General features: G+C 67.2%; 104 protein-coding genes (2 of these 104 cut by a window edge). 50 read left to right on the top strand and 54 right to left on the bottom strand.

Annotated elements, in window-relative coordinates:
- On the top strand, positions 1-534 hold the 3' portion of the coding sequence (locus tag GB880_RS04760) for an ureidoglycolate lyase (protein ID WP_154493588.1). The gene continues 312 nt to the left of window position 1, outside the view; only the last 534 of its 846 coding nucleotides appear in the window; its start codon lies off the left edge, out of view; it ends in the stop codon at positions 532-534.
- A gap of 15 nt (positions 535-549) precedes the next feature.
- Here GB880_RS04760 and GB880_RS04765 read toward each other — a convergent pair whose 3' ends face one another.
- The 3 genes from GB880_RS04765 to efp all read right to left on the bottom strand — a co-directional run bounded on the left by GB880_RS04765 (position 550) and on the right by efp (position 2,348).
- On the bottom strand, positions 550-1,284 hold the full coding sequence (locus GB880_RS04765; RefSeq protein WP_154493589.1) for a GntR family transcriptional regulator: 735 nt from the start codon (positions 1,282-1,284) through the stop codon (positions 550-552).
- 103 nt (positions 1,285-1,387) lie between these two features.
- On the bottom strand, positions 1,388-1,699 hold the full coding sequence (locus GB880_RS04770; protein ID WP_154493590.1) for a GNAT family N-acetyltransferase: 312 nt from the start codon (positions 1,697-1,699) through the stop codon (positions 1,388-1,390).
- A gap of 85 nt (positions 1,700-1,784) precedes the next feature.
- A complete protein-coding gene (efp, locus tag GB880_RS04775; protein WP_154493591.1) occupies positions 1,785-2,348 on the bottom strand; it encodes an elongation factor P in 564 nt (187 codons plus the stop codon).
- A 341-nt stretch (positions 2,349-2,689) separates the two neighbouring features.
- On the opposite strand from efp, the gene GB880_RS04780 reads away from it, so the two are divergent.
- Complete coding sequence (locus tag GB880_RS04780) at positions 2,690-3,010, top strand: DUF6280 family protein (RefSeq protein ID WP_024842734.1); 321 nt, start codon at positions 2,690-2,692, stop codon at positions 3,008-3,010.
- Between the two features lie 72 nt (positions 3,011-3,082).
- Here the strand turns inward: GB880_RS04780 and GB880_RS04785 are convergent, their stop codons facing one another.
- Together GB880_RS04785 and GB880_RS04790 are read right to left on the bottom strand one after the other, a co-directional pair.
- Entirely contained in the window at positions 3,083-3,799 is a 717-nt protein-coding gene (locus GB880_RS04785) for an LrgB family protein (protein WP_154493592.1), read from the bottom strand.
- Positions 3,796-4,149, bottom strand: a complete 354-nt coding sequence (locus GB880_RS04790; RefSeq protein ID WP_154493593.1) for a CidA/LrgA family protein — start codon at positions 4,147-4,149, stop codon at positions 3,796-3,798. Before GB880_RS04790 ends, GB880_RS04785 begins: the two co-directional genes overlap by 4 nt.
- Before the next feature lie 154 nt (positions 4,150-4,303).
- Between GB880_RS04790 and GB880_RS04795 the strand changes: the two genes are divergently transcribed.
- From GB880_RS04795 to GB880_RS04815, 5 genes are read left to right on the top strand one after another with little or no spacing between them, the layout of a single operon-like run.
- Complete coding sequence (locus tag GB880_RS04795; RefSeq protein ID WP_263467326.1) at positions 4,304-7,747, top strand: chromosome segregation SMC family protein; 3,444 nt, start codon at positions 4,304-4,306, stop codon at positions 7,745-7,747.
- Between the two features lie 41 nt (positions 7,748-7,788).
- Entirely contained in the window at positions 7,789-8,250 is a 462-nt protein-coding gene (locus GB880_RS04800; protein WP_154493836.1) for a YbjN domain-containing protein, read from the top strand.
- A gap of 9 nt (positions 8,251-8,259) precedes the next feature.
- A complete protein-coding gene (locus tag GB880_RS04805) occupies positions 8,260-8,700 on the top strand; it encodes a RidA family protein (RefSeq protein ID WP_154493835.1) in 441 nt (146 codons plus the stop codon).
- Positions 8,701-9,459 carry a glycerophosphodiester phosphodiesterase family protein gene (locus GB880_RS04810; RefSeq protein WP_154493834.1) on the top strand — a complete coding sequence of 253 codons (759 nt, stop codon included), beginning with the start codon at positions 8,701-8,703 and terminating at the stop codon, positions 9,457-9,459.
- A gap of 57 nt (positions 9,460-9,516) precedes the next feature.
- Positions 9,517-10,659, top strand: a complete 1,143-nt coding sequence (locus GB880_RS04815) for a GNAT family N-acetyltransferase (RefSeq protein ID WP_229774413.1) — start codon at positions 9,517-9,519, stop codon at positions 10,657-10,659.
- Here GB880_RS04815 and GB880_RS04820 read toward each other — a convergent pair.
- A complete protein-coding gene (locus tag GB880_RS04820; RefSeq protein WP_154493832.1) occupies positions 10,656-11,447 on the bottom strand; it encodes a TIGR02186 family protein in 792 nt (263 codons plus the stop codon). The two genes, GB880_RS04815 and GB880_RS04820, sit on opposite strands and share 4 nt — an antisense overlap.
- A complete protein-coding gene (locus GB880_RS04825; RefSeq protein ID WP_154493831.1) occupies positions 11,444-12,367 on the bottom strand; it encodes a sulfite exporter TauE/SafE family protein in 924 nt (307 codons plus the stop codon). The genes GB880_RS04820 and GB880_RS04825 overlap by 4 nt, the downstream gene beginning before the upstream one ends.
- A gap of 177 nt (positions 12,368-12,544) precedes the next feature.
- Between GB880_RS04825 and surE the strand changes: the two genes are divergently transcribed.
- From surE to GB880_RS04840, 3 genes are read left to right on the top strand one after another with little or no spacing between them, the layout of a single operon-like run.
- A complete protein-coding gene (gene surE, locus GB880_RS04830) occupies positions 12,545-13,339 on the top strand; it encodes a 5'/3'-nucleotidase SurE (protein WP_154493830.1) in 795 nt (264 codons plus the stop codon).
- Between the two features lie 8 nt (positions 13,340-13,347).
- A complete protein-coding gene (locus tag GB880_RS04835; protein WP_154493829.1) occupies positions 13,348-13,998 on the top strand; it encodes a protein-L-isoaspartate(D-aspartate) O-methyltransferase in 651 nt (216 codons plus the stop codon).
- 31 nt (positions 13,999-14,029) lie between these two features.
- Positions 14,030-15,145: a LysM peptidoglycan-binding domain-containing protein gene (locus GB880_RS04840; protein WP_154493828.1), complete on the top strand. Its 1,116-nt coding sequence runs from the start codon at positions 14,030-14,032 to the stop codon at positions 15,143-15,145.
- Positions 15,146-15,192: 47 nt separating this feature from the next.
- Here the strand turns inward: GB880_RS04840 and GB880_RS04845 are convergent, their stop codons facing one another.
- Genes GB880_RS04845 through GB880_RS04855 form a run of 3 tightly spaced genes read right to left on the bottom strand, consistent with a single transcriptional unit; the run spans position 15,193 to position 17,911 of the window.
- The gene (locus GB880_RS04845) at positions 15,193-15,804 is read right to left on the bottom strand and encodes a hypothetical protein (protein ID WP_154493827.1); all 612 of its coding nucleotides are present in this window, start codon (positions 15,802-15,804) and stop codon (positions 15,193-15,195) included.
- Between the two features lie 26 nt (positions 15,805-15,830).
- Positions 15,831-17,234, bottom strand: a complete 1,404-nt coding sequence (locus tag GB880_RS04850) for a TolC family outer membrane protein (RefSeq protein ID WP_154493826.1) — start codon at positions 17,232-17,234, stop codon at positions 15,831-15,833.
- Positions 17,235-17,257: 23 nt separating this feature from the next.
- Entirely contained in the window at positions 17,258-17,911 is a 654-nt protein-coding gene (locus GB880_RS04855) for a protein-L-isoaspartate O-methyltransferase family protein (protein WP_154493825.1), read from the bottom strand.
- A gap of 113 nt (positions 17,912-18,024) precedes the next feature.
- On the opposite strand from GB880_RS04855, the gene GB880_RS04860 reads away from it, so the two are divergent.
- The gene (locus GB880_RS04860; RefSeq protein ID WP_154493824.1) at positions 18,025-18,738 is read left to right on the top strand and encodes a fumarylacetoacetate hydrolase family protein; all 714 of its coding nucleotides are present in this window, start codon (positions 18,025-18,027) and stop codon (positions 18,736-18,738) included.
- Here the strand turns inward: GB880_RS04860 and selD are convergent.
- The 4 genes from selD to GB880_RS04880 form a co-directional block, all read right to left on the bottom strand.
- Positions 18,731-19,774 carry a selenide, water dikinase SelD gene (gene selD, locus GB880_RS04865; RefSeq protein ID WP_154493823.1) on the bottom strand — a complete coding sequence of 348 codons (1,044 nt, stop codon included), beginning with the start codon at positions 19,772-19,774 and terminating at the stop codon, positions 18,731-18,733. The genes GB880_RS04860 and selD overlap by 8 nt on opposite strands.
- Positions 19,771-22,869: an efflux RND transporter permease subunit gene (locus GB880_RS04870; RefSeq protein ID WP_154493822.1), complete on the bottom strand. Its 3,099-nt coding sequence runs from the start codon at positions 22,867-22,869 to the stop codon at positions 19,771-19,773. Before GB880_RS04870 ends, selD begins: the two co-directional genes overlap by 4 nt.
- On the bottom strand, positions 22,869-24,074 hold the full coding sequence (locus tag GB880_RS04875; protein ID WP_154493821.1) for an efflux RND transporter periplasmic adaptor subunit: 1,206 nt from the start codon (positions 24,072-24,074) through the stop codon (positions 22,869-22,871). Before GB880_RS04875 ends, GB880_RS04870 begins: the two co-directional genes overlap by 1 nt.
- A gap of 139 nt (positions 24,075-24,213) precedes the next feature.
- Positions 24,214-24,387: a DUF1674 domain-containing protein gene (locus tag GB880_RS04880; protein ID WP_154493820.1), complete on the bottom strand. Its 174-nt coding sequence runs from the start codon at positions 24,385-24,387 to the stop codon at positions 24,214-24,216.
- Between the two features lie 54 nt (positions 24,388-24,441).
- Between GB880_RS04880 and GB880_RS04885 the strand changes: the two genes are divergently transcribed.
- The 10 genes from GB880_RS04885 (at position 24,442) to GB880_RS04930 (ending at position 36,088) form a co-directional block, all read left to right on the top strand.
- The gene (locus GB880_RS04885) at positions 24,442-25,725 is read left to right on the top strand and encodes an RsmB/NOP family class I SAM-dependent RNA methyltransferase (protein ID WP_263467327.1); all 1,284 of its coding nucleotides are present in this window, start codon (positions 24,442-24,444) and stop codon (positions 25,723-25,725) included.
- Between the two features lie 30 nt (positions 25,726-25,755).
- The gene (locus GB880_RS04890) at positions 25,756-27,405 is read left to right on the top strand and encodes a heparinase II/III family protein (protein WP_263467328.1); all 1,650 of its coding nucleotides are present in this window, start codon (positions 25,756-25,758) and stop codon (positions 27,403-27,405) included.
- Positions 27,406-27,444: 39 nt separating this feature from the next.
- Complete coding sequence (gene purH, locus GB880_RS04895; RefSeq protein ID WP_154494608.1) at positions 27,445-29,034, top strand: bifunctional phosphoribosylaminoimidazolecarboxamide formyltransferase/IMP cyclohydrolase; 1,590 nt, start codon at positions 27,445-27,447, stop codon at positions 29,032-29,034.
- Positions 29,034-29,756: a signal peptidase II gene (gene lspA, locus GB880_RS04900; protein ID WP_263467329.1), complete on the top strand. Its 723-nt coding sequence runs from the start codon at positions 29,034-29,036 to the stop codon at positions 29,754-29,756. Before purH ends, lspA begins: the two co-directional genes overlap by 1 nt.
- 31 nt (positions 29,757-29,787) lie before the next feature.
- Positions 29,788-30,339 (top strand): DUF3035 domain-containing protein, encoded by a 552-nt coding sequence (locus GB880_RS04905; protein ID WP_154494498.1) that lies wholly within the window; start codon positions 29,788-29,790, stop codon positions 30,337-30,339.
- A 100-nt stretch (positions 30,340-30,439) separates the two neighbouring features.
- Positions 30,440-31,861, top strand: coding sequence for a M16 family metallopeptidase (locus GB880_RS04910; RefSeq protein ID WP_154494497.1), 1,422 nt, complete (start codon positions 30,440-30,442; stop codon positions 31,859-31,861).
- Positions 31,858-33,171 (top strand): M16 family metallopeptidase, encoded by a 1,314-nt coding sequence (locus tag GB880_RS04915; RefSeq protein ID WP_154494496.1) that lies wholly within the window; start codon positions 31,858-31,860, stop codon positions 33,169-33,171. The genes GB880_RS04910 and GB880_RS04915 overlap by 4 nt, the downstream gene beginning before the upstream one ends.
- Before the next feature lie 43 nt (positions 33,172-33,214).
- Positions 33,215-35,023 (top strand): DNA mismatch repair endonuclease MutL, encoded by a 1,809-nt coding sequence (gene mutL, locus GB880_RS04920; protein WP_263467330.1) that lies wholly within the window; start codon positions 33,215-33,217, stop codon positions 35,021-35,023.
- The gene (locus GB880_RS04925) at positions 35,020-35,673 is read left to right on the top strand and encodes a sulfotransferase family 2 domain-containing protein (RefSeq protein ID WP_154492469.1); all 654 of its coding nucleotides are present in this window, start codon (positions 35,020-35,022) and stop codon (positions 35,671-35,673) included. The genes mutL and GB880_RS04925 overlap by 4 nt, the downstream gene beginning before the upstream one ends.
- A gap of 43 nt (positions 35,674-35,716) precedes the next feature.
- Entirely contained in the window at positions 35,717-36,088 is a 372-nt protein-coding gene (locus tag GB880_RS04930; protein WP_154492471.1) for a DUF3775 domain-containing protein, read from the top strand.
- Here the strand turns inward: GB880_RS04930 and GB880_RS04935 are convergent.
- The 5 genes from GB880_RS04935 to GB880_RS04955 form a co-directional block, all read right to left on the bottom strand.
- On the bottom strand, positions 36,085-37,284 hold the full coding sequence (locus GB880_RS04935) for a PQQ-dependent sugar dehydrogenase (protein ID WP_154492473.1): 1,200 nt from the start codon (positions 37,282-37,284) through the stop codon (positions 36,085-36,087). The two genes, GB880_RS04930 and GB880_RS04935, sit on opposite strands and share 4 nt — an antisense overlap.
- 69 nt (positions 37,285-37,353) lie before the next feature.
- On the bottom strand, positions 37,354-38,409 hold the full coding sequence (locus tag GB880_RS04940) for a saccharopine dehydrogenase (protein ID WP_154492475.1): 1,056 nt from the start codon (positions 38,407-38,409) through the stop codon (positions 37,354-37,356).
- A gap of 22 nt (positions 38,410-38,431) precedes the next feature.
- A complete protein-coding gene (locus GB880_RS04945; RefSeq protein ID WP_154492477.1) occupies positions 38,432-39,310 on the bottom strand; it encodes a C40 family peptidase in 879 nt (292 codons plus the stop codon).
- Entirely contained in the window at positions 39,307-40,731 is a 1,425-nt protein-coding gene (locus GB880_RS04950) for a leucyl aminopeptidase family protein (protein WP_154492479.1), read from the bottom strand. Before GB880_RS04950 ends, GB880_RS04945 begins: the two co-directional genes overlap by 4 nt.
- A gap of 68 nt (positions 40,732-40,799) precedes the next feature.
- On the bottom strand, positions 40,800-41,177 hold the full coding sequence (locus GB880_RS04955) for a hypothetical protein (RefSeq protein ID WP_154492481.1): 378 nt from the start codon (positions 41,175-41,177) through the stop codon (positions 40,800-40,802).
- A gap of 142 nt (positions 41,178-41,319) precedes the next feature.
- Between GB880_RS04955 and GB880_RS04960 the strand changes: the two genes are divergently transcribed.
- A complete protein-coding gene (locus tag GB880_RS04960) occupies positions 41,320-41,970 on the top strand; it encodes a carbonic anhydrase (RefSeq protein ID WP_154492529.1) in 651 nt (216 codons plus the stop codon).
- A 125-nt stretch (positions 41,971-42,095) separates the two neighbouring features.
- On the opposite strand, the gene GB880_RS04965 is transcribed toward GB880_RS04960, so the two are convergent.
- The 6 genes from GB880_RS04965 to GB880_RS04990 form a co-directional block, all read right to left on the bottom strand.
- Complete coding sequence (locus GB880_RS04965) at positions 42,096-43,196, bottom strand: flagellar basal body P-ring protein FlgI (RefSeq protein WP_154492483.1); 1,101 nt, start codon at positions 43,194-43,196, stop codon at positions 42,096-42,098.
- Positions 43,193-44,203, bottom strand: coding sequence for a flagellin (locus GB880_RS04970; protein ID WP_263467331.1), 1,011 nt, complete (start codon positions 44,201-44,203; stop codon positions 43,193-43,195). Before GB880_RS04970 ends, GB880_RS04965 begins: the two co-directional genes overlap by 4 nt.
- Before the next feature lie 2 nt (positions 44,204-44,205).
- Positions 44,206-45,657, bottom strand: coding sequence for a flagellar hook-associated protein FlgK (gene flgK / locus GB880_RS04975; protein WP_154492487.1), 1,452 nt, complete (start codon positions 45,655-45,657; stop codon positions 44,206-44,208).
- A 30-nt stretch (positions 45,658-45,687) separates the two neighbouring features.
- A complete protein-coding gene (locus GB880_RS04980) occupies positions 45,688-47,022 on the bottom strand; it encodes a flagellar hook protein FlgE (protein WP_154492489.1) in 1,335 nt (444 codons plus the stop codon).
- Between the two features lie 78 nt (positions 47,023-47,100).
- Positions 47,101-47,901, bottom strand: a complete 801-nt coding sequence (locus tag GB880_RS04985) for a flagellar motor protein MotB (RefSeq protein ID WP_154492491.1) — start codon at positions 47,899-47,901, stop codon at positions 47,101-47,103.
- A gap of 64 nt (positions 47,902-47,965) precedes the next feature.
- Positions 47,966-49,549, bottom strand: a complete 1,584-nt coding sequence (locus GB880_RS04990) for a GMC family oxidoreductase (protein WP_154492493.1) — start codon at positions 49,547-49,549, stop codon at positions 47,966-47,968.
- Between the two features lie 105 nt (positions 49,550-49,654).
- Here GB880_RS04990 and GB880_RS04995 point away from each other — a divergent pair, with 105 nt between their 5' ends.
- The 4 genes from GB880_RS04995 to GB880_RS05010 are packed head-to-tail and all read left to right on the top strand — an operon-like array spanning position 49,655 to position 53,705.
- Positions 49,655-50,335 (top strand): paraquat-inducible protein A, encoded by a 681-nt coding sequence (locus tag GB880_RS04995; RefSeq protein ID WP_154492495.1) that lies wholly within the window; start codon positions 49,655-49,657, stop codon positions 50,333-50,335.
- Complete coding sequence (locus tag GB880_RS05000; protein ID WP_154492497.1) at positions 50,332-50,985, top strand: paraquat-inducible protein A; 654 nt, start codon at positions 50,332-50,334, stop codon at positions 50,983-50,985. Before GB880_RS04995 ends, GB880_RS05000 begins: the two co-directional genes overlap by 4 nt.
- Positions 50,982-53,048, top strand: coding sequence for a PqiB family protein (locus tag GB880_RS05005; protein ID WP_154492499.1), 2,067 nt, complete (start codon positions 50,982-50,984; stop codon positions 53,046-53,048). The genes GB880_RS05000 and GB880_RS05005 overlap by 4 nt, the downstream gene beginning before the upstream one ends.
- 6 nt (positions 53,049-53,054) lie before the next feature.
- Positions 53,055-53,705 carry a PqiC family protein gene (locus GB880_RS05010; RefSeq protein WP_154492501.1) on the top strand — a complete coding sequence of 217 codons (651 nt, stop codon included), beginning with the start codon at positions 53,055-53,057 and terminating at the stop codon, positions 53,703-53,705.
- A gap of 3 nt (positions 53,706-53,708) precedes the next feature.
- On the opposite strand, the gene GB880_RS05015 is transcribed toward GB880_RS05010, so the two are convergent.
- The 6 genes from GB880_RS05015 to ahcY all read right to left on the bottom strand — a co-directional run bounded on the left by GB880_RS05015 (position 53,709) and on the right by ahcY (position 60,188).
- A complete protein-coding gene (locus GB880_RS05015; RefSeq protein WP_154492503.1) occupies positions 53,709-54,254 on the bottom strand; it encodes a flavin reductase family protein in 546 nt (181 codons plus the stop codon).
- Positions 54,255-54,320: 66 nt separating this feature from the next.
- Positions 54,321-55,133, bottom strand: coding sequence for a 3'(2'),5'-bisphosphate nucleotidase CysQ (locus tag GB880_RS05020; protein ID WP_154492505.1), 813 nt, complete (start codon positions 55,131-55,133; stop codon positions 54,321-54,323).
- On the bottom strand, positions 55,120-56,472 hold the full coding sequence (locus GB880_RS05025) for a TldD/PmbA family protein (protein WP_154492507.1): 1,353 nt from the start codon (positions 56,470-56,472) through the stop codon (positions 55,120-55,122). Before GB880_RS05025 ends, GB880_RS05020 begins: the two co-directional genes overlap by 14 nt.
- A gap of 87 nt (positions 56,473-56,559) precedes the next feature.
- A complete protein-coding gene (locus tag GB880_RS05030) occupies positions 56,560-58,113 on the bottom strand; it encodes a DUF2125 domain-containing protein (RefSeq protein ID WP_154492509.1) in 1,554 nt (517 codons plus the stop codon).
- Positions 58,114-58,376: 263 nt separating this feature from the next.
- Positions 58,377-58,718: a DUF2853 family protein gene (locus GB880_RS05035; protein WP_154492511.1), complete on the bottom strand. Its 342-nt coding sequence runs from the start codon at positions 58,716-58,718 to the stop codon at positions 58,377-58,379.
- 78 nt (positions 58,719-58,796) lie between these two features.
- A complete protein-coding gene (gene ahcY, locus GB880_RS05040) occupies positions 58,797-60,188 on the bottom strand; it encodes an adenosylhomocysteinase (RefSeq protein WP_154492513.1) in 1,392 nt (463 codons plus the stop codon).
- Between the two features lie 199 nt (positions 60,189-60,387).
- Between ahcY and GB880_RS05045 the strand changes: the two genes are divergently transcribed.
- The 7 genes from GB880_RS05045 to GB880_RS05075 all read left to right on the top strand — a co-directional run bounded on the left by GB880_RS05045 (position 60,388) and on the right by GB880_RS05075 (position 72,844).
- The gene (locus tag GB880_RS05045) at positions 60,388-61,311 is read left to right on the top strand and encodes a glucokinase (RefSeq protein WP_154492515.1); all 924 of its coding nucleotides are present in this window, start codon (positions 60,388-60,390) and stop codon (positions 61,309-61,311) included.
- Positions 61,312-61,399: 88 nt separating this feature from the next.
- Positions 61,400-63,289, top strand: coding sequence for an autotransporter assembly complex protein TamA (locus tag GB880_RS05050; RefSeq protein WP_154492517.1), 1,890 nt, complete (start codon positions 61,400-61,402; stop codon positions 63,287-63,289).
- On the top strand, positions 63,289-67,791 hold the full coding sequence (locus GB880_RS05055) for a translocation/assembly module TamB domain-containing protein (protein ID WP_154492519.1): 4,503 nt from the start codon (positions 63,289-63,291) through the stop codon (positions 67,789-67,791). The genes GB880_RS05050 and GB880_RS05055 overlap by 1 nt, the downstream gene beginning before the upstream one ends.
- A 101-nt stretch (positions 67,792-67,892) precedes the next feature.
- On the top strand, positions 67,893-68,324 hold the full coding sequence (locus tag GB880_RS05060) for a MarR family winged helix-turn-helix transcriptional regulator (protein WP_154492521.1): 432 nt from the start codon (positions 67,893-67,895) through the stop codon (positions 68,322-68,324).
- Between the two features lie 77 nt (positions 68,325-68,401).
- Positions 68,402-69,976, top strand: coding sequence for an MFS transporter (locus tag GB880_RS05065; protein ID WP_229774327.1), 1,575 nt, complete (start codon positions 68,402-68,404; stop codon positions 69,974-69,976).
- Positions 69,973-71,025 (top strand): HlyD family secretion protein, encoded by a 1,053-nt coding sequence (locus tag GB880_RS05070; protein WP_154492525.1) that lies wholly within the window; start codon positions 69,973-69,975, stop codon positions 71,023-71,025. The genes GB880_RS05065 and GB880_RS05070 overlap by 4 nt, the downstream gene beginning before the upstream one ends.
- A gap of 190 nt (positions 71,026-71,215) precedes the next feature.
- Positions 71,216-72,844, top strand: coding sequence for a Na/Pi cotransporter family protein (locus GB880_RS05075; protein WP_154492527.1), 1,629 nt, complete (start codon positions 71,216-71,218; stop codon positions 72,842-72,844).
- 99 nt (positions 72,845-72,943) lie between these two features.
- Here the strand turns inward: GB880_RS05075 and GB880_RS05080 are convergent, their stop codons facing one another.
- From GB880_RS05080 to GB880_RS05090, 3 genes are all read right to left on the bottom strand, one after another.
- Positions 72,944-75,616, bottom strand: coding sequence for a DNA translocase FtsK (locus GB880_RS05080; RefSeq protein WP_263467332.1), 2,673 nt, complete (start codon positions 75,614-75,616; stop codon positions 72,944-72,946).
- 3 nt (positions 75,617-75,619) lie between these two features.
- Positions 75,620-76,813 carry an aminotransferase class I/II-fold pyridoxal phosphate-dependent enzyme gene (locus GB880_RS05085; protein ID WP_154550586.1) on the bottom strand — a complete coding sequence of 398 codons (1,194 nt, stop codon included), beginning with the start codon at positions 76,811-76,813 and terminating at the stop codon, positions 75,620-75,622.
- A gap of 133 nt (positions 76,814-76,946) precedes the next feature.
- On the bottom strand, positions 76,947-78,272 hold the full coding sequence (locus GB880_RS05090; protein WP_263467333.1) for an amidase: 1,326 nt from the start codon (positions 78,270-78,272) through the stop codon (positions 76,947-76,949).
- A gap of 125 nt (positions 78,273-78,397) precedes the next feature.
- Between GB880_RS05090 and GB880_RS05095 the strand changes: the two genes are divergently transcribed.
- Positions 78,398-79,621, top strand: coding sequence for a UbiH/UbiF/VisC/COQ6 family ubiquinone biosynthesis hydroxylase (locus GB880_RS05095; protein ID WP_154494241.1), 1,224 nt, complete (start codon positions 78,398-78,400; stop codon positions 79,619-79,621).
- Positions 79,622-79,709: 88 nt separating this feature from the next.
- Positions 79,710-80,306, top strand: a complete 597-nt coding sequence (locus tag GB880_RS05100; protein WP_154494240.1) for a LolA family protein — start codon at positions 79,710-79,712, stop codon at positions 80,304-80,306.
- Positions 80,307-80,321: 15 nt separating this feature from the next.
- On the opposite strand, the gene GB880_RS05105 is transcribed toward GB880_RS05100, so the two are convergent.
- On the bottom strand, positions 80,322-80,900 hold the full coding sequence (locus GB880_RS05105; protein WP_154494239.1) for a transglycosylase SLT domain-containing protein: 579 nt from the start codon (positions 80,898-80,900) through the stop codon (positions 80,322-80,324).
- A 295-nt stretch (positions 80,901-81,195) separates the two neighbouring features.
- Between GB880_RS05105 and GB880_RS05110 the strand changes: the two genes are divergently transcribed.
- Positions 81,196-82,377 carry an acetyl-CoA C-acyltransferase family protein gene (locus tag GB880_RS05110; protein WP_154494238.1) on the top strand — a complete coding sequence of 394 codons (1,182 nt, stop codon included), beginning with the start codon at positions 81,196-81,198 and terminating at the stop codon, positions 82,375-82,377.
- A 409-nt stretch (positions 82,378-82,786) separates the two neighbouring features.
- On the opposite strand, the gene GB880_RS05115 is transcribed toward GB880_RS05110, so the two are convergent.
- The 5 genes from GB880_RS05115 to GB880_RS05135 form a co-directional block, all read right to left on the bottom strand.
- Positions 82,787-83,401, bottom strand: a complete 615-nt coding sequence (locus GB880_RS05115; protein WP_154494237.1) for a VUT family protein — start codon at positions 83,399-83,401, stop codon at positions 82,787-82,789.
- A 106-nt stretch (positions 83,402-83,507) separates the two neighbouring features.
- The gene (locus GB880_RS05120; protein ID WP_154550585.1) at positions 83,508-84,446 is read right to left on the bottom strand and encodes an esterase-like activity of phytase family protein; all 939 of its coding nucleotides are present in this window, start codon (positions 84,444-84,446) and stop codon (positions 83,508-83,510) included.
- On the bottom strand, positions 84,419-85,291 hold the full coding sequence (gene mepA, locus GB880_RS05125) for a penicillin-insensitive murein endopeptidase (protein ID WP_263467334.1): 873 nt from the start codon (positions 85,289-85,291) through the stop codon (positions 84,419-84,421). Before mepA ends, GB880_RS05120 begins: the two co-directional genes overlap by 28 nt.
- Positions 85,288-86,646 (bottom strand): MFS transporter, encoded by a 1,359-nt coding sequence (locus GB880_RS05130; protein ID WP_154493514.1) that lies wholly within the window; start codon positions 86,644-86,646, stop codon positions 85,288-85,290. Before GB880_RS05130 ends, mepA begins: the two co-directional genes overlap by 4 nt.
- Before the next feature lie 60 nt (positions 86,647-86,706).
- Positions 86,707-87,288 (bottom strand): acyl-CoA thioesterase, encoded by a 582-nt coding sequence (locus GB880_RS05135; protein ID WP_154493513.1) that lies wholly within the window; start codon positions 87,286-87,288, stop codon positions 86,707-86,709.
- Between the two features lie 144 nt (positions 87,289-87,432).
- Between GB880_RS05135 and GB880_RS05140 the strand changes: the two genes are divergently transcribed.
- Positions 87,433-87,726 carry a YggT family protein gene (locus tag GB880_RS05140; protein ID WP_154493512.1) on the top strand — a complete coding sequence of 98 codons (294 nt, stop codon included), beginning with the start codon at positions 87,433-87,435 and terminating at the stop codon, positions 87,724-87,726.
- The gene (gene recQ / locus GB880_RS05145; protein ID WP_154550584.1) at positions 87,726-89,756 is read left to right on the top strand and encodes a DNA helicase RecQ; all 2,031 of its coding nucleotides are present in this window, start codon (positions 87,726-87,728) and stop codon (positions 89,754-89,756) included. Before GB880_RS05140 ends, recQ begins: the two co-directional genes overlap by 1 nt.
- A gap of 31 nt (positions 89,757-89,787) precedes the next feature.
- Here the strand turns inward: recQ and GB880_RS05150 are convergent, their stop codons facing one another.
- The 7 genes from GB880_RS05150 to fliF all read right to left on the bottom strand — a co-directional run bounded on the left by GB880_RS05150 (position 89,788) and on the right by fliF (position 98,310).
- Complete coding sequence (locus GB880_RS05150) at positions 89,788-92,883, bottom strand: efflux RND transporter permease subunit (protein ID WP_154493510.1); 3,096 nt, start codon at positions 92,881-92,883, stop codon at positions 89,788-89,790.
- The gene (locus tag GB880_RS05155) at positions 92,880-93,977 is read right to left on the bottom strand and encodes an efflux RND transporter periplasmic adaptor subunit (protein WP_154493509.1); all 1,098 of its coding nucleotides are present in this window, start codon (positions 93,975-93,977) and stop codon (positions 92,880-92,882) included. Before GB880_RS05155 ends, GB880_RS05150 begins: the two co-directional genes overlap by 4 nt.
- Positions 93,974-94,966, bottom strand: coding sequence for an efflux RND transporter periplasmic adaptor subunit (locus tag GB880_RS05160; RefSeq protein ID WP_263467335.1), 993 nt, complete (start codon positions 94,964-94,966; stop codon positions 93,974-93,976). Before GB880_RS05160 ends, GB880_RS05155 begins: the two co-directional genes overlap by 4 nt.
- Positions 94,967-95,223: 257 nt before the next feature.
- The gene (gene fliP, locus GB880_RS05165; RefSeq protein ID WP_154493507.1) at positions 95,224-95,946 is read right to left on the bottom strand and encodes a flagellar type III secretion system pore protein FliP; all 723 of its coding nucleotides are present in this window, start codon (positions 95,944-95,946) and stop codon (positions 95,224-95,226) included.
- Complete coding sequence (locus tag GB880_RS05170) at positions 95,943-96,200, bottom strand: FliM/FliN family flagellar motor switch protein (RefSeq protein ID WP_154493506.1); 258 nt, start codon at positions 96,198-96,200, stop codon at positions 95,943-95,945. The genes fliP and GB880_RS05170 overlap by 4 nt, the downstream gene beginning before the upstream one ends.
- 2 nt (positions 96,201-96,202) lie before the next feature.
- On the bottom strand, positions 96,203-96,763 hold the full coding sequence (locus GB880_RS05175; RefSeq protein ID WP_154550583.1) for a hypothetical protein: 561 nt from the start codon (positions 96,761-96,763) through the stop codon (positions 96,203-96,205).
- A complete protein-coding gene (fliF, locus tag GB880_RS05180; RefSeq protein WP_154493504.1) occupies positions 96,760-98,310 on the bottom strand; it encodes a flagellar basal-body MS-ring/collar protein FliF in 1,551 nt (516 codons plus the stop codon). Before fliF ends, GB880_RS05175 begins: the two co-directional genes overlap by 4 nt.
- A gap of 114 nt (positions 98,311-98,424) precedes the next feature.
- On the opposite strand from fliF, the gene GB880_RS05185 reads away from it, so the two are divergent.
- The 12 genes from GB880_RS05185 (at position 98,425) to GB880_RS05240 (ending at position 106,816) form a co-directional block, all read left to right on the top strand.
- Positions 98,425-98,904: a flagellar basal body-associated FliL family protein gene (locus tag GB880_RS05185; RefSeq protein WP_154493503.1), complete on the top strand. Its 480-nt coding sequence runs from the start codon at positions 98,425-98,427 to the stop codon at positions 98,902-98,904.
- Positions 98,901-99,248 (top strand): hypothetical protein, encoded by a 348-nt coding sequence (locus GB880_RS05190; protein WP_154493502.1) that lies wholly within the window; start codon positions 98,901-98,903, stop codon positions 99,246-99,248. The genes GB880_RS05185 and GB880_RS05190 overlap by 4 nt, the downstream gene beginning before the upstream one ends.
- Positions 99,241-99,783 (top strand): MotE family protein, encoded by a 543-nt coding sequence (locus GB880_RS05195; RefSeq protein WP_154493501.1) that lies wholly within the window; start codon positions 99,241-99,243, stop codon positions 99,781-99,783. Before GB880_RS05190 ends, GB880_RS05195 begins: the two co-directional genes overlap by 8 nt.
- Before the next feature lie 3 nt (positions 99,784-99,786).
- Positions 99,787-100,653 (top strand): flagellar motor stator protein MotA, encoded by an 867-nt coding sequence (gene motA, locus GB880_RS05200; RefSeq protein ID WP_154493500.1) that lies wholly within the window; start codon positions 99,787-99,789, stop codon positions 100,651-100,653.
- Entirely contained in the window at positions 100,650-100,925 is a 276-nt protein-coding gene (locus tag GB880_RS05205) for a hypothetical protein (protein ID WP_154493499.1), read from the top strand. Before motA ends, GB880_RS05205 begins: the two co-directional genes overlap by 4 nt.
- On the top strand, positions 100,922-103,009 hold the full coding sequence (locus GB880_RS05210) for a flagellar biosynthesis protein FlhA (protein ID WP_154493498.1): 2,088 nt from the start codon (positions 100,922-100,924) through the stop codon (positions 103,007-103,009). The genes GB880_RS05205 and GB880_RS05210 overlap by 4 nt, the downstream gene beginning before the upstream one ends.
- Complete coding sequence (locus GB880_RS05215) at positions 103,006-103,755, top strand: flagellar biosynthetic protein FliR (RefSeq protein WP_154493497.1); 750 nt, start codon at positions 103,006-103,008, stop codon at positions 103,753-103,755. Before GB880_RS05210 ends, GB880_RS05215 begins: the two co-directional genes overlap by 4 nt.
- Positions 103,752-104,852 (top strand): flagellar type III secretion system protein FlhB, encoded by a 1,101-nt coding sequence (gene flhB / locus GB880_RS05220; protein WP_154493496.1) that lies wholly within the window; start codon positions 103,752-103,754, stop codon positions 104,850-104,852. Before GB880_RS05215 ends, flhB begins: the two co-directional genes overlap by 4 nt.
- Complete coding sequence (locus GB880_RS05225; RefSeq protein ID WP_195840782.1) at positions 104,849-105,289, top strand: hypothetical protein; 441 nt, start codon at positions 104,849-104,851, stop codon at positions 105,287-105,289. Before flhB ends, GB880_RS05225 begins: the two co-directional genes overlap by 4 nt.
- Positions 105,290-105,476: 187 nt before the next feature.
- Positions 105,477-106,121 (top strand): TetR/AcrR family transcriptional regulator, encoded by a 645-nt coding sequence (locus tag GB880_RS05230; protein WP_154493495.1) that lies wholly within the window; start codon positions 105,477-105,479, stop codon positions 106,119-106,121.
- Positions 106,122-106,195: 74 nt separating this feature from the next.
- Positions 106,196-106,528 (top strand): hypothetical protein, encoded by a 333-nt coding sequence (locus tag GB880_RS05235; RefSeq protein ID WP_154493494.1) that lies wholly within the window; start codon positions 106,196-106,198, stop codon positions 106,526-106,528.
- Positions 106,529-106,540: 12 nt separating this feature from the next.
- A complete protein-coding gene (locus GB880_RS05240; protein WP_154493493.1) occupies positions 106,541-106,816 on the top strand; it encodes an I78 family peptidase inhibitor in 276 nt (91 codons plus the stop codon).
- A 46-nt stretch (positions 106,817-106,862) separates the two neighbouring features.
- On the opposite strand, the gene GB880_RS05245 is transcribed toward GB880_RS05240, so the two are convergent.
- The 7 genes from GB880_RS05245 to folD form a co-directional block, all read right to left on the bottom strand.
- Positions 106,863-107,867, bottom strand: coding sequence for a type I glyceraldehyde-3-phosphate dehydrogenase (locus GB880_RS05245; RefSeq protein ID WP_154493492.1), 1,005 nt, complete (start codon positions 107,865-107,867; stop codon positions 106,863-106,865).
- Between the two features lie 16 nt (positions 107,868-107,883).
- The gene (bhcD, locus tag GB880_RS05250) at positions 107,884-108,846 is read right to left on the bottom strand and encodes an iminosuccinate reductase BhcD (protein ID WP_154494501.1); all 963 of its coding nucleotides are present in this window, start codon (positions 108,844-108,846) and stop codon (positions 107,884-107,886) included.
- The gene (bhcC, locus tag GB880_RS05255; RefSeq protein ID WP_154494502.1) at positions 108,846-110,009 is read right to left on the bottom strand and encodes a 3-hydroxy-D-aspartate aldolase BhcC; all 1,164 of its coding nucleotides are present in this window, start codon (positions 110,007-110,009) and stop codon (positions 108,846-108,848) included. Before bhcC ends, bhcD begins: the two co-directional genes overlap by 1 nt.
- 10 nt (positions 110,010-110,019) lie before the next feature.
- On the bottom strand, positions 110,020-110,979 hold the full coding sequence (bhcB, locus tag GB880_RS05260; RefSeq protein ID WP_154494503.1) for a beta-hydroxyaspartate dehydratase BhcB: 960 nt from the start codon (positions 110,977-110,979) through the stop codon (positions 110,020-110,022).
- Position 110,980: 1 nt separating this feature from the next.
- The gene (bhcA, locus tag GB880_RS05265) at positions 110,981-112,171 is read right to left on the bottom strand and encodes an L-aspartate--glyoxylate aminotransferase BhcA (protein ID WP_154494504.1); all 1,191 of its coding nucleotides are present in this window, start codon (positions 112,169-112,171) and stop codon (positions 110,981-110,983) included.
- Between the two features lie 291 nt (positions 112,172-112,462).
- Positions 112,463-113,347: a formyltetrahydrofolate deformylase gene (gene purU, locus GB880_RS05270; RefSeq protein ID WP_154494643.1), complete on the bottom strand. Its 885-nt coding sequence runs from the start codon at positions 113,345-113,347 to the stop codon at positions 112,463-112,465.
- Between the two features lie 134 nt (positions 113,348-113,481).
- On the bottom strand, positions 113,482-114,246 hold the 3' portion of the coding sequence (gene folD, locus GB880_RS05275; protein ID WP_154494621.1) for a bifunctional methylenetetrahydrofolate dehydrogenase/methenyltetrahydrofolate cyclohydrolase FolD. Its footprint extends 126 nt past the window's final position; the window shows 765 of its 891 coding nt (coding positions 127-891); the start codon falls outside the window, past its right edge; it ends in the stop codon at positions 113,482-113,484.

Raw genomic sequence — 114,246 nt, forward strand, 5'->3', positions numbered from 1 at the left:
CTGTCCGGTCCCGACGACGACGTGATCCTGCCGCCGGGTTCGGTCAAGACCGATTGGGAGGTCGAGCTGGGCGTGGTCATCGGCAGCCGCGCCAGCCGGGTGCCGCAGGCGCGCGCCCTTGACCATGTCGCCGGCTATTGCGTGGTCAACGACATTTCCGAACGCGAGTGGCAGGCCGAACGCGGCGGCACCTGGGACAAGGGCAAGGGCTTCGACAGCTTCGGCCCGGTCGGCCCCTGGCTGGTCACCCGCGATGAAATCCCCGATCCGCAGGCGCTGGACCTGTGGCTGGAGATCGATGGCCACCGCTATCAGCAGGGCAGCACCGCGCGGATGATCTTCGATGTGGCGCATCTGGTGCATTACTGTTCCCAGATCATGACGCTGATGCCGGGCGACATCATTACCACCGGCACGCCCCCCGGCGTCGGCATGGGCCAGAAGCCGCCGGTGTTCCTGCGCGGCGGCGAGGTGATGCGGCTGGGCATCACCGGGCTGGGCGAACAGTGCCAGAAGGTGCGGCGGGCCGATTAGCGACGGGCCGTCCGATCAGGCCAGCGTGGTCAGAACGCTGTCGAGGCTTTCGGTATTGGTGAAATGTTCGGGCGACAGCCGCGCGAGGCCGGCCAGGTCATGCAGCACCCGCCGCAGGTGCAGGCGGATCGCAGACTCGGCGGCGGCGGGGTCGCCGCTGGCGATCGCCTCGACAATCGCGCGGTGCTGGGCCAGCATGATGTCATGCGGCGTCATCGCCGCCAGCAGGTGGCGGGCGCGGTCCAGATGCACCTTCATCTGTTGCAGATGTTCCCAGACCAGCGACTTGCCGGCGATGGCGGCCAGGCTGGCGTGAAATTCCTCGTCAAGCTGCGTCAGGCGGGTGGGATCGCTTTCCCGGGCCTGCTGCGCCAGCTGGCCGCGCAGGGCCTGAAGATCGGCCGGACTGGCGACGCGGGCGGCCAGGCGGACGATGTCGGCCTCGACCGATTCGCGGATGAAGCGGGTGCCCAGCACCCATTCCATGTCGATGCGGGTGACGAAGGTGCCGCGCTGGGGGCGCACCTCGAGCAGGCCGTGGCCGGCCAGGCGGATGAAGGCCTCGCGCACTGGCTGGCGCGACAGCGCGTATTGGTCGGCGATTTCCTGTTCGGACAGCCGGGTGCCGGGCGGCAGTTCGCCGGTCACGATGCGCTGGCGCAACCGCGCCTGAAGCTGTGCGGCATAGGGCAGGGGGCCGGTCCCCTGGGTCAGGCTGGGCGCGACAAGCGGCGCGACGGCGGCGGTCATGAAGGCCTCGGCAGGACTTGACTGATAAGCCTTACCCTGCGTCAACTTGCCGCTTCGCGCAAGCATTTGCGCTGGCGCAGGCAGGGGCCCTGGCCGTCGGATGCTAACCCTGGGTGTCGGCCTGAAGGTCCGCCCATTCCGGGTGGCGCGCCAGCTGTACGCGCACATATGAACAGGTCGGCAGGATGCGCACCCCCCGCTGGCGCGCGTCGGCGACAAGCTGGCGCATCATCGCCGCCGCGACCCCGGTGCCGCGCATCGATGGGGGTGCATAGGTGTGATCGGCCACGATCACACCTGGACCGCCGTTGTGCCAGGTCAGTTCGGCCTGATCGGAATGGCCCGGCAGGGATGCGACATAGCGGCCCGAGGTGCCGTTATCCTCGTGCCGGACATGGATGCTGGGTTCGCTCATGGGCATCTGCTCCGCAAATTTGCGTGATGAACGCGGCAGCAGGCAAAAGGTTCATGCCGATGTCGCGACGTAAGGTGCAGGCCGGTCAGGCGCGTTCCGAATATTCCCCGGTTTCGGTATTGACGACGATCGCCTCGTCCACGCCGACAAAGGGCGGGATCATCACGCGCACGCCATTGTCCAGGATCGCGGGCTTGAAGCTCTTGGCGGCGGTCTGGCCGTTCAGCACCGGCTCGGTCTCGGCGACACGGCAGACGACCTTTTGCGGGATGCGCACCGACAGGGCCTCGTCGCCATGATATTCGACAGCGGCGGTCATGCCGTCCTGCAGGAATGGCCGACGCTCGCCCAGAAGTTCGGCGTCAAGTTCGGTCTGCTCGAATGTCTCGCTGTCCATGAATACCAGCTTGCCGTCGGTTTCATACAGGAATTGCTGATCCTTGGTTTCCAGATGAACCTGTTCGACCTTGTCCTCGCTGCGGAAGCGTTCATTCAGCTTGCGCCCGTCGCGCAGGTTCTTCATCTCGACCTGGGCGAAGGCGCCGCCCTTGCCGGGCTTGACGTGGTTGACCTTGACCGCCGCCCACAGGCCGCCGTCGTGTTCCAGCACGAAGCCGGGCTTGATTTCATTGCCGCTGATCTTGGCCATCGCGATACCTTGTGCAGAAAGGGCGGTCGGGGCCGGCTGGGCCGGGGGTTGAACCGCAATGGCGCGCACCTATATCCCCAGTCGGGCCTGCAGGCAACCGGAACCGGGTTTCCGCGTTGTCAAGGGCAGAAACCTTCAACCTGGTGCCGTATTTTCGCCTGTCGCGGGAAAAGAATGTTTGCCTGACGGGTTGCACGTGATGCATGGCGGTCATGCGGCTGGGACGATACCGAATCAGGCTGCGGATGGGCTAATCCATCTTGCGCCGCTGAAAAGACGAACACAAGGCGGCCGCGCCCGACAGGGGTGCAGCAGCTCTGCAGGAAGAACAGGACAAGAAAATGCGCGATTTCGTGGATGGCTCGGCTTTCAATTTCGAACAGGGGCAACGCGCCCGCAAGCTGTTTGCGGCGGTTGTGCTGGCCGCGCTGGACGATGCGATCGCCGATGACAAGAAATATGGCAACGGCCCCGATCAGATCGCCCGCTGGGCACGCTCGCGCGACGGGCGCGAGGTTTTGTCCTGCGCCGGGATCGATCCGAATGAACGCGTGGTCAAGGGGCTGATGGAATTCGTGGCCAAAGGGGTGCGCACCTCGGTCGCGCTGTCGCGCGAGGAAAGCGAACGTCGCCATGCCGCCGAAGAGGCGGACGCCGCCTGAACGCGCCGCCGTGATTTGTTTGGTTAGCCAGTATCAAGGCCGCCGCAAGGCGGCCTTAGTCATTGGAACAAGTCACTGGAACAGCCGCAAGGCCAGGGGTGCGATGATCGAGGTCAGCACCGCGTTCAGCCCCATGCCGATGCCGGCAAAGGCGCCTGCGGTTTCGTTCACCTGAAAGGCGCGCGCAGTGCCGATGCCATGCGCCGCAACCCCCAGCGAAAAGCCGCGCGCCCGCCAGTCGCGGATGCCCAGGGCATTCAGCAGCGGCGTGGCGATGATGGCGCCGAAGATGCCGGTCAGCAGCACCAGGACCGCGGTGATCGTCGGTTCGCCGCCCAGGCGTTCGGCAATGCCGATGGCGACCGGGGCAGTGGTGGATTTGGGCGCCAGGCTGGCCAGCATCACATCGGACAGGCCGAAGCCGCGGGCAATCGCCAGCACCGAAACCACCGCCGTTATCGATCCCGCCAGCAGCGCCGCCAGCAGCGGCAAGGCCGCCCGGCGCACCCGGTGCAGATTGTCGTATAGCGGCATCCCCAAGGCCACGGTCGCAGGGCCCAGCATGAAATGCACGAATTGCGCACCCTCGAAATAGGTCTGATAGCTGGTCTCGGTCAGCCACAGGATCAGCGCCAGGACCAGCACCGCGCTCAGCACCGGGTTGGCCCAGCTTTGCCGGTTCATGCGGCGAAAGAAGGTGTCGCCCAGCCAATAGGCGATCAGGGTCGCCGTCAGCCACAGCAACGGGCCTTCGGAAAGATAGCTCCAGATCAGGGCGGCGTTGCTCATTCCTCCTTGTCCCCCAGCCAGCGCACCATGGTGACAAAGACCAGCGCGCCCACTGCAATGGCCAGCGCAGTGGACAGCCCCAGCGCCACCGCGATGCCCAGCCCGTCGCTGCGGAACTCGCCCAGATGCGCAATGACGCCGACACCCGCCGGCACGAAGAACAGCGACAGGTTGCCAAGGATGCCGCTGACCACCGGCCGCAGCATTTCGGCCAGGGCCGGGCGCAGACTGCAACACGCTACCAGCAGCATCAGGCCCAGCACCGGCCCCGGCAAGGGCAGGTCCAGCGCGCGGGTGATCGTTTCCCCTGCAAGCTGCAGTATCAGGATGATGGCCAGGGCAGGAATCATGACCGAAACCTAGCACTGCATATCTGTAGGGGGAAAGCCTTAAATATTGGGTGCTTGGCCGGGCTCTGCGCCATATGTGGGGGGTGTGCGGTTGACTTGTCGTCCAACATGGCCAAGAATCCGCCTGTCGCCCACCCTGACCGGACCGCCGCATTTGCGATTTGACCGCCTGCGCCTGAATGGCTTCAAAAGCTTCGTGGACCCGACCGACCTGGTCATCCGCGAGGGGTTGACCGGCGTGGTCGGTCCCAATGGCTGCGGCAAGTCCAACCTGCTCGAGGCGCTGCGCTGGGTCATGGGCGAAAACCGGCCCACCGCCATGCGCGGCGAGGGGATGGAGGATGTGATCTTTGCCGGCACCACCCGGCGTTCGGCCCGTGCCCATGCCGAGGTGACGCTGACCATCGACAACCGCGACCGCCGCGCGCCCGCCGGCCTGAATGATGCCGACACGCTTGATATCACCCGGCGCATCACCCGCGATGCCGGCAGCGCCTATCGCATCAACGGCAAGGAGGTGCGGGCCCGCGACGTGCAGATGCTGTTCGCGGATGCCTCGACCGGGGCGCATTCGCCGGCGCTGGTGCGCCAGGGGCAGATCTCGGAACTCATCAATGCCAAGCCCAAGGCGCGGCGCCGTATCCTGGAGGAAGCCGCCGGCATCAGCGGCCTTTACCAGCGCCGGCACGAGGCCGAGCTGAAGCTGAACGCGGCCGAGGCCAATCTGACCCGCCTGGATGACACGCTGGATCAGCTTTCGGCCCAGGCCGCCAGCCTTGCCCGTCAGGCCCGCGCCGCCGCGCGCTATCGCGAGATCGGCGCGGAGCTGCGGCGTGCCGAGGGGCTGCTGCTGTATCGGCGCTGGGCCGAGGCCGATCAGGCCCGGCTGGCCGCGGCCGAGGCGCTGCACCAGGCGGTGAGCATCGCCGCCGGGGCCGAGGTTCAGGCCCGTCGCGCCCTGGCCGCGCGCGAGACCGCCGAAGCCGCGCTGCCGCCGCTGCGCGACGAGGAACAGATCGCCGCCGCGCTGCTGTCGCGGCTGACGCTGGAACGCGAGGCCCTGGATGAGGCCGAGGCCCGCGCGCGCCAGACCATCCAGAGTCTGCTGTCCCGCATCGCCCAGCTGGACCGCGACATCGACCGCGAAGCGGCGCTGAACCGCGACGCTGGCGAGGTCATCGAGCGGCTGGCCTGGGAACGCCGGGAACTGGACAAGGCCGGGCAGGGCCATGACGACCGTGTGGCCGCCGCCACGGCCGCCGCCGGCGAAGCGGCCGAGGCGCTGGCCGAAATCGAGACCCGGCTGGCCGAGCTGACCGACGAATCCGCCCGGCTGGCGGCGCGCCACCAATCCGCCGAAAGGTTGGCGCAGGATCTACGTCAGATGCTGGACCGGGCCAGCCGCGCTGCCGATCAGGCAGAGGCCGCCCTTGCCCGCGCCACCGCCACTGGGGTCGAGGCCGAGGCCGCCCGCCTCGAGGCCGAGGCCGCCCAGCAGGCCGCCCGCGACGGCGTCGATCTGGCCGAAGAGGCGCTGGCCCAGGCCGAGGACGCCCGCACCGCTCTTGAGGCCGACGAGGCCGAAGCCCGCGCCCTGCGCGCCGAGGCCGAGGGCGAGGCGGCGGCGCTCAATGCCGAAATGGCGGCGCTGAAACGGCTGGTGGAACGCGGCCAGCAGGCCGGGACGCTGCTGGACCAGATCCGGGTCGCGCGCGGCCACGAGGCGGCGCTGGGCGCGGCGCTGGGCGACGACCTGGGCCGGGGGCTGGCCGATCAGGGCTCGGGCTGGCACGGATTGCCGGCCTATGACCCGGTGCCGGCGCTGCCGGCGGGGGCAAGGCCCCTGGCCCCGCATGTGACCGCACCCGAGGCCCTGGCGCGGCGGCTGTCGCAGGTGGGGCTGGTTGGCGATGCCGCCGCCGCCGCGGCGCTGCAACCGGCGCTGGCGCCGGGCCAGCGACTGGTAACGCCGGCGGGGGACATGTTCCGCTGGGACGGATTGCGCATTCTGGCTGGCGAGGCATCGTCGGCGGCGGCGCTGCATCTGCAAAAGGTCAATCAGCTGGCAGAGCTGGGCGAACAGGCGGCGGCGGTGCAGGCCCGCGCCGCCGAGGCCGCGCGCGCGCATCAGGCACTGCGCGAGCGCCATGCCGCCGCGGTCGAGGCCGAAAAGCGCGCCCGCGACCAGCGCCGCGAGGCCGAACGCCACCTGTCCGAGGCCGCGCGGGCGATGACGCGGGCGGAATCGGACCTGTCGCTGGCGCAAAGCCGGGCCGAGGCCGCCCGCGCCGAACTGGCCCGCCACCGCGAGGATGCGCTGGACGCCCGTCGCCGCCTGACCGAGGCCGAGCGGGCGCTGGCCGACCTGCCCGACCGCGCCGCCGCGGCCGAGGCGCTGGAACATGCGCGCATGGGGGTCGAGGCCGCGCGCATCGCCACCCTGACCCGGCGCAGCGCGCTGGACGAACTGCGCCGCGAAGGGCAGGCGCGGCTGAAACGGCTTCAGGAAATCACCCGCGAGGAACAGGGCTGGCGGCTGCGTCTGGATCAGGCCGGCACCCGCGCCGCCGAACTGACCGCCCGCCGCGAGCAGGCCGCCGACGACCTGGAAGCGGCCGAGGCCCAGCCCGAGATCCTGGCCGAACGCCGCGCCAGCCTGACCGAGGCCGAGGCCCAGGCCCAGGCGCGGCTGGCGCGGGCCCGCGCCGCCCTGGCCGCCGCCGATCAGGCCCTGCGCGACGCCGCCGAGGCCGAGCGCGAGGCCGAGCGCGCCGCCGCGGATGCGCGCGCCGATCGCGCTGCGCGCGAAGCCCGCGCCGAGGCCGCCGCCGAGGCCGAGGCCGCCGCCCGGTTGCGCATCCTCGAGGATGCCGAGACCACGCCCCAGGCCCTGGCCGAGGCCCTGGGCCAGATCGACGACATTGCCCCCGAGGCGCTGGAACAGCAGGTCCAGCGCCTGCGCCACAGCCGTGACGCCCTGGGCGCGGTCAACCTGCGCGCCGACGAGGACAAGGCCGAACTCGAGGCCGAACGCGACCGCCTGGATGCCGAAAAGACCGACCTGACCGAGGCGATCCGCAAGCTGCGCCAGGGCATCGGCAGCCTGAACCGCGAAGGCCGCGAACGGCTCCTGGCGGCCTTCGACACCGTGAATGTCAATTTCGCCACGCTGTTCACGCATCTCTTCGGCGGCGGCGAGGCGCGGCTGGTGCTGGTCGAATCCGACGATCCGCTGGATGCCGGGCTGGAAATCATGTGCCAGCCGCCGGGCAAGAAGCTGGCGACGCTGAGCCTGCTGTCGGGGGGCGAGCAGACCCTGACGGCGCTGGCGCTGATCTTTGCGGTGTTTCTGGCCAATCCGGCGCCGATCTGCGTGCTGGACGAGGTTGACGCGCCGCTGGACGATGCCAATGTCACCCGTTTCTGTGATCTGATGGACGAAATGACCCGCCGCACCGACACCCGGTTTCTGGTCATCACCCATCACGCCGTCACCATGTCGCGCATGGATCGGCTGTTCGGCGTCACCATGGTCGAACAGGGCGTCAGCCAGCTGGTCAGCGTCGATCTGAAACGGGCCGAGGCTCTGGTCGCCTGATCCCGGCCGCGCTATCAGGGGCGGGTGTGCAGGAGTTGTCGATGCGCAAGTTGCGTGCCTTTTTGCTGTCCCTGGCAGTGGCCGGATCGGCCGTGACCCCGGCCTCCGCCCAGGTTCTGGGCGACCCCGAGGTCATCCGCATCCTGATGCAGGACCAGGGGCTGCCGGTCGAGGCCGCCGTGGATGCCACCGGCGATCCGGTGCTGCGCAGCCGCATCGACCTGACCGAGTTCCAGGTCTTTTTCTACGACTGCACGCCGGTCTGCGCCGCCTTGCAGTTTTCCGCGGGTTTCGATCTGCCCCGGCCGATGACGCTGGCGCGGGCAAACCAGTGGAACCGTGACCGCCGTTTCGGCAAGGTCTATCTGGACGAGACCGGCGATCCCTTCGTGGAAATGGACGTGATCCTTTCGGGCGACGGCATCGGACGCAAGAACTTCAACGAGGCGCTGGACACCTGGCGCGCCGTGCTGAGCGAATTTCGCGATTTCATCGATTGGTAGGAGGATACCATGACCATCGACACCAGGCTGGCCCAGCTGGGCATCACCCTGCCCGACGCCCCGGCGCCGGCGGCGAATTACGTGCCTTATGTGATCTCGGGCAACATGCTGTTCGTCTCGGGCCAGATCTCGGCGCTCAAGGGGCGGCTGGGCGACGACCTGGATGTGGCGCAAGGGGCCGAGGCCGCGCGCGGCTGCGGCCTGTCGCTGCTGGCGCAGGCCAAGGCGGCGCTGGGATCGCTGGACCGGGTGGCGCGGGTGGTGCGTCTGGGCGGTTTCGTCAATTCGACCGCCGATTTCACCGACCAGCCCGAGGTGATCAACGGCTGCTCGGACCTGATGGTCGAGGTGTTCGGCGACAAGGGCCGCCACGCCCGGGCCGCCGTGTCCGTCCCGGCCCTGCCGCGCGGGGTCGCCGTCGAGATCGACGCCATCTTCGAGATCGCCTGAATGGAACTGCATCCCGATTTCCTGCGGCTGCCGATCGCGCATCGCGGCCTGCATGACGAAAGGCTGCCCGAAAACAGCCTGGCCGCGTTCCGCGCGGCCATCGCCCATGGCTACGGCATCGAATGCGACATCCAGCGGGCGATGGACAACACCCCGATGGTGTTTCACGACTATGAGCTGGGCCGGCTGACAGATATCGAAAACGGCACCGTCGCCGCCAGCACCCCGGCACAGTTGTCGCGGCTGCATCTGCGCGAAAGCGACGAAACCATCCCCACCCTGGCGGCCGCGCTGCAAGAGGTGGCCGGCCGGGTGCCGCTGCTGATCGAGATCAAGGATCCCACCATCGACAGCGGGCCCGAGGTGGGCGCGCTGCCCGAGCGGGTGGCCCAGGCGCTGGAGGGCTACAAGGGGCCGGTGGCGGTGATGTCCTTCAACCCGCATGTGGTCGCGGCCTTTCACCGCGCGGCGCCGCAGATCGCGGTGGGGCTGACCACCTGTGCCTTCGAGGCCGGCGAGTGGCCGATGCTGGACGCCCCGACCCGGCAGCGGCTGGCCGCGATTGCCGATTTCGACGCGGTGGGCGCCTGCTTCATCTCGCATGACCGGGCCGATCTGGACAATCCGGCGGTGGCGGCGCTGAAGGCGCGCGGCGTGCCGGTGCTGACCTGGACCATCCGCAGCCCCGAGGCCGAGGCCGCGGCGCGGCGTGTGGCCGACAACATCACCTTTGAACACTATCACCCCGCGCAGCCGTGATCGCCGGCCTGCCGTCCGGCGCTGACAAGGCCGGGCGGCAAGCCTATGTTGGGCGCCATGACCGATCTGACCGTTTCCGTCTTGCCCGCGATCTCGGCCATCGATGCCGCGCAATGGGATGGCTGCGGCGCGCAGGGCAATCCCTTCGTCAGCCATCGCTTTCTGGCCGCGCTCGAGGCTTCGGCATCGGTCGGCCAGGGCACGGGCTGGCATCCGCGGCATCTGGTGGCGCGGCGCGGCGATCAGGTGGTCGGGGTGGCGCCCTGCTATCTGAAAACCCACAGCCAGGGCGAATATATCTTCGACCACGCCTGGGCACAGGCCTATGAGCGCGCGGGCGGGCGCTATTACCCCAAGCTGCAAGCCGCGGTGCCCTTTACCCCCGTGACCGGCCCGCGGCTGATCGCGCCCGATCCGCAAGTGCGGCTGGCGCTGTTGCAGGCCATGGTGGAACTGGCCCGCCAAGGCGGGCTGTCGGGCGCGCATGTCACCTTCTGCACCCAGGCCGAGGCGGCGCTGGGCGCGCAGGCCGGCTTTCTGCCGCGCACCAGCGAACAGTTCCACTGGCTCAATCGCGGCTATGCCGGTTTCGACGATTTTCTGGCGCAGCTGTCCTCGCGCAAGCGCAAGGCGATCCGCAAGGAACGCGCCCAGGCTCAGGGTTTCGGCGGCCGCATCCGCTGTCTGACCGGCGACCAGATCCAGCCCCGGCACTGGGACGATTTCTGGCTGTTCTATCAGGATACCGGCAGCCGCAAATGGGGCCGTCCCTATCTGACGCGGGCGTTCTTCGACCTGCTGCACCAGACCATGCGCGACGACTGCCTGCTGATCCTGGCCGAACGCGACGGCCGGGCGGTGGCCGGTGCGTTGAACCTGATCGGGAAGGATGCGCTTTACGGCCGCTATTGGGGCTGCATCGAGGATCATCCCTTTCTGCATTTCGAACTGTGCTATCACCAGGCCATCGACTGGGCCATCGCCCATGGCCTGTCGCGGGTCGAGGCCGGCGCCCAGGGCGAACACAAGCTGGCGCGGGGCTATCTGCCGGTGCCCATCCATTCGCTGCACTGGTTGCACGACCAGGGCTTTCACGATGCGGTCGCCGATTTCCTGCGCCGCGAACGCGCCGCGGTCGATCGTGACATGGCGCTGCTGACGCGGATGGGCCCGTTCCGGCGCGATCAGGCACCGGTCTAGCTGCGCTTGAAAACCCGGAATGCCGCCGAGGCGCCCCAGCCCGCAGCGACCGCGATCGCCAGCGACATGATCCCGTAGAAGAACGGCTTGTCCAGCGCCAGCCGATACAGCCAGCGTTCCAACCCGACCTTGCGCACATCGATCGGGGCGCGGAAGCTGTCGACCACCTGTCCGTTTCGCAACAGAAAGATACGGGCGCTGTAGAAACCCTCGATCAGGTTGGCCGGCAGCGCGACATCGGCGCGAAACAGCGTCTGTTCGACCAGATGCACGGCGCCGTCATCCTGACGATAGAGGCCCGCCTCTTCGCGCAGGCGCACGAAGGCTTCGGTATAGGGCACCACATCATCGACCTCGGCCGCGCCGGAAAAGGCCCGCATCGCCAGCGGGACCGAGATGCGATAGCGCTGATCCTGTTCCGTGGTCAGGATATCGGCCAGCGCCCGGGTCGAGGCAACGACATAAAAGGTCGGGGCCGACGCGATACTGACGCGGCCGGTATTGACCCAGATGCCCAGACGCCGTTCCTTGTGGCGCACGGTCACGGCCCGGGGCGGACCCTGGACGGTGACGATCACATCCAGCGGCGGACCGGGCGGGATCGGGGTTTCCCGCTTGATGGCGCCATAGATGATGATGTCCGAGCCGTCGAAGCTGGTAGTGATGTCCACGTCATCCTGCGACAGGCCGGCCACGATCTGCTCGGGCGGCTGGGGTCGGTCCTGGGCCGCGACCATCCCCGGCGCTGCCAGCAGCAGCAGGGCAAGCAGCAGGGCGCGCGGGCTCATTTCAGCACCCCCGGTGTGATCGAATACAGATCATCCGGGCGCAGGAACAGATCCAGCGCCAGCTTGCCGCAGACTGCCAGCACCAGCAGCGCCAGCAGGATGCGCAACTGTTCCGCCCGCAGCCGCGCCCCCAGACTGGTGCCGATCTGGGCGCCGATTACCCCGCCCACGATCAGCAGCACCGCCAGCATCACATCGACGGTATTCGACGATACCGCGTGCATCAGGGTGGTATAGGCAGACAGGAAGGTGATCTGGAACAGCGAGGTGCCGATGACCACCTTGGTCGGCATGCCCAGCAGGTAGATCATGGCCGGCACCATGATGAAGCCGCCCCCGACCCCCATCAGCGCGCCCAGCACCCCCACGGCCGCCCCGACCAGCAGCACGGGAATGGCGCTGATGTAAAGGCCCGAGGCGCGGAACTTCATCTTCAGCGGCCAGCGATGCACCCAGACATGCTGGTTGCGGCGCATCGGCTTGATCGGTCCGGTCTTGCGGCTGCGGCGCATGGCGCGCAGGCTTTCCTGCAACATCATCGCGCCGATCAGGCCCAGAAAGACCACATAACACAGCTGCACCACCAGATCGACCTGACCCAGGCGCGACAGCATGTTGAACAGCACGACCCCAAAGGACGAACCGGCCAACCCGCCCAGCAGCAGCATCCAGCCCATGCGGAAATCGACGGTCTTGCGCTTGACATGCGCAAGCAGCGCCGAAAACGACGATGCCACCACCTGATTGGCACCAGTGGCGACCGCGATTGCCGGCGGAATGCCGACGAAGAACAGCAGCGGCGTGATCAGAAAGCCGCCGCCGACACCGAAAAGCCCCGACATCAGCCCGACGACGCCGCCCAGGCCGATCAGCGTAAAGGAATTGACCACCACCTCGGCGATGGGAAGATAGATCTGCATGTCCCGTCCGGCCCTGCCTGACCCGATGCTGCCCTTTGTGACGCCCGGCGTCAAATCCTGTGTGCCCTCGCGGCCGGCTTGCCGCAAGCATGGGGCATGGATATTCATTGCCATCAGGGCAGATAAGCGGCGATGATGCGGGGGCCTGGCTACGCAAGGCGCCGGACAGGGACGGATATGCGGATTCTGATTACCAATGACGACGGCATCAATGCGGCGGGGCTGCGGACGCTCGAGGCGATCGCGGCCGAGCTGGCGGGGCCGCAGGGCGAGGTCTGGACCGTGGCCCCCGCCTTTGAACAATCAGGTGTCGCCCATTCGATCAGCTACGTGCACCCCACGCTGATCGCCGAACTGGGGCCGCGCCGCTTTGCCGCCGAGGGCACGCCCGCCGATTGCGTTCTGGCGGCCATCGCCGATGTCATGCGCGACAGCCCGCCCGATCTGGTGCTGTCGGGGGTCAACCGGGGCAACAATTCGGGCGAGAACGTGATGTATTCGGGCACCATCGGCGCCGCGATGGAGGCTGCCTTGCAGGGGCTGCCCGCGATCGCGCTGTCGCAATACATGGGGCCACGCACGGCGGCGCTGGACGATCCGTTCCAGGCGGCGCGGGTGCATGGGCCGGCGTTGATCCGGCGTCTGCTGGAACGGGGCGACTGGACATCGGACCAGGATTTCCGACTGTTCTACAACATCAACTTCCCGCCGTGCAGCGCCGATGCCGTGCGCGGGCTGCGCGTGGCCCCGCAGGGTCGCCGTCAGGGCGTCCGCTTCGAGGCCGAACCCTATCACGCCCCGAACGGGCGCCGATTCCTGTGGGTTCTGGGCGGTTCGCAGACCGCGCCCGCCACGCCGGGCAGCGATGTCGATGCCAACATGAACGATTACATCGCCCTGACACCGATGCGCCCGGACCTGACCTGCCACGCCAGCCTCGACGGGTTGCGCGCGGCCCTGCAAGAGGGCTGACCCCACGAATGAGCGACGATCCCCAGACTGCCGAACGCAAGATGCGCTTTCTGTTCGCGCTGCGGCAGCGCGGGGTGACCGATCCGCGCGTCCTGCAGGCGATGGAACGGATCGATCGCGGCGAATTCGTGCGCGGCATCTTCGAAGAGCGCGCCTATGAGGACACGCCTCTGCCGATCCCCTGCGGCCAGACCATCAGCCAGCCTTCGGTGGTCGGGCTGATGACCCAGGCGCTCGAGGTCGGACCCCGCGACAAGGTGCTGGAGGTCGGCACCGGATCGGGCTATCAGGCGGCGGTCCTGTCGCTGCTGTGCCGACGGGTCTATACCGTCGACCGGCATCGCCGTCTGGTGGCCGAGGCCGAGGCGATTTTCCGCACCTTGGGTCTGACGAACATCACCACGCTGGTCGCCGACGGATCGCGCGGCTATCCCGAACAGGCACCCTTTGATCGCATCATGGTGACTGCCGCGGCCGAGGATCCGCCTGGCCCGCTCTTGGCGCAGCTGAAGATCGACGGTATCATGGTGGTGCCGGTGGGACAGTCGGACGCGGTCCAGACACTGATCCGCGTCCGCCGCACCGACAGCGGTTTTGATTATGACGAATTGCGGCAAGTGCGTTTTGTGCCGCTGGTCGAGGGATTGGGACAGACATGATCCCCGGCCGTTCAAGGTGAGGAACGGGCAGATGGCAGGAAACCGAAATCTGGTGCTTTGCGCCGGGCTGGTGGCAGGTCTGGCCTCTTGCGGACCGCAAGGTGGCTTCGATTTCAGCAATTTCGATCCGGACCTGCGCAGGTGGGGTGGGGGTGGCCTCGACACCGCCGAAGCCGCAGCCCGCGCTCAGCCCCGGCCCACCCCGGACCAGCGAGGCGTGATCTCCTATCCCGGCTATCAGGTTGCCATCGCCCGCCAGGGCGATACGGTCGCCACCATCGCGGCGCGACTTGGCCTGAACGCGGCCGAGCTTGCCCGATACAACGCCATAGAGGCCAATGTCGTCCTGAATGCCGGCGCGGTCGTGGCCTTGCCGCGCCGGGTCGCGCCGGTCGCACCGGGAGCGGCCACCGCCAATCCGACGGTCGGCGCCCCCGCGGCAGGTCAGGCAACTGCGACAACCCCCGTGCAGCCGAGCACTGCCCAGCCGCGGCAGCATGTCGTCACCCCAGGGGAAACCGTCTGGTCGATCGCGCGGAAATACAATGTCTCGGTCAATGATCTTGCGCAATGGAACGGGCTTTCGGGTGCGATGACCTTGCGCACGGGGCAGCGCCTGCTGATTCCGGTGACCGGTCAGGCGCCTGCATCGGCGGCGATCACCGCGCCGGGTGTCGGCAGCCCGACACCGCGGCCCCCGTCGGCTGCCGAACCCCTGCCACGCGAGACGCCCCCCCCGGCCAATGCCATCGTGACCAAACCGGCGGCGCCCGATCTGGGCAAGACCCGGACGGCGGCCTCGGGCAGCGGCCGGTTCCGGATGCCTGCCAATGGGGCCATCATCCGCACCTATCAGAAGGGCAAGAATGATGGCATCGACATCGCGGCAGCGCCGGGCAGCACGGTCAGCGCTGCCGGCGCGGGCACGGTTGCAGCCATCACCCGCGATACCGATGGGGTTCCGATCGTGGTGGTGCGCCATGACGGCAATCTGATGACGGTCTATGCCGGATTGGACGATCTGGCCGTCAGCAAGGGACAGACGGTCGCTGCCGGCACCGCGCTGGGCAAGGCCCGTGACAAGGGCGTGGTGCATTTCGAGGTCCGCAACGGTTTCGACAGCGTCGATCCTGAAAAATATCTCTGACGCGCGACCGCCGCCCCGTCGCCCCGGGGCCGCCAGGTCGGGGGCGTTCACTCCTCGACGCACATCTGCTGCAGGGCCAGCGCCACCTCGTGCCGGATCATTGCCTGGATGTTCTGACTTAGCCGCCCGCCGATTTCGCCCTGCAGCTCTTGCCGGATCGCCTCGCGGATCATGCCACGCAATTGCGGCAGTTTGGCTTCGCTGCCCTCGATCGGGCGGAACAGATGCGCCTGGCTGGCGGCTTCGGGCGCTTTGGCCATGGCGGCGGGCGGGGCATCGGTGTTCAGGGCGGTCACGGATGCGGTGGGGGATTGCAGCATGGTTTCCTCCGTGGGGGCGCAAGGGGGCAGGGATGCGGGCGCGACGGCCTCGGCATCCGATGTGCGATCACTTGATGTCGTGGTCCTGGCCGTCGGGCATTCGGACGGCACCAGATCGGCGGTTTCCAGAATCAATGGCGCCACCGGTTCTGCAACGGTCGGCATATCCGGTTCCGGCAGATGGTCGGCAAGCGACGCCGGGATGGCGTTCAATGCCGATTCGGCGATGCGACAGCCGGCCGAGTCCTGGGCGATCAGCCGCCGGATCGAGGCCAGCACATCCCCGGCATGTTCCAGACCAATTCTGGAACCGGCGGCGGGCAGGGCGTCAATGCGCATGCCACACCCCCGGAATGGTAAAGGGCTCAGTCCTTGCCGATGGCGCGCAGAACGCGGTCCAGGCTTTGCCCCTGCTTGCTGGTGAACGGCGCATCCTGCACCGCGTTGTAATAGGCCGAAGGGTCATAGGTCGGTATCCCCAGTTTCAGGTTTTCCACCGTCAACAGACCCATAGCAGCCAGAAGTTGATAATGTGCTAATTGCAGGTTGGCTTCGGCTGCAATCTTGTCCGCCCGCGCCGCCAGCAGCGATTGTTCGGCATCCAGCACGTCCAGAGTGGTGCGGGCGCCCAGGGTGGCCTCTTCACGCACGCCCTCGTAGGCCTGGCGCGCGGCGGCAATCTGTTCGTCGATGGCGCGAATCTGTGCCCGTGCCACATCGATTCCGGCCCAGGCCGTGCCCACCGCCTGATCGACGGCCCGCGACGTCTGCAGCAGGCCTGCGCGAATCTCGTCGCGCCTGGCCATTGCCTTGCGATGGGCCGAGGGCAGGCGGCCACCGGAATAGATGGTCTGCGACATTTGCAGCCCAACCGTTCCGCTGTCGCGCGTGACTGTCGCGCCGGGGTTCAGGATGCTGGTGCTGGTGCCACGACTGCGCCCGATGCTAGCCTCGGCATTCAGGGTTGGATTGCGTTCGGCCGCGGCGGCGGCCACGCCCAGCTCGGCCGCGGCGGCCAGGCGTTGTGCGCGCTGGATCTGCGGGTGCGTGCGTTGCGCAATCTGACGCGCCGCCTCGAGCGAGGCAGGCAGCTTGGGCGTCGGGGGCGGCGGCGACAGCTTGCCCGGTGCCTTGCCTGTCGCGGCACGATAGTTTTCGCGCGCGACCGAAAGGTTCCCCTGCGCCGCGGCCAGACCGGCGCGCGCCGCGGCAAGCGCGGCATTCGCCTGGGCCACGTCGGTCTGGGTGATCTCGCCGACCTCGAATCGGTCGCTGGCAGCGCGCTGTTCCTGACCGATCACGCGCACCGAGTTCGACTGCAGTTCGACCTGCTCGCCCGTGCTGCGCACGTCCAGATAGGCGCGCACCGCATCCAGCAAGACCTGCTGTTCGATGTCGACGAGGGCGGCGCGCGTGGCCAGAACCGTTTCCTTGGCAATGTCGATGGCCAGGGCCGTGCGCCCCCAGTCGTAAAGCGTGACCTGCGCGTTCAGCGCCACCTGGCTCGACCGGCTGCTGACGCCTTCGGTCTGGGTGTAGCTGTGGCTGGCGATCCACTGCACAACCGGACGCAATCGTGCCAGGGCGCTGGCCGCATCCTCGTCTGCGGCACGCAAGACGGCGCGATTCTGTTCCAGCAGCGCCGAATGGCGATAGGCGGCAACCATTGCATCGGCAAGGCTTTCGGCCGTGGCCGGAAGGGCGGTGGCGCTGGCGAACAGCGCCGCGATCAGCGGCCGCCGCAGGGCTTTCAGCAGGTTGCGAACCATCCCGGGCCTTTCAGTGGTTGCATTTACAATGTGAATTCTTTGGGCCGCTCGAAGCCGGGTAGCAACGGTGCCCCTGCGTTGAACGCAAAGCGCCAGTTCAACTGTTCGTCAACACGATAGCCGATGCGCACAACCCCCAGATTGCCTTCGCGGAACAGGGCGACGATTCGGCCCCCTTCGCGCAGCTGATCGGCCAGGGTTGCGGGGATTTCCTCGACCGCGCCCTCGATCAGGATTGCGTCATAGGGGCCCTGGGCCGGGCAACCCTGGACCAGGGGGCCCTGCACGACGGCGGCATTGTAGACCTGCTGGGCAGCCAGCCGCGCCTCGGCCTCGCGCGCCAGTTCGGGATCCTCCTCGACCGCGACCACGGCTTCGGCAATGCGCGCGATCAGCGCCGCCGCATAGCCGTAGCCGCAGCCCAGATCCAGCACCAGATCGCTGTTTTGCAGATTCAACACGTCCAGCATCTTGCCCAGGGTGCGCGGTTCCAGCAGCACCCGGCCGGGGGCGATGTCGATATTGGTGCCGACATAGGCGACATCCTGGCGCGTCTCGGGGACGAAGGCCTCGCGCGGCACGTTCAGCATCGCCTCGATGACGGGATAGCTGGTTACTTCGACCGGCCTGACCTGAGTGTCGACCATCATGATGCGGCGCTGCGCGAAATCGGTCATGCTTGCGAACCCTGCGTTCGGTTGGCTTTGATGTCTCTTGCCACGAAAATCCGGGGTGGGCAACGGCAGCCGGCGCGCTTGTGAACGTCGCTGGGCCGTGGCAGGCTGCGGCCATGACCGAATTCCTGTTTCCCCCGCCGCCGATTGCCGCCGTTCCCGTGTCGGGAAAGATCGGGCTGTTTCCCGTCAACCGCATCTTCTGCGTCGGCCGCAACTATGCCGCCCATGCCGCCGAGATGGGCGCCGAGGTCGACCGCGAGGCGCCGTTCTATTTCCTGAAATCGCCCCATGCGGTGCTGGCGAGCGGTGGCAGCCTGGCCTATCCGCCCGGCACGCGCGACCTGCACCACGAGGTCGAGCTGGTGGTCGCGCTGGGCGCGGGGGGCTTTGCCCTGGACCGCGATCAGGCGCCGGGGCTGGTCTGGGGCTACGGCACCGGGCTGGACATGACGCGGCGCGACCTGCAGGCGCAGGCCAAGGCGGCGCAGCGCCCCTGGGATCTGGGCAAGGATTTCGAAGGCGCGGCGGTGCTGTCGGCGCTGACCCCGGCGGCCGGTTTCCGGCCCGGCGCCCAGCCGATCCGGCTCAGCGTGAACGGCGCGCTGCGCCAGGACGGGCGGCTGGACGACATGGTCTGGGGCGTGGCCGATCTGATCGCCGATCTGTCGCGTTACTATCATCTGCGGCCGGGCGATCTGATCATGACCGGCACCCCCGCCGGGGTCGGCGCGGTGCTGCCCGGAGACCGGCTGCGCGGCGAGATCGCGGGTCTGGCCGCGGTCGAACTGACCATCGGCCCGCCCGATCCCGCCGGCGCCACTAGCTGACGGTGATGCCGGGCGCGCCGGGTTCGGCATGGCCGATGATCCGGGCCAGCGCATGGCCGGCGGCCTGGACCTGCTCCAGCACCGCATCCGCCGCCTCGGGGGCGCAGGCGACCAGCAGCCCGCCCGAGGTCTGCGGGTCGGTCAGCAGATGGCGGCGCCAGTCGGGCAGGTCGCCCGGCAGCGTCACCTCGGCGCCATAGGCCGCCCAGTTGCGCAGCGAGGCGCCGGTGACGAACCCGGCCTGCGCCAGGTCTGCGGCCCGCGGCAGCAAGGGGACCGCGTCCTGGTTCAACCGCAGCCGCAGCCCGGCGCCGCGCGCCAGTTCCAGCCCGTGGCCCAGCAGGCCAAAGCCGGTGACATCTGTCAGCGCATGCACGTCGGGCCTTCGCGCCAGCTCTGCCCCCACCCGGTTCAGCGTGGTGGCCGAAGCGACCATTTCCGCGATGCCGTCGGCGTCCAGCGCGCCTTTCTTGATCGCGGCCGAATAGATGCCGACGCCCAGCCCCTTGGTCAGGATCAGCGCATCCCCCGGCCGCGTATCGGCATTGCGGCGCAGTTCGCGCGGGTGGCACAGCCCGATCACCGCCAGGCCATAGATCGGTTCGGGCGCGTCGATCGAGTGACCGCCCGCCACCGGGATCCCCGCCTGGGCGCAAATCTCGCGCCCGCCGTCCAGGATCTCGCGGATCGCCTGGGCCGGCAGCCGGTCGATGGGCATGCCCAGGATCGCCAGCGCCATGATCGGACGCCCGCCCATCGCATAGATGTCGGAAATGGCATTGGTGGCGGCGATGCGGCCGAAATCGCGCGGATCGTCCACCATCGGCATGAAGAAATCGGTGGTGGCGATGACGCAGGTCTGGTCGTCCACCTGCCAGACCGCCGCATCATCGGCGGTTTCGGTGCCCACCAGCAACTGCGGGAATGCCTGCGCCAGCGGTTGGCCGGCCAGCAGCTCGCGCAGCACCGAGGGCGCCAGCTTGCAGCCGCAGCCGCCGCCATGGGCCAGAGATGTCAGTCGGGGCGTATCGGTCATCTGCCTCCCTTTCCGTCGGTCAACCGGCGCACGGTAACGTAGAATGCCGGCACCATGAAGATGCCCAGCACCGTGGCCGAGATCATCCCCCCCATCACCCCGATGCCGATCGAGTTCTGCGCCGCCGCACCGGCGCCGCTGGCCACCGCCAGCGGCAGCACCCCCAGGATGAAGGCCAGCGAGGTCATCAGGATAGGCCGCAGCCGCTGGCGCGCGGCCAGGCTGGCGGCCTCGACGGCGCTGCGGCCGCCCTGCTGCAGGTCACGGGCGAATTCGACGATCAGGATGGCGTTTTTCGCCGCAAGGCCGATGGTGGTCAGGATGCCGACCTTGAAATAGACGTCATTGGCCTGACCCAGCGCCAGCGCCGCCACCACCGCCCCCAGAACCCCGACCGGCACCGCCAGCATCACGCTGAACGGGATCGACCAGCTTTCATACAGCGCCGCCAGCGACAGGAACACCACCAGCGCCGACAGCGCGAACAGCCAGGGCGCCTGATCGCCCGACTGGCGTTCCTGATAGGACAGCCCTGTCCAGGCGACGCCATAGCCGCCGGGCAGTTGCGCTACCAGTTCCTCGACCGCGGCCATCGCCTGGCCCGAACTGGCGCCTTCGCCGGGCTGGCCGGTGATCTCGATGGCGTCGATGCCGTCCATGCGCGCCAGCGCCGGCTCGACCGGCTCCCAGCGGGTGGTCATGAAGGCGCTGAAGGGCACCATTTCGCCCTGGCTGTTGCGGGCATACCAGCTGTCGATGTCCTGGGGCTGCATCCGATGCGCGGCGGCGGCCTGCACGATCACCGGCCGCAGCTGCGCGCCCAGCGAGAAATCGTTCACCTCGGTGCCGGCAAAGATGGTGGACAGCATCGCGTTCACCCCCGACAGGCTGACGCCAAGGCTTTCGGCCTTTTGCTGGTCGATGGCGATCTTCAGCGCCGCCTCGTTCTCGCCGCCATTGCTGTCGACGCCTTGCAGGCGCGGATCGGCGGCGGCGGCCTGTTCCAGCGCCTCGGCCGCCTGGGTCAGCGCGGTCAGCCCGCCGCCGGACTGGTCCAGCAGATACAGGCTGAAGCCGGCCGAATTGCCCAGCCGCGGGATCGCCGGCGGCTGCAGAAAGGTGATGCGCCCGGCACGGTGGCCCTGGAAATGCGCATTGGCCCGCGCCGCCACGGCGCTGGCGGCCAGCGGCGCCGCCTGCCGCTGGTCGAAGTCGCGCAGCTTGACAAAGATCATCGCCTGGCGCTGCGAACTGCCTGAAAAGCCGAAACCCATGGCGACAAAGACCGAATCCACCGCCTGCGCCTCATTCTCGCGCAGGTAATCCTCGATTTCCTGGACAACGGCGGCCGTCTGCTGGGCGGTCGATCCCTCGGTCAGGGTGATGCGGGCCTGCAGCACGCCCTGATCCTCGGCCGGGATGAAGGTGGTGGTCAGCCGCCCGAACAACTGCCAGCCGCCCAGGCTGATCGCCGCCAGCAGCAGCATCACCAGCGCCGGCCGGCGCAGGCTGCGACGCACCACGGCGCCATAGCCGCGGGTCAGCCGGTCGAAGCCGGCGTTGAAGGCACGCGCCGGGGCCCAGCGGGCCGGGCCATGCGACGGCCGCAGCAGGCTGGCGCACATCGCCGGCGTCAGGATCAGCGCCACCGCCAGCGACAGCACCATGGCGGTGATGATCGTGGCGGAAAACTGGCGATAGATCACCCCGGTCGATCCCGGCATGAAGGCCATGGGCAGGAACACCGCCGACAGCACCAGCGCGATGCCGATCAGCGCGCCGCTGATCTGGCCCATGCTTTTTTCGGTGGCGGCGACCGGGTCCAGCCCTTCCTCGGCCATCACACGCTCGACGTTTTCCACCACGACGATGGCATCGTCGACCAGCAGGCCGATGGCCAGCACCATGGCGAACATGGTCAGCGTGTTGATGGAATAGCCCAGCGCCGCCAGCATGGCGAATGTGCCCAGAAGCACCACGGGAATGGCGATGATCGGGATCAGCGTCGCCCGCCAGTTCTGCAGGAACAGCAGGATGACCAGGAACACCAGCCCGATCGCCTCGATCAGGGTGTGATAGACCTTTTCGATCGACAGCTCGACGAAAGGCGCGGTGTCATAGGCGATATGCACTTCGACGCCTTCGGGCAGGGCATTGGCCAGCCCGGCCAGCGTGGCGCGCACGGCATTGGCCGTTTCCACCGCATTGGCGCCGGTGGCCAGGTTGACCGCGAACCCCGAGGCGTTCATGCCGTTGAAGCGGGAATCGCGGCCATAGCTTGCCTGGCCGATTTCCACCTCGGCCACGTCGCCCAGCCGCACCGCGGCCCCGTCGGCGCCGGTTTTCAGCAGGATGTTGCGGAAATCCTCGACTGAGGTCAGCTGGCTCTGGGCGGTGATGGTGGCGGTGAACTGCTGGCCGGCGACCACCGGCTGACTGCCCAGGCTGCCCACGGACACGGTGCTGTTCTGCTGGGCGACGGCGGTGGTGATGTCGGTGGGCGTCAACTGGAATTGCGCCAGCCGCAGCGGGTCCATCCAGATGCGCATGGCATAGCCCGAACCGAACACATCCACCCCGCCCACGCCGGGCGTGCGCTTGACCGGGCCTTCGACCACCTGTTCCAGCAGGTTGCCCAGCTGGATGGTGGAATGCTGCCCCGTGGTCGAGACCAGCGAGCCCACCATCAGGATCGACGAGGACGAGCGGCTGACGGTGACGCCGCTGTTCTGCACCGGTGCCGGCAGGCGCCCCTCGACCGAGCGGACCTTGGACTGCACCTCGTTCAGCGCGTCGACCGGATCGGCGCTGTCGTCGAAGGTCAGGGTGATGCTGCTGCGCCCGGTGGACGAGGACGAGACCGTGTAAAGCAGGCCGTCCAGGCCGGTCAGCGCGTCCTCGATCGGGGTGGTGACGGAATTCTGCACCGCGCGCGCGGTGGCGCCGGGATAGCTGGCGCCGATGCGGATGGTGGTGGGGGCGATGTCGGGATATTGCGATACCGGCAGCCCCAGGATCGCCCAGATCCCGGCCAGCATGGTGACGATGGCCAGCACCCAGGCAAAGACCGGCCGGTGAATGAAGAAGCGCGCCATCAGCCCTGCCCGTCCGGGGTGGCATCCGCCTGATCGCGCACCACGCCTTCGGCGTCGATGCTGACCGGCACCGGCTTGACCTCGGCCCCTGGGCGCAGCTTGTCCAGCCCGTCCAGGATCAGCTGTTCGCCCGCCGCGATGCCATGGGTCACGATCCAGCTGTTGCGATAGCTGCCCTGTTCCTGCAGCGTGACCTGCTGAGCCTTGCCGTCGCGCGCGACATAGGCGGTCAGCGTGCCGTCGGCGGCGCGACTGGTGGCGCGTTGCGGCACCAGCACCGCCTGAATCGTGCCCAGCGTCAGTTCCACGCGCAGGAACTGCCCGGGCAGGATCGTGCGGTCGGGATTGTCGAATTGCAGCCGGATCGGCACGGTTCCGGTGGTGGGCGATACCTGGATGCCGGGGCTGACGATGCGGCCCGGTCGGTCGTGGATATCTCCGGTTTCCAGGATCAGCCGGCTTTCGATGGCACCGTTGCGGACCAGTTCGCCCGCGCGGATGCGATCGCGGTTGCGTTGCAGCCGGGCGCTGGATTCCGACACATCGACATAGATCGGATCCAGCTGGGTGACGGTGGTCAGCGCATCCTGCTGATTGGCGGTGACCAGATCGCCCACCGACACCGCCGCCACATCCGCGATGCCCGCGATTGGACTGACGATCGTGGTGCGTTGCAGCGCCAGTCGGGCGGCATCGCGCGCCGATTCGGCCGATTTCAGATCGGCCTCTGCCTGTTTCAGCGCCACCTCGGCATTGGCGCGTTCGACCGCGGAAACCCCCGATCCCTCAAGCCGGCGATAGCGGGTGACGGTGTTCTGGGCCTGGGTCAGGCTGGCCTCGGCCCCGGCGACGGCGGCTTCGGCCGCGGCCAGCGCGGCGGCCAGGGTTTCCGGGTCCAGCCGGAACAGCACATCGCCCGCCGCCACCGGCTGGCCGGGATCGTAGGCGATTTCGCGCACATCGCCGCCGACCTGGGGACGAATCGCCGTCTGCTGATAGGCGATGGCCCGGCCGGGCAGGGTGACGGTATAGGGAACGTCCTGGGACTGGGTGGTGATGACGCCGACCGAAACCGGGCCCTGCGGCCCACGCCCGCCCGGCCCGCGCTGTTGCCCCACGACAGGGGCTGTCGCCAGCATCAGCAACAGCGCCGCCAAGGACGCGACCTGTGCCACATCCGCCCATGTTCCCAGCCGCGTTCTCATCTGGCCTTGTCCCTGCCCGTGGTTCATGGCCGGCATTGTTTAAGGCCGAAACCCCAATGGCAAGTAAACGGCTGCCCCGCCGCGATCACGCTTGCGCAAGGCAGACGCGGCCCCCTGCGCTGTCCGGCAGATACCCGGTCTAGAAATCGACGCAGATGCCCTTCTTTTCGTAATCCCCGTAGCGGACCGGTTCGGGCCCGTCACGGCCGCCCAGTTCCACCGGCAGGTCCAGGGGCGGGGCCTTGCGGCGGCGCTCTTCGGCCTCGGCCAGGGCGCGCAGGGCGGCGGCGGGCAGATCCTTGCGGTTGGTCATGGCGATTTTCCCGGCGAGGCGTTACACGGTTCCAATCTAGGCAAGGGGCAGGCATTGGACAAGTCACGCGAGAAACCGGCCCGGGATGCGGCCCGCGCAGGGGCGCTGCGGCTTCTGGCCGCCGTCGAGGAGGGCGCCACCCTGGACGAGGCCGCCGCCGTCATCGAGCGGCTGGCCCCGCCCGATCGCGCCCGCGCCCGGCGGCTGGCGCTCGAGGTGCTGCGCCGCCAGCAGCGGGTGCAGGCGCTGCTGGCGCCAATGCTGGCGCGCCGTCCCCGGCCCGAGATCCTGCGCATCCTGCAACTGGCCACGGTCGAGATGCTGGCGTTGGGCCAGGCGCCGCATGGCGTGGTCAATGCCGCCGTCGGCCTGACGCGCGGCCTTGGCCGGCAGGGCCAGGCGGCGGCGGGCATGGTGAATGCGGTGCTGCGCAAGGTGCCGGCGCTGGCCGAGGCCTGGGCCGCGCTGCCGCCGCAGCAGATGCCCGACTGGCTGCGCGCGCCGGTGGTTGCCGCCTGGGGCGAGCCCGCAGCCCGCGCCATCGAGGCCGCGCATGAGGCCGGCGCGCCGCTGGACCTGACGCCGCGCGATGAAGCTGCTGCGGCCGCAATGCCGGGCGAGCGGTTGCCCACCGGCTCGTGGCGGCTGGACGCCGGGGTTCAGGTGTCTGGCCTGCCCGGATATGCCGAAGGCCACTGGTGGGTGCAGGATGCCGCCGCCGCGCTGGCGGTGCGGCTGCTGGCGCCGCAGCCCGGCGAGGCCATCGCTGATCTTTGCGCCGCGCCGGGCGGCAAGACCTTGCAGTTGGCCGCGGCCGGGGCGCAGGTCACGGCGCTGGACATCTCGGCCGGTCGCCTGCAACGGGTGGCAGAAAACCTGGCGCGCTGCGGCCTGTCGGCGCGGCTGGTCGCGGCCGATGCGCTGCACTGGCAGCCCGGCCAGCCGCTGGATGCGGTGCTGCTGGATGCGCCCTGTTCGGCCACCGGCACCATCCGCCGCCACCCGGAACTGCCGCTGATCCGCGACGGTGGCCAATTGGCCGAGCTGACGGCGCTGCAGGCGCGGCTGATCGACCACGCGCTGGATCTGCTGAAACCGGGCGGGCGGCTGGTCTATGCCACCTGTTCGCTGCTGCCCGCCGAGGGCGAGGCGCAGTTGCAGGCGGCCCTGGCGCGCCATTCCGGCCTGCTTGTCGAAACGCCAGCCGTGCCGGGGGTGCCGCCCGGCTGGTTCGGTCCCGAGGGCGGCCTGCGCCTGCGCCCCGACCTGTGGCCCGAACGCGGCGGCATGGACGGGTTTTTCATCGTGCGCTTGCGAAAGCCGGGGCCTGTCACCTAAGGTTGTGCTGTCCCAGCCACTGGCCAGCCCATGACCGACACCACGCTTGCGCCCCCCGGGTTCCTGCGCCGTCCCGAACCCAAGGCCATCGGCCATGCCGGCCGCGGCGAACAGATCGTCGCCGGGGTGCTGCATCTGGGCGGCATGACGCTGACGGGCGATTTCATGGCCGCCGCCCTGCCGCCGACGCTGGCGGGGGAACTGCACGGCTTTGGCTGGCTGGACGATCTGGCGGCGCTGGGCACGCCGCCCGCGCGTGCCATCGCCCAGGAACAGGTTCTGCTGTGGCTGCGCCGTCACCCGCAGCCGCAGCCGCAAACCCCGGAATGGGCGCCCGAGATCGCCGGCCGGCGGCTGCTGCGTTGGGTCTTTCATGCGGGGATGATCCTGCCCGGCCTGGACCGCGACGGCGCGCGGCCGTATTTTCGCGGCCTTGATCTGCATCTGGGGCATTTGCGCGACAGCTGGTATGACAGTCAGGACGGGCTGGCCCGGCTCGAGGCGCTGGCGGGCCTGGCCATCGCCGCGCTGCATCTGCGCGAACGTCAGGCGCTGGCCGGTCCGGCATTGACCGCCCTTGCCGAAGAGGCCGAGGCCATGGGCCTCGAGGCGCTGACCGAAAGCCGCGCGCCCGAAACCCTGCTCGAGGCGATGGCGCTTCTGGTCTGGGCCCGCGAGGTCGCCGAAGAGGCCGGCCAGCCCGTGCCCACCCAACTGATGACGATGATCGGCCGCATCGCGCCGATCCTGCGGGCGCTGCGCCACGCCGATGGCGGCCTGCCCTGCTTTCACGGCGGCGGTCGCGGGGCGCCCGGGCGGCTGGACCGCTGCCTGCGCGCGGCGCCCGGCCCGGCCCTGCCGGCGCAGGGGCTGGCGATGGGCTATGCGCGCATGGCGCGCGGGCGCAGCACGCTGATCCTGGATGCGGCGTCGCCGCCGGCGGGGCCTTCGGCGGCCACGGCCCATGCCTCGACCCTGGGGTTCGAGCTGACGGTCCAGCGCCAACCGCTGATCGTCAATTGCGGGCCCGGCGGCGGCTTCGGCGCGACATGGGCACGGGCCAGTCGCGCCACCGCCAGCCATTCGGCGCTGTGCCTGGCGGGGCTGTCATCCTCGCGGTTGAAGCCCGATCTGCTGCCGGGCGAGCCCGACCTGCTGACGGCGCGGCCGGAACTGGTCTGGGCGGGTGATTGCGACGCGCTGGGCAACCTGACCGCGCCCGATTGCGGTCCGGCCCATGCGCCGCATCCGGCGCATCTGCTGGCCGGCCATGACGGCTGGCTGCAAAGCCACGGGCTGACGCATCTGCGCGAATTGTGGCTGGAACCCGACGGGCTGACCCTGCGCGGCGAGGATTCGCTGGCGGCACTGGATGCCAGCGCCCAGGCACGGCTGGAACGGTTGCGGCCCGACGATGGCCTGGCCTTCGATCTGCATTTCCACCTGCACCCCGAAATCAGCGCCGAGACCGAATCCGGGGGCGTCCGGCTGCTGTTGCCCGACGGCCAGGAATGGCGCTTTAACCATGACGGGGTCGGGCAGGCGCGGCTCGAGCCATCGTGCCTGCTGGACCCGGCCCTGCCGGCGCCGCGGCCGTCGCTGCAGATCGTGCTTTCTGCGCGGCTTCTGGGGCGCGCCATCCAGATCGGCTGGACCTTGGCGCGTTCCGGCGCTAGGTGACGGGCCAAATCCGCCATCCATGCACGGGACCATGAGCCGATGACCGACCGTATTCCGCTGAAGCGCGCGCTGATTTCCGTTTCCGACAAGACCGGCCTTGTGGATTTTGCCCGTGCCCTGGCCGCGCGCGGGGTCGAGATCCTGTCCACCGGCGGCACCGCCCGGTCGCTGCGCGAGGCCGGGCTGAGCGTCATCGATGTGGCCGAGGTCACCGGCTTTCCCGAAATGATGGACGGCCGCGTCAAGACCCTGCACCCGGCGGTGCATGGCGGGCTGCTGGCCCTGCGCGACAATCAGGAACACATGGCGGCGGCCCAGGCCCATGGCATCGGGCTGATCGACCTGCTGGTGGTCAACCTCTATCCCTTCGAGGCGACGGTGGCCAAGGGCGCCGACCATGACGACTGTATCGAGAACATCGACATCGGCGGGCCGGCGATGATCCGCGCCGCGGCCAAGAACCACGCCTTTGTCACCGTGGTTGTGGATGTGCAGGACTATGCCGCGGTGCTGGCGGAACTGGACGCCAACGATGACCGCACCAGCCTTGCCTTTCGCCAGCGCCAGGCGCAGATCGCCTATGCCCGCACCGCCGCCTATGACGCGGCGGTGTCGAACTGGCTGGCGCAGGCGATCGGCGACCAGGCGCCGCGCCGGCGCAGCTTCGCCGGCGAACTGGCGCAGACCCTGCGCTATGGCGAGAACCCGCATCAATCGGCGGCCTTCTATACCGACGGCTCGAACCGCCCCGGGGTCGCCACCGCCCGCCAGTGGCAGGGCAAGGAGCTGAGCTACAACAACATCAACGACACCGACGCCGCCTTTGAACTGGTGGCCGAGTTCGATCCGGCCGACGGACCGGCGGTGGCGATCATCAAGCACGCCAACCCCTGCGGCGTCGCCCGCGGCGCCACCGCGCTCGAGGCCTATCGCCGCGCCTTCGACTGTGACCGCACCTCTGCCTTTGGCGGCATCATCGCGTTGAACGGCGTCCTGGACGGCGAGACCGCCCGCGCCATCACCGACATCTTCACCGAGGTGGTGATCGCCCCCGACGCCACCGACGAGGCGCGCGAGGTCTTTGCTGCCAAGAAGAACCTGCGCCTGCTGACCACCGGCGGCCTGCCCGATCCGCGTGCGCCCGGCCTGGCCTTTCGCCAGGTGGCCGGCGGCTTTCTGGTGCAGGGCCGCGACAATGGCGTGATCCAGCCGGCCGAACTGCGGGTGGTGACGCAACGCCAGCCCGATGCCGGCGAAATGCAGGATCTGCTGTTCGCCTGGACCGTGGCCAAGCATGTGAAATCGAACGCCATCGTCTATGCCCGCGACCTGGCTACCGTCGGCATCGGCGCCGGCCAGATGAGCCGGGTCGATTCCACCCGCATCGGCAAGCGCAAGTCCGAAGACATGGCCGAGGCCCTCGGCCTGCCGCAGGCGCTGAGCATCGGCGCATCGGTCGCCTCGGATGCGTTCTTTCCCTTTGCCGACGGCATCGAGGCCCTGGCCGCGGCCGGCGCCCGCGCGGTGATCCAGCCCGGCGGTTCGATGCGCGACGCCGAGGTGATCGCCGCCGCCGACCGGCTGGGCCTGGCGATGGTGTTCACCGGCCAGCGGCATTTCCGGCACTGATGGCCGCGCCCGCCGCCCCGCGGGCCCGCAAGGGCCCCGTCGCCCCCCGCCGCCGCGCGAAAAAGCCGCCGCCGCCCTCGGTCTGGCGGGCGGTGCTGATCGCGGCCGGGGCGGTCTTTGTGCTGGATCAGGTGCTGAAATATCTGGTCGTGCACACGCTGCGGCTGGATCGGGTGCGCGAAATCGACGTGCTGGATCCTTGGCTGAATCTGCGCATGGCCTGGAACCAGGGCATGAACTTCGGCCTGTTCGCCAGCGATGTCGAGGTGATGCGCTGGGTGCTGATCGCGATCGCGCTGGCGGTTTGCCTGTGGGTCGCGATCTGGATCGGGCGCGCGCGGCCGTCGCGCTTTGCCCAGGTCGCGGCCGGGCTGCTGATCGGCGGCGCGCTGGGCAATGTGGTGGACCGGCTGCTTTACGGCGCGGTCGCCGATTTCCTGAACATGTCGCTGCCGGGCTGGCGCAACCCATACAGCTTCAACCTGGCCGACATCGCCATCTTCCTGGGTGCCGTGGGCCTTGTGCTGCAACCGCCCGAATCCAAGCCCCAGCCCAGGCGTCGCCGCAACCCGGCCCAGCCGCGGGTCTCGCCGCGCCCGGCGCCGCGCGCCAAGGCGTCAGCCGAGGCCACGCCCCCGGCGACCGATGCCACGGCCGCGCCCGAACAGGGCCGGTTGGCGCTGGACGACAAGACCCGTGACGGGGACGGCAAGACGCGCTAGAACGGCGCCAGAGGAACAAGAGGGACATCAGATGCGGGCGATCGTGCTGACCATGACCTTGCTGGGGCTTGCCGCCTGTAGCAGCGATCCGCATCTGATGAACATGAATGCCGGCAGCTCCAGCCCGGATGAATTCGGCATCGTTCCGACCCGACCGCTGACCATGCCGGCCGATCTGAACATGCTGCCGCCGCCCACGCCGGGCGGCAGCAACATCACCGACCCGACGCCCCAGGCCGATGCGGTGGCGGTTCTGGGCGGCAATCCCGCGCAATTGTCGGCGCAGGGCAGCCCGGCCAGCGATGCGGCGCTGCTGGCCTATACCGGGCGCCTGGGCCGCGACCCGGGCATTCGCCAGACCGTGGCGCAAGAGGATGTCGAATGGCGCTCCCGCAACGGCCGGCGCCTGCTCGAGGTGCTGGCGCGCACCAATGTCTATTACCGCGCCTATGAGCCGATGACGCTGGACAGCTGGGCCGAGCTGAAACGCTGGCGTCCGACCGGGGTGCTGCTGCCCGCCGCCCCGCCCGAGGTGCGCCAGCCCCGGCCGGTGAATCCCGATCCGCGGCTGCTGAACCGCTAGCTCCGGGGGCCGATCACGGCGAGATGACAGGCCGCGGGCTTGCGCCCGGGCGACACAGGCGGCAGGCTGTCGCCCGCGTCCCCGCAACCGGAGCCCGCCGATGACACGCCCCACACGCCTGGCCGCCGCCGCGTTGGCCTTGGCCGCGACACCCGCCCTGGCCGAAATGCCGCCCGGTATCAGCCACTTCACCCTGCCCAACGGCCTTGAAACCGTGGTGATCGAGGATCACCGCGCCCCGGTCGTGGTGCAGATGCTGTGGTATCGGATCGGGTCGGCCGACGAACAGCCGGGCAAGTCGGGGATTGCGCATTACCTGGAACATCTGATGTTCAAGGGCACCGACAAGCTGGCTGCGGGCGAGCTGTCAAAGACCGTGACCGCCAATGGCGGCATGGACAATGCCTTTACCAGCTATGACTACACCACCTATTTCCAGCGCATCGCCGCCGATCGGCTGCCGCTGATCATGCAGATGGAGGCCGACCGCATGGCCAACCTGCGCATCGGCGAGGACGATTGGCAGGCCGAGCGCCAGGTGGTGCTCGAGGAACGCTCGCAGCGCACCGACAGCGACCCCGGCGCCCAGTTCGCCGAGGAACGCAGCGCGGTGCAGTTCTACAACCACCCCTATGGTCGCCCGGTGATCGGCTGGCGTCAGGAGATGGAGGCGCTGACGCGCGAGGATGCCATCGCCTGGTATGATGCCCATTACGCCCCGAACGATGCGGTGCTGATCGTCGCCGGCGACGTGACTGCCCAGCAGGTGCAGGATCTGGCGCAGCAATATTACGGGCCGATACCGCCGAAGCCCGGCGCCACCCGCAAGCCGCGACCGCAAGAGCCGGTGCAATATTCGCCCCGTCGCATCCAGCGCAGCGATCCGCGCGTCGCCCAGCCGGTGATGACACGCACGGTCATCGCCCCCGAACGCAACCCGGGCGATCAGCGCACCGCCGCGGCGCTGAGCGTGCTGGCCGAACTGCTTGCCGGATCGGCCCAGACCTCGGTGCTGGCGCGCGAACTGGTGCTGACGGGCAAGGCGCTTTACGTCGATGCCGCCTATGACGGGCTGTCGGTCGATCCGACCACCTTCGGCCTGTCGCTGGTCCCCGCCCCCGGCGTCGACAATGCCGAGGCCGAGGCGGCGCTGGACGCGGCGCTGAACAGGTTTCTGAAGGACGGGCCCGACCCGGCGGAGCTTGACCGGGTCAAGACCCGGATCCGGGCCGCGCGCATCTATGCCCAGGATTCGGCGCATGGTCGCGCCTATGACTATGGCCAGGGCCTGGCGACCGGGCTGACGGTGCAGGATGTCAACGACTGGCCCGAGATCCTGGCCGCCGTCACCGCCGAGGACATCCGCGCCGCCGCCCGGCTGGTGCTGGACAATCCCGCCACCGTCACCGGCTGGCTGCTGCCCGCCGAAGGCAGTGATGCCCCGCCCGAGGCCGCCCTGTCCACACCGGCCCCGTTGACGACCCAGACCCAGACCCAGACCGAACCGGGGGAACAGCCATGATCCGCGCCCTTGCCGCCTGCCTGCTGCTGGCCTTGTCCGGCCTGCCGGCGCGTGCCATCGACATTCAGCAGGTGACCTCACCCGGCGGCATCAGCGCCTGGCTGGTCGAGGATCATTCGATCCCCTTCACCGCGCTGACGCTGATGTTCCGCGGCGGCGCCAGCATGGACCCGCCCGACCGGCGCGGCGCCGTCAGCCTGATGACCGCGCTGCTCGAGGAAGGCGCGGGCGAACGCGATTCGGTGCAATATGCCCAGGCGGTCGAGGATCTGGGCGCGCGCTTCGGCTTTGACGCCGGCGATGACGCGCTGCGGGTCAGCGCCCGCATGCTCAGCGAGAACCGTGACCAGGCGGCCGATCTGCTGCGCGATGCCCTGACCCGGCCGCGGTTCGATCCCGATGCGGTGGAACGCGTGCGCGCCCAGCTTCAGGCCGCCATCCGCGCCGAGGCGACCGATCCCCAGGCCATCGCCACCAAGGAACTGGCGCGTCAGGCCTGGGGCGATCACCCCTATGCCAGTTCGGTGAACGGCAGCCGCGAATCGGTCGCGGCATTGAATCACGACGATCTGCGCGATGCCCAGGCGCGGCTGCTGGCGCGCGATCGGGTGGTGGTGGCCGCCGCCGGCGACATCACCGGGCCGGAACTGGGGCTGCTGCTGGATCGGGTGCTGGGCGATCTGCCGGCCAAGGGCAGCGCCCCGCTGCCGCCGCCCGCGCAGCTGCAACTGACGGGCGGCGTCACCGTGATCGACTGGGACAGCCCGCAGACGGTAGTCAGCTTTGCCCAACCCGGCCTGCCGATGTCGGACCCGGACTATTTCGCCGCGCTGGTGGCCGATCACATCCTGGGCGGGGGCGGGTTTTCCTCGCGGTTGATGGATCAGATCCGGGAAAAGCGCGGGCTGACCTATGGTGTCGGCACCGGCCTTGCCAATGGCGTCTATGGCCAGACCTGGCAGGGCGGCATGGCCAGCGCCAATGACAAGGTCGCCGAGGCGGTGGCGCTGATCCGCGCCGAATGGGACCGCTTTGCCCGCGACGGTGTCACCGATCGCGAACTGACCGATGCCAAGACCTATCTGACCGGGGAATATCCGCTGCGCTTCGACGGCAATGGCAAGATCGCCGGCATCCTGGCGGGGATGCAGCTGATCGGCCTGCCGGCGGATTATGTCAACACCCGGAACGGCATGATCGAGGCGGTCACCGCCGAGGACGTGCAGCGCGTGGCCCGCAGGCTGCTCGATTCCCGCCAGATCCGTTTCGTGCTGGTCGGCCGGCCGCAGGGGATCGAGGCCAGCCCCTGACGAATCCTTTCCCCCCCGCCGCAGCCCTGCTAGATATGGGGGCATGAACAATCACGCCCCCAACATGCGCCCCGTCATTCGACAGCTGGACGAGGCCGCCGCCAACCGCATCGCCGCCGGCGAGGTGGTCGAGCGCCCGGCCTCGGCGGTCAAGGAACTGGTCGAGAATGCGCTGGATGCCGGGGCCAGCCGCGTCGAAGTGGTGATTTCCCGCGGCGGCAAGGCGCTGATCCGGGTCAGCGACGATGGCTGCGGCATGACCGCCGCCGACCTGCCGCTGGCCCTGGCGCGTCATGCCACCAGCAAGATCGACGGCAGCGACCTGCTGGACATCCGCAGTTTCGGCTTTCGCGGCGAGGCGCTGCCCAGCCTGGGCGCGGTCGGGCGGCTAACCATCACCAGCCGAGCCCCGGGACATGACGCGGCGCAGATCGCCGTCGATGCTGGCCGGATCGGTCGGGTGCGGCCGGCGGCGGGCAATACCGGCACCGTGGTGGAATTGCGCGACCTGTTCTTTGCCACCCCGGCGCGGTTGAAATTCCTGCGCAGCGACCGCGCGGAAACCCAGGCCGTGGCCGAGGTGATCCGCCGCCTTGCCATGGCCGAGCCCCATGTCAGCTTCACCCTGACCGAGGAAGAGGATGCCCGGCTGCTGTTTCGCGCCGATGCCGAACAGGGCGATCTGTTCGGGGCGCTGCACCGGCGGCTGGGCCGGGTCATGGGGCGCGATTTCATCGACAATGCGCTGGTGATCGATGCCAGCCGCGACGGGCTGACGCTGACCGGCTTTGCGGCGCTGCCCACCTATTCGCGCGGCGCGGCGGTGGCGCAGCATCTGTTCGTGAACGGCCGCCCGGTGCGCGACAAGCTGCTGACCGGGGCGCTGCGCGCGGGCTATCTGGATGTGCTGCCCTCGGGCCGGCACCCGGCGGCGGTGCTGTTTGTCACCTGCGACCCGCATATGGTCGATGTGAACGTGCATCCCGCCAAGGCCGAGGTGCGCTTTCGCGATCCCGATGCCGCCCGCGGACTGGTGGTCACGGCGCTGCGCCATGCGCTGGCCGGGGCCGGGCACCGCAGCGCGACCACGGTGGCGGCGGCGGCCTTGGCAGCGGCGCAGCCCGAACCCACAGGCGCGCCCGTCGCGTATGCGGGCGGGATGGCGCCGCGCCCCTCGGCCCCGGCGCTGGCGGCCAGCCTGGCGCTGCAGGCGCCGGGGTTTGCCGAAGCGCCGACCGCCCGGGTCGAGCCCGCGCCCGATCCGCGGCTGATCGAGGCGCCACTGGGGGCGGCGCGCGCGCAGCTGCATGAAAACTGGATCATCGCCCAGACCGCCACCGGCATCGTCATCGTCGATCAGCATGCCGCGCATGAACGCCTGGTCTATGAGCGGCTGAAGGCGCAGGCCGCCGCCAGCACCATCCCGTCGCAGGCGCTGCTGATCCCCGAAATCGTCCCGCTGACCGAGTCCGAGGCCGCCCGCATCCTGGCGCTGGCCCCCGATCTGGCGCGGCTGGGGCTGGTCATCGAGGCCTTTGGCGGCGGCGCGGTGGCGGTGCGCGAGGTGCCGGCGCTGATCCGGCGGCTGGATGCAGCGGCGCTGATTCGCGACATTCTCGACGATCTTGCCGATCAGGGCGCCTCGGACCGGTTGCAGATGCGGGTCGATCAGGTGCTGTCCTCGATGGCCTGCCACGGCTCGGTCCGGGCGGGCCGCCGGATGAGCGCCGATGAAATGAACGCGCTGCTGCGCGAGATGGAGCGGACGCCGAAATCGGGCCAATGCAACCACGGCCGCCCCACCTGGATCGAACTGAAGCTGGCCGATATCGAACGCCTGTTCGGCCGATGATCGTTTCCCACCGCCACCGCTATATCTTTGTCCATATTCCCAAGACGGGGGGCACCTCGCTGACCCTGGCGCTCGAGGCGCGGGTGGGCCGCGACGACATCATCCTGTCCGACACGCCCAAGGGCCGCAACCGTCGCCGCCGTCTGCGCGACGCGCCGGCGCGTGGGCGGTTGTGGAAACATTCGACCCTGGCCGATATCGAGGGTCTGGTAGATCCGGCAATCTTTGGCGACTATCTGCTGTTCACGCTGGTGCGCAACCCCTGGGCGCGGGCGGTCAGCTATTACCGCTGGCTGCGCGAGCAGCGTTTCGATCATCCACAGGTGCGCCTGGCGCAGCGGCTGGGTTTCGGCGATTTCCTGCGCGACCAGCGGACCCAGGCGGCGCTGGCGGTGCCGGCGCGGCACTATCTGACCGCCAGCGCCGGGGAATGTGCGGGCCATTACCTGCGGCTGGAACATCTGGACGACGATCTGCCGGCCATCGAGGCGCAGCTGGGCTTCGGCCTGCGGCCGCTGCCGCATGCCAACCGCTCGGCCCCGGCGTCCGGGGACTGGCGCGGCCTCTATGACAAGGCCACCGCGGCGCTGGTCGCCCACACCGCGGCCGAGGACATCGGCCGTTTCGGCTATCGCTTCGATCCTGATTGACCGCAGGCGGGCGCGGCGCGACACTGATGGCGGAGGTGTCGCCATGCTGGAAATCAGCGCCGAGAAGCTTGCCCATATCATCATCCGCGCCCGCGAATACGACAGCGGCGTCAACGCCTGGGCCCATAGCGGCCAGCGCACAGGCCACGGCACCGCCGCGGAACTGGCCGAATTCATCGCCGGCCTGAACGAGGACGAACAGGCCAGCCTGGTCGCCGTCATGTGGATCGGCCGCGACACGTTCGACGCCGAGGATCTGGCCGAGGCGATCGAGACCGCCAAGACCCAGCGCCGCGGCCCGACCGAGGATTACCTGATGGGCGAGCCGCAGCTGGCCGATTATCTCGAAGCCGGGATGGAGGCGCTGGGCATGTCGCCCGGCGCGGCCGAGGACGATCTGCAAAAGCCGGTTTAATCGGACGCGACGGGCCGGCTCAGCCGGATCAGCTGGCCCGGGTCTTCGTCGGTCAGGATCAGCAGCGCACCGTCGGGCGCCACCTCGATGTCGCGGACGCGGCCGATGCCCTCGGCCAGGCGCTGTTCGCCGACTACCCGCCCGTTCTCGATCTTCAGCCGGACCACCGCGCCGCGCAGCGCGCCGATCAGCGCATCGCCTTGCCATTCGGGAAACATCGCGCCGTCATAGAACACCATGCCGCTGGGCGCGATCACCGGATCCCAGTAATAGACCGGCTGTTCCAGCCCCTCGCGCGCGGTCAGCCCGGCGCCGATCGGGTTGCCGTCGTAGTTCACGCCATAGCTGATGACCGGCCAGCCGTAGTTGCGGCCCGGCTGCGGCTGGTTCAGTTCGTCCCCGCCCTGGGGGCCGTGCTCGACCGTCCACAGCCGACCTTGCGCATCCAGCGCCGCCGCCTGCAGATTGCGATGGCCCCAGGACCAGATCTGCGGCTGACCCTGTGCCGGTGTCAGCGGATTGCCGGGCGCGGCGCGGCCGGTCTGCGGATCGATGCGCAGCACCTTGCCGTGGTGGCTGGTCAGATCCTGCACCGCTGACACCTCGGGCGGCATGCCGCGGTCGCCTGTGGTGACAAACAGCATGCCGTCGCGATCAAAGACCAGGCGCGAACCGAAATGGATCGGCGATTCGACTGCGGGCTGCTGTTCCAGAATGACGCGCATATCCTCCAGCCGGGTCGCATCGGCCGACAGTTTGGCGGTGCCGACTGCGGTGGTGGCATTGCGCCCCTCCTTCGGCATGGCAAAGCTGAACCAGATCTGACGATCGCGGGCAAAGTTCGGCCCGATCGCCACATCCAGCAACCCGCCCTGGCCATCATCGGCGACCGGCGGCAGGCCGGCGATCGGATCGGACAGCGTGCCGTCGCGGTAAAGCCGCAGCCGGCCCGGCTTTTCGGTGATCAGCAGCCCGCCATCGGGCAACAGCGCCATGCCCCAGGGCTTTTCCAGATTGCTGACCAGGGGCGTCTGGATCAGCCGCAGCGCGCGCGGAATGACCGGCGCCCGGGTCTGATTGGGAAAGGCGGCGGTCTGGCCGCGGGCATTCGGCGGCGCGTCGTTGAAATCGGCCAGGGCCGGCAGGGGCGACAGGGCCACGATCAGGCTGGCGGCAAGGCGGGTCAGTCGGGTCATGGCGAATCCTTTGTGTCTTGCGGGTGTCGGGATAACGGCCTGCGGCGGCGCGCGTTCCGGGGCCGAATGTCAAAGTGCGGCCAGATGCCGGTCGAACAGCGCGCGTGCACGCCCCCAAGGGCCGGTGTCGATGCGGTCCAGCCCGGCCAGCACCGGCAGAAGCTGCGCAGCGAAATCCTGCGAACTTTCCAGCGGCAGCAGCGACGGCAGGTTGTCGATTGCCATGACATCCAGCACCGGCCGATCCGCCACGCGCCGCACCGGCTGCGCCCAGTCGGTGACGCGGTCATAGACCTTGATCGGGTTGAAGTCGCTGCCCGGATCGCAGGCGACATCGCCGATCACCGTCAGCCGCCGCGCCGGCCCTGCCGCCTCGGCCGGGATCAGCACCGGGCTGTCCGGCCCGGCGAGGATGCAGTTGATGAACAGGTCATGGTCCAGGATCTGGGGGTAGGGGCCGCCGCCGGCGGTTTCGGCCATGTCCCAGCGGGTGGTGGCGACACCCATTGCCGTCAGCAGGTCGCCGGCACCGCGCCCGACGCGCCCCAGCGCGCCGACCACGATCGCGCGCGGTCTGGGCGCGCCGGTGGCATCCAGTTCGGCGCGTAGATCCGCCTCGAGCTGCTGGCGCGAGGGCGAGGCCGCGACCGGCGGGCATATGCCCCCCCGACGCTGCGCCGCCCATGCGCGCAGCGATACCGCCGCCCCGGCAAAGCCCGCCCAGTAACCAAAGGCCGCCAGTCGCCGGCCCTGTTCGTCGGTCAGGTATTCCAGATCGTAAAGCGCGCCGCCGCCGCGCGCCAGCCGCCGCAGCAACCTGTGCCCCGGCGGCTGACCCTTGTAGGCATGGCCGAACATGATGTGACGGTGCGGCAGCGGCGTATCGGCTTCGGGCAGTTCCTTCAGCCCCAGGATCAGCGCCGCGGCCGGCGCCGAGGGCCAGCTGTCCGGCGGCGCGATCTCGGCCCCCATCTCTGCATAGGCGGCGGTGGGCAGGATGCGGTGGCGGCTGTCCTCGACCGTGATGCGAAAGCCGCGCGCGATCAGGTCGCGCGCGCCCTCGGGGGTCAGGGGCGCGCGCTGTTCATTGGGACGGGTTTCGCTGCGCAGCCACAGATGCACCATCGTCTGTCCTTCCGGTTCGGGGTCAGGGAAACTGTGCCTCGGGGCGCGAGGGCGGACGGCGGGCGCCGCGGAAAGGGCCCTGACCCGCGGCGTCGATGCGGGCAATTGCCTGCGCGATCGGCTCAACGATCACCGCCATGGCATAGGCGGTGGCGTGGATCATTCTTTCGCTGTCCAGCGCCATGGCGACATGGCCGGGCCAGAACAGCAGATCGTTGCGCTTGATCGCACCCTCGGCGACAGGAAAGGCGGCTTCCTGCATGTCGCTGTCGCCCGGGCAGGCGATGGCACAGGCCGACAGCGCCGCCTGCGCCAGCCCCGAACAGTCAATGCCCCAGCGGCTGTTGCCGCCCCACAGATAGGGGGTGCCAAGCAGCGACAGCGCCACCTCGGCCGGGTCGGTGGCCGGTTGGTCGCCCAGATGCTGCAACGGCACCCAGCCGCCCTGCGCCAGCCGGGCAAAGCCGTTCTGCACCGCCCCGACCGACAGTCGCGCCCCCAGGGACAGCGCCAGCAGATCGCGGCTTTTCAGGTCCGGTTCGGCATAGACATGGGTTGCGGGGGCGATCACGCGATGGGTGATCGGCGGCAGGTCATGGCCGATCTGATCGGCGCGCAGCCAGCCGCAATAGCCGTCGGCCTCGGCCTGGACAAAGGCCCAGTCGTCCTGATGGTCCAGCAGTGTCAGGCCCGCGCCGAAGTTCAGCTGGCGATCACGGGCGCCCGAGGGGGCCCGGCACAGGTCGGCGACGGGCACCTGCAGGCGGACAGGGCGGCCGGGGGTATAGGCAGGTCTTGCAATCAATCCCCGCAGCGATTCCAGCGCCACGCGCTCGGTCGCAGGGGTCAGGCGGCGGTCGGTCAGGATCGGGGTCGTAGCGTCGTCCACGGATTGGGTCATGTCGATGTCTCGGCCGGGGTCAGGATCTGGGGCAGGGCGTGCAGGATGGCGCGCATGCCCTGGCCCAGCCCGCCCTTGGGCCGGCCCGGGGCGGCGGTCGGCTGCCAGCCGTAGATGTCGAAATGGGCAAAAAGCCGGGCCTTTTCGGTAAACCTGCGCAGGAACAGCGCGGCCGTTATGGCGCCGGCGAAACCTCCCGAAGGGGCATTGTCCAGATCGGCGATGCCCGGTTCGATCAACGTCTCGTAAGGTTCCCAGAAGGGCAGGCGCCAGACCGGATCGGCGTGATCGCGCCCTGCCTGCTGGATCGCAGCCGCAGCCTCATCGTCGTCGCAGAAGAAGGGTGGCAGATCGGGCCCCAGCGCGACCCGTGCGGCCCCGGTCAGGGTTGCCATCGAAATCAGCAGATCGGGTGCCTCTTCGTCGGCAAGCGCCAGGGCATCGGCCAGGATCAGGCGGCCTTCGGCATCGGTGTTGTTGATCTCGACGCTCAGCCCCTTGCGGCCGGTCAGGATGTCGCCCGGGCGGAAGGCATCTGCCGAAATCGCGTTTTCCACCGCCGGGATCAGCACCCGCAGCTGCATCCCTGCGGTCAGCCCCAGCCGCGCCAGGGTCTCGGCCAGGCCAAGGACATTGGCGGCACCCCCCATGTCCTTTTTCATCAGCGCCATCGAGGCGGGCGGCTTGATGTCGAGGCCGCCGGTGTCGAAACAGACCCCCTTGCCGACCAGGGTCAGTCGCGGCCCCCGGCCCGGAAAGCGAATATCGATCAGCCGCGGCGGCTGGGCCGCGGCCCGACCGACGGCGTGGATCAGGCCCAGGTGCTGGGCCAGCAGATCCTCGCCCCGAATGACCTCGATCCCGGCACCGTGGCGCTGGGCCAGATCCCGTGCCGCCTGTTCCAGCGCCTGCGGCCCCATGTCCGAGGCCGGCGTGTTGATCAGGTCGCGGGCCAGAAATTCGCCCGCGGCCAAGGCCAGCAGACGGTCGGCATCGACCCCGGGCGGGCAGACCAGCCGCGCCTGCGGCGTTTCGACCTGACGATAGCGGCCAAAACGATATTGCGCCAGAAGCCAACCGAAAACGCCCATCTGCGCATCGAAGCCGGTCGGAATATTGACCAGATGCCACGCCCCCGCCGGGAGAGACTCGGCGGCGCGGGCCAGCACGTGCCGGTCGCGCGGGCCCCGCGGACCAGGCATCGGCCCCAGGCCGAACAACGCCCCGGCCAACCCGCCATCCGCTGCCGGCAGCAGGCACAACTGTCCGGCCTTGCCGGCAAAGCCCTGCGCCATGGCCCAGCGGCGTTGCAGGTCACTCAGCTCTGCGGGCAATTCGATCTGCCCGGCATCCCCGTCTGAGGGACGCATGAGCCACAGCGGCAGCGACGCCGCGCTGGAAGGGGCGAACTCCAGAGTCATTCTGCACGATCCTTGCCGTTTTGGGGATCAGACTAGCCGGACGGCTGTGCGCTGCAAGGGTTGCGGCATCACAAAGGCACGTCACGATCCCACAATTCGGTCAGCGAACGACGACCGACCCGCTCCAACCGTGCCAAAGTCGCTGCAAGGCTTTGCCGATCGCGCAGTTCGGCGCAGCGACCGACATCGATGGCCACGCCCGATAACGTGACCAGACCGATTTGCCATGCCAGTCGTGAAAGCTGATCGGCACCTTGCGCCACCCCCCCCAGATCATCCTGATGCCCGGCCTGCAACGTGCGGCCAAGCGCCCGCGCCAACTGTTCGAGCGTGGCGATCACAACCTGCATTCCCGCCTTTTCGCCCAGGGCCGCCACGATCTGATCCACCCGTTGAGGGTCGATATGAATGTTTTCCCTGGGTGCCAGGCTGGCAATCTGCGGCATGTATTCGGTCCTTGCTTGGCGCGCTGGGCGCATAGCCACGCTTGCAGCAATCCGTCAAGAAAACGTTATGCGGAACCGCCAAAACCACTCGAACTTTAGTGGTCGAAAAGATATGACCGAACAAACAGTAGATGAGGGAGCCATGAAATACGCCCGTCCGCTGCCCCAGTATCTGGTTCAGCGCTATCACGGCTGGCATGCCACCGCCTTCAGTGAAAATCGTGTCTGGTATCGCCGACTGGCCGAAGACGGTCAGCATCCGCGCGCGATGGTCATCGCCTGTTGCGATTCGCGCGTCCATGTCACCTCGATCTTCGGGGCGGATACGGGAGAGTTTTTCATCCACCGAAACATTGCCAATCTGGTGCCGCCCTATGCGCCGGACGGCCAGCAGCACGGCACCTCGGCGGCGGTCGAATATGCCGTATGCACATTGAAGGTCGCGCATCTCGTCGTTGTCGGCCACACCCGCTGCGGTGGTGTTCAAGGCTGCCATGCGATGTGTTCGGGCCATGCGCCGCAGCTGGAGGAGAAAAGCAGTTTTGTCGGTCGCTGGATGGACATTCTGCGATCCGGCTACGACCGTATTGCCGCCCTGCCCGAGTCCGAGCAGATACCGGCTCTCGAACGCCAGGCGGTGCTGGTTTCCCTGGAAAACCTGATGACCTTTCCCTTTATCGCCGAACAGGTGGAAAGCGGTGGTCTGTCGTTGCATGGCGTGTTGCACGACATCGCGAATGGAACCCTGGAACAGTATGATCCGGAAACCGGAAGCTTCGTGACGCTGGGCTGAGACAAGCGAACAGCGTTCAGGCAGGCGCCGTGCAACACGTGATGGGGTGCGGCGCCTGCCGTTTCCAGCATTGCCAGTCGACAGCAGGCATATGGCGCGGCTGCGTCAGTCGCGACTGTCGTCGCTCAGTTCACCACAAGTTCGGCGTGCAAGGCGCCGGCGGAATGGATCGTCTTGAGAATGTCGATCATGTCGCGCGGTCGCACCCCCAATGCGTTCAGGCCTGTGACCACGGCAGAGAGCGACGTTTCCCCGCCCACCTCGGCAAAGCCGATGCCGGGTTCCTGGGTGATGTCGACCTGTGTGCGGGGCACAACCACAGTTTCGCCCGGGGCAAAGGGATTGGGCTGCGACACCATCGGCGCTTCCCGCACGCGCAGCGTCAGGTTGCCCTGCGACACCGCAACGCGCGAAATGCGCACGTCCTGTCCCAGAACGATGGTGCCGGATTTCTGATCGATTACCACACGCGCGACCGTCTGCGGCTCGACCTGGATATTTTCGATCCGTCCGACAAGGCGCGTCAGGCTCGGCTGGCCCAGAACATCGGCGCGAATGTTGATGGTGCCGGCATCGGTCGCCTCGGCCAGGTTGGCGCCGAAATTCCGGTTGATTGCAGCCTCGATGCGTGTGGCGGTGGTGAAATCCGGGTTGCGCAGCGCCAGGCGAAAGCTGGTCATCTGCGAAAAATCAAAAGCCACCTCGCGTTCGATCCGGGCGCCGCCGGGAATCGCGGCCGCGGTGGGCACGCCCTGCACCACCGATGCAGCCTCGCCCGCGGCTGCGACGCCGCCCGCCAGGACCGCGCCCTGTGCGACGGCATAGATTTCGCCATCGGCCGCGTTCAATGGCGTCATCACAAGGGTGCCGCCCAGCAGGCTTTTTGCATCGCCGATGGCCGAAACACTGACATCGATGCGCGACCCCGAGCGTGCGAAAGGCGGCAGTGTCGCAGTCACGATCACCGCCGCCACGTTCTTTGCACGGACGGCATCCTCGGTCACATTTACACCCAGACGTTCCAGCAGGGTGCCCAGCATCTGCTCGGTAAAGGGAGAGTTGCGGAAACTGTCGCCCGTGCCGTTCAATCCGACCACCAGACCGTAACCGACCAGATCGTTACCGCGCACGCCGTCGATGTTGACCAGATCCTTGATGCGGACGGGCGCCGCATGGGCGGTAGCGACCAGCGCTGTCAGGATAAGCCCTAGAAGAAATCGGATCATAGGTAATCTGTCAGCTTCAGCCGCGACAGCCGCGCGGTCATCATGTAAATGGTCTGCATCGCGGTCTCAGCCTCTTGCAAAGCAACGGCGGTTTCATACGGATCGGCACCGATCAGGTCGCTGCGCGATTTCCGGATCTGTGCGATCTCTTCGTCGTGGCGTTGGGCCAAGGACTGAACCCTTGCCTGCTGGTCGCCGACACCGGCACGGGCTACCGTCAACAGCTTTTCAACCGCGTGCAGCTTGCCCCCTGCCGCCGAAACCAACTCGCGGAGCGCGCCGGTGTTGCCGGCAACAGCAGCGCGTGCGCCGCTGCTCAACATGGCAAAGCCCTTGAACAATTCACGAAATTCCGGGTCGGCGGCGGTCAGCATGTTGCCCATCGCGGTATTGTCATCCACAAGCATGCCCGCGCCCGCTGCTTCCCCACCCAGATAACCGATGTCCAGAAACCCGCCGGTCCCGGGTGGTGCGTCGAACCATTGGTCGATCCGCGCGATCACATCGGCAACGTTCGTCGCACCGGCCAGGTGGCTGTTCAAGGCGGTCGTGAAGGTGTCGAAATCGGCCAGCGCGGGAGTGTCCGAGCGCGTTCCTGCAAAGAGAAATTTCCCGGCCAACTCGCTGTTCAACCGTGCGAAGATGCCAGCAAAGCTTGTTTGTGCTGCATCTGCCCGCATCTGCAAGATGGCGGGATCGGCGGTTTCAGCCTCGATGATCAAGCCAGCGCCGAAAGCGTTTGCCTGATCCTGGATGAATTTCAGACTGTCCTGCACCAGGTTCAGTGCCTGCCCCAGTTCGGTTGTGTTTTCCCGCCATGTCTGAACTGCGTCCAGGCGGGTCTGCATGTGGGAAAGACGGGTCAGATCGCCTCGCAGATGCTGGGAAATGTCGGCTTTGACCCCGCTGGCCTGCTCGACGGTCAGACGATTGATGCGCTGCTTGGCATTGGCCTGCGCCAGGCGCAGCTGCAGATTGCGCGACAGATCCCCGACGGCAGATTTCATGGTCATTTCACCCCCAGGATCGTGTCGAGCATCTCGTTGGCAGTCTGCAAAACCTTGGCATTCGCGGCATAGGCGCGCTCCAGTGCCATCAGGCTTTCCATCTCCTGGTCGCTATCGACCCCCTCGGCCAGCAGCGCCTGTTTCAGGCTGTTGCCGTGAGTCTGAAGTTGATCGAGCCGACCTTCTGCGGCGACCCGCTCGGTTGCGATGATCGACGCGATACCCCCGGTCAGCCCGCCAATGCTGCGAGCCGGACCAGACAATGCCAGGGATACCGGCGTCCGGGCTGTCTCAAACGCTTGGACCATGCGGTTGATCAGTGTTGAATTGCCCACATCGCCGGGGGTCGCGGCGCTCATGCCTGCCCGTATCCGCCAGAGTTGCCCGCCCGCTTGCGGATCCGCGGCCGGGTTCAAGGCGATGCGTCCGGCAAAGCCGACTTCGTTCAGGGGATCAAGAGCCGATGCACCGTCCGAGAACAGACCGGGCTGACCGGCAGCAAGCGTGCCGTCGATGGCCGGATCGGCAAGACGATCATAGATTTCGCGTGCGAGACCGTCCAGTCGTGCCTGATGGGCGGGGGCCAGCGTGTCGCGGATCGCCAGGTTGGCCGCAATACGACCACCTTCAAACATGGTCTTGTGTGCGGCACTCATCGGTGCGCCACCGACCATGATCTGACCAAGATCACCATTGGCCACGGTCATCTGGGGTGTCATCGCGGTCACGCCGACGAAATCGATCGCCAGCGGCGTGGTCCCGTCCAGCAGCGCAAACCCACTGTCCGAAAAGATGGCGACTGTGCCGTTTTCACGCGGAACCTCGCGGATACGCACCAGACCCGAGAGATCATCGATGATCTTCTGCCGGGCGTCCAGCAAGGCGGAACTGTCCTGTCCCTGAGCGGCAAGGCTGACGATATTGCGATTCAGATTCGCGATTTCGTGCAAGCTCTTGTTCAGCGTTTCGATATCCCTTGCGATGGCCTGGTCGGCACGCAGCCTTTCATCCTGGATGGTCCGGGAAATTCCGTTCAGCTTTCCTGCAAGGTTGCGTGCGCTATCGACCACTGCCATCAGACGCTGATCGCTGTCAGGTCTGGCGCTTGCCTGGGTCAGCGCGGTGTTGAAAGACGAAAGCGCGCCTAGCAGCGACCCGGTTTGCGTCACATCGCCAAATGCCGTTTCCAAGGTGACGGCGAAATGCGACAGCGCATCAGCCTGGCTTCTGCCCGCGTTCGCCAGACGGTATTCGCGCAGAAGATCGGCATTCACCGCCCGGGCTATTCCATCGATCCGAACACCGCCGCTATGGGTTTGCGGCGACAGGGCAAGGCTGCGGCGACCGTAGCCTTCGGTCAAGGCGTTCGCGAGGTTTGACGCGGTCACCTCGGTTCCCCGCGAAACTGCGGTCAGACCAGAGACCGCGTTCATGATCGCTGACGAAATGCTCATCTACGCCTCGTTAGGATAAGGGGTGGATTACTAGCGCTTGAGATTGGCGGTTTCCTGAAGCATCTCGTCCACGGTCTGGATCACCTTGGCGTTCGATGTATAGGCGCGCTGGGTCTGGATCAGGTCGGTCAGTTCCGCGGCGACATCGGTCGTTGACGCTTCGCGGGCATAGCCGACCATGCTGCCGGTCGGCCCGTCACCTGCGTTCCACAGGTAGAACGGTCCCGATTCCGACGAGATGCGATAGGTCTGATTGTCATTTGCAATCAAACCGTTCGGATTCGGGACATCGACCAGGGGAATCTGATATAATGTCCGGCTGAAGCCGGTATCATAGGTGGCTTTCAGATAGCCGTGCTCGTCCACCTCGAGCCCGGTCAGATTGCCCACCGGCGAGCCATTCTTTGTCACATTTGCCGAGGAAAACCCGGCGGCGAGCTGGGTGATGCCGTTCGCGTCCCCATAGCGGCCGACATTGATGGCCATGGGCCCGTTCGCCCCGGTGACGGTAACGGCTCCGCTGACCGGATCATAGGCCCCGCCGGTGACAGCTGTTACTGCCGACAGCGTTCCTGCCCCCGGCTGGGTGTCGCGGAATGTCAGCGTAAAGGTTCCAATCAACGATTCATCAGCCGCAGTCCCGGCATCGTCGACAATGGCGCTGTCGCGGATCTCGACGGTCCAGCTGTTGGTGCGGGTTCCGGCCGGGCCGCTGACATCAGGGGTCAGGGTAAAGCGCATCCTCTCGGATCCGCCGAGATTGCTGAAATATTCAACTTCGACTTCGCGCGCATCGCCTGCGGCACCCCCGATCGCATCATTGGCCGGCAGGTTCAGGCCCAGGTTGATCCGCGTCGTGGGATCGGCCGATTTCTGGCTGGAGTTTATCCGGATCGCCTGCAATCCGGTGGCCGAATCGCGCGGTTGTGCCGGCACGGTCCCATCCGCCGCAGCTGGCCAGCCCATCAGCACCAGCCCCGAACTGGTACGCAGGAAACCTTCGTCATCCAGCCTGAAGGCGCCGGTGGTGGTCATCATCAGGCTGCGGTTGCCCGTGCCCGCCATGGCGGCGGCGGTGTCGGTTACAGGCAGCATGCCGCGCCCCGAAATCGCAATGTCCAGAGGATGAGCAGTGCCGACGATATTGCCGCGCTGATCGATGTTGCGTTCGCTCAGCGCCCGCACACCGCCGGCCGTATAGCTGCCACCCCGGCCCTCATTGATCACCAGGCTTTCAAAGGCCGTGGTCACCCGCTTGTAGCCATAGGTGCCCGAATTCGCGATATTGTCGGAAATGCCCGAGAGCCGGGTCGAGTTCGCCGACAGTCCCAATACGCTGGCATTCAAGGCGGAAGAGATCGACATTGTGACACCCTTTGTGGCTTGCTGCGGTGCATGATGGCGGTCAGGGGTTAATTTCCCCCTAATCCGGCCGGTCGCGGTCTAGCGCAGCAGAATGATTTCGATTCGATTGTTGCCGGGATCCATGGGATTGACCGAACGGTTGCGCCGGTCGGCATGGGCGGTCACGCGCTGCACCCTTGTCATGTCGAAGCCGGCATCCTGCATCAGGTTGCGGACGGCATGGGCGCGGGCATCCGAAAGCGCCCAGACCGGCGACTGGATCAGCATTTCGGGATAGGCACGGACATGGCCGCCGATGGCGATATCGTTGCGCACCCGCCCCAACACCTGCGACAGGATAGCTGCCAGGTCACGCAGCGCGGCGGTGGGCTGGGCGCTGTCCCCATCGAAAAGCGGTGCGTCCACCAGATCGGTCAGTTCGATCACCAGGCCTTCATCGGTCATCCGCGTGACCACATGGCGCAGCAGGTTGACCTTTTGCAGCGATTCGGCGCCACTGCCGGTCAGCTGGTTCTGGATGTGACGCGCCAGTTGTTCGAATGCGGCATCCTGCTGGCGAAGGGCCTGGCCGGCCAGCGAATCGCGCGAGGCGCCTGCCCCCTGGCCCGAATCGGTGGTCGCGTCCTGCTTGAGCCCCCCATAGGGACCATCGCTGCCGCTGCCGGTGCGCTGGACGATGGTGGGGTTGAAATATTCCGCCAGGCCCTGGCGCTGTTTTTCCGTGGTGGCATTCAACAGCCACATCAGCAGAAAGAACGCCATCATGGCGGTGACGAAATCGGCATAGGCCACTTTCCAGGCGCCGCCGTGATGGCCGCCGCCCTGTGCCCCTTGCACGCGCTTGATGATGATGGGACCACTGCCCCCGGTCGCGGCCATGCCGAAAATCCTTTCCTGACCGGGGAAAGGTTTACCGACGCACCCCTAATATCCAGTTAACAGATCAAATGCCCCGCATTTCCTGCAGGATCCGCCGCGCGGCCATTTCGGCGATCATGATGGTCGGGCTGTTGGTATTTCCCGATGTGATCGTCGGCATGATCGAGGCGTCTACGACGCGCAACCCCTTGATCCCCCGCAGCTTCAGGTCCGGGTCAAGAACGGCTTGCGGGTCTGTTCCCATCCGCACGGTGCCCACGGGATGAAAGATCGTGGTGCCCACACGTCCTGCGGCGCGGGCCAGGGCTTCGTCGCTGTCCTCGCCCGGGCCGGGAGCAAATTCCTGTGGCTGATAGCGTGCCATCGGTGCCTGGGCCATGATCTTTCGCGTCAGGCGGATCGCGCGCGCGGCAACAATCCGGTCGGCCGCAGCCGACAGATATTTCGGATCGATTTCCGGCGGCACCCGCGGATCGGCCGAGGTGATGCGGACATGGCCGCGGCTCTCGGGCCGCAGGTGGCAGACGCTGGCGGTCATGGCCGGAAAGTCGTGCAGCGGGCTGCCAAAGGCATCCAGGCTCAGCGGCTGCACATGGTATTCCAGATCGGGGGTGGCGACATCGGGACCGCTGCGGGCAAAGGCGCCCAGCTGACTTGGGGCCATGCTCATCGGGCCGCTGCGCAACAAGGCGTATTCCAGCCCGATGCGCGCCTTGCCCCACAGGCTGGCGGCCATCTGGTTCAACGTCCGCGCCCCGCTCAGGCGATAGGCGCAGCGGATTTGCAGATGGTCTTGCAGGTTGTCGCCCACTGCGGCATCCTGCAGCACGGTGATCCCCAGGGATTGCAGCAGCGACCCCGGGCCGATTCCGGACAGTTGCAGGATCTGCGGGCTACCGATGGCCCCGGCCGACAGGATCACATTCGCGCCCCGCAGCACGGCACCGTCCAGCAGCTCGATACCGACGGCGCGCCGGTCCTCAACCAGAACCCGCCGCACCTGCCGGCCCGTCATCAGCTGCAGGTTCGGGCGCGACAGCGCCGGACGCAGGAACGCCTTTGCCGTTGAAACCCGCAGACCGCGGCGCTGATTCACCCTGAAATAGCCGACGCCCTCGTTGTCGCCGGTGTTGAAATCGTCCGATGCCGGGATCCCTGCCGCCTGAGCGGCCAGGGCAAAATCGTCCAGGATGTCCCAGCGCAGCCGCTGCGCTTCGACCCGCCATTCGCCGCCGACCCCGTGATGTTCAGAGGCGCCGGCGAAGTGGTCCTCGCTGGCCAGGAACAGCGGTCTTACGTCATCCCACCCCCAGCCCGTGCAACCCAGTTGGCGCCAGTGGTCGTAATCCGCCGCCTGACCTCGCAGATAAAGCATGCCGTTGATCGACGAGCAGCCGCCCAGAACGCGCCCGCGCGGATACAGAAGCGAGCGGCCTTCCAGCCCGGCCTGCGGCGCTGTGCGATAGCCCCAGTCGGTGCGCGGATTGCCGATGCAGTAAAGATAACCGATCGGAATATGGATCCAGGGATAGGAGTCGCGGCCGCCGGCCTCGATCAGCAGAACCTTGATGCGGGGATCTGCGGACAGGCGGTTGGCAAGGACGCAGCCCGCACTTCCGGCGCCGACGATGATGAAATCAAGGTCCATCTGCCCCTCTGCGTTGGCGTCGCTGTCGCGTCACTGTAGAAAGCGGGCCCTCGGGCTGCAAGCGAGCCACCTTGCACGCCGCATTGCCCGCGATATTCTGCCCCCATGTTGGCCGAGGGTGAATACGACCTGAACACAGGCGCGGGGCTGATTGCCTGTCCGCGCTGCGATGCCTTGCACCTGGAACGCAATCTGGAGCCGGGGGAAACGGCGCGCTGCGTGCGCTGCAACACGGTCCTGGCCAGCCCGCGCACCGGCGCCTTTACCCGCATCATCGCATTATCCTTTACCGCGTTGGTGCTGATGGTGGCGGCGGTGTTCTTTCCGTTTCTGGAAATCTCGCGCATGGGCTTTGGCAACGAAACCTCGCTTTTCGGGGTGGCGCTGGCGTTCTCGCACGGGGCGCTGCTGCCGCTGACGGTGCTGGTCCTGGCCAGCATCGTCGGCCTGCCGGTGCTGCGGGCGTTGCTGCTGGTCTATACGCTGCTGCCGCTGAGCCGCCAGCGCCCGCCCTATGCCCATGCGGTGCCCGCCTTTCGCCTGGCCGAGGCGCTGCGTCCGTGGTCCATGGCCGAGATATTCGTCATCGGCACTGCGGTGGCACTGGTCAAGGTCGCGGGACTGGCCAACATCAGCTTCGGCCCGGCCTTCTGGGCGTTTTGCGGGCTGATCGTGGTAAATGCGGCCAGCAACGCCTTTACCAGCGCCACCACCATCTGGGACGCGATCGAGGACGGGGGCCTGGGCACCGACGGGCGCGAAATGCTGCCGGAGCCGCGGCCATGACCGACCAGGCCGCGCCGGTGCTGACCGCCCACCGTGCCGGGCTGATCGGATGCCGTGGCTGCGGTCGTGTCTGGCCGCAAGAAGAAAGCCTCTGCGCGCGCTGCGGCAGCGCCTTGACGCCGCCTGATCGCCGCTGCCTGTCTGCCGTCTGGGCCTGGTGGCTGGCAGGGTTGATCTTCTACATTCCCGCTAACCTGTTTCCGATGCTCAAGACCACGGTGTTCGGCGGGCTCAACGGCAATAGCGAGTCGACGATCCTGGGCGGGGTCGTAGAGCTGATCCACTATGGCAACTGGGGCGTGGCTGCGGTGGTCTTTGTCGCCTCGGTGGTGGTGCCGATCGCCAAGTTCGTGGCCATTGCCTGGCTGGCGCTGGTTGCGGGGCGTCCAGCCACCGTCCGCGACGCGCACCGGCGGCTGCAGCTTTTCGAGGTGGTGGAATTCATCGGTCGCTGGTCGATGATCGATGTCTTTGTCGTCGCCATCCTGTCGGCACTGGTGCAGCTGGGGTTTGTCGCCTCGATCCACCCCGGACCTGCGGCGGTGTCGTTTTCGCTGTCGGTTGCCTTCACCATGCTTTCGGCGCAAAGCTTCGACCCTAGATTGATCTGGCGCGGCCTGCCGCTGCGCAGCCGCAAGGACAGTGCATGACGGAAAATGCCGTTCCCCCGACCGATTCGGCACCGCTGAAACCTGCCGAGCCGCAGCGCAAGCCCGCGGCCCGGGCGGCACGCGCTGGCCTGCCGCTGATCTGGATCGTTCCCTTTCTGGCGCTGATCGTGACGCTGGGGGTGGGCTGGAACGCGCTGGCCAGCCGCGGCACCCTGATCTCGGTCGCCTTCAAGGACGCCACCGGCATCACGCCCGGCGAAACCGCGCTGAAATTCCGCGAAATCACCGTGGGCAAGGTCGAATCGGTCCGCTTTACCGAGGATCTGCAGCAGGTCGTCGTGAACATGCGCGTGGACAAGGATCTGGCCCCTTATATCGATGACAAATCCCAGTTCTGGATCGTGCGTCCGCAGGTCTCGGCGCAAGGCATCTCGCGGCTGGACACGGTGCTGACCGGGGCCTTCGTCGAGGGTTACTGGGACGATCAGGCGGGCGAGCCGGTGCGCCGCTTTCAGGGACTGGACAAGCCGCCGCTGATCAGCTTTGGCCAGAAGGGGCGCTGGATCACGCTTTCGGCAGAACGCTCGCGCGGGATGACCGAAGGCGCGCCGGTGATGTTCCGCGGCCTGCCGGTGGGCCGGATGCAGAACCTGCGTCTGTCCGAAAACGACGAAGGTGTGTTGGCGGACGTGTTCGTGCCCGCCCCCTACGACGGCTTGCTGACCACCAGCACGGTGTTCTGGGACACCTCGGGGTTTTCGGTGTCGCTGGGGGCGCAGGGCATTTCGCTGAACGTGAACTCGCTGGCCTCGGTGTTGCAGGGGGGCGCCGAATTCGCCACGCTCAGTTCCGGCGGCGCCCCGGTCGAGGATGGACATGTGTTCCAGCTGCAACCAGACCGTGCGGCCGCCGAAACCAACCTGTTTTCCGACCAGAGCCGGGCCCTGCGCCTGACCATGCTGATCGACGAATCGGTCAAGGGGCTGGAGACGGGGGCCAATGTGCAGTTCATGGGCCTGACGGTGGGGCGGGTCACCGGTCTGGCGGCGCGGGTGGTCAAGGACGATCAGGGCCGCGAGCGCGTCGAACAGCAGGTGACGCTGGCCATCACTCCGGAACGGCTGGGCCTGCCGGCCGATACCCCGCCGGAACAGGCGCTGGATTTCGTCGCCCAGCAGGTCCGCGACGGGCTGCGCGCCCGCATCGCCAGCGCCGGCTTCTTCGGCACTTCGCTCGAGGTCGAACTGGTGCGCCTGCCCGAGGCGGCGCCGGCCGAACTGGACCGCGAGGCCAGCCCGCATCCGGTGATCCCATCGGTTCCCGGCGATATTTCGGATTTCAGCGAAACTGCCCAAGGCTTCCTGGCCCGCGTCGGCAACTTGCCCCTGGAAGAGGCGCTGAAGTCGCTGACCGACATGCTGAATTCCGTCACCGCTCTGGCCAGCAGCGAAGATACCCGCGCCATCCCCGCCGCCCTGCGCAGCACGCTGGAAAACGCCCAGGCTGCGGCCGGCGAGATTCGCACCGTGACCAGCGAATTGCGCGAATCGGGGGCGATGGGACAGGTGCGCAAGATGGTGGACGAGGCCGCCGCCGCGGCCGAGGCCGTCAAGCTGGCCGCCGCAGACGTGCCCGGCATGGTCGATCAGATCGACGCCGCCGCCGCCAAGATCGAGGCGGTGGACTTTGCCGCCATCGGCAACGAGGCCGAAGGCATCCTGCGCGATCTGCGCGCGCTGCTGGGCACCGAGGATGCCGAGCAGCTGCCGCGCAACCTGTCGGATACGCTCAAGGCGGCCTCGGGGCTGCTCAACGACCTGCGTGACGGCAATGCCGCGGGCAGCCTGAACACGGCGCTGGCCTCGGCCAGCACGGCGGCGCAGGATGTTTCGGCCGCCGCCCGGCGCCTGCCGCAACTGTCGGCCCGGCTCGAGGCGCTGTCCGCCCGGGCCGAGGCGGTGATCGCCGCCTATGGCGACCGCTCGACCTTCAACACCGAAACCATCAACCTGATGCGCGAGATGCGCCGCGCCGCCAATGCCTTCGGCAGCCTGGCGCGCACCATCGAACGCAATCCGCAAGCCTTCATCCTGGGACGATAACACAAGATGCGCCTGATCCTTGCCGCTGCCGCCGGCCTGGCCCTGCTGGGGGCCTGCTCCAACGGCGAAAAGACCGCCCGCTATCTGATCGACCCGCCCAGCAGCGGCGAAAGGCTGGCCGACCGGCTGGGCACGGCCGAGCTGAAGGATGTGTCGCTGCCGGAATACGCCGCGGGTGACGAGGTCAGCTGGCAGACCGCCGATGGTGCCGTGCGCTCGAACACCAAACAGCTTTGGGCCGACAGTCCGCAGCGCGCCTTTACCCTGACGCTGGCGCGCAGCATTTCCGAGATTTCCGGCGCCACGGTCATCGCCGAACCATGGCCGCTGGCCGAACCGCCGCGCCGCCGGCTCGAGGTCAGGGTGGAAAAGGCGCTGGCCCAGGCCGACGGGCTTTACCGGCTGAGCGGGCGCTATTTCGTATCGGACGAGGGGGCCGGCGGCAGCAACCAGGCGCGCAGCTTCGACATTGCGGTGCCGCTGCAGGGGCAGGGGCCCGGACCGATCGCCCGCGCCCAGTCCCAGGCCATTGCCCAGCTGGCACGCCAGATTGCCACCCTGTCGGGACCGGGGCGCACGATCCGCACCTCGGCCGCGCCGGCGCCGCGCATCGACGACATCTTTTCCCAGCCGCTGCCGCCGCTCGAGGGCAGCTAGCGCCTAGCCGGCATCGGGGGCGAACTGGCCGAAGCGGCCGGCGGCAAAGACCAGCGGGTGGTCGCCGGGCCCGGCCACGGTTACCCGCAGCACCCGCCCGATCAGCACCGAATGATCGCCCGCCTGATGCCCGGCGTGGGTAAGGCAGTCGAAGCGGGCGGCAACGCCGGGGATGGCGGGCAGCCCCTCGTCGGTCAGCACCGTCTCGAGCCCCTCGAACTGGCTGCCGCCGCGGGTAAAGCGCAGGCAGGTCTGCAACTGTTCCGAGCCCAGAACATGCACTGCCCAGCCGCTGGCCCCGGCAAAGATGTCATGGCGCGAGGAATTGCGCGCCGGGCACCACAAGACCAGGGGCGGCTCCAGCGAGACGCTGGTAAAGCTGTTCACGGTCATGCCCACCGGCCCCTGCGGTCCCATGGTGGTGACCACGGTGACGCCGGTGGCAAAGCGACCCAGGGCCTCGCGCAGCAGCCGCGCCTCGGCCGTGGCGGGGTGAAAGGTGATCTCGTCGGCCAGACGGTCGCGGGTGGCGGGGGGAAGTCGGGTCATGCGCGGGCCCTGTTCATCGCCGGTGCGGCTGGGAAAACGGGCCGGCTCGCCGGCCTTGGCCCCGTTCTAGCCGTGGTGGTCGCGGGTATCAAGGCGCGGTGGCCGCGGGGTCATGGCGGCCATGATCCGGTCGTGCAGGGTTGGCGGCGCCACCACCAGCCCGTCGGTCAGCGCCTGCGGGCTGTTGAAGCGCGGGGGCTGGCCGGCCAGGTCGGTGACCGCGCAACCGGCACGGGCGGCAATCAGGCACCCCGCCGCCACATCCCATTCCCATGCCGGGCGCGTGGTAAGGGCGGCGTCGAACCGACCTTCGGCCACCAGGCACAGCCGCCAGGCCAGCGATGGACGAAAGCCGCGTCGCACCGGCGGCGTGCGGCCGCGCCAATGCACCGGGTCCAGGCTCGGCTTGCCCGTCAGCACCTGCGCCCCCACAAGCTGCCGGTGGTCCGAGGGCCGCAGACTTGCACCATTGCACAGGGCCGGGCCGGTGGCATCGGCGCTATAGGTGATCTCTTGCGCCGGCAGATGCACCACCGCCGCCACCACCTCGCCCCGTCGCGTCACCGCGAGCGAATGCGAAAAACCCTCTTGCCCGTCAATGAAGGCGCGGGTGCCGTCGATCGGATCGACGATGAAGCAATATTCGGCCGCCAGCCGCGCCGGATCGTCGGCGCTTTCCTCGCTGAGCCAGCCGTAATCGGGGCGGGCGGCGCGCAGCAGGCTTTCGAGATGGCGGTTGACGGCCAGGTCGGCCTCGGTCACGGGGCCGGCGCCGGCGGGCTTGTCCCAGACCTGCGGCGCCTGCCGCCAATAGCGCAGCGCGATGCGGCCGGCCTCGTGCGCGGCCTGTTCCAGCAGGGCCAGATCAGCCGCCGGCAACGGTCATCCCTTCGACCAGCAGGCTGGGCACCCGCATCGCCCGCCAGCACCGGGCATCGTCGGCCGCGGTCAGTCGCAGCAGCATCTCGCGCAGGTTGCCGGCGATGGTGCATTCATTGACCGCATAGGCGATCTGGCCGTTTTCCACCCAGAAACCGGCGGCGCCGCGCGAATAGTCGCCGGTGGTCGGGTTGATCGACGATCCCAGCATCGAGGTGACGATCAGCCCGCGTCCCATGTCGCGGATCAGCGCGTCACGCGCATGCGCCGGGGCGCGCAGTTCCAGGTTGGTGACGCCGGGCGAGGGCGGGCTGCCGGCATCGCGCATCGCGCTGCCGGTCGAGGTCATGCCCAGCTTGCGCGCTGTGGACAGATCCAGCGTCCAGCCCGCAAGGATGCCATCGCCCACCATCAGCCGTGGCCGTGTCGCCAGGCCTTCGGCGTCGAACAGCCGCGAGGCGGCATGGCGCGGCAGGTGCGGATCCTCGTGCAGGTCGAACCCCTGCGGCAGCACCCGTTCGCCCAGGGCGTCGCGCAGCCAGCTGGCGCCACGCGCCACGGCGCTGCCATTCGCCGCGCTGACCAGGTGCCCGATCAGGCCTGCTGCCACGCGCTCGTCATATAGGATCGGAAAGGCGCCGGTCGGGGGTTTCCGGGCCCCTTGTCGGGCCACAGCCCGCTCGCCAGCCAATCGGCCCAGTTCCTCGGGCGTGGGCATGTCCTCGGCATGGGTGCGCGATTCGCCCGCCCAGTCGCGTTCCATGGCGGTGCCGCTGCCGGTGATGGCGATCACCGACAGGCTGTGGCCGCTGCGGGCATAGCCGGCCGAAAACCCGTTCGATCCGGCCAGCCACACCCGCCGCTGGCCATAGCTGGCACTGGCCGATTCCACCTGCGACACGCCGCCGACCGTCCGTGCCGCCGCCTCGGCCCGAAGCGCCAGATCCTGCAGCAGCGTCGGGGGCGGCGGCGGTGCCTGTTCCATCAGCTCCAGCCGGCTGCTGTCGGTGTCCTGCGCCAGCTCCTGCGGCTCGGCCAGGCCCAGCGTGTCATCGACCGGCGCCTCGCGCGCCATGGCCACGGCCCGCTCCGCCATCTCGGCAATCGTGCGCTCGGAATGATCCGAGGCCGAGACGCAGGCTTGCCTGCCGCCGATCAGCACCCGCAGCCCGATCTCGGTGCCTTCGGCGCGTTCGGCCTGTTCCAGCTGGCCGCCGCGCACATCGACCGACAGCGCGTCTGCATCCAGCGCCAGCGCATCGGCCTGATCGGCGCCGGCTTGTCGCGCGGCATGCAAAAGCTGCGCGGTCAACGCCCGCAGACGGTCAAGATCGGCCATGCGCCCCCCCGTTCATGAACGATGCGGGGGCCGCGATGACCCCCGGTTGTCAAACCCCTGCCCGCCGTTGACGGGCCGGGCAAGCTGTTACTTGATCTGCTGTCCGTTGGCAAAGATGCTGCCGCCGTCCTTGAATTCAAGCCGGGTTTCCAGCTTGTCCTCACCTTCCTTGACCGGCTTGGCGAACATCATCAGCATCATCCGCGCCGACATCACCTGATCCTCGGGGATCAATCCGATGCCGGCAAGCTTGTCGATCAGACCGTTGACGCCCTCATACCGGGCATTGATTTCGCCGACCGGCGTGGTCATGTCGCCGCCTTCGGGCGCCTGCAACCGGCCCGAGGCAGTGACCTCGGCCCCCAGCAGCTTCAGCGCGAACTGGTTCAGTGCCAGATCGATCAGCTCGAAAGGCGCGGGTTCGGCGGGATCGGCGCTTGCGTCCGCATCCTGCCCGGCCTCTGGGTCCGCGTTCTCCTTTGGCGTCAGGTTGGCCGGATCGAACAGATCCCTGGTCAGCTTCATGCTGCCGGTCACGTCCATGTCCAGCGAGGCGGGGTCGCGCGGCAGCTTGGCCTGCGGGTCGAACTGGTTCCAGATCTCGTCGCCCAGGGTCAGCCCCTCCAGCGCATAGGCCAGCTTGTAGGGCTGGGCGGCGTCGCCGGCCATCACCGGCATCTGCAGATCGAAGCCGCCGCTTTCAAAGCCGTAGCTGATCGGGAACGGCATGTCGCTGGCGGTCATCTTGAACTGCGCCGCATCCGAACCTGCCTGATAGCCCAGCCCGTCGCGGGACATGGTATAGCTGATCTCGAAGCCTTTGCTGCTGTAGGTGCCGGCGCCGGTCTGGGGCTGGCCCTCCTCGGTCTGGCCGGCAAAGTCAAGGCTGCCGTCCAGCGCGCCGGCTTTCAGCGTGCCGGTCATCGCCAGCCCGGCTTTCAGCGCGGCGTTCATGTCCTGGTCGATCGGCGCCCCGGTGGGTATGGTCATTTCGCCCGACAGGCCGATATCGGCCAGCTTGCCGTCGAACTTGACCTGCTCGCCCGCCTCGCCGGGGATGTCGCCGCTGAACTGGGCGTTGGCGGTGTTCATCGTATAGTCGTATTTCGCCGGCGCGCCGGCCACGCGGTGCAGCGTGCCGGTCGATTGCGCCAGGGACAGCTTGATCGGCAGCGGGCTTTCCTTGCCGTCGCGGGTGATGCTGGACAGCGCCACATCGATGGTCGGATAGTCGAATTCATGCGTCATGTCCTCGGCCGCGCCAGAGGTGACGGTGGTGTTTCCCGGCATCGACAGCACGAAAGGCAGGCGGAAGCTCTTGCCGTCGGCATCGACGCCATTGGCCTCGCCACTGACTGTATCGGCAAAGACGGTGCGGACCTTGCCGGCGCCGTCCTCGGTCAGGGTCACCTGCGGCAGCGCCAGGCTGACCTGGCTTTCCGGGGCGCCGCCCTTGATGGCGACGTCCTTCAGCGTCAGCGTGTCGCCGGCCCTTTCGCGGCCGCCTTCGCTGACCTGATAGCCCATCGACTGGTAATATTCGACCCAGGACTGCCAGACCTGCTCGGATGTCACATCGGCCAGCGCCGGAGAAAGCATCGCTGCCAGCGCCAGGGCCGAGCTTGTCAGTCGCAGATCCATGTCCTTGCCTTTCGTCTTGCGTTGCGAACCTCTTCCGGTTCTTGCCATAGCCGCGCTTGCGGTCCAAGGGCGGGAATGTCTGACACACGCTATTTTGCGGCAATGACGGCTGCGTGACGGTCGCGCCCGCGCGATCGTGGGCGCTGCTGTGCGGAAAATCGTGCGCGTTACGGGAAATGACGGGTCGCGACCGGTCCGGGGCCTTGGCCCCGCCGGAGCCGGACCCCTCGACGGGGTTCGGCTGCGGTGCCTGGTCACAGGGCTCAGCCGTAGACGGATTCCTTGCCGAAATGGCGACAGAGCATGTAATAGATCACCGCGCGATACTTGTTGCGATTGGCGCTGCCATAGCGCGAGACCACGTCCTGGATCGCCGCCATCAGCTCGGGGCCATCGGGCAAGCCCAGCTTGCGGATCAGATAGTTGTCGCGGATCCGTTCCAGTTCCGTCGTGTCCGAGGCCGCCACCGTTTCCGCATCGGCGTCATAGATCGAGGGGCCGCAGCCGATCACCACCTTCTTCAGCAGTTCCATGTCTGCCGCCACGCCCAGCTTCTGCTGCATGTCGGCTGCATATTTGGCGATCAGATCGTCGCGCTTGCTCATCCTTGATCCCTCCCCCGGATGGTGTCTCCGGAGGAAAGCCTAGCGCAAGTGTTTCACATATCAATCAAAAGCTGCGGCTCAATAACGATAGTGTTCCGATTTGAACGGACCTTCGGGGTTGACCCCGATGTAATCGGCCTGTTCGCGGCTGAGCTGCGTCAGCTTGACGCCGATCTTGTCCAGATGCAGCCGGGCCACCTTTTCGTCCAGGGCCTTGGGCAGGATATAGACCCCGGGGGCATATTCGGCGCCCTTGGTCCACAGTTCGATCTGCGCCAGAACCTGGTTGGTGAAGCTGGCCGACATCACGAAGCTGGGGTGGCCGGTGGCATTGCCCAGGTTCAGCAGCCGGCCTTCGGACAGCAGGATGATGCGATTGCCCGAGGGCATCTCGATCATGTCCACCTGGTCCTTGATATTGGTCCATTTGTGGTTGCGCAGCGCGGCCACCTGGATCTCGTTGTCGAAATGGCCGATGTTGCCGACGATGGCCATGTCCTTCATTTCGCGCATGTGTTCGATGCGGATGACGTCGCGGTTGCCGGTGGTGGTGACGAAGATATCGGCCGTGGCGACGACATCTTCGAGCAGCACCACCTCGAAACCGTCCATGGCGGCCTGCAACGCGCAGATCGGATCGACCTCGGTCACCTTCACCCGGGCGCCGGCGCCGCGCAGGGATGCGGCCGAACCCTTGCCGACGTCGCCATAGCCGCAGACCACGGCGACCTTGCCGGCCATCATCACGTCGGTGGCGCGGCGGATGCCATCGACCAGCGATTCCTTGCAGCCATACTTGTTGTCGAATTTCGACTTGGTGACGCTGTCATTGACGTTGATGGCCGGGAACGGCAGCAACCCTTTCCTGTGCAGGTCGTATAGGCGATGGACGCCGGTGGTGGTTTCCTCGCTGACGCCCTTCAGCGCGGCGCGCTGGGCGGTGAACCAGCCCGGCGATTGCGCCAGCCGCGTGCGGATCTGGGCAAACAGGGCCTCTTCCTCTTCGCTGGTCGGCACTTCGATCAGGTCGGTCTCGCCCGCCTCGACCCGGGCGCCCAGCAGCACATACATGGTCGCGTCGCCGCCATCGTCCAGGATCAGGTTGGCGGTGCCTTCCGGGAACTGGAAGATGCGGTCGGTATAGGACCAGTATTCGGCCAGCGTTTCGCCCTTGACGGCAAAGACCGGGATGCCGGCGGCCGCAATCGCCGCCGCGGCATGGTCCTGGGTGGAAAAGATGTTGCACGAGGCCCAGCGCACCTGCGCGCCCAGCGCCACCAGGGTTTCGATCAGCACCGCGGTCTGCACCGTCATGTGCAGGCTGCCGGCGATGCGGGCGCCGGCCAGCGGCCGCGTCTCGCCGTATTCGGCGCGCAGCGCCATCAGCCCCGGCATTTCGGTTTCGGCGATGTCCAGTTCCTTGCGGCCATAGGCGGCCAGGGAAATGTCGCGGATGATGTGATCGGTCATGGGGATCTCGCAGCGGATATGTCTGGGATGTGTCGGTGATGTCACGGCGCCGCAGGCGGGCCTTTGGCGCGGGCTTATCATTCCCGGCGCGCCGCTGCAAACCGAAGCGGCGCGGGGCTTGCAAAGGCCGTGCCAGGCGGGAAATCTGTGGCGCAGGTGGCCGGCGGCGCCGCCAGGGCAACGGGACTGGGGGAAAGACATGGCAAAGCTGCTGGCGGATGTGGGTGGCACCAACGCGCGGCTGGCACTGGCGCGTGACGGCAAGCTGGATGCCGCCAGCATCACCCGGTTTCGCGGCGACGATCACCCAAGCTTTGACGAGGTGGTGACCCGTTATCTTGACGCGCAGGGCCGGCCTGCGATCGATGCGGTCTGCGTGGCAGTCGCCGGCCCGGTCTGGGGCGATACCGCGTGCCTGACCAATCGCGACTGGACTTTTTCCGAAGCGGGGCTGTGTGCCCTGACGGGGGCGCCCCGGGCGCGACTGATCAACGACATGATCGCTCTGGGCTATGCCACGCCGGCGCTGGAGGGTGCAGCCGCGGCGTTCCTGCGCCAGCCACGGGCGGACGCCCGCCGCAACGGTCAGCGTCTGGTGGTCAATGCCGGCACCGGCTTCAACGTCTGCGCGGTCAAGGTGCTGGCGCAAGGCGGCATCGCTTGCCTTGAGTCCGAAGAGGGCCACACCCGGCTGCCCATGTCGATCGCCGATCCCCTGTTCACCGAACTGGGCGCGGCCGCGCGTGCCATCGATTCGGTCGAGGAACTGTTTGCAGGTCGCGGGCTTGCGCGTCTGCACGGGCTGCGCACCGGCACCCAGGCGCGCCGTGCCGAAGATGTGGTCACCGCCGCTGCCCGCGGCGATGGCGCGGCCGAGGATACGCTTCGCCTGCATGCGCGGCTGCTGGGGCTGATGTGCCGGGAACTTGCCTTGCGCTTCATGCCTCTGGACGGGATGTTCCTGGCCGGCAGCGTTGCGCGATCCTGTGCCTATCGCTTCGACAGTTTCGAGCAGGGGCTGCTGGCCGATCCGCTGATGGCACGCATCGCGCAATCGGTGCCCGTGGGTGTCATTCAGGACGATCTGGCCGCCTTGCATGGCTGTCTGGCCGCAGTTGGCTGAAAATCGCCGTTTTCCGGGCTGCGGTGCTGGATTTTGCTGCCATGCCCTGCAATGCTTGCCGAAAAGACCGGCAGAAAGCAGGACAGGCATGACACGCTGGATCAGGGCAGGGTTGACGGCCGGCCTTCTCATGGGGGGCGCAAGCGGGCTGGCGCTGGCGCAATCGTCCGGGCCTTCCTCGGCCTGGATGCCGTTTTCGGGCTGGTTCGGCGGCCGCGACGCCAACGCTCGTTCGCCGGTCGATCTGGATTTCCGCATCTCGGGCGGCGACGATGCGCTTTTGCCGGCCATCCGCAACACCTCGCTGCTGGTCGCCGCCCAGGCCGAGGATCGGGTGACCGGTCAGGACATGCTGGCCGCCGCGCGCGCCGATTATGCCCGTATCCTGGGCGTGCTTTACGACCAGGGGTATTATTCGGGGGTCATCGACATCAAGCTGGACGGGGTCGAGGCCGCCAGCATCGCCCCGCTGGACGCGCCGCAGACCGTGCGCAAGGTTACCATCGATGTCCAGCCAGGCCCCCGCTTCCGCTATAGCCGCGCCCAGATCGGGCCGCTGGCGCCGGGGACCGAACTGCCGCGCGACTACCGCAAGGGCGAGATTGCCCGCACCGGCGAAATGAAGGCCGCTGCCACCAGCGCCGTCGATGGCTGGCGCAATGTCGGCCATGCCAAGGCCGAAGTTGCCCGCACCGAGATCATCGCCGACCACGCCTCCAATCAGGTGGACAGCGTGATCGACCTGGCGCCAGGGCCGGCGCTGCGCTTTGGCAAGCTGACGATCCGTGGTTACGAACGGATGAACCCGCGCCGTCTGCGCAAGATCGCCGGTTTCCCCGAAGGCGAGCGCTTCGATCCCGCAAAGCTCGAGGATGTGCGCAAGCGCCTGCGCCGATCCGGCGTGTTTTCTGCCATCACCCTGACCGAGGCTGATTACATCAGCCCCGGCAACACGCTGGACGTGGATCTGCAGGTCGTGGAACAGAAGCTGCGGCGGCTGGGGGCAGGTTTTGAATATTCCAACACCGAGGGGCTCGCGCTGACCGGTTACTGGATCAACCGCAACCTGCTGCGCGGCGGCGAAAGGCTGCGCGTGGATGCCGGGGTGTCCGATATTCACGGCAATTCGGGGCGCGACTACAACCTTGGGCTGCGCATCGATCGCCCGGCCACATTGAACGCCGACACGACCGGCTATGTCCTTGCCGAGGTGAAAAGCCTGCAGGAGGATGACTATGATCTCAAGTCGGGCACCTTCGGACTGGGCTTTACCTGGATCCCCAGCGACCGGCTGACCGCCGACATCGCGCTGCAGTATCGTGCCATCCGCGTCGACGATCTGGCGGGACGCAGCGATTTCCGTCTGGTGGCGCTGCCCGCGCAGCTGACCTGGGACCGGCGCGATCAACCCACCGACGCCAAGCGCGGTTACTGGCTGTCGGGGGGGATCACACCGTTTTACGGCATCGGCGATCAGACCGGTTCCGGTGCGCAGGTCACCGCCGAGGGGCGCGTCTATCGCAGTTTCGGCCGCGACGACCGTTTCACCCTGGCCGGGCGCGCCAGGCTGGGCAGTGTGTTGGGCCCGGAAATCGACCAGACCCCGCGCGATTATCTGTTCTGGTCGGGCGGCGGTGGCACGGTGCGCGGCCATTCCTATGAGTCGCTGGGGGTCGAGGTAATCCAGGGACCGGACGGGGCGGTGCGCACCGGTGGCATGTCGATTGCCACGCTCAGCGCCGAATCGCGGATGCAGTTCCGCGAAAAGCTGGGTTTCGTGCTGTTTGCCGATGCCGGCCGGGTGTGGGAGGACAGCGGCTTTTCCGGCGCCTCGGGCTGGCAGGCGGGGGCAGGTGCCGGCGTGCGCTATCAGACCCCCATCGGACCGCTGCGTTTCGACCTGGCCACGCCGGTGGGCGGCGGCGATGGCGATGACGGCGGGGTGCAGGTCTATATCGGTCTGGGGCAGGCGTTCTGATGGGCAGGATTTTTCACCGTATCGTGCTGGCGCTGGGGCTGACGCTGGCGGCAGCGGCTTCTGTCCAGGCCCAGGACACGGCAGCCGAAATCTCGCAACAGGTCGAGGACGACAAGGGCTTCATCACCCGCTTCTTGCAGGAAAAGCTGTCCGGCGCCGGCCGGCAGGTGGTGATCGACGGCTTTCAGGGCGCGCTGAGTTCGCGCGCGACCTTCACCCGCATGACCATTGCCGATGACGACGGCGTCTGGATCACGCTGGAAAACGGCGCGCTGAGCTGGAGCCGCAGCGCCCTGCTGTCGCGCCGCATCCAGATCAACGAATTGTCGGCCGAAAAGGTGATCCTGCCGCGCCTGCCCGGCGGCGGCGACAAGGCCCCTGCCCCCGAGGCGCGCGAATTTGCCCTGCCGCAGCTGCCGGTCGCCGTGAACATCGACAAGATCCAGGTCGGCCGGGTGGAACTGGGGCAGGCGATCCTGGGACAAGAGGCGGTTCTGGCCATTGACGGGTCGATGAACCTCGCCAATGGCGAGGGACAGACCAAGCTGACCATCGACCGGGTGGACGGGCCGCGCGGGCGTTTTCTGCTGGACGCGGGCTTTTCCAATGCCAGCCGTATCCTGGCGCTGGACCTGAAGCTGGACGAGGATGCCAACGGCCTGTTCGTCAACCTGGTCAGGATGAACGGCCGCCCGGCGCTTCAGGCCGAAATCGCCGGCACCGGCCCGCTGTCGGATTACAGCGCCCGCATCCAGCTCAGCACCGACGGCCAGCCGCGGGTGCAAGGCCAGGCCCAGGTGCGCGCGGAGGCGCGCGAGGGCGCCGATGGCACCGCCTTCCGGCTGCGGCTGGACGGCGACATCGCGCCATTGGTCGCGCCGCAGAACCAGCAGTTCTTTGCCGGCACCTCGCTGATCCGGGCCGAAGGCTGGCGGGGCGCCGACGGCCGGCTGCTGGTGCCGGAGCTCAAGGTCACTACCGGCGCGCTGGACCTGTCGGGTTCGGTCGCCACCACCGCGCGCGGGGCGCCGGAAAGCGCGCATCTGACGCTGCTTTTGGGTCGCGATGCCGGGGCGACGCAATTGCCGGTGGCGCTGCCGGTCGGGGACAAGCCGCTGACGGTGACTTCGGGCAATCTGCGGCTGGATTATGACGCGGCCCAGGGCGCGGGCTGGGTGCTGCAGGGGCGCGTCGGCGATGTGACGCGGCCCGATCTGATGCTGTCAGAGCTGCGCCTGGACGGGCGCGGCCGGGTGGTGCTGACCGACGATCGGGCCCTGGCCGAGGTGCGGGGCTGGGTCGCCTTCGGCATGGACGATGTCAAACCCACCGATCCCGGCCTGGCGCAGGCGCTGGGCGATACGCTGAACGGCGGCCTGAATTTCGCCTTCACCCCCGGCAATGCGCTGCGCTTCTGGGGCATGAACATCAACGGCAACGGCTATGGCTTTACCGGCGAGATGGAACTTGCGGGGCTGAAAAGCGGCCTGACGCTGACCGGCGACATCGCCGCGCGCCACGACCGGCTGGCCGATTTCTCGACATTGGCCGGGCGTGAACTGGGCGGCCGGGCCGAGGCACAGATCAAGGGCCGCTATGCCCTGCTGGGCAAGGGCTTCGATCTCGACACCCGCATCAAGGGCGTGGATATCAGTCTGGGCCAGGACCAGGCCGACCGGATGCTGGCCGGTGAATCGACGATCGACCTGTCGGCCCGGCGCGACACCACCGGCATCCATGTGCGGCAACTGACCGTCAATGCCCGCAACCTGACCGCCGAGGCACGCGGCTTCCTCAGCAGCCAGGCCAGCGATCTCAGCGCCCAGATCCAGATGCCGGACCTGTCGGTGGCCGATCCGCGCTATGGCGGTGCGGCCAGCACCCAGGCCCGGCTGACCGGTCCCGACGGGCGGCGCAAGCTGGCACTGTCGGGCAAGGCGCAGGATCTGCGGCTGGGCCGGCCCGAGATCGACGGCGCCTTCAAGGGCGAAACCGACCTGACGGTGCAACTGCTGGAAACCGACGGCGTCTATGAATTGCAACAGTTCCGGCTGCTGAACCCGCAACTGGACGCGGCAGGCCGCGGCACGTTCACGATGCAGGAACTGGACGGCGAACTGTCGCTGAGCATGCCCGATCTTTCCGTGCTGGGGCGCGGCCTTTCGGGCGGCGTCAGCCTGCAGGGCAAGGCGACGAAACAGGGGGCGGCGCGGCGCGTCGAGCTGACCGGACGCGGCACCGATCTGCGGCTGGGTCAGCAGGATGTGGACGGGGCGCTGACTGGCATCACCGAACTGGCGCTGTCGGCGCGCGAACAGGACGGCGAATTCACCGTCGACAGCTTTCGTCTGCAAAACCAGCAGATGCAGGCCACAGCCCAGGGCAGCATCGGCAGCCGCACCGACATGACCGGCGCGGTGGACATCCGTTCTCTGGCCAGTTTCGGGCGCGGCTGGCGCGGGGCGCTGACCGCGCAGGGCAGTTTCCGCGACGACGGCACCGGTGGCCGCCGGCTCGAGGTGACCGGCAGCGGCCGCGATCTGGCCTTTGGTCAGGCGCAGGTCGATGGCGCGTTGCAGGGGGAAACCCGGCTGAGCCTGCAGGCCAGCGAACGCGATGGCGTGTTCACCGTGCAAACCGCCACCGTGCAGAACCCGCGGCTGGCGCTGGATGCCGCGGGACGGCTGGGGCAGGGCGCCACCGACCTGACTGCCAATCTGCGGGCCGACGACCTGCGCTTTCTGGGCCGCGGTTTTCGCGGTGCGGTGACGGCGCAGGCCCGCGTGCAGGACCAACCGGGCGGCACCCGTGCGATCAGCGCCAGCGGCAATGCCCGCGGCCTGGCGATCGGCAATGCGCAGGCCGATCCGCTGCTGGCCGGGCAGACCAGCTTCGACCTTCAGGCCCAGCAGCGCGCGAACGGCAGCCTGACCGTCAGCCGCCTGCGTGCCGAGAACCCGCAGCTGCGCCTCAGCGGCGATGGCGACCCGGCCACGGGCCTGAACCTGGACGCCCGCCTGACCGACCTGGGGCTGCTGCTGCCCAGCTTTCCCGGCCCGGCGGAACTGCGCGGCCGCATCCAGAACAGCGGTGCCAATTATGTCCTGGCGCTGGAGGGCAGCGCGCCGGGCGACACCCGCGCGCGCATCAACGGCAGCGTGGCGACCGATTTCAGCCGCGCCGATGTCCGAATCGAGGGCAGCAGCAATGCCGCCGCCGCCAATCCCTTCCTGCGCACCCGCTCGATCGAGGGGCCGCTGAGCTTTGACCTGCGTCTGGACGGGCCGCCGGGATTGCAGGCGCTGAGCGGGCAGGTGGCGCTGACCGGGGGTCGCCTGGCCGAGCCGCGGCTGGGGCTTGCCATCGGCAGTCTGAACGCGCGCGCCGACCTGGGCGGCGGCCGCATCCAGGTCGATATCTCGGGTGCGGTCGAGGCGGGTGGCACCATCACCGTGACCGGTCCGATCGCCCTGACCGGCGACCGGCCGATGGATTTGTCGGTGCGGCTGTCCGACGTGGTGCTGCGCGATCCCAACCTTTACGAAACCCGTGCGAACGGCAGCATCCGCGTTACCGGATCGCAGGCCGCGGGTCCGCTGGTGTCCGGCCGGATCGATCTGGGCACGACGGAATTGCGCATCCCCTCGACCGGGCTGGGCGGGGCCAAGGCGATTCCCGACATCATCCACCTGTCCGAACGCCCGCCACAGCGCCAGACCCGGGCCAAGGCCGGGTTGCTGGAATACCCCAGCGCCGATTCGCGTGCGGCCGGCATGGCGGCGCCGCCGGCGACGCCGCCCGCCAATCCCGCACGCTTCGACCTGCTGATTTCGGCGCCCGATCAGGTGTTCGTGCGCGGCCGGGGTGTTGACGCGGAACTGGGCGGCGAAATCCGGCTGACCGGAAACGCCCGCCAGCCCATCCCCATCGGCCAGCTTGAATTGATCCGCGGCCGGGTCGATCTGCTGGGCAAGCGGCTCAATCTGACCGAAGGGCTGATCGAGCTTCAGGGCAGCCTGATGCCGGTGATCCGCCTGGTCGCCCAGATCGAGCAGGACGGAATCACCACCCGCATCATCATCGACGGCGAAGCACGCGATCCGGAAATCACCTTCGAATCCTCGCCCGAATTGCCCGAGGAAGAGGTCTTGTCGCAGCTGCTGTTCGGGCGCGGCCTTGACAACATATCGGCGTTGCAGGCAGCCCAGCTGGCCAGTGCGGTGGCGACGCTGGCCGGTCGCGGCGGCGACGGCATCATCGGACGGCTGCGGGCCTCGACCGGGCTGGACGATCTGGACCTGACTACCGACAACAACGGCAATGTTTCGCTGCGGGCCGGCAAGTATCTGTCCGAAAAGGTCTATACCGATGTGCAGGTGGGCGGGGATGGCAAGACCCGGCTGAACCTGAACCTGGACGTTTCCAAGACGGTGACGGTGCGCGGGTCGGTGGACAGCGATGGCGAAAGCTCGGTCGGGGTTTTTTACGAACGCGATTATTAGATCGGCCGAATAGGGGCTTGCGGCCCGCTGGCTTGCGCGGGCTTGACGTTTACCGGCGACATTGTTAGCCAGCTAATGAAAATCATTAGCTGGCTAATGGAATGACCGCGAGTCCCGCCCCTCTGCTCGATCTGCTGATTTCCCTGACCCGCAGCCTGCGCGCGGCATTTGAACTGCGGGTGCGCGCGCATGGCTTGACCTTTGCCCGGGCGAGGTTGCTGACCACGATCGGTCGCAATCAGGGCGCCAGCCAGGCCGATCTGGCGGCGATGCTGGACATCGAGACGCCTACCCTGAAACGATTGCTGGACGCCCTGGAGGCGCAGGGCCTGGCCGAGCGCCGGCCGATTGCAGGCGATGCGCGCAAGCATGCCGTCTATCTGACGGAAACCGCAAGCATCGCGCCCTTGCTGGGATTTCGGGCCGAGATGGACGCCGCCCTGACGAGCGACATTCCGCCGGAGGATATCGAGATTACCCGCCGCACCTTGGCGCGCATGGGGCAGAACGCCGCGCGACTTGCCCAGGGATGACAACCGCTGTTTCGGTGCCCGGCGCGGAAAACCCGCCGGATGCAGTCCGGCCCGCCGCCCAGCCGACGGTTTTCCCGATGCCGGGGAGGCGGGCGCTGGCTTTCGTCGCCGCGGCGCTGGTCATCGGCCTGACCCAGGGTCTGGCCCAGGGTTTTGTCAGCGCCAATCTGCCGCAGATTGCCGGCGATCTGGGGATCAGTCCGGCGCGCGCCAGCTGGCTGATCGTCGCCTTTCTGGTGCCGCGCGTGGCCTTGCCGCTGCTGCTGATCAAGCTTCGCGATCAGTTCGGCCTGCGCCGCTTTGCCGAGGTGGCGGTGCTGGCCTATCTGCTGGTGTCGCTGGCGGCGCTGGCGGTCGATGACCTGCGCTCGGCCCTGGCGGTGCAATTCGCGCTGGGCATGGCCTCGGCGCCGCTGAGCACTTTGGCGTTCATGTATATGCTGGAACCCTTGCCGCCGCAGTGGAAGATGCGGCTGGGCCTGCCACTGGTGCTGGCGGTGTTCCTGATCGGGCCGCTGCTGGCGCGGGTGATTTCGCCTGCCGTGATGGCCGATGCGGGCTGGAGCGCGCTGCACCTGCTGGCGCTGGGGCTGGCGGCGCTGTGCCTGGCGCTGGTCTGGCTGCTGCCACTGACCTCGCCGCCGCGGGTGCATGTGCTGGCGCCGCTGGATCTGGTCAGCTGGCTGCTGGTCTCGGTCGGGCTGGGCGGGCTGACGACAGCATGCGTGATGGGCCCGATCCATGGCTGGACCGATGCCCCCTGGCTGGGCTGGACGGTCGTGGCGGCGCTGGCCTCGCTGGCGCTGGCGGTGGCGGTCGAACTGAACCGCAAGGCGCCGCTGCTGGACATCCGCTGGCTGGTCAGCCCGGAAATCCTGCATCTGACGGCGACGCTGCTGCTGTTCCGGCTGGTGCTGTCGGAACAATCGGCCGGGGCGCCAAGGATGTTCCAGCTGCTGGGCGTGGGCGCTGAGCAGATGGTGGAGCTGTTCGCGGTGATTTGTGCCGCGACCCTGGGCGGGGCGCTGCTGCTGGTGGCGCTGATCCGCCCGCAGCGGGTGGCAGGGTTTCACCTGCTGGCACTGGCGCTGGTGGCGCTGGGTGCCTGGATGGACAGCCACGTCACCCCCGACACCCGCCCGGCGCAGATGATGACCAGCCAGGCGATGATCGGCGCGGCCGGAATCCTGTTCCTGGCCCCGGCGATGATGCGCGGGCTGCTGGCGGCGCTGGCGCGTGGCCCCGCCTATCTGCTGTCCTTCGTGATCGTGTTCATCTCGACCCAGTCGCTGGGCGGGGCAATGGGCTCGGGGCTGTTTTCCAGTTTCATCGACCGTCGCCAGGCTTTCCACCTGCAACGGTTGGTCGAGGGGATGGCACCGACCGACCCGCAACTGGTCGCCGCAATCGCGCGTCAGAGCGCGCAACTGGCGGCGCAGATCGCCGATCCGGCGCTGGCACGGGCGCAGGCGGCAGCGCAGCTGCTGCAACAGGCCGGCATTCAGGCGCAGGTGCTGGCCTATGCCGATGCCTATCGCCTGACCGCTGCGGTGGCGCTGGCGGCGCTGGTCGCCCTGATCCTGCATCTGTTCCGCGATTGGCTGGTCGCCCGTCGGGCGCCGGCCCTTGCCCCAGCGAAAGCCATGACATGACCCGACGCCATCTTATCCCCACCCTTGTTGCCCTGGCTGCCGGGATGGCAGCGGTGCTGATCGTGCTGTTCTGCTGGCAATTGCCACCCTTTGCCCCGGCCGATCCGCGCACCGAAAACGCCTATGTCCGCGGGCAGGTGACCCAGCTGGCGCCGCAGCTGGCCGGGCATGTAAGCGCGGTCGAGGTGGCCGACTTCCAGCAGGTTCGGCGCGGGCAGGTGATCGCGCGGCTTGACGATCGCCCCTTTCGGCAGCGGCTGGCGCAGGCCCGGGCCAGCCTTGCCGGGGCCGAGGCCGGATTGCAGATCGGCCAGCAGGCGGTGCGTTCGGCCGAGGCCGGGCTGCAATCGGCGCGCGCGACCCGGAACGCAGCCGAGGCGGCACGCGACACCGCACGCGCCGCCTGGGATCGGGCGCGCCAACTGAAATCGCGCGGCGTCACCGCCGACAGCGCCGCCGATCAGACCGAGCTGGCCCTGCGTCAGGCCGAGGCGGCGCTCGCCCAGGCCGAAAGCGCCCTGGCGGTCGCCCGCGAACAGGTCAGTGCGGCAAAGGTCGGGCTGCTGGCACGTCAGGCCGACATCGACGCCGCCCGCGCGGCGGTCGAATTGGCGACGCTGGATCTGGACCACACGGTGATCCGGGCGCCGGGTGATGGCCGGCTGGGCCAGGTGGCGGTGCATCCGGGCCAGTATGTTGCCCCCGGCACGCCGCTGGTCAGCCTTGTCGGGCCCGAGGTCTGGGTGATCGCCAATTTCCGCGAAACCGAATGGCGCAGGATCCGGCCCGGCGCGGCGGCGGTGATCCGCGTCGATGCCCTGCGCGGTGGCAGCCTGCGCGGCCATGTGCAGGCGTTTTCGCCGGCGATGGCGTCCGAGTTCAGCCTGATGCCGCCCGCGAACGCCACCGGAAACTTTACCAAGGTGGCGCAGCGCCTGCCGGTTCGGATCGCGCTGGACCCCGACCAGGACCTGACCCCCATGCTCGAGCCGGGGATGTCGGCGGTAGTGACTGTCTCCCGCCCCGTGAACGGCGGTGCCGCTGGCTGACATTGACGCAACGTCAATCGTTCCGAATGTGACGAAAAAGCCAATCTCATTGAATTTTCGCGAAAACTTGACCTTTTCGCAACTGGTCGTCCCTGGTCCGGGTGTTACCATACCGTCATGAACAGTTCCCACCGGCCTGCCGGATCGCGGGACGGTCGGACCCTGTCGCCACACAAGCCGGGACCGAACCATGACGTCGATTGTCGCCTTTTTGCAGATTGCCGGTGCCGTCGCCCTGTTGCTGTTCGGCCTTGGGCAGGTGCGCGACGGCATGACCGAGGCTTTTGGCGTGCGGCTCAAGATGATCCTGGGCCTGGGCACGCGCAGCGGGCCGCGCGCCTTTCTGTCGGGTCTGGTGGCAACGCTGGGGCTGCAAAGTTCGACCGCGACCGCGGTGCTGACCGCGTCCTTCGTCCAGCGCGAGATGATCGCTCCCCGCATGGCGCAGATCGTGCTGCTGGGTGCCAATCTGGGCACGGCGCTGACCGCATTGGTCGTCTCGGCGGGGCTGGCGGCGCTTTCGCCGGCGCTGATCCTGGCCGGATACGTCCTGCGGCGGCGCAAGCAGGCGCTGTGGGCGGGTAGCGGCATGGCGCTGATGGGGGTCGGGGTGATGCTGGTGGCGCTGACGCTGCTCGAGGCGGCGACCCTGCCGCTGCGCCAGTCGCCGCAGCTGGCGGTGTTCCTGACCATGCTGGATCAGGCTTGGCCGGTGGCGTTGGTGATGGCTGCGGGGCTGGCAGTGCTGTGTTCCTCGTCCCTGGCGGCGGTGCTGCTGATCCTGTCGCTGGATCTGTCGCCGGCGCTGACCGTGGTGCTGGTGCTGGGCGCCAACCTGGGCGGTGCGGTGCCCGCGGTGCTGGCGACCTGGGGGCTCGCGCCGGCGGCGCGTCGGGTAACACTGGGCAATCTGGCGGTGCGGGCGCTGGGCTGTCTGGCGGTGCTGCCGCTGGCCGGCCAGGCGGGGGTGATGCTGATGAATCTGCCGCTGCCCCGCAGCGGCCTGGCGGTCGAGGCGCATCTGGCCTTCAACCTGGCACTGGCGCTGGCGGCCTGGCCGCTGGCCGGACCGCTCGCCCGGCTCTTGGCGCGCATCCTGCCCGATGACGACGCCGCCCGTCCCGACAGCCCGCGCTGGCTGGACGAGGCGGTGCTGGACACGCCCCTGCTGGCCCTGACCGGCGCCAGCCGCGAGGCGTTGTCGCTGGGCGATACGGTCGAACGCATGCTGGATCAGACCCGCACCGCCTTTCGCAAGAACGACACCAGCCCGCTGGCCGAGGTGGCGGAACTGGAACAGCGCGTCGACCGCCGCCAGCAGGAGGTCAAGACCTACCTGTCGCGTCTGGGCGGTTCCGCCAGCGAAGATGACCGTCGCCGCGCCATCACCATTCTGGATTATGTCATCAATCTGGAACACATGGCCGACATCATCCACCGCGGCCTTGGCCCCGCCGTGCGCAAGAAGGTCGGCCTGGGCCTGCGCTTTTCCGAGGCCGGCTATCGCGAGCTGGACGGGCTGTTCCTGATGACGCTGGACAATCTGCGCATGGCGCAGAGCGTGTTCATGACCCGCGACCGCGACATGGCCCGGCGCCTGATGGAGCTGAAGGTCGAGATCCGCAATCTGGAACGGCAGTCGGCGCAGCGCCACCTGCTGCGCCTGCGCGAGGGCCAGCCCGAAAGCCGCGAGACCTCGTCGCTGCATCTGGACGTGCTGCGCGATTTGAAGCGCATCAACGCCCATGCGGTATCGGTTGCGCATCCGATCCTGGACGAGGAAGGGCTGCTGATCGAAAGCCGGCTGCGCAGCCATTAGGCCGGCCACCGTGCTGTCATCGCGGGCTGCTTGCAAAACGCCACGGCCGGAACCTTTCGGTTCCGGCCGTTGCTTGTCGGTGATCTGGGCAAGGGCCGCTCAGACCTCGGGCACCAGCACCTCGCGCTTGCCGACATGGTTGGCGGGGCTGACGATGCCCTGCTCTTCCATCTGCTCGACCAGCCGCGCCGCCTTGTTGTAGCCGATCGCCAGCTTGCGCTGGATGTAGCTGGTCGAACATTTGCGGTCCTTGGCCACGATCGCCACCGCCAGGTCGTAAAGCTCGGCATCGCCCCCCTCGCCCGAGGCCAGGCCCAGCACCTGATCGATGCTGTCGGCGCGATCCTCGTCGGGGCCTTCGACCACGCCGGCCATATAGCTGGGCGGGCCAAAGGATTTCAGGTGGTTCACCACCTCTTCGACCTCTTCGTCGCTGACGAAGGGGCCGTGAACGCGGGTGATGCGCGATCCGCCCGCCATATACAGCATGTCGCCCTGACCCAGCAGCTGTTCGGCGCCCTGTTCGCCCAGGATGGTGCGGCTGTCGATCTTGGAGGTGACCTGAAAGCTGATCCGGGTCGGGAAGTTCGCCTTGATCGTGCCGGTGATGACATCGACCGACGGCCGTTGCGTGGCCATGATCAGGTGGATGCCCGAGGCCCGCGCCATCTGCGCCAGGCGCTGGATGCAGGCCTCGATCTCCTTGCCGGCGACCATCATCAGATCCGCCATCTCGTCCACGATCACGACGATATAGGGGAAGGTCTCGGGCTGGAATTCCTCGGTCTCGAATACCGGCTCGCCGGTGTCCTCGTCGAAACCGGTCTGGACGGTGCGGCGGAACAGCTCGCCCTTGTCCAGGGCCTCGCGCACGCGGCCGTTATAGCCCTCGATGTTGCGCACGCCCATCTTGGACATCTTGCGATAGCGTTCCTCCATCTCGCCCACGACCCATTTCAAGGCGACGACGGCCTTTTTCGGATCGGTGACCACGGGCGACAGCAGATGCGGGATGCCGTCATAGACCGACAGTTCCAGCATCTTGGGGTCGATCATGATCAGCCGACATTCCTCGGGCGTCAGCTTGTAAAGCAGCGACAGGATCATGGTGTTGATCGCGACCGACTTGCCCGAACCGGTGGTGCCCGCGATCAGCAGATGCGGCATCTTGGCGAGGTTCGCCACCACCGGCCCGCCACCGATGTCCTTGCCCAGGGCCAGCGGCAGCGGCTGGGTGCCGTCGCCATAGGCGCGCGAGGACAGGATTTCGCGCAGCACCACCTTTTCCCGCCGCGCATTGGGCAGTTCGATGCCGATGACGCTGCGCCCCGGCACGGTCGAAACCCGCGCCGACAAGGCCGACATCGACCGCGCGATGTCATCGGCCAGGCCGATCACCCGGCTGGCCTTCAGCCCCGGCGCCGGTTCCAGTTCGTAAAGCGTCACCACCGGACCGGGCCGCACCTCGGTGATCTGACCCTTGACGCCGTAGTCGTCCAGCACCGCCTCGAGCATGCGGGCGTTTTCCATCAGCGCCTCTTGCGACAGCTGGTGGCGTTCGACAGTCGCCGGCGCCGCCAGAAGCGACAGCGGCGGATGCTCATAGGCCGGCGCCGCGGCGTCAAAGCGCATTGCCGGCTCGGCCTCGGCCTGGGCCTGGCGCGAGGGCGGGGCCGGGCGGGCCGGGGGCACAACCACCCGCGCGGTGCCGGCGCCGAAAGGCCGGGGCGGGGCGGCATCCGTCGCGCCCTCGGCATCGGTATCGGCATCGGCGGCCGTGCCGGCATCGCCGCGCGCCAGCGCCCCGGACAGCCGCGATCCGACGGCGGCAAGCAAGCCCGCCTTTGCCGCGGCCGGCCGCGGCTCGCCGCGATGACGCAAGGCGTCCTTGATGCAGGCGTCGATTTCCTCGGCCGAGGGGGCGGCGGCGTCCTCGGCATAATGGGTTTCCGGCTCGATCAGTTCGGCGGGCGGCACCGGGTCATGGACGCGCGGCGCGCGCGGCAGGCCGGGCAGGGCGGTTCCGGCGCTGCCCGGCAGCTGGGCCGAAGCATCCTGGCTGACGCGTTGGCGCCGCGCCTCGGCCCGGTCGCGGATCTGTCGTGCCGTGCCCTGCGACAGCCGGGCCACGCGGTCCAGCGCCAGCAGCGCCAGCAACCGCGCCGTCGCCAGCCCCTGGCGCAGGAAGCCGCCGATCGCGGTCAGTTCCCTGCGGTCGAAGCCCAGGACAAAGGCCAGGAACGCGACCGCCCCGATTGCCGTCAGCAACGCCAGGATCTTGATGGCGATCGAGGCGCGCATCGGCATCGCCGACAGCATCCCGCCCATCAGCATGTCGCCCAGATGTCCACCCAGGCCAAAGCTTTGCGTCCAGCCCGGGGGCGGCGTCAGCGAGGTGGCATAGACCGATACCAGCACCATCGCGATGGGCAGGAAAACGCCGCGGATCAGCCGTTCCTCGCCCCGGTGCAGCATCAGCCGCAGCCCCCAGGCCAGCGCGCCCAGCACCAGCACCCAGCTGCCAAAGCCGGTGATCATGAACAGCGCCGAGGCGATATAGGCGCCGGGCCGGCCCAGATAGTTCTGCGCCTCCTGATCGGTGGCCGACATGAAGCTTGGATCGTCCGGGCTGTAGCTCAGCAGCATGGCGGCAATCACCACCCCCAGCGCGACCAGCAGCGCGCCAAGGCCTTCCTTGCTGCGCCGCTCCAATGCCGCCCGGGTGGTCTGGTCCAGCAACGGGTCGCGGTGTTTGGCCTGCCAGCTCGCCATGGTTCAGCCCCCTTGATACAAACAGTTGCGGAGGCGGCTCAGGGCCGCTTCGGTCTGATCTGCCGGCGCCACCAGCGCCACCCGGATGTAATGCCGACCCGGATTGCCGTGACTGGTTTCGCGTGCCAGATAGGCGCCGGGCAGCACCTGGATGCCCGCCCGCGCCCACAATCGCTTCGCCGCCTCCTCGCCGTCGCCCAGTTGCGGCGGCACCGGCAGCCACAGGAAAAACCCGCCTTGCACCGGCTGATAGCCGGGCACATTGCCCAGCACCCGGTCGGCAATGCGGTATTTTTCCTGATAGAGCGCGCGGCTGGCATCGACATGCGCCTCGTCCGCCCAGGCAAAGGCGCTGACGCGCTGCACCGGCAGCGGCAGCGGCGCCCCGGCATAGCTGCGCAGGCGCCGCATCTGCGCGATCTGCGCGCTGCCGCCGGCGGCAAAGCCCGAGCGCAGCCCCGGCAGGTTCGAGCGCTTGGACAGCGAATTGAACATCACCACCCGATCGGCAAGCCCCATGCGGCTGGCCACCGCCAGCGCGCCGGGAGGCGGGGCATCGCGCCAGATCTCGGAATAGCATTCGTCGGCCAGGATCAGGAAATCATGCTGTTCGGCCAGCGCCACCAGTTCCTCAAGGTAGTCCTGGGACGCGATCGCGCCCTGGGGATTGGCGGGGGAACACAGATAGGCCAGGGTGGTGCGGTCCAGCACCTCGGCCGGCAGATCGGCATAGCGGGGCAGATGCCCGGTTTCGACGGTGGCCGGAACAAAGATCGGCTCGGCCCCCACGGCGGCGGCGGCGACGGCATAGACCTGATAGAATGGATTGGGGATCAGCACCGCCGGCTGCTGGTTGCGCTTGTGTTCGGGCGCCAGCGCCAAGGCGGCGTTGAACAGCCCCTCGCGCGTGCCGTTCAGCGCCATGATGCGGTCGGGCGCCACCTCGATGCCGTGGCGGCGCTGCAACCAGCCGCCGATGGCCGCCAGCAGCTCGGGCGTGCCCTCGTTGGTGGGATACTTGCCGAAATCGGCGATGCTTTCGGCCATGATCGCCCCGGTAAAGCCGGGGATTTCATGGCGCGGTTCGCCGATGGTCATGATGACGGGATCGCCGCCGGGCGCGATGCCCGCCAGCAGTTTCCGCAGGCGCGGAAATGCGTAATCCGGCAGGTTCGAAAACCGCTCGGGAAATGCCATGGCTGCCTCTCGTTCGGGGTCGTCGCGCCCCGTTTCTGCGCCAAGACTACCGGCAATCCCCCCATGCGTCCAGAGTTTCACCGGCCCCCGGCCGGGGGTTTGCAGGCTTTTTGCCGGCGCAAGGACGGTCAGATCAGCGCAGCGCCGCCTCGACCCCGGCGGCGGCCATCAACAGCGCGCGGTCGCCGCCGGTCGTGCCCATCAGCATCAGCCCGCATGCCGGGTGGCCGGTGGGCAGGCTGATCGCCGGCAGGCCCAGCAGATTGGCGATGCGGGTATTGCGCAGCGCCAGCAGGTTTTCGCGGGCAAAGAACTCGGGCTCGGCCAGCAGGCGGGCGACATCAGGCGGCAGGATGGGCGCCGTCGGCAGGATCACCGCGTCGAACCCTGCGACCAGGCGCGCCCAGTCCGCCCGCAGATGCGCGAGCTGTTCCCAGGCGGCGACGTAATCGGCGGCCAGCACCGTGCCGCCGCCGCGAAACCGTTCCAGGACCGGCGCATACATCAGCTCGGGCGCGCTTTCGATCTGGTCGCGCCAGATGCCATAGGCCTCGGGGGCGAACAGTCGGGGTGCCAGGGCCAGCGCCTCGGCCACGCAGGGCGGTGCGGCATGGGTAATGCGCGCGCCGGCCTGGGCCAGCCGGCGCAAGGCGTCCTCGAAGGCGGCCACGGGGGCATCCCGCGCCTGATCCATCGGCATCCCGTCCAGCACCATCAGCCGCAAGCCGCGGGGCTGGGCGTCCGACAGGTCGACCACCGCCTCGCCGCGCAGCACCGCGAACAATTCGGCGCAATCCTCGACCGTGCGGGCGATGGGGCCGGCCACGTCAAATCGGCGGCACAGCGGCACCACGCCCTCGGCGCTGACCGCGCCATGGCTGGGCTTGAAGCCGACCAGCCCGTTCCAGGCCGCCGGCACGCGAATCGAGCCGCCGGTGTCGCTGCCGATCGCGGCGGCCGCCAAACCCAGCGCGACCGAGACCGCGGCGCCGCTGCTGGAGCCGCCCGGCGCCAGCGCCGGATCGATGCTGTTGGGCGGCGTCGCCGTCATCGGATTGACCCCCAGCCCCGAAAAGGCCAGTTCGGTCAGATGCGTCTTGCCCAGACAGACCAGCCCGTCCAGCGTGGCCGCGGCCAGGATGGCGGCATCGCGGGCGGGCATGCGCCCGGCCAGCAGGCGCGAGCCCGCCTCGGTCAGGGTGCCGGCGCTGTCGATATTGTCCTTCCAGCTGATCGCCACCCCGTCGAGCAGGCCGCGGCGCAGGCCGGCGCGGGCGCGATCATGGGCGGCGATCGCCTCGGCCCGCGCGCGGTCGGGGCAAAGCCTGGCATAGATCCGGTCGGCATAGGGATGGCGAGCGGCGGCATCCAGATAGGCCTCGGCCTGTTCCACCGGGCTTATCAGCCCCGCCAGGATAGCCCTGCCCTGATCTGCGGCCGACGCCTTCAACCAATCCATGCGCACCCCACCCTTGCTGTCACCACCCATGCGCAAAGGCTAGCCAATGCGCCGGGCGGCGGCAATGGCAGGGCCGGGCGGCAATGACGCATGGACATTCTTTTGCCGACGGCGATAGTGCAGGCATGGAAACAGATTTCGACATCGTGATTGCCGGCGGCGGGCTGAACGGCCCGACACTGGCCCTGGCCCTGGCGCAGGCCGGACTGTCAGTGGCGGTCGTGGACCCGCGCCCCGCCCAGGCCCGTGCCGATGCCGCCTTCGACGGTCGCGCCTATGCTTTGGCGCTGGCCTCGCAGCGGCTGCTGGCGGCGCTGGGGCTGTGGCGGGATCTGGCCGGCGAGGCGCAGGAAATTCGCAAGGTCGCCGCCTGTCAGGGGGCCCCGGGCGATGGCCCCGGTCCCTTCGGGCTGCATTTCGACGGCGCCGAGATCGAGGAAGGCCGTCTTGGCTACATGCTTGAAGACAGGTTCCTTTATCGGGCGCTGCTGCGGGCCATGCAGGGCTGTGTGACCCATCTGGACGGGGTGTCGGTGGTGGCGCAGCAGCCCGGGCCGGCGGCGATCGCGGTGGATCTGTCCGACGGCCGCCGGCTGAGCGCGCGGCTGCTGGTCGGGGCCGACGGCCGGCAATCGGGCGTCGCCAGCCGCGCCGGCATCCGGCGACTGGGCCATGACTATGGTCAGATCGCGCTGGTGGCCGCCGTCGATCACGAATTGCCGCATCAGGCGACAGCGCATCAGTTCTTCATGAGCGGCGGGCCTCTGGCGATCCTGCCGCTGCCTGGCAATCGCAGTTCCATCGTCTGGTCCGAGCCCGCCGACACCGCCCGCGCCATCCTGGACCTGCCCGATGCAGACTTCCTGGCGGTGCTGCGGCCACGATTCGGCGATTTTCTGGGGGCGATTCGGCTGGCCGGACCGCGGTTTTCCTATCCGTTGAGCCTGTCCCTGGCCGAAACCTATGTGGCGCCGCGGCTGGCGCTGATCGGGGATGCCGCGCACGGCGTGCATCCCATCGCCGGCCAGGGCCTGAACCTGGGGTTGCGCGATGTTGCCGCCCTGGCCGAGGTCGTGGTCACCGCCCGTCGCCGCGGCGAGGATCCGGGCGCGGCCGCTGTGCTGGGCCGCTATCAGGACTGGCGCCGGCCGGACGCCACCGCGCTGGCGCTGGGCATGGATGGGGTCAATGCGCTGTTTTCCAATGCCAACCCGCTGCTGCGGGCGGGTCGGGAACTGGGCATGGGTCTGGTCAATGCGGTGCCGGCGCTGCGCCGGGGCTTCATGCGCCAGGCGGCGGGGCTGAGCCTGCGGCCGATGCCGCGGCTGCTGGCGGGACAGCGGCTGTGACCCCCCTCACACCGCTGTCAGCAAGGCCGGGCCGGGCCATCCTGCGAACGTGATGTGCAACCCTTTCGACTAAGGCTATGATCGCGGCATGAAACTCAGATCGCTCGCCCTTGCGCCCGTCTTCGCCCTGGCCATGGCCGTTCCCGCCCTGGCCGAGAAAATCCCCCTGAACGAGATTTCGCGCTATCTGAACGGCATCAAGACCGCCGTCGCCGATTTCACCCAGGTGAACCCGGATGGCTCGGTCTCGACCGGCACGGTCTATATCCACCGGCCGAACCGCGTCCGTTTCGAATACAAGGGCGACCGCACGCTGGTGTTGGCCTCGGCCGGGCAGGTGGCGGTGTTCGACGGCAAGACCAAGGGCGGTCCGCAGCAATATCCGCTGTCCAAGACGCCGCTTTCCCTGATCCTGGCGCCGAATATCAACCTGGGCCAGGCGCGCATGGTTACCAGCCACACCGAACGGAAGAACACGACCGTGGTCACCGCCCAGGACCCGAAGCATCCCGAATACGGCAACATTCAACTGGTATTCACCGCCAACCCGACGCAGCTGCGCCAGTGGGTGGTGACCGACGACACGGGCAAGCGCACCACCGTGATCCTGGGCGACATGAAGACCGGGGTCGGCTTCAAGCCTTCGACCTTTGCCATCGAGAGCGAGATCGCCCGCCGCCGCTAGGCGGGCGCTGGCGACCTAGCGACAGCGCGCAAGCTGCATCTGATAAAGTTGGGCGCGCGCATCCACCTTGGCGGCAACGCTCATCAACCATGGCTTGCTGCGATGCGAGCCACGGGCAAAGCCCTGCCGACCCTCGTGATAGGCCAGATACTGGGCGCCGGCGTCATGTTTGGAAATGCCCAGGGTTCGGGCGCTGTCATGCATGTACCAGCCCATGAAATCGGTGGCGTCGCGGATATTGTCGCGTCGCGCGCCCCGGTTGCCTGTGGCGCGGCGATAGTCGTCCCAGGTGCCGTCAATGGCCTGGCTGTAGCCATAGGCCGAACTTTGCCGACCCAGCGGGATGATCCCCAACGCATAGCGATGCGGGGTGCGCGCGTCGCCGATGAATTTCGATTCCTGGTGGATGGTGGCCATCTGCACATGCACCGGCACGCCCCAGCGGCGCTCGGCCTGTTTCATTGCCCGCATATAGGCGGGCCGTTCGGCTGCGATGGCGCAGGCATTGTCCAGATTGCGCGGCGCCTTGTAGTTTCCGCCCCCTCCGCAAGAGGCCACCAGCCCGACGATGGCGAGCTTGAGAAACCTGTTCATACTGCCCTCATGTTTTTTGGGCAATTTTAGCGCAGGCGGCTTTACGGGTGCAAATGACAATGGCGCGCGCGCAGCAAAGGCATCGTGTCGCAGGCCATGCGGCAAAGGCCGAGCGAACCTTTCCAGCAGCTTGCAACGGAATGGTCTGGGCGAATATCCGCCGATCTGACGGTTGCAGGCCGCGCCGGCGCAGGGCTGTCCGATGTCCTGCCGTCGGGTCGCCACCAATCAGGGCTTTTCGCTGCGTGGCGCAGGTTCTACCAGTAATATTGTTTCGCGCATATTGGGGGGAATCATGTCTGACAACGAAATCGTCATCCTGGCGGGGGCGCGCACCGCCATCGGCGCCTTTGGCGGCAGTCTGGCCGGGGTGCCGCCGATCCAGCTGGCGGCGGCAGTGACCCGCGCCGCGATCGAGCGCGCCGGCATCGGCGCCGATCGCATCGGCACGGTCGTCTTTGGTCATGTCATCAACACCGAGCCGCGCGACATGTATCTGTCGCGGGCGGCCATGCTCGAGGCGGGGATTCCCGACACCACGCCGGCGCTCAACGTGAACCGGCTGTGCGGTTCAGGGGCGCAGGCCATTGTCTCGGCCAGCCAGGCATTGATGCTGGGCGACGCCGATTTTGCCGTCGCCGGTGGCGCGGAATCGATGAGCCGCGCCCCCTATGCCGTGCCCGCCGCGCGCTTTGGCGCCAAGATGGGCGATGTCGCCATGCTGGACATGATGGTGGGGGCGCTGACCTGTCCGATGGGCACGGGCCACATGGGAGTGACGGCCGAAAACGTCGCGCGCGAACATGAAGTCTCGCGCCAGGATCAGGATGCGTTTGCCTTGGAAAGCCAGCGCAGGGCCGCCAATGCCATCGCGCAGGGCTACTTCCGCGACCAGATCGTCCCGATCGAGGTCAAGGGTCGCAAGGGCCCGGTGCTGTTCGATACCGACGAACATCCCAAGGCAACCGATGCCGACAAGCTTGCCGCGCTGAAGCCGGTGTTCAAGAAGGACGGCAGCGTGACCGCCGGCAATGCCTCGGGCATCAATGACGGTGCCGGCGCCGTGGTCCTGGCCCGCGCCCAGGCGGCGCGCGAGGCCGGGCTGACGCCGCAATTCCGCCTGTTGGGCTATGCGGTGGCGGGCGTGCGCCCCGAGGTCATGGGCATCGGCCCGATCCCGGCCGTGCAGGCGCTGATGGCGCGCACCGGGCTGAAGGCGCAGGATTTCGACGTGATCGAATCGAACGAGGCCTTCGCCGCGCAGGCCTTGGCAGTGAACAAGGGGCTGGGTCTGGATCCGGCCCGGGTCAATCCCAACGGCGGCGCCATTGCACTGGGCCATCCGGTGGGCGCGACCGGCGCCATCATCACCATCAAGGCCATGTATGAACTGATGCGCACCGGCGGTCGCAAGGCGCTGATCACCATGTGCATCGGCGGCGGCCAGGGCATCGCCCTGGCGATCGAACGGCTCTAGCGGCCAGAACCCGCTCTGCAACACCCCGGCGGTCATGGCTGTCGGGGTGCGATGTTTTTTTCGCACAGTGAGGCGCCGACCTTTGCAGGCGATGGTGCCGACCCTTCGCGCGGTCGGACCGCTCCGGCAGATGCCGGTTTCCGGGCCGAAAAAACGGCGTCGACACAATCCGGGCGGCAAAAATGGAACGAGCCGCTCCTTGGGAACGGCTCGCGAGATCCACGGAGATGGTCCGGTTAGGGGCGGTGCCCACCGACCCAGTCAGGGTTGTTCAACCCTTGGGGCTGCCCTCAGGCTGCGGCCCCCCTGACTGTCCCGACACCTCTCTCCAATATCACTCTCGACACTGGACCACCTCCTTTCAAAAAGTTGCCGTTGTAGGTCCAGCGTGACACAGAAAGATGAACAGTCAATGAATTTGCGCGTGACGTTGGATCAAATTCCCGACGATCAGCCGGAAGGGAATCAGCGCCACAACCGCCTGCGCCACCTTGACCAGCCAGTCGGCCGTGGCCAGCGACACCCATAGCGGCAGCACCGGCCCCATACCCAGCAGCGCAACCGGCTCATTTGCCCAGGAAACATCGTCTGCGGGGAACAGCACGCTGAGCGGCGCGGCAAAGGCGATGGTAAAGAAGATCACCGTATCCAGCACCGATCCGACCAGGGTGGCGACCAGGGGTGGCAACCACCAGTTGTATTTTCGCAACTGGTTGAACACGGAAATGTCCATGAGCTGCGCCGACAGGAACGCCGCCCCCGAGGCGATGGCGATCCGCAGCGTGGTCTTGTCCAGACCGGCGGCAACGATCGAACACAGCACCCCGGTCATGAACCCGGCAAAAACCACCTTGCGTGCCGCGGCGGGACCATAGACGCGATTCATCACATCGGTCACAAGGAAGGCGACGGGATAGGTCAGGGCCCCCCAGGTCAGCCAGTCGCCCAGCAGATGCTGGACCAGGATGTTCGATGCCACCACAACGGTGGCCATGGCGATGACGCCGGGCAGGATACGGGGCATGTCAGGATCCGTTTTGACAAGGTAGCGGAGACTCGGCCCCGTCCGGGGGCAAGGCCGCATATAGCGCCGTGCGGTGCAAGTCAACGGCCGCAGCCGTGACCGGGCATCAGCCATTGGGCATGGGGGCCTCGACAAGGCGATATTCGACCAGTTCCGTCCGTTGCAGAAGGCCGAAATTATCGTCTGAAATCATGGTGATGCGGATTCCCTGACCATCATGCCAGACGGAAATCCCTTCAAGGTTGTCATATTGCAGCGGGCGCGTTTCCAACACTACCTGGTCGTTCACCGGCCCGTCGGCGGTCAGTTCCATGCGGCGCACCCGGCTGCGAAAACCCAGCAGGCCCTTGAAGTCGCGTTCCAGGATATACAGCCGCCCGTCGGGTCCGACATCGGCGCCAACCACCAGCCAGTCGCCGCTGCGCGGGATGGCAAACGGCTGGTCCCAGCGCCCGTTTTGCCAGCGCCAGACCGGAAAGGGGCGTGTCAGCGCGCCCGAGCGTTCCGGAATCGTCAGCAGCGTGCCGTCGGGCAGGATCGCCAGCGCCTCGAGCGAGGCGTTGCGCTGCATGGTCCGGAACTCGGGCGGGCGGGGCAGGGGCTGGGACGGGCTGTCGGGGGTGTCGTATCGGGCCACCCGGGTCAGCCCCTCGAAGCTGACCCAGATCGTGCCGTCATCTGCGATGGCCAGCCCCTCGCTGTCGCCCTGCCAGCCGGGCTTGAGGGGCGCGCCATCGGCATCGCGCAGTCGCGCTCGGCCGGCGATTTCAAGCTTGCGGATGCGGCCCTGGGCGTCGCGTTCGACGCTGCCCCAGCGCAGGCTGGCGCGATCCGAAAGCACCGTGAAGCGGTCACCGTCGGCGCTGATCTCGATGCCGGAAAAGCCGCCGAACTCGTCGTCATCCATCTGCCAGACATAGGTGGCGACATATTCGACCTGCGGGGGCTGGGCCCGCGCGGCGCCGACGGCCAGCGTGGCCGCCAGGGCCGCCGCCGCAATCCGCCTTGCGCCGCGCCCTAGCGGGCGGTGGCGACGATCTGGCATTGCCGGGGCATTTCGCTGAGCCGGAAGCTGCGGGGATGGCGATAGTTCGGGTCTGGTGGCACCGGCTTGACGCGGCTGGGGTCGATGCGGTTGCGGATCCATTCGGCGGCCTCTTCGCAGCCGTCGCCGGGCGGCGGTGGATCCTGCGGCTGGCAGATCGAACCGGCGGGGCAGCGCAGGCGGACGTGAAAATGATAATCGTGGTTGTTGATCGGGCGGATCTTGCGCAGCCAGGCGCGATCGCCGCCGGCCGCCTGGCACATCGCCACCTTGGCCACCGGATCGACAAAGATGCGCTCGACCCGCGGATCGCGGGCGGCCGCGCGCATGATCGCCATGTGCGCCGGGCTCCACAGCGCCGAGGGCGCGGTGCCGGCCTTGTTGACCACCGATTGCGAGGACAGTTTTTCGCGCGCCGCGGGGCTGAGGTTCAGGCTGTGCGGCGGCAGCATCCAGATGTCGGCATCCAGCCCCATCTGATGGCTGGCATGCCCCGACAGCATCGGCCCACCGCGCGGCTGGCTCATGTCGCCGATATAGAGGCCCTGCCAGCCGGCCTGGCGCGCCGCGCCGGACAGGCCGATCAGGAAGCTGACCAGTTCGGGATGGCCCCAGTAGCGGTTGCGCGACAGCCGCATCGCCTGCCAGGTGGGCCCGGTTTCGGGCAGCGCCACCGCGCCTGACACGCAGCCCTTGGAATAAAAGCCGATCGCCGCAGCTGCGCCGCCGGTCGGGCCAGGGGCGCTGCCAAAGACATCCTTTGCCAGGGGGTCGCCCGCGACAGGCTGGGCCATGCCCAATGCTGCCAGCGCCAGCGTGGCGACGGTCAGGAACTTGCGGATCACTGCTCGGCCTCTCCTTGTGGTTTGACCCAGACTAGCAGAACCAGCGCCAGAAGGAACATCACGATCAGCGGAAGGATGCCCAGCCGCTGGCTGCCGCTGATCTGGGTAACCCCCGCGATCAGCAAGGGTGCCAGAAAGGCGGTGGCCTTGCCCGACAGCGCATAAAGGCCAAAGGCCTCGGCCGCGCGCTCGGGTCGGGTGTGGCGCACCATCATCGTGCGGCTGGCAGCCTGTAACGCACCGCCCGCCCCGCCGATCAGCCCGCCGCAGACAAAGAACAGCATGTCGGGCAGGCGCGATCCCGGCGGCAGAGGTATGCCAAGAACCTGCTGGCGGTTCATGCCGATGATCAGCACGCAGACCGCGATGAGCACCAGGGTGCAGCCCACGATCACCGGGCGCGGCCCCCAGCGGCGGTCGGCGCGGCCACCGACCCAGCTGATGACGGCGGCCGAAACGGCGCTGACGACGCCGAACACCCCTGCCAGGAACACCGGCCAGCCCAGCACCGTGGCCGCATAGACGCCGCCAAAGCTGTAAAGCGCATTCAGCGCATCGCGCGAGAACATCGAGGAGGCCAGCCATGCCGCCAGCGAACGCCGCCGCGGCAATCCGGCAAGCAGCCGTCCCAGATCGGCCAGCGCCGCCCGCAACCGCATCGGCCGGCGCGGTCCCGGCGCGTCGCGCAGCCACAGCGCAAAGGGAATCATGAAAGCGATATACCACAGCGCGGTGAAGGGGCCGGCGGCACGGGTTCCCTCGCGCGCGGCCGGCTCCAGGCCCAGGATCGGCGGGATGCCCAGCAGCGTCCGCCCGGTCTGCGCGTTTTCAGCCAGGAACAGCAGTACCAGCGCCAGCGCCAGAACCCCGCCCAGATAGCCGAAGGCAAATCCTGATCCGGATATTCGGCCCAGCTCGTCGCGCGGCGCCAGTTGCGGCAACAGCGCGTTGGTGAAGATGGTCGCGAATTCCATGCCGATCAGGCCGATGCCGAAACAGGCGATCGCCAGATGCAGGTTCGGCTGATCGGGGGTCAGGAACCACAATCCCCAGGATCCCGCGACATAAAGCCCCGAGAATATCCAGATCCACACCAGTCGCCGGCCGCTGCCATCGGCCAGCGCGCCCAGCACGGGGGCCAGCAGCGCGATCACCAGCCCGCTGATGCCCAGCCCATAGCCCCACAGCGACTGGGCCGCGGCGCCGGCGGCCTGCTCGGTCATGCCCTGGGCGGCAAAATGGGCCCGGGCGACCTCGGCATAATAGACCGGAAAGATGAAGGTGGTCAGCAGCGTGGCAAAGGGCTGGCTGGCCCAGTCGAAAAACCACCAGCCCCAGATGCGTCTGCGTTCCATCGCCGTCCCTTGCGCCCTGCGCGACCGGGGCGGGCCCGGCGCTGTCGGCCGCATAAGGCCTCAGCGGGTCTGGGCTGGCAAGTCCCGATCGTGCTGGCCCCTTGGCAGTTCGGGCAATTCCGGCGGCCAGGGCCGCTGGCGGTCGGCGGCGATCCAGGCCCGCACCCATTCGGGCAAGGGCGGGCTTTCCGGATCGCGGCCGATCGCCTGCATCAGCCGGGCCGGCGCCACCATTCCCTGGTCCGAGGTGATGGCCGCGCGCAGCAGCATGTGGTTGCAACATTCGCCACCGCGCCACATGCTTTGTTCCATATACAGGAAACGGTCGTCCCAGCCGAGGCTGCGCGAGACCATGGTAAAGCGGTCAAAGGCGCGGATGCGGCGGCGATAGCGCACCGAATTGCCCGCCACGGTGATCCCCCAGCGATTGGCGCGCATGGTGTCGATGATACCGGTGCGCATCGCCATCGGCAGGCGGCCCAGATCATAAAGCGTCAGGGTGCGGCCATTGTTCAGCTCGATCCAGGGGTCCAGATCCCAGGGCCAGCAGCGATGGGTCGAGACATGCGCGTCCAGCACGTCCAGAGGGGGCGCGGCACGGAATTTCAGCATCTCCTTGGCAAAGCGCAGGATCGGATACATCGGCGACCTCTTTCCCCCGGCGGTAGTCGATGGCGCTAGCCGCAGCCAGCCAGCGCGTCAACCGGAACGCTGCGGCGCCACGGCACCGCTTGCAGAAGCGGGCTGGCTGGCTTACCTGTCGGCTGATGGCCGAAAGGGGACCGAATGGGCACGCTGCACCAAGCCTTGATGCTGATACTGGACGTGGTCTGGTTCGTGATGATCGCCCATATCATCATGTCCTGGCTGATCAACTTTCAGGTGCTGAACCTGCGCCAGCCGCTGGTTTATCAGCTGTGGACCGGGCTGAACCGCCTGCTCGAGCCGATCTATGCCCCGGTGCGCCGCATCCTGCCCGATACCGGCGGGCTGGATCTGGCGCCCCTGGTGGTGTTCATCGCCCTGATCATCGCCCAGCGCGCGCTGGCCAATAACGCCGGCTTTTTCTACGGCTTCTGATGTCGGCGGCCTCGCTGCTGCGGCAGGTCTTCGGCTTTGACGGCTTTCGCCCCGGCCAGCAGGAAATCGTCGAGGCGGTCGCCGGGGGGCGCGAGGTGCTGGCGATCATGCCCACCGGGGGCGGAAAATCGCTGTGCTATCAGCTGCCGGCACTGATGCGCGACGGGTTGACGGTGGTGATCTCGCCGCTGATCGCGCTGATGCGCGACCAGGTGCGGGCGCTGACCGAGGCGGGTGTCGCAGCCGCCGCCCTGACCAGCGGCAATAGCGACGAGGAAAACGCCGAGGTGCTGCGGGCGCTGGCGGCGCGCGAACTGCGGCTGCTATACATCGCGCCGGAGCGGCTGGCCTCGGGCGCGACGGTGCCGATGCTGCGCCGCGCCGGTGTGCTGGCCATCGCCGTGGATGAGGCGCATTGCGTCAGCCAGTGGGGCCATGATTTTCGCCCCGATTATCTGCGCGTCGGCGCATTGCGCCAGGCATTGGGCGTGCCGTTGGCGGCATTCACCGCCACCGCGGATGCCGAAACCCGCGAAGAAATCGTGGCGCGGCTGTTTCAGGGCCAGGCGCCGCTGACCTTCCTGCGCGGCTTTGACCGGCCGAACATCCACCTGGCCTTTCAGCCCAAGGACGGGCCGCGCCGGCAGATCCTGGATTTCGCCGTCGCCCGGCGCGGACAGTCGGGCATCGTCTATTGCGCCACCCGCGCCAAGACCGAGGCGCTGGCCCAGGCGCTGGGCCAGGCCGGGCTGGCCGCCGTCGCCTATCACGGCGGCATGGAACCCGACCAGCGCCGCGCCGTCGAGATGCGCTTTCAGCGCGAGGACGGTCTGGCCGTGGTGGCCACGGTGGCCTTCGGCATGGGCATCGACAAGCCCGACATCCGCTGGGTCGCCCATGCCGACCTGCCGAAATCGATCGAGGCCTATTACCAGGAAATCGGCCGCGGCGGCCGTGATGGCGCCCCGGCGGAAACCCTGACGCTGTTCGGGGCCGACGACATCCGGCTGCGCCGCGCCCAGATCGACGAAAGCCTGGCGCCGCCGGAACGCAAGGCGGCCGATCACGCGCGGTTGAACGCGCTGCTTGGGCTGGCCGAGGCGACCGGCTGCCGGCGCAATGTCCTGCTGCGCTATTTCGGCGAAACGCCGGCCGCGCCCTGCGGCAATTGCGATCTGTGCGACAATCCCCCCGACTGCTTCGACGGCACCGAGGCGGCGCAGAAGGTGCTGTCGGCCGTGCTGCGCACCGGCCAGAGCTTTGGCGCCGGCCATATCATCGATGTGCTGACCGGCACCACGACCGAACGCATCCGCCAGCGCGGCCATGACCGGCTGCCGACCTTTGGGGTGGGGGCCGATCTGGGCAAGGCCGCATGGCAGGCGATCATCCGCCAGATGCTGGGCCGCGACCTGATCCGGCCCGACCCCGAACGCCATGGCGGCCTGGCGATCACCCAGGCCGCCCATGCCGTGCTGCGCGGTGAAGAACGCGTCACCCTGCGCCGCGATCTGGTCCAGCGCCCGCGCGCCGCCAATGTCATCCGCACCCAGGTCGAGGAAGAGGACGCGCCGCTCTTGTCGGCGCTGAAGGCCAAGCGCCGCGCCCTGGCCGAGGCGGCGGCGGTGCCGGCCTATGTGATCTTTCCCGATCGCACGCTGATCGAGATGGCGCAGACCCGCCCTCGCACCCTGGACGAGATGGCCGCGATCGACGGCGTCGGCGCCCGCAAGCTGGAACGCTATGGCAGCGCGTTCCTTGAGGTGATTGCCGGCGAGGCGGTGTCCCTGCATCCCGCGCGCCGGGCGCTGGCCGGCCGGCCCGCCGGGGCCTTGTTCGACCGCCTGGCGCAAGCCCAGGCGCAATTGACCCGCGGGGTGGACGGCACCGAAAAGCCGCTGTCGGTCGGCAAGCCGCTGTTGCGCCGGCTGGCCGAGGACCGGCCGCGGGATCTGTCGCGCTATCTGGACGCGCCGCGGCTGGAACGGTTCGGCCCCGCCTTCGCCCGCATCCTGGCCGAGGCCGACTAGCACCCCGGCCGTCGGCCAGGCGGGGCCCGGCCTATTCGTCGGCGGCGGCGCGGGCCCGATCCTCGGTCCCCGGCATCGGATCGCCCGAGGGCGGACGCACGCCAAAGATCGCGCAATACAGTGCCGGCACGAAGATCAGCGTGACCAGCGTGCCGGCGATGATGCCACCCATCATCGCATAGGCCATCGGCCCCCAGAACACCTGCCGCGAAATCGGGATCAGCGCCAGGCTGGCCGCCGCCGCGGTCAGCAGGATCGGCCGGGCACGGCTGTCGGATGCCTCGAACACGGCGTTCCAGCGGCTGTGCCCCTTGGCGATCAGGACCTGAATCTCGTGCACCAGGATGACCGAGTTGCGAATCAGGATGCCGATCAGCGCCAGAATTCCCAGGATGGCCACAAAGCCCATGGGCACGCCAAAGGGCAAAAGCGCCGCCACCACCCCGATCAACCCCAGCGGCGCGGCGGCAAAGACGATCAGCGACAGACGGAAGCTTTGCATCTGCATCATCACCAGCAGTGCCATGATCAGCAACATCACCGGCACCACCGCCGCGATCGGCTGCTGGCTTTCGGCCGAGGTCTCGACGGTGCCGCCCACGACCACCCTCACCTCGGGCGGCAGGCCTGCCTGAAAATCGGCAACCCGTTCGGCCAGCGCCGCGACCAGGGTCGCGGGCTGATCCTTGCTGGCAATCGCGGCCTTGACGGTCACGGTGGGAATGCCGTCACGCTGCAGGATCAGCGGCTGTTCCGTGGCATATTCCAATGTCCCCAGCGCCGCCAGCGGGATGGGCGAACCGCTGGGGGTAGCCAGTTGCAGGTTCTGGATCGATTCCAGCGATTCGCGACTGGCGTCCGAGCCGCGCGCCAGCACGTTGATCAGGAAGATCCCGTCGCGCAGCTGGGTGATGGGGCGGCCGTTGAATGTGCCCGACAGGGCGCCGGCGATATCTTCATGCGTCAGACCGACGCGGCGCAGCTGGTCCTGATTCAGTTGCAACCGGACCACCCGCGCCGGCTCGTTCCAGTCCAGCGATATGTCCTTCAGCCGTGGCTCGGTCGCCAGCACCGCCGCCAGATCGCGCGCGACATCGCGCGCCAGATCGGGGTCGGGCGATGAGACGCGGTATTGAACCGGTTTGCCGACAGGCGGGCCGATTTCCAGATTCTTGACGTAAAGGTCGGTTCCGATCAGCTCGCGCTGGCCGAAGTCGACCAGCTTCGCCTTCAGCCGGTCGCGGGCGGCCAGATCGGGCGTCTGGATCACGATCTGGCCCATGTAGGGGCCGGGCGTGGGCACATCCATCGACAGCACGAAGCGCGGCGCGCCGCGGCCGACATAGGTTGTCCAGAACAGTGCTTCCTCTTGCTCGGCCAGCATCTCTTCGATCCTGGCCATGTCATCGCTGGTTTTGCGGATCGAGGCATTTGCGCGTTCGGTGACATCGACGATGATTTCGGTCCGGTCCGAGGTCGGAAAGAACTGCTGCTCGACCAGCCGCATGCCGCCGACCGAAAGCGCAAAGGCGGCCATCGTGATGGCGATGGTCAGCCATTTGTGCCGCATTCCCCACAGCAGCAGCCGGTGGAACCGCTGCCGCAGCCAACCCGGCTGGCCATTGTGATGTTTCATCTGCGCCGGTAGCAACGTGACCCCCAGCAGTGGCGCAAACAGAACCGCAACGATCCAGCTGACCAGCAGCGACACCGCGATGACCACGAACAGGGAAAAGGTGAATTCGCCCGCCGCCGAACTGTTCAGCCCGATGGGAATGAAACCCGCAACGGTGACCAGGGTGCCGGTCAGCATAGGAAAGGCGATGGATGTCCAGGCATAGCTGGCCGCGCGGCCCAGATCCTCGCCCAGTTCCAGCCGCGAGATCATGGTTTCAATGGCGATCATCGCGTCATCGACCAGAAGCCCCAGCGCAATGATCAGCGCCCCCAGCGAGATGCGTTGCAAGGTGATGCCGTAAAGATCCAGGATGACAAAGGTGATTGCCAGCACCAGCGGAATGGTCAGCGTGACGACGAAGCCCGCGCGCAGGCCAAGGCTGACGAAGCTGACCAGCAGCACGATGGCCACCGCCTCGGCCAGGGCCTTGACGAAATGGCCCACGGCCTCGTCGACGACATGGGGCTGATCGGCGAACTTGGCCATTTCGATGCCGATGGGCAGACCGCGGGCGACCTGGGTCATCAGCTCATCGACCTGTCGGCCGAATTCCAGGATATTGCCGCCGTCGCGCATGCCGATCTGTAGCCCGATGGCTTCCTTGCCGTTATAGCGGAACAGGGCGCTCGGCGGATCCTCGTAGCTGCGGCGCACCGTTGCCACATCCCCGATGTTGAAGAAACGATCGCCCACCCGCAGGTTCACCGCCGCAATCGCGGCAGCGTCGTCGAACTGGCCGCCCACCCTGACCAGAACCTGCTCCGGCCCGGCCTGCACGATGCCCGAAGGCAAGATCGCATTCTGCTGGGCCAGTGTCTGGACCACCTGATTGTGATTGAGCCCCAGTGCCGCCAGCCTGGCCGACGAAAACTCGAGATAGATTTCTTCCTTGCGCACGCCCAGCAGGGCGGTTTTTCCGGCCATGGGCAATGCCTGGACCTGCTTGCGGATATCCTCGACGCGGTCGCGCAACTCGCGCTGGGTAAAGCCGTCAGCGGTGAAGGCATAGATGTTGCCGAACACGTCGCCGAAATCGTCGTTGAACTGAAAGCCCTGAAATTCCCGAGGAAATTCTGGCCTTATGTCCGACATCATGTTGCGGACACGCTTCCAGACCTCGGGCACCTGGGGTCCGCGGATGGTCGGATCAAGTTCCAGATAAACCACCGCCTGCCCGGGCATGGTGACCGAGCGGGTGAATTTCAGCTCGTCCAGTTCCTCGAGCTTGGTTTCGATGCGGCTGGTGACCTGATTCAATGTCTCCTCGACGGTAGCACCGGGCATCGACGCACTGATCACCATGATCTTTATGGTGAAATTGGGGTCTTCTTCGCGTCCCAGCCGCAGATAGCTGATGGTGCCCGCGATCATCGACACGATCAGCAGGAACCACACCAGCGAACGGTGATGCAGCGCCCAATCGGACAGGTTGAAACGGCGTTCGTTCATGGGGTTACGCTCCGCCCGACGGGCTGGCCCTCGCTCAGCGAATGGATGCCGCGAATAACGATTTCATCGCCGGGGCGCAGCCCGTCAGTAACGGCGACCTGCGCGGCGTCGGTCGGCCCGGCCGTCATGATCGGGCGCAACCGCACGATCGCCGGGTCGTTCTTACGCTCGACCACCCAGACATGGGGGGCACCATCACGCTGCAGGATCGCTGCGCCGGGCACCACGACCTGGGATGCCGCATCCATGCGGGGACGCGCCCGGATCAGGGCGCCTAGGCGGATCCGGGCATTGTCGGGCAGCGCCAGATGCACCCGCCGCGTCCGGGTGGCTGCATCTGCCATCGGTTCGATCTGGGTCACGTTGGCCTGCAATACCTGTCCGGGATCGGATTCGGACCAGACGTCGTAGACATCGCCCTGCGCAACGCCCGAGATGGTTGCATCCGGCAAATCGATCACCGCCTCGAGCCCGGTTTCGCTGGACACCCGCAGCACAGGCTCGCCCGCGCTGACCACGGCGCCGGGATTGGCGAAAATCGCGCTGACCACCCCGTCAAAGGGCGCACGCAAGGCGGCATAGCCTTGCGTGTCCAAGGCCCGGACCAGCTGGGACTGGGCCTGCCGCTCGGCCGCCTCGGCCGCCGACAGCGCCTGTTCGGCCTGTTCCAGCTGCGCCTGCGGCGCGACATTGCGCTGCGCCAGTTCGCGGGTGCGCTGCGCGGCTGCCTGCGCCGTCAGCAGATCCGCACGGGCGGCTTCGACTGCGGCGCGGGCCGCGCGCACATTTCCTTCCAGATCCTCGGGATCCAGCGTGGCCAGTATCTCGCCCTGCTTGACCATGTCGCCAATATCGACATTGCGCGCCGTCATCCGGCCCAGGGTCTGAAATCCCAAGGTCACCTCGTTTCGGGCAGCAATCACCCCGGGGATGGGATGCTGCAACATGATATTGCTGTTCACGATCAGGCTGGCCACCGGACGCGGCGGCGGTGCTGGCGGCGTGTCGGCTTCGGACCAGGGCCAGGTAAAGGCGGGTGTGGCAGTGGCCGTCGCGACTGTCATCACCATCGACAAGATCAGGGCGGGGATCATGGAGTCAGGCTTGCTTTCTGGGCTGCGTCGCGAACCTTCCGGCCAGGAAACAGCAGTTGCGATCCGGCGCCGACGACAATCTGGCCCGGGTCCACGCCGTCAGTCAGGATAACGGTTTCGTTGGTATATCGTCCGATGCTGACCGGCGCCAAACGGACGCGATCATCTTCCCCTACGATCCAGACCGCAGAGCCCTGTCGGGTCGCAGTCAGCGCGGTCCAGGGAATTGCAATGCCGGTGCCCGCCGGGAAATGGACCGCACCGGTTACAGCAGCCCCGAGCAACCCGGTGTCGCGCGGGGCCTGCCGAATTTCGGCGCGCACCGTGACCGAGCCGGTTGCGGGGTCGATCAGCGGTGCGATCTCGGTGACCTTGCCGGTCATCTGCAGATTGGGTCGGTCAATCACCGTCAGACTGACTTCGGCCCCGATGGCGTTGCGCAACAGGGGGGAATCCGCAATCTGGAACACCGCCTCGCGCCCCTCTGCCGATGCCAGCGATATCACCGGCTGCGCCGCACCCACGATCTGGCCGGGCTCGGCATTGCGGGCGATCACGATCGCATCCTGAGGCGCGCGGATAACGGTATCGTCAAGGGCGCGGCGTGCCTGCTCAAGAGAGGTCTGGGCCTGCTCGACCCCGCCCGAGGCCGACGAGAACGCGCGATTGGCATTGTCCAATGCCGCCCGGGTTCCGACCCCCCGGCGAAGCATTTCCTGCGCGCGGTCGCGAGCCTGCTGCGCCTGGGCCAGCGATGCCTGTGCCGCACGCAAAGCAGCCTCTGCGACCCGCACGCCTTGCTCTTGCTGCAGCGGATCCGTGCGCGCCAGCGCCTGCCCCTGGGTGACGGCGTCGCCTTCGCGGACCATCACCTCGGTGACGCGCCCGCCCATGCGAAAGCCGATGCTCACGCTGTCCTTGGCATAGATCGATCCGGTCAGCGCGGCATCGAAGGTCAGGTTCGTGCGTTCGACCTGGACAAATTCCACGGGCAGAGGAGCGTCCGCGGCTGCAGATCCGGCCAGGCCGGCATGGATCGCCAGGATTGCTGCCACAAGCCGCAACATATGTGCCGTACCCCCCCTGATCATCTGCCCGTCAGGCATCTCTCCGGCCCAGCGGATGCATGAACAAAGCGAATCTGTATAACCCTGTCTCAGGGGTCAATCGACCTGACGACAGTCTGCATGTCCTTCGGCGGCAGGACTATCCTCGGACAGGGGTTCCTGACCATTCTGCCGTTGCGTCACTGATAGCTGCGCACGAGAGCCGCAGCAATCATCCCCCAGCCGTCCACCACCACAAAAAACGCCAGCTTGAAGGGCAGCGCCACGACCGCCGGCGGCACCATCATCATGCCCATCGACATCAACACGGCCGAAACCACCAGGTCGATGATCAGAAACGGCAGGGCAACCAGAAAACCGATCTCGAAGGCGCGCTGGATCTCGCTGAGCATGAAGGCCGGAACCAGCACGGACAGCCGATCGGGCGGCGCCTGCGGATCAGGAGCGATTTCGGCCAATGTGGCGATCATTTCCGGGTCGGCGCGATGTTCCATGAAGCCACGAAAGGGCACAATTCCACGCGCAAAGGCTTCCTCAAGGGAAATCTGCCCGTCGCGCAGCGGTGCGCCAGCGACGGTCCAGGCCTCGGTAAGCACGGGGTTCATCACGAACCATGTCAGGAACAGCGCCAGGCTGACGATCAGCATGTTCGGCGGGGACTGCTGCAACCCCAATGACTGACGAAGTATCGACAGGACGGTGACGATAAAGGGAAAGCAGGTGACCATGACCGCGATGCCGGGTGCCAGCGACAGGGCGGTAAGCGCGGCGAGCAGGGTTATCGAGTGCCGGCCAACCCCATTGAGCACGGCATCGGCCTGCTGCAACCCCGGCGCAAGATCCTGGGCCATCGCGATTTGCGGGATCAGCGCGAGGCAGAGAAGCAAGCACAGACGACTCATGTCGCGCCTGCGGGGCCCAGGATGCGCACGCACAGGCGCTGATCGTCGTCCTCGCCCGCCACCAGTTCGCCGCGGGCAATGACCTTGTCGCCAACGCAGATCTCCACGCCATCCGAGATCTGCTGATCCAGCGTCAGCACGTCATCTGGCCGCAGCCGCGATAACTCGGCAACCGAAAGTCGGGTGCTGCCAAGACTAATGGTGATTTCAACCTGGATCTGGTCGGTAGCGATCAGACTGGCAAGATCGTCCATTTCTATTCCTCGTTCAATACGGTGGCCAGAAGTTCACGGAGCGCCGCCGTAAAGGCATCGGGCGCGATCAGGCTGCGCGACGGTCCGGCGACCAATTCCACAGCGGGCTCGACAAAATCGGCGATCTCTATCTGGATGGCGGCACTTTCCGACTGCCTTGCGCATTCTGCCACCGTATCGCGCAGTTCCGGGGGGCATCGAAGCACGATGCGCAAGTCCGGTTGAGTCGCCAGGTGTTGCGCCAGCAAATCGCTCAGCGCCGCGGTCAGTCGCGCGCGGTTGGACATCGGCGCCAATGTATCGACGATTGCCAGCAACAGAGGCTGAAGGTCGTTCAGAATTTGGGCGCGCAGGGCCGTGCGCTGGGCATCGGTTTCGGCGATTTGCGTTGCGATCTGACCCAGTTGACGGGTCAGATCGTCGATACTGCCCGCGCGCCCCTGCTCGCGCCCCTGTTGCAGGCCGCGTGCGAAAGCCTCGGTTGCTGCCCGTTCGGTTTCGCGCAGATCCCTGCCAGGGGCAGAAGGGATGAAGGATTCCAGGCGCAGGCTGGCCGTTCTCATGCATGATCCTCGCGTTTCTCGATCCAGCCGGACAGGATCTGGAGGCTTTCTTCCTTGCGAGACTTCATCAGTTCCCGCAGGCGCCCGACAGGGTCGGTCTCGGCGACGGTGGGGGTGAAATCGATGTCGGTGGCATCCACGGGTGTCGCCACGGTGGCGCCCGCTTCGGGGGATGACAGTGCGGCTAGCGGGGTGCTGCCGTCCAATGTCGCACTTGCCGACGCGCGGGTGCGCAGCAGCGGCCGCAACACGAACAGCGCCAGCGCCAGCGCAAAGAGTCCGACCAGAAGGATTCTGATGATGCCATTGATGTCCAGCCTGGTCAGCCACCCCCCCTGGCTGGCAAGGGTTCCAGCCTCGGTCAAGCTGGCAAAGGGCAGAGATTTCACCGTAATCGCGTCGCCCCGAGATTCATCGAAACCCACGGCTGAGGCGACCAGCTCGCGCAATGCCTGCAATTCGGCCTCGTCGCGGGGAACAAGCTGCGGCTGGCCGTCAGTTCCGGGACGGGCAACGCCGTTGACCAGAACCGCCACGGTAAGGCGCCGCGTTGCGCCGGGTTGACGGTTGACCTCACGCGTGACGCGGCTGACCTCGAAGTTCGATCTTTGCCGCGTCTCTGAACGGGATGCGGTGCTTTTGTCCTCGTTGTTCTTCTGGCCGTCGGGCAGATTCGAGGCGGCCGTTACCGCACCCTGTGCCGTGCTGCTGCTTTGATCGGCTGATTCCTCGCTTTCCTGCGAAATCAACGCACGTTCCTGCGGGTCGAATCGCTGCTCTGTCAGCAATTCGGATTCGGTAACGACATCAAGGTTGATTTCGACGATGGCATTTCCTGTGCCGACATGCGCTTCCAGAATGCGCTCGACATTGCGCTTCATCTCTGCCTGACGATCTTCGCCAGAGAAATCTTCCGCCGCCGAGACCACACCGCGCTCGCTGTCGATCACCGCCACACGATCGGGGGTCATTCCCGGGACCCCAGAGGAAACAAGGAACTTGAGTGCCTTGGCCTGGTTTCGGGTAATGGGAGTGCCGTCCGTGGTCAGGGTGACGGATGCAGATGCCTCGGCCTCGCGACGATAGCCGCGGCCTGCCGGCACCGCCAGGTGCACCCGTGCCGCCTTGATATTCGGCAATGCGAGGATGGTGCGGGCAAGCTCGCCCTCTTTCGCGCGCCAGTAGGCGGCGTCGAACATTTGCGAGGTGGTGCCGAAACCCGACATTCCGTCCAGCACCTCGTAACCCGAGCTTCCCGTCGAAGGCAGGCCTTCGCCAGCCAATGTCATGCGCAGGGCATCGCGGCGTCTTTCATCGACCCAGATCGAATCGCCGCGAATCTCGTAGCGAACACCCGATTTTTCGACCGCCGCCATGATCGCACCCGACTGGCGAGGATCCAGCCCCGAATACAGCAGTGCCATGCTGGGCTGACCGGACAACCAGGCCAGAAGCGAGATGGCCGCAAAGCTGAGAAGAAAGGCGCCCGCCAGGATCGCCTTTTGTCTGGAACTGCGTTCGCGCCAGTAGTCTTGCAGCTTGCCCAAGGCCTTCCCCTTCGAATCGGCTTTGCTTCGTCATGCCCAGTCATCGCATGGCGCCGATTAAGAATTGGTTAGCCCCAAGCTGGTATTCCGGTCACAACTTGACGGAGAATCACCATGACCGATGTTGCCGATGGCAGCGCCCCGGCCAGCACCCCCCGCCGTGGCAGACGGATGCTTCTGATCCTGGCTCTGGCGGCGCTGTTGGGCGGGGGCGGCTTTGCCTCGACCTTTCTGGGATTCTGGTCGCCCCGGATGTTGCTTGCCCCGCCCCAGGCCGTGCCTGAATCACCCGTCACCACGTCGCATTTCGTGGACCTTCCGCAGATCGTCCTGACATTGGCGGGCCCTGATCTGCGCACGCTGATGATGTCGATCAAGATCGAGACCGATGCCGCGCACGAGGCCGAGGTCAGGCATCTCACTCCGCGGCTTCTGGACGCGTTCAACGCCTTTCTGGTCGATGTCGATTCAACTGCCTTCGGACGCCGCGGAATTCTGGACATCATTCGCGGTGAACTTGCGACACGCGCCGTGTTCGTCCTGGGCAAGGACGCTTTCACCGACTTGCTGATCACGGAGTTCAGGATCCAATGACATTGGCCCATATCCTGCAGACGGCGTTGATCGTCTTTACCATTTGCCTGTCGATGTTCTGCTTCATGCTGGCGCGCCGGCTGCGCAAGCTGAACGATCTGGAAACCGGACTTGGTGGCGCGATCGCCGTGATGACCGCAGAAATCAGCCGCCTGGAAAAGTCGATCCTGCTGGCCAAGGCCGAGGCTACGGGTGCGACCCATGCGCTTGCCAAGGAAATCGAACGCGCCAAGGAAGAGCGCGCGTTCTGGACCTTGCAACAGAAATTCGCCGAAGCTGGCGCATCACGCGCGGGACGCCTGCAGCGGCGCAGACGCCGGGACAGGGTGACGGCCGATGCCTAGGCGCCTGCTTTCCGTTCTTGCGGCAGTGATGGTGCTGGCTGCTGCGGTCCAGGCCGTCATGCTGATGGATGGGGTCGCGCGGTTGCGCGCCCATGCCGAGCCAGCCGAGCTGATGGCGGGATGTGGCGACGTGCCCGAGGCTGTGGCCTTGGCTGAAACGCTGCGCGAACGTGCTTTGCGCATCGACCGCTACATGCAGGACATTCAACGGCGCAAGGCCGAACTGGCGGTTGCGGAAAAGCAGTTGACCGAACGGCTGATCGAGTTGCGCAAGCTGAACCAGCGGCTGGACAACGATCGGCAGGGCGCGCGGCGCAGCCAGAACGACGATATCGCGCGGCTGATCGCTGTTTATGACCAGATGAAGCCCGAGCAGGCGGCGCAGGTTCTGGCCAACCTGCCACCCGATTTTGCCGCCCAGATCCTGGCACGCGTGCAGCCCCAGACCGGGGCCAGGATCATGGCCGCGATCGAGCCCGCAACTGCTGCGGTGCTGACGTCCTACATGGGCGCCATTCGCGCAAGGGAGAGATAGCCGATGTTTGGCATGATCGGAATCGTTGTCACTTTTGCGATGGTCTTTGGTGGCTACATACTGGCCGGCGGAAAGCTGGGGGTGATCCTGCATTCGCTGCCCTACGAACTGATGATGATCGGGGGTGCGGCGATAGGTTCGTTCCTGCTTTCCAACGAAACTGCGGTGATAAAGCAGGCGTTGAGCGGTATCGGCAGATCCCTCAAAGGCTCGCGCTGGCATGAAGCGGATATGCAGGACGTGCTGTGCCTGCTTTTCCAGCTTTTGCGTATCGCGCGCGCCAACCCGGTCGAACTGGAAGAGCATATCGAAAATCCTTCGGATTCAGCGATTTTCAGGGCCTATCCGCGCATTCTCGCAGACGAGAATGCCGTGACGCTGATTTGCGACACCTTGCGCTCGGCCAGCTTGAACTACGACGACCCCTACCAGGTCGAGGAAATGTTGTCACAGCGCATCGGCTTGATGAACGAAGAGGCGATGCACGCCCCTCATGCCTTGCAGAACATGGCGGACGCCTTGCCGGCCCTGGGCATCGTCGCTGCGGTTCTGGGGGTGATCAAGACCATGAGTGCCATCGATCAGCCGCCCGAAGTTCTGGGAAAGATGATCGGCGGGGCGTTGGTGGGAACCTTTCTTGGCGTTTTTCTTGCCTATGCCCTCGTAGCACCCTTTGCGCAACGCCTGGGCGCCGTGATGAAGCAAGATCAGGCGTTTTATGACGTGATCAAATCGGTTCTGGTTGCCGGGCTGCATCAGCATGCCACCAACCTCTGCGTCGAGGTTGGCCGGCAGTCGGCGCCCGAACATGTCCGTCCCTCGTTTACCGCATTGGAAAATGCGCTACGCGAACTCAAGAGGGCGGCATGATCCTGGCTCTGGTCCTGTCCTCGGCGCTGGTCGCGGACGCTGCTTCACCTCCGCCGTCGGACACCGGCGAGGTGTTGATCCGCGAAGCGACCGAGTTGCTGCTGGCGGGTGGTGAATTGCCTCGCGACCTCGACGAGCGCCTGTTGCGGCTTGAGCCCGCCGAAAGGATACGCGTGCTTGTTTTCCTGCGCCGGGCGGGCCTGCTGGTCGGTCCTGCCTGGCCAGCCGAACGGCTGCTTGCACCCGCGAAGGAAAGGGTTGTTGCGCCATGACTGTGCAGTCATCGCCCGGGCTTAACACGCTTTCCCTGCAGCCTCTGGTCGTGACCAGCCTGTTGGTGCTGATCGTGCTATCCATGGTCCTGCCTTTGCCGCCCCGACTGCTGGACATAGGGATCGCCTTGTCGATCGCCACGGCGACACTGATCCTGGTAATGGCGTCACTGGTGGAAAAACCGACTGACTTCCAGGCGTTTCCGGTATTGCTGCTGGTGTCGCTGCTGATGCGGCTGTCGCTCAATGTGTCCTCGACCCGGTTGATATTGACCAGCGGGCAGAACGGTCCCGATGCGGCGGGGCATGTGATAAAAGGGTTTGCTCAATTCGTTGCCGGCGGCTCGCTGCTGGTGGGTTTGACCGTGTTTGCGGTCATCTCTGTCGTGAATTTCATGGTCATCACCAAAGGCTCCGGCCGGATGGCCGAGGTCTCGGCACGTTTTGCCCTGGATTCGCTGCCGGGCAAGCAGTTGGCAATCGATGGCGACCTGAATTCGGGAGCCATCACCCATGAAGAGGCCAAGCAGCGCCGCATCCGCGAACAGCGGGAAATCAGCTTTTTCGGATCGCTGGATGGCGCGTCGAAATTCGTCAAGGGAGACGCGATAGCCGGCCTGGTGATCACGCTTATCAACCTTTTCGTGGGGTTGGCCGCCGGGATATTGGTGCATGGGCTGCCCGTTGCAGAGGCATTGGATACCTATTCGAGATTGACGATCGGCGACGGTCTTGTCAGCCAGATCCCGGCGCTGATCACCTCGATGGCCGCGGCGCTGTTGCTGTCGCGGGGCGGTGCTACCGATACGACCGCCGACATGCTGGTGCAGCAGTTCACGCGAAACTGGCAGGTTCCCTTGATCTGTGCAGGCGGGATGCTGGTGATGTGCCTCATCCCGGGTATGCCCTGGCCCGTGTTCCTGACCATGGCCGCAGGCTTGGTGGCAGTGGCCTGGCGCGTGCGGCGTCGACAGGTTGATATGCCGGCAGAGATCGGGGACGAGCCGCCTGGTCAGCCCCTGCCCGCGCCGCAGGCGCGCATTGGCGATGTGCTGGATAGCGACGAGATCTCTGTCGAAATCGGCGCTGGCCTTATCCTGTCAGCACTGGATCCGGCGCGCGGGCTGGGTCAGCGTATTACCAATCTGCGCCTGCATGTGGCCCGCAGCTATGGGATCATCCTGCCCGATGTGCGGATCACCGATGCGGCCGGCCTTGCCGAGGGAGAATACGTGATCCGGCTGCATGGCGTATTGCGAGCCAAGGGCATGCTGCAGCCGCGCAACGTGCTGGCCTTGGGCAATGAGGCGGTATTGCAGGACATTCCTGGCGAGCCGGTGCGCGAACCCGTCTATTCAAGCCCTGCGCGCTGGATATTGCCTTCCGCCCAGGACGAGGCCGCGATCGCCGGTGCGACCGTCGTCACGCCGATGGAGGTTCTTTCCACCCATCTGATGGAGGTGGTGAAATCCAATCTGCCCAGTCTGCTGAGCCTTGGCTCGATGCAGCGGATGATCCGAGAGCTGTGCGGCGTTTCCGACGAGCAGCGCGCGCAGGCAAATCAGCGGTTCTTCGACAACATGCTGCCCGACAAGCTTTCGCCGGACATGTTGCTGGCTGTCCTGCGCAACCTGCTCGAGGAGCGCATCTCGATCAAGAACCTGATCCTGATTGCCGAAACCACTTACGAAGCGAGGAATGCCGGCACGCCTGATGCCGTCTACGAACAGGTTCGCAAGCGACTGCGTGGACAGATTACCCAACAGTTTCTGGATGATACGGGGTCTCTGTCGATCCTGCAGCTTCACCCCCAGTGGGAGGCGGATCTGGCGCGCGCCGAAGCAGATGTCGCACGCGGCGGCGTCAACACGATTCCGCAGATCCAGAAGCGGCTGGCCGAGGCCGTGCGACAGGCCCTGCGTGGTCTGGACCCTGCGCTGGAGCCCGTTTTGGCCGTTGGCGATTCGCGGCGGCGGCTGATCCGGATGATGCTGACGGCTTCAGCCATCGGCTTGCCGGTGCTGGGGCTGGACGAAATCGATCCTGCCGCCACGCTTCGGCCGCTGGGAACGATCGAGCCATGATGACGACAGCTATCGGCTCTGTGAACGCGGATCAGGCGCTGGGCCTGTTGCTGGTGTATCTCAGGATCCAGGCTTGCGTGCTGGCATTGCCGGTTTTTTCCGAGCGAGTTCTGCCTTTGCGAATGCGTGCCGGGCTTGCCATGGTGTTGACGCCATTGCTGCATTCCGGACTGCCACTGCAATCAGCGGGTGGAGAGCTGATCCTGCTTGCCGCGGCCGAAGTGGTTACCGGATTGGCACTAGGCATGCTGGTGCGCATGTTCGCCATGGCACTGGACGTTGCGGCGATGGCGATTTCGACCACGGCATCGCTGTCGCAGCTGGTCGGGGGGGCCAGCGAACATTCGCCCCACGCCATCGGCAATCTGATGCATTTGGCGGGGCTGGCTTTGCTGATGGCTTTGGGTTTTCCGCTTGCCGTGTGCCAACTGCTGCGCAACAGCTTTGAACTGCGCCCTGTCGGGGCCTGGCCGGCGATACAGGAAATGTTGCCGGCGGCTGTCGGTGTGGTGCAGCAGGGCTTCTTGCTGGCGCTTATGCTGGCCGCACCCTTCATCCTGGGCGGTTTCCTTTTCCAGGCGCTGTCCGGCATGGTCAGCAAGGTGATGCCGGCGCTGCCGGTTGTGTTCATAGCCGCGCCAGCGGCGATCCTGCTGGCGCTGCTGGCGCTGGCCTTGCTGTCGCCGTCGATTCTGGGGCTATGGGCCCAAAGCGTTCTGGACACCATGCCGGAGGTCGTCCGATGAGCGAGGAAAGCGACGACAAGCAATTCGACCCCAGCGAAAGCAAGCTGCGCAAGGCGCGCCAGGAAGGTGACATCCCGCGTTCGACCGAACTTCAGGCCGCGCTTGGCTGGCTGGGATTTGCGCTGGCATTGATCTTCGCCGGGGCATGGGCGGTGCCACGCTGGGTGCAGATGGCAGGCCGCGCCCTGGGGACCGAACCCTGGCCAGAAACGGCAGAGACCGCCAGCGCAGATCTGATGCGAGCCATGGCGGGAGAGGCGGCTCTGCAACTCATACTGGCTCTGGCAATCATGGCCGCACCGGTCGCGGCGGGCATTGTCTTGCACCGGGCACTGCTGTTCACCCCCAAGAAACTGCTGCCGGACCTCAAGCGGATAAGCCCTGTCCATAATGCCAAACAGAAATTCGGCGCCACCGGACTTGGCGGCTTCGCGCTGTCGCTGACCAAGGTGATGCTGGTGGGGTTGGCCGGGGCATTGCTGTTTCGCATTTCGATGCAGTGGTTCACAGCCAGCGGCAACCTCTCTGAGCGGCAATGGGTTGCCGGCCTGGGTGTGCTGCTGGACCGCGTGGTCTGGACGGGGGTGGCCATCGGCGGCCTGTTTGCCGGCATCGATCTGGTGTGGAAACGTTTCAGCTATTTGCGGCGCCATCGCATGACGCGCCGTGAGGTTCAGGATGAGCACAAGGAAAGCGAAGGCGATCCGCATCTGAAGGCCGCGCGTCAGCAAAGGGCGGTCGATCTGGTGCTGAATTCGATGCTGGCGGATGTGCAAAAGGCTGACGTGGTCATCGTCAACCCAACCCATTATGCGGTCGCCCTGGAATGGAAACGCGGCAGCGGTCGCGCCCCGGTCTGCCTTGCCAAGGGCGTGGACGAGGTGGCCCGACGCATCCGTGAACGCGCCATGAACAATCGCGTGCCGATCTGGTCGGATCCGCCCTGCGCGCGCGCGCTCCACGCCAGCGTCGATATCGGCGCGGAAATCCGTCCCGAACATTTCGCCCAGGTGGCCGCGGCAATCCGCTTTGCCGAGGCAGTGCGCAAAAAGGCCAGAGAGGGCTGGACGATCCCGCTGCGCAGGGGGCAGGGATGAGGCAAGGGGATCTGGCAGGACTGCATCATGTTGCCAAGCTGCGCGCTGATCTGGAGCTGCGCCATTTTGCGGCCTATCGCAGCCATGTCGAACAGGCCCGTGCCCGGATCAATGCCTTGCAAGAGGAAATCTGCGCATTGCACCGGAGCGATATGCCTTTCAGCCTCGAGCAGGCCCGGCTGGCCAATGCCCAGACCCAGGCGCTGTGTCAGGCCTTGACGGCCGCCGAAACGGAACTTGAGCGTATGCTGCCCGGTTATGAACAGTCTCGACAGACCGCGGCCCGTGCCTTCGGTCGCTGCGAGGCGATTGCTGAACTGAAGCGTCAGGAAAAGACGCGGCAACAATACGAAAACCATCGCCGCGAGGCGGATCGTGCCGCGAACGCGGCATCCCTGACGCAGTATCCGCGGCCTTCCGGCGGCAATATGTCCTAAATGCAACCTGTCGCCAGGGCAAATGCAATAGCTGCTTGAGCACGGAACCGGAATTACGCAAACATTGGTTAATTATGTCGATGACGGCGCTGGCGCTGCACCGGGTCAAGGCTTTGATCCGGATGATCTGGCGCAATCTGTGATGGTGTTTTCGGCTTGGCCGGTGTTGAAGTGATGGGGTTAGTGTATGTCGAACAGTGCACCCGTAACGCGCGGGAGAAAGTTCCTGCAGGTTCTGGAGGGCGCGCGCACCGTATTCCTGCGCGACGGGTTCGAGGGAGCCAGCGTGGACGAGATCGCGCGCGAAGCCGGCGTCTCGAAAGCCACTCTTTACAGTTATTTTCCTGACAAGCGCATGATGTTCATAGAGGTTTTCCGTCATGAACTGTCGCGTGAGGCTGCTGATGCCAGTGCCCTTGTCGATGTCGACCTGCCGGTGCGAAAGGTGCTGCCCTTTGTCGTGCAATTGATTTCGGCCTATCGGCTGTCGGATTTCGGGCTGCGCATCTATCGGGTCAGCGTCGGCGAGGCCGAACGTTTTCCCAGCCTGGCCCAGGAATATTACAATTCGGGGCCTTTCCTGTTGCGCCAACAGCTGATCGCCTATCTGCGGCGTTGCGTCCAGCGCGGCGAGCTGTCGATTCCCGACCTTGAGCTAGCCGCAGATCAGCTGATCGAACTGGCCAGCGCCACGGTCCATGATCGTGCGCTGTTTCTGGGCCGCGATTCGGTGGACAAGGATCTGTTGCAGCGCGTCCATGCTGCCGCCGTCGAGATGTTCCTGAGCCGGTATGGTGCCGAACGCGCGGGTCTGGCGGCAGTGGCGGAATGACGGTGGGTTCTTCTCATTCCCCGTTGCTGCCCCTATGATGCGACGTCGAAATTCCCGTATTGGATGAGCCACCGATGAACCGAGCCCTGATCGCGCTTCTTGCCCTCAGCCCTCTGGCCGCCTGCGCCCCTGCGCCGCAACCGGTGCCCGAGCCTGTTCCGCAGGTCGTGCCGCCGACTCCGGTCGCAGGGGTCAGCGGGCTGCAATCGCGCGAACCCGATGCATGCCATGCCAAGAATTACGTCTCGGCCCTGGGCCAGCCGGGAAGCATCATTCCCAGCCTGGGCGTGACACGCGAATATCGCGTTGTGGAATATCGCGGGATCGAGCCGCAGGAATACGATCCGCTGCGCATCGTGTTCCGCCTGGATGCGGCCGGGAACATCTACAATATCGATTGCGGTTGAGAAAGGCACGACATGAACAGACTTGCCCTGATGCTGCCGCTGCTGCTCGCAGCCTGCCTCGAGACAGAGGTGCCCCAACCGGCGCCGCAGCCTGAAGCCGATGCCTGCCGTGCCGGCGAGTTCAAGGTGCTGGTCGGCCAGCCCAGGCTGGTGCTGCGTGACATGCAGTTGCCGCAGGGCACGCGGATCATCGGCCCGCGCGATGCGGTCACCATGGATTATCGCCAGGATCGTCTGAATTTCGAGATCGGCGCCGACGGGCGGATCGCCAAGGTCGCCTGTTATTGACAGACCCTTGCAAGGCGCGGGGGCGATTTCGCGCCTGCGCCCTGCATCAGCCCGCCCCGCGCTGGCCCATCAGCCGTGCCATGTCCAGCATGCGGCACGAAAAGCCCCATTCGTTGTCATACCAGCCGAACACACGCAGCAGCCCACCCGCGACCGATGTTTCCGGACCGGCCATAACGATCGATTCGCTGCGGGCGCGCAGGTCGCTTGACACCAGCGGTCGATCCGTCCAGCCAAAGACGGCCGAATGCTCGGCCAATCCGCGCAAAAGGTCATTGACTTCATCGACCTGGGTCGGGCGTGCTGTCGTGATGGTCAGGTCGATGCAGGACACACTGGCCGTGGGCACGCGAATGGCGCGTGCGGCGACGCGACCGGCCAGATGCGGCAGAACCTCGCCGATCAGCCGGCCGGCGCTGGTCGAGGTCGGCACCATCGACAGGGCCGCAGCGCGGGATCGCGCGGCATCGCCACGCGGCTTGTCCACGGTCGGTTGACTGCCTGTATAACAATGCACCGTAGTCATCTGCCCGGACAGCACACCGAATTCGGCGTCCAGCACCCGCAGCAAGGGCGCCAGCGCATTGGTCGTGCAGGATGCGTTCGACACGATCCGTTCCGCGCCCAGACGATCATCGTTGGCACCGATCACCAGGGTGGCGTCCGCCTGATCCGATGGGCCGGAAACCAGGACCGCAGCAGCGCCTGCCTCGAGCCCGCGGGCGATGATCGCCCGCGATCCGGTCAGGCCGGTGCATTCCAGCACGATGTCGATACCCGACAGATCCAGGCTGCGCAGATCCGGGGTGGAACGGAATTCAATGGCACGGCCATCGACGACCAGCGCGCCGGGCGCGGTGGTCACGCTGCCGCGCCAGGGACCGAAAACGCTGTCATATTCGAACAGATAGGCGCAGGTTTCCAGCGACTCGATCTCGTTGATCAGCACCAGTTCCAGATCATCGTGCCCACCCTGCGCCAGAATGCGCAGGATGGTGCGTCCGATGCGTCCAAAACCGTTCAAGGCCAGTCTGATCCGTCGCTTTGCCATGGTCGGGCGCCATTGGTCAGATATTGACCTTTTGCGCTACTCCCTTCTGGATTGCGATTTCGAGTGTTCTGGATGCGACGGCGAGGTCTTGCAGGCCGACGCCGGTGCCGTCGAAGATGGTGAGTTCGGCGTTTTCGCGGCCGGGGTCGATGCCGGCGACGACGGCGCCCAGTTCGCGGATCTGGTCCTGGGCGATCAGGCCCTGGTCGATGGCATGCTGGCATTCGCCGATGCTGATCGCCTGGGCGAGCTCGTCGGTGAAGACGCGGGCGCGCGCCAGCAGCGCCGGATCCAGTTCCTGCTTGCCGCGGGTGTCGGTGCCCATGGCGGCGATATGGGTCGGGCCCTGGACATGGCCGTCCATCAGCAGGGCCGAGAAGGACGAGGTGATCGAGATGATCACATCCGCCTCGGCGCCCAGCCGGGGCAGGTCGACCGCCTCGAAGGGCAGGCCCAGATCGGCGGCGGTCTCGGCCAGCCGGCCCAGCATCTCGGGATGCGGGTTCCAGCCCAGGACCCTGTCGAAGTCATGCACCGCGGCGGCGGCGCGCATCTGGAAGGCCGACTGGTGGCCGGCGCCGATCATGCCCAGCACCCGCGCGCCCCTGGGCGCCAGATACCTGATCGACACCGCCGCGGCGGCGGCGGTGCGCAGCGCGGTCAGCAGGTTGCCGCCGATCGCCGCCCGCACCCGCCCGGTATCGGGGTCGAACAGGAACACGGTGGACTGGTGGTTGATCAGCCCGTGCTTCTGGTTGTTGGGCCAGTAGCCGCCGGCCTTCAGCCCCAGCACCAGCCCGGCCGCGTCGAAGCCGCCCTTGAAGCCATAGAGCGCGTCCTCATGGCCGATGGCCTCGCGCACCACGGGAAAGTTCCAGGCCTTGCGCCGGGCCATCGAGGCGAAGACCGCCTCGATCGCCTCGAAGGCCGCCTCGGGGGTCATCAGACCCGCGATCTCGCTTTCGGCAACGACATACATCAGTAGGCTTTCCCGCGCGCCGACACCGGCCAGACGGTCTCGACCTTGCCGCCGCGCACGCCCACATACCAGTCATGGACGTTGCAGGTCGGGTCGCAATGGCCCGGCACCAGCCGCAGCTTGTCATTGACCTTCAGCACGCCGTTCGGATCCTCGACCACGCCGTGTTCGTCGCTGCACTTGATGTATTTCACATCGTCGCGGCCGTAGACGAAGGGCAGGCCGCTGTCGACCGACTGCGCCTTCAGACCGGCATCGACCACCGCCAGATGCGGCTTGGCATGCGACATGACCGAGGTCAGGATGAACAGCGCGTTTTCCCATTCGCCCTGGTCGATGCGCTTGCCGTCCTGGTCCAGGATGCGGCCGTAATCGGCATCCATGAAGGCATAGGAACCGCACTGCAGCTCGTTGTAGACCCCCGAGGCCGATTCGAAGTAATAGGAACCGGTGCCGCCGCCCGAGACGAATTCGGGCTTCAGCCCCACCGCCTCCAGCGCGTCCACGGCTTCCTTGACCTGGGCGATGGCGGCGTCCAGCTTGGCCTTGCGGTCGGCATAGCTGTCCATGTGCTGCATCGCGCCCTGATAGGCCTGGATGCCCTTGAAGGTCAGGTTCGGCGCGGCCGCGGCGGCCTGGGCGATCTCGACCACGGCATCGGCGGTCTTGACCCCGCAGCGCCCGGCGCCGCAATCGATCTCGACGAAGATGCCCAGCTCGGTGCCGTGCTTGACCGCGGCGGCCGAGAGTTCGGCGATATTGGCCAGGTCATCGACGCAGACCGTCACCGTGGCGCCGGTCTTGGGCAGGCGGGCCAGGCGGTCGATCTTGGCCGGGTCGCGCACCTCGTTGGTGACCAGCACGTCCTTGATGCCGCCGCGGGCAAAGACCTCGGCCTCGCTGACCTTCTGGCAGCAGACGCCGACGGCGCCGCCCAGGCTTTCCTGCAGCTTCTGCACGTCGACCGACTTGTGCATCTTGCCGTGGCTGCGGTGGCGCATCCCGTGCGCCCTGGCGTAGTCGCCCATCTTCTTGATGTTGCGTTCCAGCGCGTCCAGGTCGAGGATCAGGCAGGGCGTCTGGATATCCTTTTCATCCATGCCCGGCAGGGCGGGGATGTCATAGCCGACCTCGTAGCCGGCAAAATCCGTCTTCGCGTTCATGGGATGCTCCTCAGTTCCAGGGCAGCTTGTCGAGATCGACATTGCCGCCGGTGACGATGACGCCGACGCGCTTGCCGGCGAAGGCTTCGGGGTTTTTCAGGATGGTGGCCAGCGGCACGGCGCTGGAAGGTTCCAGAACCACGCGCAGATGCTTCCAGGCCAGCTTCATCGCGTCGATGATTTCCTGCTCCGAGGCGGTGTAGATTTCCGAGACATGGTTCGACACGAAGTGCCAGGTCAGATCCTTGAGCGGCACCAGCAGCCCGTCGGCGATGGTCCTGGGTGCGTCGTCGGCGATGATGTGGCCGGCCTTGAAGCTGCGATAGGCGTCATCGGCCTGTTCGGGTTCGGCCGCGATGACCCTGGTTTCGGGCGCCAGCGTCGCCAGCGTCAGGCAGGTGCCCGAGATCATGCCGCCGCCGCCGATCGGCGCCACCACCATGTCGAGCCCATCGGTCTGTTCCATGAACTCGCGCGCGCAGGTGCCCTGGCCCGCGATCACCCGCGGGTCGTTGTAGGGATGCACGAAGTCGCCGCCGGTGCGGGCCTGCACCTCGGCAAAGGTCGCCTCGCGCGAGCTGGTCGAGGGCTCGCATTCGGTGATGACCCCGCCATAGCGGCGCACGGTGTCCTTTTTCGCCTGCGGCGCGGTGCGCGGCATCACCACGTTGCAGGGGATGCCGCGGCGCATGGCCGCATAGCTCAGGCACGAGGCATGGTTGCCCGAGGAATGGGTGGCCACGCCCTTGGCGGCCTGCGCCTCGTCCAGGCCGAAGACCGCATTGGTGGCGCCGCGGACCTTGAAGGCCCCCGGCTCCTGGAAGTTCTCGCATTTGAAGAACAGCTGCGCCCCGGCCAGATCGTTCAGATAGTCCGAGACCCGCACCGGCGTGCGGCGGATATGCGGCTTGATGCGCTCATGCGCGGCCAGCATGTCCTCGTAGGTGGGGATATACATGGCGTCCGACATCTCAGGCGGCTTTCCGTTGCGCGGTGGCGGTGGACTGGCGGTAATGTTCCTGGGCGGCGGCAACGCCCGACCCCAGCCGCACCGGCAGGCCCAGATCGGCCATCACCATCTCGGCGGTGGCGATGCCCGACAGCGCCATGGCATCGGTCAGGCTGCCCAGGTGGCCGATGCGGAACACCTTGCCCGCGACCTCGCCCAGGCCGGTGCCAAAGGCCATGTCATAGGTTTCCAGCGCATGGGCGACAATGCGGTTGGCGTCGAACCCCTCGGGCACGCGGATGGCGCTGACGCTGTCGGAATAAAGCTCGGGGCGCAGCGCACACAGCTTCAGGCCCCAGGCCTCGACCGCGGCGCGCACGCCGCCGGCGATGCGGTGGTGGCGGGCAAAGACATTCTCCAGCCCCTCGCTCAGCAGCCGCTCGCAGGCCGCGTTCAGCCCGTTGATCAGCCCGACCGGCGGCGTATAGGGATAGCCGTTGCGGGCATAGCCGCTGGCCATGTCGCGGATGTCGAAGAAGGTGCGCGGCAGTGTCGCGCTTTCGACCTGCTCCATGGCCTTGGGCGAGAAGCCGACGATGGCCAGGCCCGGGGGCAGCATGAAGCCCTTTTGCGAACCGGTGACGGCGATGTCGACGCCCCATTCGTCCATGCGGAAGTCCATCGACCCGATCGAGCTGACGCCATCGACATAAAGCAGCGCCGGGTGCCCGGCCGCGTCCAGCGCGCGGCGCACGGCGGCGATGTCGGATTTGACGCCGGTCGCGGTCTCGTTATGCGTGGCCAGAACCACCTTGATCTCGTGGCCCTTGTCGGCGGTCAGGATCTCCTCGAAACGGTCGGCGGGAACGCCTTCGCCCCAGGGCGTCTCGACGAAGGTCACATCCAGGCGGTGGCGCTGGCACATGTCGATCCAGCGGTGGCTGAACATGCCATTGCGCGCCGCCAGCACCTTGTCGCCCGGCGACAGCGTGTTGGTGATCGCGGTCTCCCAGCCGCCGGTCCCGGTCGAGGGGAACACGAACACCTGCGCGCGCTCGGTCTTGAGCACTTTCTTGACGCCTTCCAGCGCCGGATGCAGCATGCGCCCGAACACCGGCGAGCGATGGTCGATCGTCGGAATGTCGACGGCCTTGCGCATCTCCTCGGGGATGTTGGTCGGGCCGGGAATGAAGATCGGGTTCTGACTGGTCATGGCAATACCTCCTGCTTGAAAACCACCCTACGCCCACCCCCGCAATCACGCAATTTTTCTGAAAACAATTTCGCAATCGCGGAAAAATAGCAAACAATACAACAAAATCAATAAGATGAAGTTTTCCGGGATTGCGCAGGCCACAGCCTGCCGGAAAGAAATTCGCCGCGCCGGTCGCCAGGGCTGATTCGTTCTGGCAGGCTGGCCATGAAAGAAAACCGCGCCAGGCCCAAGCGGGCGCGGCGCGGCAGGGCGGGAGGACAAGGCCGGCGGCAGCGGCGTCGGTTGCGCTCAGCCCATGCGTTCCGAGGCGTAGCTGCCGGGAGAGGCGGGAAACACCACGGTCTTGTTGCCGTTCAGGAACACCCGGCGGTGGATATGGGCATGAACGGCCCGGGCCAGCACCTGGCTTTCGACGTCGCGGCCCAGGCTGACGTAATCCTCGGGGGATTGGGCGTGGGTGACGCGGATGATGTCCTGTTCGATGATCGGGCCTTCGTCGAGGTCGGCGGTCACGTAATGGCTGGTGGCCCCGATCAGCTTCACGCCGCGCTCGAAGGCCTGCTTGTAGGGATTCGCGCCCTTGAAGCTGGGCAGGAAGGAATGGTGGATATTGATGATGCGCCCCGACATCTTCTGGCACATCTCGTCCGACAGCACCTGCATGTAGCGGGCCAGCACGATCAGCTCGGCGCCGGTTTCCTCGACCACGGCCATGATCCGCGCCTCGGCCTCTGGCTTGTTGTCGCGGGTGACGCGGATGTAGTGGAAGGGAATGTCGTGGTTGACCACCACCTTCTGGTAATCCATGTGGTTCGAGATCACCGCCACGATGTCGATGGGCAGCGCGCCGATGCGCCAGCGATAAAGCAGGTCGTTCAGGCAGTGGCCGAAGCGGCTGACCATGATGATCACCTTCATCTTTTCGGCCTGGTCATGGAAGGCGAAGTCCATCTGGAACGGGCCGGCCAGCGCGGCCAGACCGTCCTGGAGATCCCGCAGGGTCGCGCCCTGTTCCGAGACCACGGTGACACGCATGAAGAAACGTCCGGTTTCGGAATCGTCGAATTGCGAGCTGTCGGTGATGTTGCAGCCCTTGTCCGCCAGGAAACTGGCGATGGTTGCGACGATGCCCCGGGTCGAGGGGCAGGTTACCGTCAGCGTGTATCTGTTCATCTGGCTCTCCGCAGTCTTCGTCTTGGGCGTGGCCCGGGGTGAGGGGGCGTTGGCTATGGGGCGGGGGCGACGCCGCCCCGACCCCATCGAGGGGCCGGGCCGGCGTGGGGCTGCGCCCCGGCCCGGTGGCGCGGTCAGGCCGCCAGATCCTGCGGCTCGGCCAGGCCCGAGATCCGGCAGCAGGCGGTCAGCGTATTGGCCAGCAGGCAGGCGATGGTCATCGGCCCCACCCCGCCCGGCACCGGGGTGATGGCGCCTGCCACCTGGACGGCGCTGTCGAAATCGACATCGCCCACCAGCCGCGACCGGCCCTGATCGTCGATGCGATTGATGCCCACGTCGATCACCGTGGCGCCGGGCTTGATCCAGTCGCCGGGGATCATGCGCGGCCGTCCGACGGCGGCGACCAGGATATCGGCGCTGCGGCACAGGCCGGCGAGGTCGCGCGTGCGGCTGTGGGCGACGGTCACCGTGCAGTTTTCGCCCAGCAGCAGCTGCGCCATCGGCTTGCCGACGATATTGCTGCGGCCGACCACGACCGCGTTCAACCCGGTCAGGTCGCCCAGGCGGTCGCGCAGCATCATCAGGCAGCCCAGCGGCGTGCAGGGCACCATCGCCTTCTGTCCGGTGCCCAGCAGGCCCACGTTCAGAACGTGAAAGCCGTCGACATCCTTTTTCGGGTCGATGGCATTGATCACCGCCTCGGCATCCAGCGACGCCGGCAGCGGCAGCTGCACCAGGATGCCATGCACGGCCGCATCGGCGTTCAACTGCGCGATCAGCGCCATCAGCGCCTGTTGCGAGGTGTCTGCGGGCAGCCTGTGCTCGAAGCTGTGCATGCCGACCTCGCGCGTCTGGATGCCCTTGTTGCGGACATAGACCTGGCTTGCCGGATCCTC

Origin of the sequence: Paracoccus sp. SMMA_5_TC, from assembly GCF_009696685.2 — a bacterium.
GTDB lineage: Bacteria > Pseudomonadota > Alphaproteobacteria > Rhodobacterales > Rhodobacteraceae > Paracoccus.

Coding starts and splice junctions, on each gene's coding strand:
- GB880_RS04765 (WP_154493589.1), bottom strand. CDS start 1,284: ATGACCGCCGCCGTCGCGCCGCTTGTCGCGCCCAGCCTGACCCAGGGG.
- GB880_RS04770 (WP_154493590.1), bottom strand. CDS start 1,699: ATGAGCGAACCCAGCATCCATGTCCGGCACGAGGATAACGGCACCTCG.
- efp (WP_154493591.1), bottom strand. CDS start 2,348: ATGGCCAAGATCAGCGGCAATGAAATCAAGCCCGGCTTCGTGCTGGAA.
- GB880_RS04780 (WP_024842734.1), top strand. CDS start 2,690: ATGCGCGATTTCGTGGATGGCTCGGCTTTCAATTTCGAACAGGGGCAA.
- GB880_RS04785 (WP_154493592.1), bottom strand. CDS start 3,799: ATGAGCAACGCCGCCCTGATCTGGAGCTATCTTTCCGAAGGCCCGTTG.
- GB880_RS04790 (WP_154493593.1), bottom strand. CDS start 4,149: ATGATTCCTGCCCTGGCCATCATCCTGATACTGCAGCTTGCAGGGGAA.
- GB880_RS04800 (WP_154493836.1), top strand. CDS start 7,789: ATGCGCAAGTTGCGTGCCTTTTTGCTGTCCCTGGCAGTGGCCGGATCG.
- GB880_RS04805 (WP_154493835.1), top strand. CDS start 8,260: ATGACCATCGACACCAGGCTGGCCCAGCTGGGCATCACCCTGCCCGAC.
- GB880_RS04810 (WP_154493834.1), top strand. CDS start 8,701: ATGGAACTGCATCCCGATTTCCTGCGGCTGCCGATCGCGCATCGCGGC.
- GB880_RS04815 (WP_229774413.1), top strand. CDS start 9,517: ATGACCGATCTGACCGTTTCCGTCTTGCCCGCGATCTCGGCCATCGAT.
- GB880_RS04820 (WP_154493832.1), bottom strand. CDS start 11,447: ATGAGCCCGCGCGCCCTGCTGCTTGCCCTGCTGCTGCTGGCAGCGCCG.
- GB880_RS04825 (WP_154493831.1), bottom strand. CDS start 12,367: ATGCAGATCTATCTTCCCATCGCCGAGGTGGTGGTCAATTCCTTTACG.
- surE (WP_154493830.1), top strand. CDS start 12,545: ATGCGGATTCTGATTACCAATGACGACGGCATCAATGCGGCGGGGCTG.
- GB880_RS04835 (WP_154493829.1), top strand. CDS start 13,348: ATGAGCGACGATCCCCAGACTGCCGAACGCAAGATGCGCTTTCTGTTC.
- GB880_RS04840 (WP_154493828.1), top strand. CDS start 14,030: ATGGCAGGAAACCGAAATCTGGTGCTTTGCGCCGGGCTGGTGGCAGGT.
- GB880_RS04845 (WP_154493827.1), bottom strand. CDS start 15,804: ATGCGCATTGACGCCCTGCCCGCCGCCGGTTCCAGAATTGGTCTGGAA.
- GB880_RS04850 (WP_154493826.1), bottom strand. CDS start 17,234: ATGGTTCGCAACCTGCTGAAAGCCCTGCGGCGGCCGCTGATCGCGGCG.
- GB880_RS04855 (WP_154493825.1), bottom strand. CDS start 17,911: ATGACCGATTTCGCGCAGCGCCGCATCATGATGGTCGACACTCAGGTC.
- GB880_RS04860 (WP_154493824.1), top strand. CDS start 18,025: ATGACCGAATTCCTGTTTCCCCCGCCGCCGATTGCCGCCGTTCCCGTG.
- selD (WP_154493823.1), bottom strand. CDS start 19,774: ATGACCGATACGCCCCGACTGACATCTCTGGCCCATGGCGGCGGCTGC.
- GB880_RS04870 (WP_154493822.1), bottom strand. CDS start 22,869: ATGGCGCGCTTCTTCATTCACCGGCCGGTCTTTGCCTGGGTGCTGGCC.
- GB880_RS04875 (WP_154493821.1), bottom strand. CDS start 24,074: ATGAGAACGCGGCTGGGAACATGGGCGGATGTGGCACAGGTCGCGTCC.
- GB880_RS04880 (WP_154493820.1), bottom strand. CDS start 24,387: ATGACCAACCGCAAGGATCTGCCCGCCGCCGCCCTGCGCGCCCTGGCC.
- GB880_RS04890 (WP_263467328.1), top strand. CDS start 25,756: ATGACCGACACCACGCTTGCGCCCCCCGGGTTCCTGCGCCGTCCCGAA.
- purH (WP_154494608.1), top strand. CDS start 27,445: ATGACCGACCGTATTCCGCTGAAGCGCGCGCTGATTTCCGTTTCCGAC.
- lspA (WP_263467329.1), top strand. CDS start 29,034: ATGGCCGCGCCCGCCGCCCCGCGGGCCCGCAAGGGCCCCGTCGCCCCC.
- GB880_RS04905 (WP_154494498.1), top strand. CDS start 29,788: ATGCGGGCGATCGTGCTGACCATGACCTTGCTGGGGCTTGCCGCCTGT.
- GB880_RS04910 (WP_154494497.1), top strand. CDS start 30,440: ATGACACGCCCCACACGCCTGGCCGCCGCCGCGTTGGCCTTGGCCGCG.
- GB880_RS04915 (WP_154494496.1), top strand. CDS start 31,858: ATGATCCGCGCCCTTGCCGCCTGCCTGCTGCTGGCCTTGTCCGGCCTG.
- mutL (WP_263467330.1), top strand. CDS start 33,215: ATGAACAATCACGCCCCCAACATGCGCCCCGTCATTCGACAGCTGGAC.
- GB880_RS04925 (WP_154492469.1), top strand. CDS start 35,020: ATGATCGTTTCCCACCGCCACCGCTATATCTTTGTCCATATTCCCAAG.
- GB880_RS04930 (WP_154492471.1), top strand. CDS start 35,717: ATGCTGGAAATCAGCGCCGAGAAGCTTGCCCATATCATCATCCGCGCC.
- GB880_RS04935 (WP_154492473.1), bottom strand. CDS start 37,284: ATGACCCGACTGACCCGCCTTGCCGCCAGCCTGATCGTGGCCCTGTCG.
- GB880_RS04940 (WP_154492475.1), bottom strand. CDS start 38,409: ATGGTGCATCTGTGGCTGCGCAGCGAAACCCGTCCCAATGAACAGCGC.
- GB880_RS04945 (WP_154492477.1), bottom strand. CDS start 39,310: ATGACCCAATCCGTGGACGACGCTACGACCCCGATCCTGACCGACCGC.
- GB880_RS04950 (WP_154492479.1), bottom strand. CDS start 40,731: ATGACTCTGGAGTTCGCCCCTTCCAGCGCGGCGTCGCTGCCGCTGTGG.
- GB880_RS04955 (WP_154492481.1), bottom strand. CDS start 41,177: ATGCCGCAGATTGCCAGCCTGGCACCCAGGGAAAACATTCATATCGAC.
- GB880_RS04960 (WP_154492529.1), top strand. CDS start 41,320: ATGAAATACGCCCGTCCGCTGCCCCAGTATCTGGTTCAGCGCTATCAC.
- GB880_RS04965 (WP_154492483.1), bottom strand. CDS start 43,196: ATGATCCGATTTCTTCTAGGGCTTATCCTGACAGCGCTGGTCGCTACC.
- GB880_RS04970 (WP_263467331.1), bottom strand. CDS start 44,203: ATGAAATCTGCCGTCGGGGATCTGTCGCGCAATCTGCAGCTGCGCCTG.
- flgK (WP_154492487.1), bottom strand. CDS start 45,657: ATGAGCATTTCGTCAGCGATCATGAACGCGGTCTCTGGTCTGACCGCA.
- GB880_RS04980 (WP_154492489.1), bottom strand. CDS start 47,022: ATGTCGATCTCTTCCGCCTTGAATGCCAGCGTATTGGGACTGTCGGCG.
- GB880_RS04985 (WP_154492491.1), bottom strand. CDS start 47,901: ATGGCCGCGACCGGGGGCAGTGGTCCCATCATCATCAAGCGCGTGCAA.
- GB880_RS04990 (WP_154492493.1), bottom strand. CDS start 49,549: ATGGACCTTGATTTCATCATCGTCGGCGCCGGAAGTGCGGGCTGCGTC.
- GB880_RS04995 (WP_154492495.1), top strand. CDS start 49,655: ATGTTGGCCGAGGGTGAATACGACCTGAACACAGGCGCGGGGCTGATT.
- GB880_RS05000 (WP_154492497.1), top strand. CDS start 50,332: ATGACCGACCAGGCCGCGCCGGTGCTGACCGCCCACCGTGCCGGGCTG.
- GB880_RS05005 (WP_154492499.1), top strand. CDS start 50,982: ATGACGGAAAATGCCGTTCCCCCGACCGATTCGGCACCGCTGAAACCT.
- GB880_RS05010 (WP_154492501.1), top strand. CDS start 53,055: ATGCGCCTGATCCTTGCCGCTGCCGCCGGCCTGGCCCTGCTGGGGGCC.
- GB880_RS05015 (WP_154492503.1), bottom strand. CDS start 54,254: ATGACCCGACTTCCCCCCGCCACCCGCGACCGTCTGGCCGACGAGATC.
- GB880_RS05025 (WP_154492507.1), bottom strand. CDS start 56,472: ATGGCCGATCTTGACCGTCTGCGGGCGTTGACCGCGCAGCTTTTGCAT.
- GB880_RS05030 (WP_154492509.1), bottom strand. CDS start 58,113: ATGGATCTGCGACTGACAAGCTCGGCCCTGGCGCTGGCAGCGATGCTT.
- GB880_RS05035 (WP_154492511.1), bottom strand. CDS start 58,718: ATGAGCAAGCGCGACGATCTGATCGCCAAATATGCAGCCGACATGCAG.
- ahcY (WP_154492513.1), bottom strand. CDS start 60,188: ATGACCGATCACATCATCCGCGACATTTCCCTGGCCGCCTATGGCCGC.
- GB880_RS05045 (WP_154492515.1), top strand. CDS start 60,388: ATGGCAAAGCTGCTGGCGGATGTGGGTGGCACCAACGCGCGGCTGGCA.
- GB880_RS05050 (WP_154492517.1), top strand. CDS start 61,400: ATGACACGCTGGATCAGGGCAGGGTTGACGGCCGGCCTTCTCATGGGG.
- GB880_RS05055 (WP_154492519.1), top strand. CDS start 63,289: ATGGGCAGGATTTTTCACCGTATCGTGCTGGCGCTGGGGCTGACGCTG.
- GB880_RS05060 (WP_154492521.1), top strand. CDS start 67,893: ATGACCGCGAGTCCCGCCCCTCTGCTCGATCTGCTGATTTCCCTGACC.
- GB880_RS05065 (WP_229774327.1), top strand. CDS start 68,402: ATGCCGGGGAGGCGGGCGCTGGCTTTCGTCGCCGCGGCGCTGGTCATC.
- GB880_RS05070 (WP_154492525.1), top strand. CDS start 69,973: ATGACCCGACGCCATCTTATCCCCACCCTTGTTGCCCTGGCTGCCGGG.
- GB880_RS05075 (WP_154492527.1), top strand. CDS start 71,216: ATGACGTCGATTGTCGCCTTTTTGCAGATTGCCGGTGCCGTCGCCCTG.
- GB880_RS05080 (WP_263467332.1), bottom strand. CDS start 75,616: ATGGCGAGCTGGCAGGCCAAACACCGCGACCCGTTGCTGGACCAGACC.
- GB880_RS05085 (WP_154550586.1), bottom strand. CDS start 76,813: ATGGCATTTCCCGAGCGGTTTTCGAACCTGCCGGATTACGCATTTCCG.
- GB880_RS05090 (WP_263467333.1), bottom strand. CDS start 78,272: ATGGATTGGTTGAAGGCGTCGGCCGCAGATCAGGGCAGGGCTATCCTG.
- GB880_RS05095 (WP_154494241.1), top strand. CDS start 78,398: ATGGAAACAGATTTCGACATCGTGATTGCCGGCGGCGGGCTGAACGGC.
- GB880_RS05100 (WP_154494240.1), top strand. CDS start 79,710: ATGAAACTCAGATCGCTCGCCCTTGCGCCCGTCTTCGCCCTGGCCATG.
- GB880_RS05105 (WP_154494239.1), bottom strand. CDS start 80,900: ATGAACAGGTTTCTCAAGCTCGCCATCGTCGGGCTGGTGGCCTCTTGC.
- GB880_RS05110 (WP_154494238.1), top strand. CDS start 81,196: ATGTCTGACAACGAAATCGTCATCCTGGCGGGGGCGCGCACCGCCATC.
- GB880_RS05115 (WP_154494237.1), bottom strand. CDS start 83,401: ATGCCCCGTATCCTGCCCGGCGTCATCGCCATGGCCACCGTTGTGGTG.
- GB880_RS05120 (WP_154550585.1), bottom strand. CDS start 84,446: ATGCCAGATCGTCGCCACCGCCCGCTAGGGCGCGGCGCAAGGCGGATT.
- GB880_RS05130 (WP_154493514.1), bottom strand. CDS start 86,646: ATGGAACGCAGACGCATCTGGGGCTGGTGGTTTTTCGACTGGGCCAGC.
- GB880_RS05135 (WP_154493513.1), bottom strand. CDS start 87,288: ATGTATCCGATCCTGCGCTTTGCCAAGGAGATGCTGAAATTCCGTGCC.
- GB880_RS05140 (WP_154493512.1), top strand. CDS start 87,433: ATGGGCACGCTGCACCAAGCCTTGATGCTGATACTGGACGTGGTCTGG.
- recQ (WP_154550584.1), top strand. CDS start 87,726: ATGTCGGCGGCCTCGCTGCTGCGGCAGGTCTTCGGCTTTGACGGCTTT.
- GB880_RS05150 (WP_154493510.1), bottom strand. CDS start 92,883: ATGAACGAACGCCGTTTCAACCTGTCCGATTGGGCGCTGCATCACCGT.
- GB880_RS05155 (WP_154493509.1), bottom strand. CDS start 93,977: ATGATCCCCGCCCTGATCTTGTCGATGGTGATGACAGTCGCGACGGCC.
- fliP (WP_154493507.1), bottom strand. CDS start 95,946: ATGAGTCGTCTGTGCTTGCTTCTCTGCCTCGCGCTGATCCCGCAAATC.
- GB880_RS05170 (WP_154493506.1), bottom strand. CDS start 96,200: ATGGACGATCTTGCCAGTCTGATCGCTACCGACCAGATCCAGGTTGAA.
- GB880_RS05175 (WP_154550583.1), bottom strand. CDS start 96,763: ATGAGAACGGCCAGCCTGCGCCTGGAATCCTTCATCCCTTCTGCCCCT.
- GB880_RS05185 (WP_154493503.1), top strand. CDS start 98,425: ATGACCGATGTTGCCGATGGCAGCGCCCCGGCCAGCACCCCCCGCCGT.
- GB880_RS05190 (WP_154493502.1), top strand. CDS start 98,901: ATGACATTGGCCCATATCCTGCAGACGGCGTTGATCGTCTTTACCATT.
- GB880_RS05195 (WP_154493501.1), top strand. CDS start 99,241: ATGCCTAGGCGCCTGCTTTCCGTTCTTGCGGCAGTGATGGTGCTGGCT.
- motA (WP_154493500.1), top strand. CDS start 99,787: ATGTTTGGCATGATCGGAATCGTTGTCACTTTTGCGATGGTCTTTGGT.
- GB880_RS05205 (WP_154493499.1), top strand. CDS start 100,650: ATGATCCTGGCTCTGGTCCTGTCCTCGGCGCTGGTCGCGGACGCTGCT.
- GB880_RS05210 (WP_154493498.1), top strand. CDS start 100,922: ATGACTGTGCAGTCATCGCCCGGGCTTAACACGCTTTCCCTGCAGCCT.
- GB880_RS05215 (WP_154493497.1), top strand. CDS start 103,006: ATGATGACGACAGCTATCGGCTCTGTGAACGCGGATCAGGCGCTGGGC.
- flhB (WP_154493496.1), top strand. CDS start 103,752: ATGAGCGAGGAAAGCGACGACAAGCAATTCGACCCCAGCGAAAGCAAG.
- GB880_RS05225 (WP_195840782.1), top strand. CDS start 104,849: ATGAGGCAAGGGGATCTGGCAGGACTGCATCATGTTGCCAAGCTGCGC.
- GB880_RS05230 (WP_154493495.1), top strand. CDS start 105,477: ATGTCGAACAGTGCACCCGTAACGCGCGGGAGAAAGTTCCTGCAGGTT.
- GB880_RS05235 (WP_154493494.1), top strand. CDS start 106,196: ATGAACCGAGCCCTGATCGCGCTTCTTGCCCTCAGCCCTCTGGCCGCC.
- GB880_RS05240 (WP_154493493.1), top strand. CDS start 106,541: ATGAACAGACTTGCCCTGATGCTGCCGCTGCTGCTCGCAGCCTGCCTC.
- GB880_RS05245 (WP_154493492.1), bottom strand. CDS start 107,867: ATGGCAAAGCGACGGATCAGACTGGCCTTGAACGGTTTTGGACGCATC.
- bhcD (WP_154494501.1), bottom strand. CDS start 108,846: ATGTATGTCGTTGCCGAAAGCGAGATCGCGGGTCTGATGACCCCCGAG.
- bhcC (WP_154494502.1), bottom strand. CDS start 110,009: ATGAACGCGAAGACGGATTTTGCCGGCTACGAGGTCGGCTATGACATC.
- bhcB (WP_154494503.1), bottom strand. CDS start 110,979: ATGTCGGACGCCATGTATATCCCCACCTACGAGGACATGCTGGCCGCG.
- bhcA (WP_154494504.1), bottom strand. CDS start 112,171: ATGACCAGTCAGAACCCGATCTTCATTCCCGGCCCGACCAACATCCCC.
- purU (WP_154494643.1), bottom strand. CDS start 113,347: ATGAACAGATACACGCTGACGGTAACCTGCCCCTCGACCCGGGGCATC.